Genomic DNA, 97338 nt, shown 5'->3' with positions numbered 1-97338 from the left:
ATTTTGGCAATTTTGTGCCACAAGTAGAGAAGTCGGGAGCATAGCTTCGGGCATCAGATGGCGGCTTGGAATGTGGGGTTCATGGAGCGGATACGTTTGAGCTGTACGAGAACCTCGGTTTTTCAGTCTTCATGGGACAACACCTGCATGCGCTGGTAGCTAAATCGCTCCCAAGGCCCAGTCCAGAATTGGTTGCCGCGCATTTGTCGTTGCGCGAAATCGACGTTCTGAAACTCGCCGCCGATGGCAAGACGGCTTACGAAAGCGCCAGGATTCTCAATCTCAGTGCGCGCACCATCAATTTTCATGTCAGTAGTGCGATTGCGAAACTGGGCGTCACCAACAAGCTTTCAGCAGTCATTGCCGCCGTCAAGGCCGGCTATCTCAACAGCGACGCGCTACGTTGATCACAAAACCTGCGAGTAATCCAGAAGAAAAAACCGTACCATTTGCATCCCTCTTGAGTGATGACGTGTAAAACATCATGCCGCAGTTCACTCAGACGGTCCCATCCGCAACAACGCCCCAGGGCAGCGGAACATCCTCGACCATCTATCAGAGCCTCCTGCCCGATGCCCTTGCTTGAAACCCCGTTCGCCCAGCTCGACCTGATACGCCAGCCCGAACAGCAGAACGAACCCTTGCAAGCCTTTGACGCCGCAGACGAGTACCTGCTCAATCACCTGGCTGAACAGCTGCCGACGGCGAATACGCGGGTGCTGGTGCTGAACGACAGTTTTGGCGCATTGGCCGTCAGCCTGGCAGGCAAGGTCAATGTGACCAGCAGCGGCGATTCGTTCCTGGCCTTGCAGGGGTTGGAAAAGAATCTGGCCCGCAATGGCCAGGCGTTCGATGCCGTGCCCCACGTACCGGCCAGCGAACCCTTCACGGGGCCGTTCGACCGCGTACTGATCCGGGTGCCGAAGACACTGGCATTACTGGAAGAGCAACTGATCCGCCTGCAAGGCCAATTGGCTCCCGGCGCCCAAGTGATCGCCGGGGCAATGATCAAACATCTACCGCGCGCGGCCGGCGATCTGCTTGAGCGCTATATTGGCCCGGTGCAGGCCTCGCTGGCGGTAAAAAAAGCCCGTCTGTTGATCGCCACGGCTCAAGCCAAAGCTGCCATCGTTTCGCCCTACCCGACCCGCTATCGACTCGATGAACCGGCGATCGAACTGCTCAATCACGCCAACGTGTTCTGCCGTGAGGGCCTGGACATCGGCACGCGAGCCTTCTTGCCGCACCTGCCGAAGAATCTCGGCAGCGCAAGGGTCGCCGACCTCGGTTGCGGTAACGGCGTGCTGGCCATCGCCAGTGCCCTGCAAAACCCCGAAGCCCGCTACACGCTGGTCGATGAATCCTTCATGGCTGTGCAATCGGCCGCCGAAAACTGGCGCGCCACGCTGGGTGAGCGGGAAGTGATCGTGCGGGCCGGCGATGGCTTGGCCGGGCAGGAACCCCAGTCGCTGGATGTGGTGCTCTGCAACCCACCGTTTCACCAACAACAGGTCGTCGGCGATTTCCTCGCCTGGCGGATGTTCCAGCAAGCCCGCGAGGCACTGGTGGTGGGCGGTGCGCTGTACATCGTCGGCAATCGTCATCTGGGATACCACAGCAAGTTGGCGCGGTTGTTCCGCGGTGTCGAGCAAGTGGCGGCCACCCCGAAATTCGTGATCCTCAAGGCTCGCAAGTAACGCGCAAAAAAAACCCTCCAGCTCAGGAGGGTTGTAGATCCGCGCCCGAGGTCTGCGCGATGGGATGTCGATTGTTTCAGTGAGTGCTCAGGCCTGCGGCGTTCATGAACATACGCATCAGGCTGGCCACAATGAACAGCGCACCGACGCTGCCAGCCCAGATCATGGCCAACCAGCCGAGCCGCTGCCACAGCGGTTTTTTTTCGGCTTCTTCAATGTCGTGCAGGGAATGTTTACCGGCCATTTCTTAGTACTCCTGGGAAAAATGGCGCCTGTAAGGACGCCATCGCGAGCAAGCTTTGCTCCTACAGGTTTGATGCGTGCTCTAGTGGTAACCGTCTTCATGGGTGACCTTGCCGCGGAACACGTAATAGCTCCAGAAGGTGTAACCCAGGATGAACGGGATGATGAACAGCGTGCCTACCAGCATGAAGCCTTGGCTTTGCGGTGGTGCCGCGGCGTCCCAGATCGAGATCGACGGCGGCACGATGTTCGGCCACAGGCTGATACCCAAGCCGCTGTAACCGAGGAAGATCAGCACCAGTGTCAGCAAAAAGGGCGTGTAGTGCGCGTTGCGCGCCACGGCGCGGATCAAGCCATAGAGCGTCACCAGCACCAGGATCGGCACGGGCAGGAACCAGAACAGGTTCGGCAGGGTGAACCAGCGGGCTGCGATCTCGGCGTGGGCCAGCGGGGTCCAGATGCTGACGATACCGATCACCGCCAACAACACGAACGCCAGGGGTCGCGCGAGGTCGTGCATCTGTTCTTGCAACTTGCCTTCGGTCTTCATGATCAGCCAGGTGCAACCCAGTAGCGCATACGCCACCACCAGCGCCGCGCCGCAGAACAGGGTGAAGGGCGTCAGCCAATCCAGCGAACCGCCGGCAAACTGCCGATCGACCACCGGCAAGCCATCGATGAACGCCCCCAGCGCAACGCCCTGGAAGAACGTCGCAACAATCGAGCCACCGATGAACGCCTTGTCCCACAGGTGACGCTTGTCATCCTTGGCCTTGAAGCGGAACTCGAACGCCACGCCGCGGAAAATCAGCCCGATCAGCATGAAAATCAGCGGAAGATACAACGCCGAGAGCACCACCGAATAGGCCAGCGGGAAAGCCCCGAACAATGCCGCACCGCCCAGTACCAACCAGGTTTCGTTGCCGTCCCAGACCGGGGCGACGGTGTTCATCATGACGTCGCGGTCGGTTTTGCCGGGAATGAACGGGAAGAGGATGCCAATGCCCAGGTCAAACCCATCCATGACCACGTACATCATGATGCCGAAGATGATGATCACGGCCCAGATCAGCGGAAGATCAATACCCATGATTCAAATCTCCTTGGTCACGATGTGGTCGGCATCGGCATGATCGTCGTCGGCTGCGGAGAGCGGACGTGCCGGCGTGCGTTTCTGCCCGGGACCACCCTCGTTGGTTTCCTTGCCTTCGTCGATCTTCGGCCCCTTGCGCACCAGGCGCATCATGTAGCCGAGGCCGGCACCGAACAGGGCGAAATACACCACGACGAACAGGATCAGGGTGATGCTCATCTGCATCACGCTATGGTTGGAAGACGCGTCCGCCGTGCGCATCAGCCCGTAGACCACCCACGGCTGACGGCCGATTTCGGTGGTGAACCAGCCCGCGAGAATCGCAATCAGGCCGGACGGTCCCATCCACAACGCCATGTACAGGAACGGCCGTGAGGTATAGAGCGTGTCGCGTTTACGCAGCCACAGGCTCCACAGACCGGTGAAGATCATCAGCAAACCCAGGCCGACCATGATCCGGAATGACCAGAACACGATGGTTGAATTCGGCCGGTCTTCGGGCGGGAATTCCTTGAGCGCCGGCACCTGCTTGTCCAGCGAGTGAGTCAGGATCAGGCTGCCCAGATACGGAATCTCGACGGCGAATTTGGTCTTCTCTTCTTTCATGTCCGGCCAGCCGAACAGGATCAGCGGCGTCGGCTCGTTGCCGTGGTTCTCCCAGTGACCTTCGATCGCGGCGATTTTTGCCGGCTGATGCTTCAGTGTGTTGAGACCATGGAAGTCTCCGATAACGGCCTGGATCGGTGCGACGATCAGCGCCATCCACATCGCCATGGAAAGCATCTTGCGGATGGCCGGGTTGTCCTTGCCGCGCAGCAAGTGCCAGGCTGCCGAGGAGCCGACGAAGAACGCTGTCGCGACGAACGCCGCCGTGGCCATGTGCATCAGGCGATAAGGGAACGATGGGTTGAAGATCACCGCCAGCCAGTCGGTCGGTATGACCTGGCCATTGACGATTTCGAAGCCCTGCGGGGTCTGCATCCAGCTGTTGGAGGCGAGAATCCAGAAGGTCGAGATCAGCGTGCCGATAGCGACCATGACCGTGGCGAAGAAGTGCAGGCCGCGCCCTACCTTGTTCCAGCCGAATAACATCACACCGAGGAAACCGGCTTCAAGGAAGAATGCAGTCAGCACTTCATACGTGAGCAGCGGCCCGGTCACCGAACCTGCGAAGTCCGAGAAGCGGCTCCAGTTCGTGCCGAACTGATAGGCCATGACCAGTCCCGAGACCACACCCATGCCGAAGTTGACGGCAAAGATCTTCGACCAGAAATGGTAGAGGTCGCGGTAGGTGTCGTTATGGGTTTTCAGCCACAAGCCTTCGAGCACCGCCAGGTAACTCGCCAAGCCGATGGTGATGGCTGGAAACAGGATGTGAAACGAGATAGTGAACGCGAACTGAATTCGGGCGAGATCAAGTGCCTCTAAACCGAACATAAGTCTTCCTCTGTCAGGTAGTACGGCTGCGGGCTGGAAGCCTGCACCCACGGCCCCCACGGATATGGAGTGTGGCGAATCTCTGTTTGTTCTTTTTTTTGCACGCATCACAACGCAGGGAGTCTGGCCAATCGGCCGCCGGATCAATTCCTTTTGTGGGTTTTGATCTGGATCAAGCAACGATGAAAGAGTAGTCCCATTTGCAGGGATGACCCGCGTGGTCGTTTGCCGCGTGACAAGTTGCCTCACGGTTCCAGTCACAGGCTGAAATGAATTTTCCGGAAGGCAGTGGGCAAACAGCCGGTGAAATCGATGCTTGGCTAACGAAATTTTCTTCCACAGCAACTTCCTGTTACAGGTTGGTGATAGTCTCGCTCTTTCTCTCCCCAGACTTGCCTTCAAATGCCCAGCCAAGAGCCCTTGCTGTTACGTCGCCATCGCCCGTTCATCGCCTTCTGGCTGGCTCGGGTGTTTACCGCCAGCGGCTTTCAGATGCTTACCGTGGCCATTGGCTGGAACCTCTACCAACTGACCGGTAACGTGCTTGACCTGGGCCTGGTCGGGCTCGTGGAGTTCGTTCCGCGCGTGCTGTTCATGCTGCACACCGGGCATGTCGCCGATCGCTACGACCGACGCAAGGTCGCGGCCATCTGCCAGTCGCTGCAAGCGCTGATCGCCCTGTCGCTGGCGATCGGCAGCGCAACCGACCATGTCACCCGGGAAATGATCTTCATCCTCGCCTTCCTGCTCGGCGCCGCACGCTCCTTCGAAATGCCGACCACCCAAGCCTTGCTGCCGAGCATCGTGCCCAACGCGCTGTTTCCCCGGGCCGTGGCTGCGGCGCAGTCGGCCCAGCAATCGGCGACCATAGTCGCCCCGGCCCTCGGAGGCTTGCTCTACGCCTTCGGCAGCGTCTGGGTGTATGGCCCGACGGTGATCCTGTACATCATCGCCTGCACACTGATGCTTAACCTGCCCGCCCGGCAAACGCCCCTGAACAAGGGCAAGGCCACACTGGACTCACTGTTGGCAGGCATCCGTTTCATCCGCAGCCGCCCGGATATTCTCGGGGCCATTTCCCTGGATCTGTTCGCTGTCCTGCTAGGGGGGGCGACGGCGTTGCTGCCGGTGTTTGCCAAGGACATTCTGCTGACCGGGCCCTGGGGGCTGGGCCTGTTGCGATCGGCACCGGCGGTGGGTGCGCTGCTGATGTCGCTGTTCCTGGCGCGGTTTGCCGTGGAGCGCAATGTTGGACGGGTGATGTTCACCGCCGTGGGTGTGTTCGGCGTGGCGACGATCGCCTTCGGCCTGTCGACCTCGTTCTGGTTTTCGCTGGCCGTGCTGGTGGTCCTGGGGGCGGCCGACATGATCAGCATGGTGATCCGCGCATCCTTCGTGCAACTGGAAACCCCGGACGAAATGCGCGGCCGGGTGAGCGCCGTGAACGGCCTGTTCATCGGGGCTTCAAACCAATTGGGCGAATTCGAATCCGGCCTGACCGCCCACTGGTTCGGCACCGTACCGGCAGTGGTCATGGGCGGTATCGGCACGCTGGTGGTAACCGGGACCTGGATCAAACTGTTCCCGACCCTGGCCAACCGCGACCGGATGCATGTGCCCGTGGAAGAGGTGAAGGCCTGAGGCTCTCTACACCAACAACTCCCCCGCCACCATCGCCCGCGTGGCTTTGCCGCACAGCTGTTCCACCAGCGTCAGCGCAAATGCCAAGGCGCCACCCGAGCCTTGGGCGGTGATGCAATTGCCGTCGACCACCACCGGCTGGTCAACGAAGTTGCAGCCCGACAGTTGATGGCTGGCAGACGGCAGGCAAGTCATGCGTCGCTGGCGCAGCACGCCGAAGGTTTGCAGGGTTACCGCGGGCGCTTCGGCAATGCCGGCGAACAGGCGGCCCGCCGCAGCCTGGTCCTTGACCAATTGTTGCAGGGGCTGGTGGGCGGTCAGATGTTGCGTCCCTACGGCTCCGCCAGGCAGGACGATCAGATCGAACGGCTGGGCCAGCAAATCCACCAGCATCGCATCGCACGTCAAGCGTGTGCCTCGGGCACAGGTGAGCATGCGCCGCCCCTCGATGCTGGCGACCACCACCTCGACCTTGGCGCGGCGCAATACATCGATCAAGGTCACTGTCTGCAGGTCATCGGCGCCCTCGGCGAGGGTAATCAAGGCTCGAAAGGTCATGGGAACAATCCACGGAATGGTTCCTAAAGCGTAGTCAGCTTTCCTGACGCTTGTTCGAGCCCCTGACGTTACTTGATGTAAAGCTGGGTCGACATCGTGTTACCCGGCGCGTTGATCGACGTGTTGCTGAAGGTGAACGCACCTTCCTGTTTACCCGCCAGATTGAAAATGTACAGGTTGCCGACGACCTTGGTCCTTTGCGAGCAGTCGGTCAGGTTGCCGTTGTCATAGGCGCAGACCGGCGTACGGGTGCCATCCACTTCGAAGCCATCCAGCGCGACATGGGGCTGACTGCGCCCGTAGCCCACTTCCAGCACGTAGATCCTGATGTTCGGACCCGCGTGGTTGCAGCGGGTCTGTGCCTGCCCTTCTTCAATCGTCTCGAAACCACAGCCCGGCGACTCGACCTTGAGCACCTTTACCTGGGTCAACGGCGGTGCCGATGCCGCGCAGGCGGGTTGTACCGCCAGCAACAACGCCATCAAGACACCGGACATGACCGTCAGACGCTTTTTCATCCCGTTACCACCGCAAAAAACCAGCGCGCAGTATGGCTGGTTTGGATTAAACGCAAAACATCGACGACGATCACTGCCATAAGCAGCCATAACCCCACGCTGCTGGTATGATGCGCGGCTTTTTCCGGCCCACTGTAATTTCACAGGCGCGTTCAGCGGTCTGTGCTTTGCTGTTGAGGTCGATACATTCACGGCGCCGGGCGCGCCACGGGGAGCAGACATGCTGGAAAGGCTGTTTCAACTCAAGGCACACAACACCAACGTGCGGACCGAGATTCTGGCGGGCGTCACGACCTTTTTGGCCATGGCCTACATTCTATTCGTCAACCCGAGCATCCTCGGCGAGACTGGCATGGACAAGGGCGCGGTATTCGTCGCCACCTGCCTGGCCGCAGCCATCGGCTCCACAACCATGGGCCTGATCGCCAACTACCCGATCGCACTCGCACCGGGCATGGGCCTGAACGCCTTTTTCACCTACACCGTGGTCCTGCACATGGGTCATACCTGGCAAGTGGCGCTGGGTGCGGTGTTCATCTCGGCCGTGTGCTTCTTCCTGCTGTCGATCTTCCGCATCCGTGAATGGATCATCAACAGTATCCCGCTGCCGTTGCGCTCGGCCATTGCCGCCGGTATCGGCCTGTTCCTGGCACTGATCGCCCTGCACAACGCCGGCATCGTGGTCAGCAACCCGGCGACCATGGTCGGCCTCGGTGACCTGAAACAACCGGCACCGATCCTCGCCACCCTCGGCTTCGCCCTGATTGTCGCCCTTGAAGCCCTCGCCGTGCGTGGTGCGGTGCTGATCGGCATTCTGGTGGTGACCATTGTTTCCATCGCAATGGGCTTCACTCCGTTCGGCGGCGTGATGTCGATGCCGCCGTCACTGGCCCCGACCTTCCTGCAACTGGACATCAAGGGTGCACTGGACATCGGTCTGGTCAGCGTGATCTTCGCCTTCCTGTTCGTCGACCTGTTCGACAACTCCGGCACCCTGATCGGCGTCGCCAAGCGCGCCGGGCTGATGGGCAAGGACGGCCACATGCCGAAAATGGGCCGTGCGCTGATCGCCGACAGTACCGCCGCGATGGCCGGCTCCCTGCTGGGTACCTCGACCACTACCAGCTACATCGAATCCGCCGCTGGCGTGAGTGCCGGCGGCCGCACCGGCCTGACCGCGGTCGTCGTGGCGATCCTGTTCCTGTTCGCGCTGTTCTTCTCGCCACTGGCCGCCAGCGTTCCAGCCTTCGCCACCGCACCGGCCCTGCTGTTCGTCGCCGTGCTGATGACATCCGGCCTGGCCGAAATAGACTGGGACGACATCACCGTCGCTGCCCCGGTCGTAATTACTGCGCTGGCCATGCCGTTTACTTATTCCATTGCCAATGGCATCGCCTTCGGTTTCATTGCCTGGACCGCCATCAAGCTGATGTCCGGTCGTGGCCGTGAGCTGAATCCGGCGCTGGTGATCCTGTCGATCCTGTTCGTGATCAAGCTCGGTTGGTTCAACGCATGACTTTTGATTCCCAAGCCTACGCCGTCCAGCTCGAAGACAAGGTCAAGCGCCTGCGTGACCTGCTGGCCCCGTTCGACGCACCCGAGCCGGTCGTCTTCGACTCGCCGCTGCAGAATTTCCGCCTGCGTGCCGAATTCCGCCTGTGGCGCGAAGCCGGCGAGCGCCACTACGCGATGTTTTCCCAGGAAGACAAACGCACGCCGATCCTGATCGAACAATTCCCGATCGCCAGCCAGCGCATCAATCAATTGATGCCGCAGCTCAAGGCCGCCTGGCAAGCCAGTGCAGCCCTGAGCCACAAGCTGTTCCAGGTGGAGTTCCTGACGACCCTGGCCGGCGATGCGATGATCACCCTGTGCTACCACCGCCCGCTGGACGAGCACTGGCACACAGCGGCCTCGAAACTGGCTGCCGACCTCAACGTCAGCGTGATTGGTCGGTCGAAGGGCAAGCGCGAAGTCATTGGTCACGATTACGTCGTCGAGAAACTTGAAGTCGGCGGCCGCACCTTCAGCTATCGCCAGCCCGAAGGCGCCTTCACTCAGCCAAACGGCACCGTGAACCAGAAGATGCTCAACTGGGCGTACGACGCACTTGGTGATCGCCCGGACGATTTGCTGGAACTGTATTGCGGCAACGGCAACTTCACCCTGCCACTCGCCACCCGCGTACGCAAAGTGCTGGCTACCGAAATCAGCAAGACCTCGGTCAACGCGGCGCTGAGCAACCTCAGCGAAAACGCTGTGGATAACGTCACCCTGGTGCGCCTGTCCGCCGAAGAACTGACCGAAGCGCTGAACGAAGTGCGCCCGTTCCGCCGCCTGCACGGCATCGACCTCAAGAGCTACGAGTTCGGCAGCGTCTTCGTCGATCCGCCGCGCGCCGGCATGGATCCGGATACCTGCGAGCTGACCCGACGCTTCGACAACATCCTCTACATATCCTGCAACCCGGAAACCCTGGCGGCCAACATCGCCCAACTGCACGACACCCACCGCATCACCCGATGCGCGATGTTCGACCAGTTCCCGTGGACGCATCACATGGAGTCCGGGGTGTTGTTGACCCGCCGGTAATTGCAGAAGCCACAAACAAATCAGCCGTCATCACGACGGCTTTTTTGTGCCTGTTCAAACGACATTGTCGACCTTGCGCGGACGGCCACCTTTCCTGCCGTTGGCCCTCGCAGCCTCGGCCTTGGCAGCGCTGCTCTGGCGGCCATTGCGCGAAGCAATCACCGATGCGGCCATGGCCATCAATGGCTTGCTCGCCGAGATCATGCCGGCGAGAGATACATGCAGATCCTTTCCTTCATGGCACAGCGCGGTACCCGCGAAGCCAACGGTCAGGCCTGCGAAATCCTCGACTTCGAAACTATCGAATTCAGGATAATTCACCACGGGCAGCAATACGCCGCTGCCATCTTCGAAGCTTACCGCCAGACAAGGTGCCAGGAAGGTAACTGCCGTCGCGTGCAGGCCGTTGTTCCTGCGTAATTTCCCACGCTCAATCGCTTCGTCCAGGCCATGTTCCGTTATCGGGGTGTCTGCCTGGACCTTGGTTTTTGCCGTTTTCATAACTCGATCTCCACAGCTTCCCGTGTACTTATCAGGAATAACCGCGTCGTGTTCGTTTCAGGTTCGTAGCAAGCCGAGCCAATCATGTTGGTGGTGCTGGCAATCCTGTTCACCACAACGACTTCGTTGCTTTGCCAATCCCACAATTGATTATCAAGGCAGACCGTTTTCAGCTTTCGCCACCAGATGCCACGGGCACGCAGCAAATGGACAGGTTGCTTGAGCGACTGACGTACCCCTTCCAGCACCGCCAACGGTGGCCGACGCGAGAGCGGAACAACGTCCCAGAGCTCTACGCCGTTGTGCCAGAAGCTGAACTTGAACCGAGCGCTCCAGCCTCCTCCATCGACATGCGCATGGGGCGGACAATGCTCGTCACGCAACATGATCACCACCGAGAGCCCTCTGTAGCTGCATATTTTCATGCTAACCCATCCGTTAGGTTATTGAATCGAAAGATTCGACATTCCCTGGAAAACCTGACGACCGGTGCCACGCCCTCAATCGTCAACACGCCTCTGAGACTAGCGCCCCGCAGTGCCCTGTACCGACAGCGACCCCGGTAAAATCGTAAGCATTGCTTTCACCACGCCCACAAAAAAGCCGTCGTTCAGACGGCTTTTTGTTTTTCGCTGTAATCATCCCGGCAGGTTTTTTCGATACTCAGTCGTGGTAATCCCCTTATACCCCCAGTTATCGGTATCGACTTCCTCGATCACGATGTGGGTCAGCTCCGGCGGCTTGCCGAGGACGCGCTGCAAGGTCTCGGTGATTTCGGCGATGACCTGGGCTTTCTGCTCACGGGTTACGCCGTCACGGGTGATGCGTACACTGACGAAAGGCATGCTGCTTCTCCTGCTCGCTCATTAAGTGAGGCTGACTGTATCTGCGTACGGGCATTTGATAAATACTGATTCCCAGACTTCATTTGATCCCCGGTGTAATCAATCATGCAGCGACAATTCGACGATCTTCAACTGGGCAGCATCGAGCTGTTTTGCCTGGCTGCCGAAGCCGGCAGCTTCACGGCCGCAGCGCTGGTGGCGGGGGTCACGCCGGCCGCGGTGAGCCGCTCGGTGTCGCGCATGGAAGAACGCCTTGGCGTGCGGCTGTTTGCGCGCACCACGCGCAGCGTAAAGCTGACCGACAGTGGTCGGCGTTACTACGAAGAATGCCGCCAGGCATTGGCACAACTGGTAGAAGCCCAGCGTGAAGTCATGGGCCAGCAACAGGTACCTTCAGGCACCCTGCGCATCAGTATCCCGACCACCTATGCCCACCACCGAATCCTGCCGTTGCTGCCGGCCTTTCGCGCGCGTTTTCCTGCGGTGAAGGTCGAGTCGCACATCAGTAACCGCAACATCGATTTCGTCGGCGAAGGCTATGACATGGCGATTCGCGTGCGCGCGATTCCCGATTCCGGTCTGATCGCCCGGCAGCTGGAAGACGCCGCGCTGGTGATGATTGCCAGCCCTGAATACCTCAAGCGTGCCGGTACGCCGCAAACCCTCGACGATCTGCAACAGCACGAATGCATTCAATACGAACTGCCCAGTAGTGGCCGGCGTATTGCCTGGTTGTTCAGCGACAACGGCGTGCAACGGGAGATTCTGGCCGAGGGTAACTTCGTTTGTTCCGACGATGTATTGGGTGGCGTCACCCTGGCGAAACATGGCGCGGGGTTGTTTCAGACTTATCGATTTATCGTCGAGAAGGAACTGGCCGATGGCTCGCTGGTAGAGGTGCTCAAACCTTTTGGGGGGCGGTCACGGCCGTTTACCTTGCTGTATCCGCACAGTCGGCACATGCCCCTGCGATTGCGCGCGTTTATCGACTTCCTGGTGGAGCAGTTGCCACGCTGAAGCAATACCGTCCGATCACCGCACACAAAAAGACCGTGGGCGGGCTGTCCAATTGACCATATTAACCATCTGGTACATTTTATCTCCACAGGCTGAAACCTCGGCCAATGCCAAAAATAATACGTGGAGAAAACCAATGCCCCCTATCATTCTGGTGCTCAACGGCCCGAATCTGAACCTGCTTGGCACCCGTGAACCGGCGACCTATGGCCATGAAACCCTGGCAGATATTTCCGCTCTGTGCGGCCGGGCTGCCGAGGAGTTCGGTCTGGCGGTGGAGTTTCGCCAGACCAACCATGAAGGCGAATTGCTCGACTGGATTCATGCCGCCCGCGGCCGTTGTGCCGGGATCGTGATCAACCCGGCGGCCTGGACGCACACCTCGGTGGCGATCCGCGACGCGCTGGTCGCCAGCGAACTGCCGGTGATCGAAGTGCACCTGTCCAACGTTCACGCCCGCGAGCCTTTCCGCCACCACTCCTTCGTCTCGGCTATTGCCACGGCGGTAATGGCTGGCTTCGGCAGCCATGGCTATCGCCTGGCCCTGGAACATTTCAGCCAACGTCTGAAGGGGCAAGCAGCATGAACCAGAACCGAACGGTATTGGCCGGACTGATCGGCGCCGGCATCCAGGCGTCCCGCACCCCGGCGCTGCACGAGCACGAGGGCGATGCCCAAGGCATGCGTTACCTCTATCGGCTGATCGACCTCGATCAGTTGCAACTCGACAGCAACGCCCTGCCCGACCTGTTGACGGCCGCCGAGCGCATGAACTTCACCGGACTGAACATCACCTTTCCGTGCAAGCAGGCGATCATCCCGCTGCTCGACGAGTTGTCGCCGGAAGCCCAGGGTATTGGCGCGGTGAACACCGTGGTGCTGAAGGACGGCAAACGCATCGGGCACAACACCGATTGCCTGGGGTTTGCCGAGGGTTTTCGCCGTGGCTTGCAGGGCGTTGCCGTTGAGCGCGTCGTACAAATGGGCGCCGGTGGCGCTGGCGCGGCCGTGGCCCATGCGTTGTTGAGCGAAGGCGTTCGCCAACTGAGCATTTTCGATGTGGAAATCAGCCGCGCGCAGAGCCTGGCGGACAATCTTAACCAGCATTTCGGCAGTAACCGCGCGGTGGCCGGCCATGATTTGGCACTGACCCTGGCCGAGGCTGATGGCCTGGTCAACACCACGCCCATGGGCATGAAAAAACTGCCAGGCATGCCGGTGCCGGTCGAGTTGCTTCGAGCCCAATTGTGGGTGGCGGAAATTGTTTACTTCCCGCTGGAAACCGAACTGCTGCGCCATGCCCGTGCGCTGGGTTGCCGCACGCTCGATGGCGGGAACATGGCGGTGTTCCAGGCGGTGAAGGCGTTCGAATTGTTCAGCGGCGTGGTGCCGGATGCGCAGCGGATGCTGGAGCACTTTCAGAGCATGAATGGCTGAAAAGCTTCGCGGGCAAGCCCGCTCCTACAAAATCGCGTGATTCTGTAGGAGCGGGCTCGCTCCAGGCGGCGTTGCGACGAAGGCGTCAGGCCTGCAAATAACGCAACACCGACTCGCAAATCATCTCCCGATGACGCTGCTTGATGCTTTCGTCCGGCAAGTCGATCTGAAAGATCTCGCCGAAGGTGTGGCGGTTCGACACGCGATAGAAGCAGAACGAACTGATCAGCAAGTGCACGTCCAACGGGTCCAGGCCGGTGCGGAACAGCCCCTGTTCGACACCGCGACGCAGGATCTCGCCCAATGAATCGAGGATGGTGTTGTTCATCGCCTTGATCGCATCCGAGCGCTTCACGAATTCGGCGTTATGAATGTTCTCGATGCTGACGATGCGCACGAAATCGACGTTGCGATCATGGTGATCGAAGGTGAACTCCACCAGCCGCCGAATCGCCTCCACCGGCGTCAGCTCCGCCAGGTGCAGACGGCTTTCGGTGTTACGGATATCGCCGTAGAGTTTTTCCAGCACCTCGACGTAGAGCTGTTCCTTACTGCCAAAGTAGTAATAGATCATGCGCTTGGACGTGTGGATGCGCTCGGCGATGGCATCGACGCGAGCCCCGGAAAGCCCTTGCTGAACGAACTCGACTATCGCCTCCTGCAGGATGTTCTCCCGGGTTTTTTCCGGGTTGTTCTTGCGACTCTTGCGCGGCTCGGCAATCGCTTGTTCAGGTGCTGCGGAGAGTTCTGAAGTCATTGTCATTGCGGGCTCACGGCCATCACTGCACAGGCTGGCGATTATGAGCCGCGCCGCACAGTGAAGGAAGCTGTGCGGCAGCGGTTTGTCGGCGTAGTTACGATTTTCCTACAACTTTGCCTGACGCAAGGCTCCGCTACGGGATTTGGCCATGGCCGCCAGGCGCACCGCCACGTTGGCCGCACCGTAACCGGCATAACCGTTCTTGCGCTGAATGATCTCGAAGAAAAAACGCCCTTCGAACGGCTCGGTGTACACGTGGAACAGTTCACCGCCCTGGGCATCACGGTCGTACAGCACGTTGTAATAGGCCAGTTCGCTGAGGAATTCGTCATCGAAATCGAAGCGTGCCGCCAAGTCATCGTAGTAGTTGAGCGGAATATCCAGCAGCGGTACGCCCGCCGCTTTGGCGCGACTGACTTCGGCAAAGATATCGTCGCAATCGAACGCGATGTGGTGCACGCCGGAACCGCGATAGCTCGACAACGCATGTGAAATGGCGGTGTTGCGGTTTTCGGAAATATTCAGCGGCAGACGGATCGAACTGTCACGGCTACGCAGCGCGCGGCTCTTCACCAGACCATAGGGATCGGGCAGAACCACTTCGTCATCGGCTTCAAAATCGAGAAGGCTCTTGTAGAACAGCACCCAACTGTCGAGGCTGTCGGCGGGCAGCGCCATGGCCATGTGGTCGATGCGTTTTAGGCCGCCGCTGCTCACCGCGGCCGGCTCCAGGTTGAAGTCGGTTCCATAGACATCGGCGTCCTGATCGACGAGGTAAATCAGGCTGCCATCCGGCGCGCGCACGGCGGCCAGCTCCAGTTCATTGGGACCGACCAATCCGCGATACGGCTGGCCTTTGTAGGCCACCGCCCGGGCCAGCGCACTGGCACTGTCCTTGACGCGCACGGCAGTGGCGCACAGCGATGGACCATGCGCCTCGAAGAAACTGTGGCCGAATGAGTAGGGTTCGGAGTTGAGGATCAGGTTGATATCGCCCTGGCGCAGCAGGCTGACGCTCTTGGAGCGATGCTGCCCGGCCTTGACAAAACCCAGCCGCTCCAGCCAATGGGAGAGCTTGGCGCCGAGGCTTTCGTCCACGGCAAATTCGAGAAACTCGATGCCGTTGTATTCGCTGGCCTTCGGCGTCTCGAACAGAATTTCGGGGTTGGCGGTCGGCTTGGCCTCACAGGCCAGGCGCTCGCGGGTTTTTTCTTCCAGGTACAACAACGAGCGCAAACCGTCAGCAGCGTTGGCCCGTGGCGGCGCGGCACGGAAACCGTCGTTGAAGATCTCCAGCGACAGCGGCCCGGTGTAACCACTCTTGATGATCGGCGCGAGGAAGCCAGGCAAATCGAATTCGCCCTGGCCCGGGAAGCAACGGAAATGCCGGCTCCACTCGAGCACATCCATGGCCAGGATCGGTGCATCGGCCATTTGCACGAAGAAAATCTTGTCGCCGGGAATCTCGGCGATAGCGCTCGGGTCGCCCTTGAGCGACAACGTATGGAAACTGTCGAGCAACACGCCGAGGCTCGGATGATCGGCCTGACGAACGATGTTCCACACCTGTTGCCAAGTGTTCACATGCCGGCCCCAGGCCAGTGCTTCGTAACCGATGCGCAGACCGCGCGCGCCAGCGTGTTCAGCCAGCAGGCGCAAATCATCGACTAAAATCTGTTCATCACCGATGGAGTCGGCCGAGGCGTTGCTGCACACCAGCACCAGGTCGGTGCCCAGTTCCTGCATCAGATCGAACTTGCGCTCGGCCCGTTCCAGATTGCGCGACAAGCGGTCACGACGGCAGCCTTCAAAATCCCGGAACGGTTGGAACAGGGTGATGGCGATCCCGAGATCGGCGCACATCTGTTTAATTTCCCGCGGGCTGCCGTCGTAGTAGAGAAGGTCGTTCTCGAAAATTTCGACGCCGTCAAAACCGGCGGCGGCAATGGCTTCGAGTTTTTCCGGCAGGGTACCGCTCAAGGACACGGTGGCAATGGAACGCTGCATTTTTTCGACTCCCGGTGGTGGAGGCAATCTTGTTAGGGCATTGCACGCTAGGAGCACGGCTTGCCGGCGATGGCGATCTCAAGGCCGCCATCGCCGGCAAACCGTGCTCCTGAAAGGATCGCGTTTATCTGAGATGAATTATTGGCTGCGCGATCCCACACAGCAATTCAAAGTGTACTACCCAGTTAGTTTTTTGTGCGATTATCGAACACAATGGACTTTGGCGAATTGACGATTTTTTGCTCAATGCGCAACATCAACACCACATTGAGTCCGGTCATCAACCGACGGACTCAGTTCACAAAGACCCTGAACACCACATAAAAATTTCAAAAACCGGGTATATGCTCATGCGCTCATTTAACGCCTTGCTCACTCGAACTACCGTCATTACGCCCTGCCTGGCGTCCATCCGAACCTTGCGCACCGCCGGCACTCCCGTGCCGCTCGCTGAATAAACCGTCACACGACGAAACCAGCCGATCAGTCCTGCGCCCATCGCCATCGATTGATCACGCGCCCTTGAAGTCCCGACGAGCCTTGCTTGTCAGTCATTGAACGGATGGCACACATGAATCCTACACCTAGCTCACGCATGGCTCCGGCCATCAGCGCTGCCTCTGGCGGCATCGGCGACAAAATCCGCGGCGCCATGGCTGTCGGCAAAACCCGTTGGGGCATGCTGGCGCTGGTGTTTTTCGCCACCACCCTGAACTACATCGACCGCGCCGCCCTCGGCGTCATGCAGCCCATCCTGGCCAAGGAAATGAGCTGGACGGCGATGGACTACGCCAACATCAACTTCTGGTTCCAGGTCGGCTATGCCATCGGTTTCGTGATACAAGGCCGCTTGATCGACCGGGTTGGCGTCAAACGCGTGTTCTTCTGCGCCGTGCTGCTCTGGAGCCTGGCGACCGGCGCCCACGGCCTGGCCACTTCGGCGGTCGGCTTCATGGTCTGCCGCTTCATTCTCGGCCTGACCGAAGCCGCCAACTACCCGGCCTGCGTGAAAACCACGCGCCTGTGGTTCCCGGCCGGCGAGCGCGCCGTGGCCACCGGCATTTTCAACGCCGGCACCAACGTCGGTGCGATGTTCACCCCGATGCTGTTGCCGCTGATCCTCCACGTCTGGGGCTGGCAGGCTGCGTTCATGTGCATGTCGGCACTGGGCGGAATCTGGCTGCTGTTCTGGGGCCTGAAGTACTTCAACCCGGAAGATCACCCAAGCGTCAAACAGTCGGAACTGGACTACATCCAGAACGAAGTGGAACCGGAACAAACCCGCGTACCGTTCTCGAAAATCCTGCGCATGCGCGGCACCTGGGCCTTCGCCCTCGCCTACTCGATCACGGCGCCGGTGTTCTGGTTCTACCTGTACTGGCTGCCACCGTTCCTCAATCAGCAATACAACCTGGGCATCAACGTGACCCAGATGGGCATTCCGCTGATCATCATCTACCTCACCGCCGACTTCGGCAGTGTCGGTGGCGGGATCCTGTCCTCGTTCCTGATCGGTCGCGGCGTCAACCCGATCAAGGCGCGCCTGATATCCATGTTCCTGTTCGCCTGCTGCATCATCGGCGTGATCATGGCGGCCGGCTCCAGCAACCTGTGGGTGGCGGTAGCCGCGATCTCCCTGGCCATCGGCGCGCACCAGGCCTGGACCGCGAACATCTGGAGCCTGGTGATGGACTACACGCCCAAGCACATGATGAGTACGGTGTTCGGCTTCGGCGGCATGTGCGCTGCGATTGGCGGGATGTTCATGACCCAGTTGGTCGGCCACATCCTCACCGTCACCAACAACAACTACACCGTGCTGTTCACCCTGATCCCGGCGATGTACTTCATCGCGCTGATCTGGATGTACTTCATGGCCCCGCGCAAGATTCCGAAAGTAGAAGGCTGATGTTCCCTCGGCGCAGGCCCGGTTTCGGGCCTGCGCTTTTTTTGTGCCCGCTTTTCATGAATCCATGATTGTTCGTTCACGGCCAAGGAGGTCAAACCATGCCGTCAGGTCACCTGAGCATCGCCAAGCGCGCCGTGATCAGCTTCGGCCTCATCGCCTTGCTGGTCCTGTTGCAAGGCCTGTTCGCTCTCAAGCAAGTTGCCGAAGTCCGCGCCACCGGCCAGCACACCGAAAACGTTTCCCTGCCCAGTACCCGCTACCTGGGAGAAATCCGCGACTACGTCCTGAGCATTCGTGTACTCAGCCTGCGCATGGCGTTGAACCGTGAGCCCAAGGTGCTCGACGCCACCGTCACGCGCCTGCATCAAGTGCAGGGCTGGCTTGCCCAGGCACTGGACAAATTCACCCCGCTCGTAGGCGACTACAACCGGGTGCCGTACGAAAATTTCGTCGCGACGGTCACCCGCTACCGTGAGGCGCTGACGCGATACGAAAGCCTGTCGCAGGCAAACCGCCTCGAAGAAATGACCGCGCTGCTCAATGGCGAAATCCAGGATTACTCGACCCGTAGCGGAGACCAGTTCGCCGAACTCGTGGCGCTCACCGCCAATGAAGTCAGTCAGTCCGCAGCGCAAGCCGACACACTCTATGGCCAGGTGAAGGTCACGGTGATCGGGGCCTTGCTTGGCGTGTCGCTACTGACCGCTCTCCTCGCTTGGTTGTTGATTCGCAGCATCGTGGTGCCTATCCGCCAGGCCGTGGAAGTGGCCGAGCAAGTCGCCGCCGGCGACCTCGGCACACCGATACAGAGCCAGGGCAGCGATGAAACCGCGCGCTTGCTCACCGCCCTGTCGATCATGCAGAACAGCCTGCGCGACACCCTGCAACGGATCAGCGCCGCATCGAACCAACTGAACGCAGCTGCCGAACAAATGAACCAGAGCACTCATCAGGACTCCGGGCGACTGCAGCAGCAACACAACGAAATCGAACAAGCCGCCACCGCGGTCAACGAGATGACCGTCGCCGTGGAAGAAGTCGCACGCAATGCGGTCTCGACGTCTGACAGCACGCGCCAGTCGACACAGCAGGCCAGCCAAGGCCAGGCACGCGTCATCGAGACACTGGATTCGATTCAGGCCATGAGCGCCGATGCCGGCATAGCCCTGCAACAGGTGCAAACCCTGGCCGAGCAATCCCGGGAAATCGGCAAGGTGCTGGACGTGATTCGCGCCATCGCCGAGCAGACCAACCTGCTCGCTCTCAACGCGGCGATCGAAGCGGCCCGGGCCGGGGAAGCCGGGCGTGGTTTTGCGGTGGTCGCCGATGAAGTGCGCGCACTGGCCCATCGCACCCAGCAATCGACCCGGGAAATCGAACTGATGATCGGCCGGGTCCAGGGCGATACCGAGAGTGTGGTGCTGTCGATGCACGGCAACAGTCAGCGCGTCGCTCAGACCCTGTCGATCGCCGAACAGGCCGGCATCGCCTTGGCGCAAATCACCCGGGCCATGGAGCAGATCCACGAGCGCAACCTGGTGATCGCCAGTGCCTCGGAAGAGCAAGCCTCCGTGGCCCGCGAGGTGGACAGGAATCTGCTGAACATTCGCGACCTGTCACTGCAAAGTGCCGACGCCTCGACCCGCACCAGCGCCACCAGCCAGCAATTGTCGCAATTGGCCGCAGGCCTGCAAAACCTGGTGCTGCGCTTCAGGTTCTGAGTGAGCTCAGCGGCGGCTTTGTTGCCATGCCGCCGCCAGGCCACTGCAGCAAATGATGGCGATCCCAACGATGGTGGTCAGGGTCGGCGTGTGGGAAAACAGCAGCCAGCCCAGCAGGCCGGCAAACACGATCTGGCAATAGCTGAAGGGCGCCAGCAAGGCTGGTGCCGCATGGCGGAAGGCCTGGGTCAAGAACAGATGCGCCGTCATGCCGCAGGCGCCCAGCGCCAGCATCATTGCGCCGTGCAGCAAGGTAGGCACCTGCCAGAAGAACGGCACCAGCGCACTCATGACCAGGGTGTTGCACAGCCCGGCAAAGAAGTTGCTGGTGGTCGGGCTGTCGATCTCGCTGAGCTTGCGAGTCAGCAACTGGTAGAAGCAGAAAAACAATGCCGAGCACAGCGGCAGCAACACCGCCGGGGTGAACAAATCACCACCGGGGTGGACGATGATCAGCACCCCGATAAAACCGCAAATCACCGCCAGCCATTGGCCACGGGTGACCTTCTCCCCCAGCAACGGCACCGACAACGCAGTCACCAGCACCGGAGCGAGGAAGTTGACCGACGTTGCCTCGGCCAGCGGGATGTACATCAACCCCGTGGTGAAAAACAGGCTGGTGCCCAGCAGGCACAACGCTCGAACCAGTTGCAGCAGCGGCCGCTTGGTACGCAGCACGCGCAGCCCGGATTGCGGCAGGAATATCCCGGCCATCAGCAAGGTATGCACCACATAACGCGCCCAGACCACCATGACAATCGGATAGAACCCGGAAAGGTACTTCGACAGGGCGTCATGGCTGGAAAACAGAAAGGTTGCGACAACGATCAGCAGGATCCCTTTGAAGGGCTGATTGACGCCGGAAAGCGGGGTGCTGACGGTCATTGGGGTTCCTTGTTCAAAACAAAAACTTCGCGAGACCTAGGTCAGCCGCGCGAGCAATTCACGGGTTTTTCTCAATGCCATCTGCGCCCGGTCCAGCCCACTCACGCCCTGCTCCAGCAGTTGCACGGTGGGTATCTCCAGGCTCAATGGAATGTTAGCCGGCAAACACCGCAACAGCCCCGGCAGATCACAATCGCCATCACCGGGAAAACGCCGTTCATTACGTGCCTGCCGCAAGATCTCTGCCATGTCTTGCGGCCTGGGCCCCGCCACGTCACACAACTGCGCATACCGTAACCGTGAGGGGGCAACCCTGGCCAGATCTTCCAGCCGCGATCCAGAGCGATCGAAGTGAAAGGCGTCGACCAATACCGCCGCGTTTTCACGCTCGACCTTTTCAACGATGCGCACGGCTTGCTGCAGATCGCGCGCGTCGGTCCAGGGCATGAACTCCAGGTGCGGATGCAGTCCGTAAGGCGCCGCCAGATCACACAGCCGGGCAAAATTTTCCGTCAGCCGCTGCTCGTCCGGGTCGTTACCGGCCACCAGCAACTCACTGGCAGCGAATTCGGCACCCACTGCCAGCACCCGCTCGAAATCGGCAACCACGGTGTCGGGTTTGAGCCGCAGGATCTCGACATCCAACACTCGAATGCCGGTATCGCGCAGACGTGCCAGGGTCTGGCGCCGCAGATCATCATCGGCCACCAGTGCAAAATGGTGTTCCTCTGGCGTCGCCGGCACCAGGCGCAAACCGACATGGCTGTAACCGGCCCGCGCCGCGACCTCGACCATGTCCGGCGGTGATAACTCCAGCACGGTCAGACTGGCCAGGGAAAAGATTCGTTCACTCATGGTCAATCCTCGATCAAGGCGGGTGCGCAGGCGCGCCCGGTTTCAGCGGCTTGGCGAATGGCCTCGACCAGCGCCAGGGTGCGGGCTGCATCGGCGGCACTTACGAGCGGTGCGACCTCCCCACGTGCAACACGCACGAAGTGCTGCAACTGCAAGCGCAGCGCTTGATCGACACTGAAAGCCTCGTCAGTCGAGACCAGGGGTTGATGCCAGCCACCGTCCGCTTGCGCGTAGTGCCAGTGCTTGAGCTGCGGGATGCTAAGCGCCCCTGCGGTGCCCGCCAGCAAATAGCACGGCTGGTCGGCCTGGCGTGGATATACCGGGTTCTCCCCGGAGCCCAGCTCCCAACTCCAGGGCGCCGCCACCGCATCGGACCCGGTCAGGCTGCCCAGCGCACCGTTGTCGAATTGCAGCAGCACGGCCGCGCAATCTTCGTTGCCAAACCCGCGCACGGCGTTACTGGTGATGGCCTGCACCTGGCGAACTTCGCCGCACAGGTGCCTGAGCAGGTCGAGGTCATGGATCAGGTTGGTCAACAACATGCCTGCACCGGGCTCGCGGCGCCAGGCCGTTTCGAAATAACTATCGGGTTTGCGCAATTGCCAGAGCGCGGTGACGGTGCTTAACCGGCCCAACGCGCCGCTGTGGACAAGTTCATGGGCGCGGACGATCAAGGGATTGTGGCGCCGATGATGGCCGACCAACACCGCAACGCCGCTCGACTTCGAGGCAGCCACCAGCTCACGAGCCTCATCCAGGTGCACACCCACCGGCTTTTCCAGCAACACCGGTACGCCGGCAGCCAGGCAATCGAGCGCGGTGCTGACGTGCAACGCATTCGGGTTGGCGATAATGACGGCCTCAGGCTTCGCCCGCTCCAGCATCTGACGATGATCGGCGAAATATCCCACCCCCCATTCCATCGCGAGCCCCGGCGCTTGCGGACCGGGGTCGGCCACTGCGCACAAGGTCGCTTCAGTCAGGGTTTTCAGATGCTGGTAATGCTGCTGGCCCATGGTGCCAGTGCCGATAAGGGCTATTCGAAGGGGGGGCGAACTCATGCAGCGGTCCTCTTGTGGTTATTGTTGGAAGATGATTTTCAACAATTTAGAACCACGTTCCAGATTCTTACACAAGCGTGCATTGAAAGTGTTCGAACAGCGCACAACTTTGGCAAGCTCAACACCGCTCCCACAGGGGTTTTGTAGAGGCTTTAGCTAAATAGCTCTGAAGCCAGACTTGCGGCCGACAACTCATCGGTAAACGCCAACAACATCGGCGCCAACTCATGCAGCCGCGCGCCCGGCATCCGCGCACTCGGCCCGGCAATGCTGAGCACGCCGATCACCCGGCCATCACCGGGATGGCGCACCACCGCAGCAATCGCCGAAGTGCCTACCGCCGAACTTTCCTCGACACAGGCGTAGCCCTGCTCCCGCGCCAGACGCAAGCGTTCCAGCAATTCAATGTTGGACCTTGGGGCATTCGGGCCCAGCTCCAGCGGCCGGTCAGCCGCCTGGCGTTCCACCAGCGACAAGGCTTCGGCATCGCTCATGCTCGCCAGCCAGGCATGGCCGGAAGCGGTGTAGAACAGCGGCGCATCCCGCCCCATGTCCGGGTCATAGCGCAGGCCGGAACGAGCCCCCTGGGACTTGGCGATCCAGGTTTGGCGCTCGCTTTCTATGACCCCCAGGCGCACCAGTTCGCCGGTTTCCTGAGCCAGTCGGTCAAGCACCGGTTGCACGATATCGGCACCGCTGCTCGACAGATAACGGAAACCCATCGCCACCAGCCGGGTCGACAAGTGATAACGCAAGTTCTCCGGATTCTGCCGCACATAGCCAAGCCGGATCAGCTCGGCAAGCAGCCGGTGGGTGGCACTTTTGGGGATGCCCAGTTGCTCCGCCAATACCTGCATCGGCAAGCCACGAGGGTCGCTGGTGAGGCTTTCAAGCACACTGAAAACACGTTCGATCTGACTGCCGGCCATAGGGGTATCCACACAAAATTTGCTCGATTCTAGAAGACAACTCGAGGAATGCGAAATCTGGAACTGCCTGTCCGATAACCGCCCGCTTTACGCAGCATCGACTTGCCGGTCCTCTTCCGGCCCCATATATTTTCTGGAATCAGATTCCAAAATAATAAACACCCGGAGTTCAAGCCATGGCTGCCCAACCGTACTGCCTTCCCGACATCGACTGCGATGTGCTGATCGTCGGCTCCGGTGCGGCCGGCCTGGCAACGGCTGTCACGGCTGCATGGCATGGTCTGAAAGTGATAGTGGTGGAAAAAGACCCGGTGTTTGGCGGCGCCACCGCCTGGTCCGGCGGCTGGGCGTGGGTACCGTGCAACCCCCTGGCGCGGCGGGCCGGCATCGTCGAAGACGTTGAACAACCGCGCACTTACTTGAAACACGAACTGGGTGATCACTATGACCCAGAGATGATCGATGCCTTCCTTGAAGCCGCTCCGCGCATGGTGGCGTTCTTCGAACAGCACACCTCGCTGCAATTTGCCGATGGCAACGCGATTGCCGATATCCATGGCGACACACCGGGCGCCGGTACCGGTGGGCGTTCGGTAATCGCCGCACCGTATGACGCGCGCAACGTCGGCAAGCTGCTCAAGCGCCTGCGCAAAACCATGCGCGAAACCTCCTTCATGGGCATGCCGATCATGGCGGGCGCAGACCTTGCCGCGTTTCTCAACCTGACCCGTTCGTTGTCGGCGGCCTGGCACGTGACACAGCGCTTCACCCGCCATTTGCTCGACCTCGTCGTGCATGGCCGGGCGATGCAACTGGTCAATGGCGTGGCGCTGGTCGCGCGCCTGGCGAAATCCGCCGACGATCTTGGCGTGTTGCTGTGGGAGTCGGCACCGGTCACCGAGTTGTTGCGCGAGAACAACAAGGTGCAAGGCGCGGTGGTTCGCACCGCCAAAGGTTCGATCCGCATCAAGGCACGCCGGGCGGTGGTGCTCGCGGCCGGCGGTTTCGCCAATGACATCGAACGGCGCAAGTCCCTCTTCCCCCGTACGCCAACCGGTCACGAACACCTGGCACTGCCGCCCCTCGGCGTGTCTGGCGATGGCCTGCGGCTGGGCGAGAGTGCTGGCGCCAAAGTCGACACCGACCAGGCATCGCCGGTGGCCTGGGCACCGGTTTCGCGGGTGCCATACCGCGATGGCAGCAGCGGCCACTTCCCGCACATCATCGAGCGCGGCAAGCCTGGGATCATCGGGGTGCTGAGCAACGGTCAGCGCTTCGTCAACGAAGCCAACGGCTACTACGATTACGTGACGGCCATGGTCGCCAGCGCCCCGCCCGGCGAAGCAGTGGCCTCCTGGCTGATCTGCAGCCATAGCTTCCAGCGACGTTATGGCCTGGGTATATCCCGGCCGTTTCCGGTACCGCTGTCATCCTTTATCCGCAGTGGTTATCTGAAAAGCGGCAAGACCCTGGAGGAATTGGCACAGGCCTGCGGCATCGACCCGGTCGGCTTGCGCACCACCGTGTCGGACTACAACCGCCACGCGCGCAATGGCCAGGACCCGCAGTTCGGCCGTGGCTCAACGCCCTACAACCGCAAACAGGGAGATGCGCTGCAGCAGCCCAACCCCTGCGTCGCGCCGATCGAGCAAGGACCGTTCTATGCCGTCAAAGTCGAACCAGGCTGTTTCGGCACTTTTGCCGGACTCAAGGTCAATCAGCACGCCCAGGTCCTCGACGAATCGGGCCAGGCCATCACCGGCCTGTATGCGGCGGGAGGCGACATGGCCAGCATCATGGGCGGCCACTACCCCGCTGGCGGCATCAACCTGGGGCCGGCGCTGACGTTCGGCTACATCGCCGCGCGCCATATCGCCGGCATCACTGCTTATGAAAAGGAGATCGACCATGACGTACATCGTTAACGCACAGGGTTTGAACATGCCCAAGCTCGGCCTCGGCACCTGGCCGATGCTCGGTGAAGCGTGCACGCGAGCAGTGGAACAGGCCCTGGCGCTGGGTTATCGCCACATCGATACCGCGGCGGCCTACAACAACGAGGATGCTGTCGGCCAAGCGCTGCTGAACAGTCCGACACCCCGCGAACAGGTCCACGTCACCAGCAAGGTCTGGTGGGATCAGCTGCAACCCGACGCCATGCGCCACTCCATGGATCGCAGCCTCAAGGCCTTGCACAGCGATTACATCGATCTCTTCATGATCCATTGGCCCAGCACCGATTGGGACTTGCCGCGTACGATCGAAACCCTGATGTCATTCAAGGAGCAGGGACTGGCGCGCCATATCGGCGTGGCGAATTTCCCGCTGCCCCTGCTGCGCACCGTGGTCGAGGAACTGGGCGCGCCGCTGTCTGCCATTCAGGTGGAGTACCACGTGCTGCTCGGACAAAGCGCACTGCTGGACTACGCCCGTCAACACGATATGGCCCTGACGGCTTATTCGCCGCTGGCACGCAACATGGTTTCGGATGTTCCGGTTATCCAGCAGATCGCCGCCAAACACGGGGTATTGCCGACCCAGGTCGCACTCAAATGGCTGCTGGATCAACCGAACGTGGCTGCTATCCCCAAGGCCAGCAGCGAGGCCAACCAATTGGCCAACCTGGCAGCACTCACCGTCAACCTGGATGATCAGGACCGTGCGCTGATCGCCGGCCTGTCCAAGCGCGAGCGCCTGGTCAGTCCGGACTTTGCGCCGGTGTGGGACGCGTTCGATCGATAACGGCGAAAGGGCTACTTTCGGTGTGCGACATCCATCGCACTGACTGTGGCCTTACCAAACCTTACACATTTCACCCCCACGCCTTTGCCAGTGCGGTTATTCATAGACCCGGCGCCATGCGCCCCATCAATCTATGAGAGACCGCCAACATGCTATGGAACAAGGCAAGACGCAGCAAAAACGTGAACGACATACGCGAGGGCAAGGATGCCCGTACGCTTACAGGGACAACACTGGCCGCTGGGCTGGCCGCCGTCGCCCTGGCCAGCGCCGGGCTCTATTCGACACTGGACACGCCAGCAGACGTTACTCCGCTCGAACCCTCGTACACCCTGGATCGCCCTCTCCCTCAACCCTCGATCGAGCCTGAAGAAGATCTGCAGTTGATGTTTGTCCAGTCGGTGCTGGGCGATACGGAAGACACCTGGAACCAACTGTTCGCGCAAATGGGCCGGCAATATCCACATCCCACTCTGACACTGTTCAACAATGGTGTGGTTTCGGACTGTGGGTTCGCCAGCTCCGGCAGTGGCCCGTTCTATTGCCCGGGCAATCGGCAGGTGTACCTCGACCTCGAATTTTTCCGCACGCTTGAGCAGCAGTTTTCAGTGGTCGGTGACTTCGCGCGCGCCTACATCATCGCTCACGAAATCGGGCATCACGTGCAGCTTGAGCTGGGCCTTTCCGAACCGTTCGAAAAAGCCTTGCTCGAGCAACAACCCGTCAGTGGCGATGGCGGGCTGGAAGTGCGTTCGGAGTTGCAGGCCGATTGCCTGGCCGGTGTCTGGGCGCACCATGCGCAACAGCGCCTGGACTGGCTGGAGCCGGGGGATATTGAAGCGGCCCTGAATGCCGCCGCAATGTTCGGAGACGACCAGTTGCAAGGATCGCGAAATGCCCAGATCCGGCCGGAGACCTTCAGCCACGGTACGTCCCTGCAGCGCGTGAGCTGGTTCAAGACAGGATTTGTCACAGGCCTGCCGGAGGCCTGTGACACCTTCGCCGCGGACGCGCTGTGATACCCGCCCGTCAATGAATCCCCTGATGTCGCCGCCTGGATAGAACCGCTGCCGCTCCTGGCTGTCTGACGACCGGACTGGCGCCGGTCCTACTCAGCAGCAACACTCATCCCACGGTTCTTTACCCGCAACATCAGAGGATTCCCACATGCTATGGAAAAAAGGCCGACGCAGCGACAACGTGGTCGATGCCCGTGGCGATGAGGTCGGCGGCGGTGGTGGCGGGATGCGCTTTGGTGGCGGCAAGGGTCTGAGCCTGACGGCGATCCTGCTGATCGTGGGCATCGGCTGGATCACCGGCCAGGACCCGATGCAGATCCTCGGACAACTGACCGGGCAGATGGGTGAACAATCGGCGCCGACCACCTCCCAGACGCGCCAGGCGCCACCGGCCAACGATGAAGGGGCCGAGTTCGTCCGCTCGATCCTGGGTGATACCGAGGATACCTGGCGCCAGATTTTCCAGCAGGCGGACCGGCAATATAAGGATCCGACCCTGGTATTGTTCAGCAACCGGGTCAATTCGGCCTGCGGACTGGCGACATCGGCGACCGGCCCCTTCTATTGCCCTGCAGACCAGAAGGTTTATCTGGACATGGCCTTCTTCCAGGAGATGTCCCAGCGCTTTGCTGCCGCAGGCGATTTCGCCCAGGCCTATGTGATCGCTCACGAAGTCGGACACCACGTACAAACCTTGCTCGGTGTTTCGGCAAAGATTCAAGCCGCTCGCCAGCAAGGTCGGCAGATGGAGGGCGATGGCGGTTTGCTGGTGCGTCAGGAACTGCAAGCCGACTGCCTGGCCGGAGTCTGGGCCAACAATGCGCAGAGGCGCCTGAACTGGCTGGAGCCGGGCGATATTGAAGAAGCGCTGAACGCGGCGAACGCCATTGGCGACGATCGCTTGCAGCAACAAGGTCAGGGCCGTGTGGTGCCGGACTCGTTTACCCATGGTACGTCAGCGCAACGGGTGCGCTGGTTCAAAACCGGATTCGCTCAGGGCCAGGTTGGCCAGTGCGATACCTTTGCGGCGAAAAATTTGTAAATGAAGAAGTGGTGGTTAGTCGTACTGTTCACCTGTGCAACGTCCCAAGCGGCCGAGCACGGGGTCAAGGAAATCAGCCCCGGGCGCCTGCTGTTGAAATCCGGTGAAATAGCGGTGGGCATCAGCTCGGCCCCGGCAAAAATCGAGCGGGTATTGATCATCGTCCATGGCCGCTTGCGCAATGCGCAAACCTATCTTCAAAGCGGCAAACGCGCAGTCGAACTGGCCGGGCAAAGCGCTACGACCCTGGTGATCGCCCCGCAATTTCTCAATGAAACCGACGTTGCGCAGCACCCGGTGGCGGACACCGTCTTGCGCTGGCCGGGCAATGAGTGGATGGCTGGCGGTGAATCCAGCGCACCCTTTCGTCTGAGCTCCTTTGATGCGCTGGACGAAATCATCGCCCGCCTGGGTGATCGTCAGCAGTTTCCGGACTTGAAGCAAATCGTCATTGCCGGTCACTCGGGAGGCGCCCAGGTGGTTCAGCGCTACGCCTTGCTGGGCCACGACAAGCCGGCCCTGGAAGCCGCCGGCGTGCAGTTGCGCTATGTGATCGCCAACCCATCTTCCTACACCTACTTCGATGAGCGTCGGCCCGTGGCCTTCAGCCATGCGGGCTGTCCGCAATTCAACCGCTGGAAGTACGGGCTGGCGGATTTGCCAGCCTACGCAGAAGGACAAACCGCCGCGCTGCTGCAGGAAAAGTACCTCAAGCGCGACATCGTTTATCTGCTGGGCCAGCAGGACGTCGACCCGAACCATCCGGCGCTGGATAAAACCTGTGAGGCAAAGGCCCAGGGGCCGTATCGATTGGCCCGGGGGCGCTACTACTTCGCTTACTTGAAGCGGCTGCAACCGCAAGGGTTACAGCAGCAACTGATCGAAGTGCCCGGGGTCGGGCATAACGGGGAAGCGATGTTTACGTCGCCCCAAGGGCAGCAGGCGTTGTTCCAGTAGGAGTTGTCGAAGGCTGCGATCTTTTGCTCTTGAAAATCAAACCGACAGCATCTGCCGCAATTCGACACAATCGGCCGCATGCCAATCGGTCAACTCCGGCCAAGGATTATCCGGCAGGTTGACCAACACCGTCCGCGCTCCCGCCGCACGCCCGCAATCCAGGTCAAACCGGTAATCACCGACCATCACCATCTCGCTGGCCGACACCTTCCAGGCTTCGGCCAGTTTCAGCAATCCGCCAGGATGCGGCTTCGGCGGCGCCTCGTCGCGGCCCAGCACATCGTCTACCGCAAAGCAGTCGGCCAGGCCGATCGCTTCCAGCGTGACATGCGCCAGTTCCCGGGCATTGCGCGTAAGAATGCCCAGGCGATAACCGCGGCCAGTCAATTCACGCACCAGCTCCACAGCCCCCGGTGCCGGTTTCGAGCCCAGCGCCAGATCGCGTTCGTGCTCGAGCAACCAGGCATGTTTGGCGCTGGCTTCATCGACCGGTAGTGCCGCCAGATGCGTGAGGATGTCGGCTTCAGCCGGGATCGCCAACGCCACGCGAATCGCCGCGAAATCATGCACAGCCACCGTCAGGGTGCCGTCCATGTCGAACACCCAGTGCCGAATGTCGGCCAGGCTCATGCCCAATCCTTGCGATGGCGAATCAGGCCTTCCTGGGTGACCGAGGCCACCAGTTGCCCGGCGCGGTTGAACACGCTGCCACGGGAAAACCCGCGGGAATTGCCGGCCCATGGGCTGTCCATCGCATACAGCAACCAGTCATCGGCACGCAGGTCCGCGTGGAACCACAACGCGTGATCAAGGCTGGCGACCTGCATGTCCTTGTGCCAGACCGATTTGCCGTGGGGCAACATCGAGGTGGTCAGCAAGCCGAAGTCCGACGCGTAGGCCAGCAGATACTTGTGCAATGCCGGGGAGTCGGCCAAGGCGCCGTCGGCGCGAAACCAGACGTATTTGACCGGATCGCTGGCTTTCGGGTTGTAGGGATCTTCCTCGGTGACGGGGCGGAATTCGATCGGTTTCGGACACAGCAGTTTTTCACGCATGTGCTCGGGGATCAGGTGAGCGCGTTGCTGGGTCAGTTCCAGTTCAGACGGCAGGTTTTCCGGTCCGACCACTTGCGGCATTTGTGTCTGGTGCTGGAAACCTGCTTCGTCGTACTGGAACGAGGCGCTGCAAGTAAAGATCGGCTGGCCCTTCTGGATCGCCGTGACACGGCGCGTGCTGAAACTGCCGCCGTCGCGCACACGGTCCACGGAGTAAACCACTGGCAACTTGGCGTCGCCCGGGCGCAGGAAATAGCCATGCAGCGAATGCACGTGGCGCGTCTCTTCAACAGTCTGACTGGCCGCCGACAGCGACTGACCTAGCACCTGGCCACCGAACAGCTGACGAAACCCCAAGTCCTGGCTGCGGCCACGGAACAGGTTTTCTTCGATCGATTCCAGGCTCAGCAGGTCGACCAGATCATCCAACACTTGGCTCATTCAGCTCTCCTCACACAACGCAATGCCGCGCAGTCCTGGCTGCGTCGGTCGATTCAGTATCTGGCCCGTGCCAATATAGGGGCCATTGTAAACGTCCGTGCCAGGTTATCCATGCAAGGTTTGCAGCCATTGTTCACGGCTGATGCGATACAGCACGTGGTGGCGCAGGGGATGATCGAGGGCAAGCCTGGGGTGATCGAAGTCATCGGCCGGATCGTGATGCATGCCGATCGCCTGCATGACTTTCTGCGACGGCAGGTTGCTGACCGTGGTAAAGGACACGATTTCATTCAGTACCAGGCGATCAAAGCCGCAACGCAGAGCGGTCCATGCCGCTTCGCTGGCATATCCCAGGCCCCAGTGCTCGCGGGCCAGGCGCCAGCCGATTTCAATGGCCGGGGTGAAAGACGCGTCGAAACCAACCACGCCCAGACCGGTAAAACCGATGAACTGTCCGGTGTCTTTGCGCTCCAGCGCCCAGAGGCCAAAGCCATGTTCAGCAAAGTGCTCGCGAATCCTGCCAATCAACGACGCACTTTCCATGCGACTCAAGGGTGCGGGAAAATAGCGCATGACCTGTGGATCGGCGCACATCGCGGCAAATTCCGGCAAATCCTCATCACGCCACTGTCGCAGCAGCAATCGCGCGCTCGCCAGTTCGAGTATCGGCTCCATCGTCCCCCTCCCCCAATTCCATGCCGCCAGTCTACAACGCTGGTAGGATCCTTCACTCATTGCCCTACGAAATCATCATGCCTCTGCCGTTGATCTACCACGAAGACTACAGTCCCGAGTTCCCGGCGGATCACCGCTTCCCCATGGACAAGTTTCGCCTGCTGCGCGATCACTTGGTGGACAGTGGCCTGACACGCGACGCCGACCTGCTGCGCCCACAGTTATGCCCACCGGACATTCTCGCCCTCGCCCATGACCCTTCGTATATCGAGCGCTACATGTGTGGCGATCTGTCCCGCGAGGATCAGCGACGCCTCGGCCTGCCCTGGAGCGAAGCCCTGGCCCGGCGCACGGTGCGCGCGGTCGGCGGTTCTCTGCTGGCGGCGGAGCAGGCGCTGGAGCATGGCCTGGCCTGCCACCTGGCCGGCGGCACCCACCATGCGCATTACGATTACCCCGCCGGATTCTGCATCTTCAATGACCTGGCGGTGATTAGCCGTTTCCTGCTGGAGAGTGGTCGGGTCAATCGGGTGCTGATCTTCGACTGCGATGTGCATCAGGGCGACGGCACTGCACGCATTCTGCACAACACACCGGAAGCGGTGACCGTTTCCCTGCACTGCGAGAAGAACTTTCCTGCACGCAAAGCCGAAAGTGACTGGGACATCCCGCTGCCCAACGGCATGGGCGATGCCGATTACCTGAAAGTGGTGGACGATGCGCTCAACTACCTCTTGCCTCTCTATCAGCCGGACCTGGTGCTGTACGACGCGGGTGTCGATGTGCATAAAGATGACGCATTGGGTTACCTGAAGTTGACCGACAACGGTGTCGCCGCTCGCGATGAAAACGTGATGCGCCATTGCCTGGGCCGCGATATCCCGGTGGTCGGCGTGATCGGCGGCGGCTACAGCAAGGACCGTCAAGCCCTCGCCCGCCGTCATGGCATCCTCCATCACAGCGCTCAGCGGGTCTGGGAGTCATCAGGCTGTCACTGAGTTGTGGATGCTTTACCCACAATGCCTGTGGAGCCGCCTGTGGATAACCTGCGGGAAAGGGACTGCAGGCCATGTGCCGTATAGGCTACAGCGCAGTGGTTGTTTTTTGATCAGCGTTTGAATACACCGCTCCACGGGGTTGGGGCTGCTAGAATGCCCGCCCTCTTCCGCAGAACCGCAGCGCACGCCATGACCCAGCACTCCGCCTCCTCCCCTACTACTGTCGCCATCATCGGCGGCGGCCCCGCCGGTCTGATGGCGGCTGAGGTATTGAGCCAGGCCGGGATCAAGGTCGACCTGTACGACGGCATGCCTTCGGTGGGGCGAAAATTCCTCCTGGCCGGCGTCGGCGGCATGAACATCACCCACTCCGAGGCCTACCCGGCGTTCCTCTCGCGTTACGCCGAACGGGCCCCACAGATTGCCCCGCTATTACGCGCCTTTGGTGCCGATGCGTTATGCCAATGGATTCATGAGCTCGGCATCGACACCTTTGTCGGCAGTTCCGGGCGGGTCTTTCCCACCGACATGAAGGCTGCCCCCCTGCTGCGCGCCTGGCTCAAGCGCCTGCGCGACAGCGGTGTAGTTATCCACACCCGTCATCGATGGCTCGGTTGGGACGATCACGGCGGTTTGCGCATCGACAGCCCCGACGGCGAAAAAACCGTCCAGGCCGATGCCACCCTGCTGGCCCTCGGCGGCGGCAGTTGGTCGCGCCTGGGTTCGGATGGCGCATGGATGCTGGCACTGGAGAACAAAGGTGTAGGACTTGCGCCGCTGCAACCGAGCAATTGCGGCTTCGAGGTGCAGGCCTGGAGCGATTTGATGATCAGCAAATTCGCCGGCGCGCCGCTGAAAAACATTGCCATAGGCCTCAATGATGACGTGCCAAGGCTGGGTGAATGTGTGATCACCGCGACCGGGATTGAAGGGAGCCTGATCTACGCCTTGTCGGCACCGATCCGTGAAGCGCTCAACCAGCACGGTTCGGCGACCATTCATCTCGATCTTCTGCCCGGCCGACCTGTGGATAAAATCCAGGCTGCCTTGAGCAAGCCGCGCGGCTCACGTTCAATGGCTAAACATTTGCACAGTCAGTTGGGCATCGATGGGGTGAAAGCGGCGTTGTTGCGAGAGCTGACATCTGCCGACACCTTTACCGACATGGCATTGCTGGCCAAAGCGATCAAGGCGCTTCCAATGACACTGGTGAAAACCCGTCCGCTGGACGAAGCCATCAGCAGTGCCGGTGGTGTGTTGTTTGAAGCAATGGATGAACGGTTGATGCTCAAGCAAATGCCTGGGGTTTTCTGTGCAGGGGAAATGCTCGATTGGGAAGCGCCAACGGGTGGTTATCTGCTAACGGCTTGTTTCGCCAGTGGGCGTGCGGCCGGACTTGGAATGGTTGAGTGGTTGCAGCTCAAGGGCTGAAGACCGAGGTGCGTCAATCGCGAGCAGGCTCACTCCTACAGGAAAATGCATTCCACATGTAGGAGCGAGCCTGCTCGCGATGGCAGCCTAACAGGCGCCGCGAATATTATGGCTTACGCTTACGCGGCCCAGTGTTGAACACCGGTACCTTGCGCACAGGCTTGATCGAAGGCTCCGCTGGCGCAACTTCCCCGCTGTCGACCCACTTGCCAAGATTGCGTTTACCGCCACCACCCGACGCTTTGGGCTTCTTCGGTTTCTTCGGCTTCTTGATCACCTGACCACTGGCATCGGTGTCCGGCACGCGATGCTCTGGCTCGAAGTCCGGCTCGTTCTGACGCTTGAGCGTCTGGCGGGTCAACATCTCGATGGCCGACAGCAGATTCACTTCATCGGCGCACACCAGGGAAATCGCCTCGCCGGTCGAACCGGCACGACCGGTGCGACCGATGCGATGGATGTAATCCTCGGCCACGATCGGCAAATCGAAATTGACCACCAATGGCAGGTCTTCAATATCCAGGCCTCGGGCCGCGACGTCGGTGGCGACCAGGATCTGCACTTCGCTGGCCTTAAATCGGTCAAGTGCTCGCTGACGGGTCGCCTGGGGTTTGTCGCCGTGGATGCCATCGGCGTTGATGCCCAGGCCCTGGAGTTTTTCCACCAGCGCGTCCACGCCGTTGCGGGTCTTGGCGAACACCAGCACCTGCTTCCACTTGCCCTTACGCATCAAGTGCACGAACAGCTCCGGCTTGCGCTTCTTGTCGACCGTCACGATCCATTGCTTGACCGTATTGGCGGCGACGTTGCGCGGGCTGACTTCGATGCTCAGCGGGTCATTGAGCATCTGCCCGGCCAGCAGGCGAATGTCGTCGGAGAAAGTGGCAGAGAACAGCAGCGTCTGGCGCTTCTTCGGCAGTGCCCTATAGATATTCGCCAGTTCCTCGGAGAAACCCAGGTCGAGCATGCGATCGGCCTCGTCCAGCACCAGGGTTTGCAGCTGATTGAACTTCAGTGCGTTCTGGCGGAACAGGTCGAGCAAACGGCCCGGGGTCGCCACCAACAGGTCGACGCCGCTGCGCAGCTTCATCATTTGCGGGTTGATACTGACACCGCCGTATACGGCATAGGTGCGCAGCGGCAGGTTTTCGGCGTACTGGCGCACCGCTTCGTGAACCTGCTCGGCCAGCTCTCGGGTCGGCACCAGAATCAGTGCACGCACCGAGTTGGCAGTGACTTTCGGCCCTTCCATGGCAAGCAGTTGCAGGAGCGGCAAGGCGAAACCGGCGGTCTTGCCGGTGCCGGTCTGGGCGGCGGCCATCAGGTCGCGACCGGCCAGCACCGCTGGAATGGCTTGTGCCTGAACCGGCGTCGGAGTCTGGTAGCCGAGCGTCTCAAGGGAGCGCAGCAAGGGTTCGATCAGGCCAAGGGTGGCGAAAGTCATGGGAGTACCGTAGGAAAAATCAGCGCGGGTATGCGAAACAAGAGTGCAATGGCGCGCAGTTTACCCTAATTCACACGGGATTCTGTCGGCACGGCCTTCACCACTGACCGTTGCGGTGTGCGGCGCCACTGCGGCAAGCCAATTAGCACCACGGCGCTGATGATCACCAGCATGGCCAATGCTTCCTCGATGCCAATGGTTTCACCGACAAACACGATCCCCAACAACACGGCCACCGCCGGGTTGACGTAGGCATAACTGGTGGCCGCCGCCGGACGCACATGCTTGAGCAGATACATATAGGCGTTGAAGGCAATGATCGAACCGAACACGGTCAGGTACGCCAGCGCCGCCCAGCCCTCGATGGGCGGGACCTTCTCCAGGTGTTCGCCGCTCACTGCGCTAGCGATCAGCAACACCACGCCGCCGACCAGCATTTCCACGGCACTGGCCATTGCGCCTTGAGGCAACGGCAAGTGTTTGCTCCACACCGAGCCGAATGCCCAGGTGGCCGCGGCGAAGATCAGCAACGCCGCACCCAGCGGGCTCGATTGCAGGTTGGAGCCGAGGTTGAGCATGACAATGCCGATCATCCCGAGCGCAACGCCCGCCCATTCAAGACGGGTATTACGCGCGCCCCAGAAATAGCCACAGAGCAAGGTAAACAGTGGCACCGTCGCCACCGCCAACGCGGCCACGCCGGAAGCCACACCCGTGTGCTCGGCCACGCTGACGGCGCCGTTGCCGCACGCCAGCAGCAACACACCGATGATCCCGGCGGCTTTCCATTGTGCCCAGGTCGGTGCCGGCGCCCCGCGCCAGCGCAGGAAGGCATACATCAAGGACCCGGCGATGACGAAGCGAATCCCCGCCAGCAGCAATGGTGGCCAATACTCCACACCGATGCGAATCACCAGGTAGGTCGAGCCCCAGATCACGTACAGCGCGAAAAAGGCAGCAATTAACGGTAAGGGAAAGCGACGTAGACCAGGCATGGTGGGCAGCTCACGGGCAAGACAGGTGAACGGCTATTCTAGAAAGGCTGAAGCGATAAAATAAGTTACAAAACCTGTTTAAACCGCCGGTACACTTTTCAAAACACGGAGTTTGGCGCTATAAACCGTGTTTTCGAAAGTCCGCCATGTTCAGGAGTTGCCTCGATGGATAAGTACGACCGCATGCTGCTCGGCGCCCTGCTGGAAAATGGTCGCGCCTCCTACGCGGACCTGGCGCGCAAGGTCAACCTCTCCGCCCCGGCGGTGGCAGAACGCGTGGCCAAGCTCGAATCCAGCGGCGTGATTACCGGTTACCAGGCGAAAGTCGACATGGCCAAGCTCGGCTTGCCGATCCAGTGTGTCATCGAACTGCGCTTGAACCAGCACGGCAATCAGAAAGCCTACGACGACCTGATCAAGATCCCACAGTTAACCGAGTGCCACCGCGTGACGGGAGATCCGTGCGTGATCATGCAGGCGGCAGTGGGTTCGATGCCGGAGCTGGAAGACTTGATCAACCGGATTGCCACGTTTGGCTTCAGCAAGACGTCGATCGTGTTGTCGAGTGCCATCGAAAAGCGGGTGCCGTTGGGGCAACTGGAAGGGAATGGCAAATAGATCTTCTGCTCGATTGATGATCGTTCCAACGCTCTGCGTGGGAATGCAGCCCGGGACGCTCCGCGTCCCTTTCCAGAGCTGGAACGCGGAGCGTCCCTTGAGGCGTTCCCACGCAGAGCGTGGGAACGATCATAGATAACGCTTCAAATGCTCATTGACCTTCGCTGCCGGCACTTTCTGCAATTTGCACAACAGATCATGGGACAGCTCGCTCAAGCCATGCTTGTGCCGCAGTTCTTCGGCCAGGTGCACCGTCAGGTTGGCCGCCATTTCGGCGTCCGCCATGGCCCGGTGAGCCTTGCCGGTGTGGGGCAGGTTGGCGAAGGTGGTGAGGGTGCCGAGCTTGTGGTTCGGTGCCGCCGGCATCAGGCGCCGGGCCAGCAGCAACGAGCAGGCAAAGTTCTGCAGGCGCGTGCGTTTGATCCGCCCCAGTTCGAAATCCCAGAACTTCTGGTCGAACGCGGCGTTGTGGGCCAGCAGTGGCGTGGTGCCGACGAACTCGTTGACCTCATTCATCACCTGCTCGGCCGATGGCGCGGTGCGAAGCATGGCGTTGCTGATGCCGGTCAGTTGTTCGATGAAGGCGGGGACGCGCACGCCGGCGTTCATCAGGCTCTGGTAACGCTCGACGATGCGCCCTTGTTCAAGAATCACCACGGCAATTTCCGTGGCCCGGCAACTGCTGCTCGGAGAGATCCCGGTGGTTTCAAAGTCGATGACTGCTATGCGTTCCAAACCTGTTTGAACTCCGTAAAAATCAATTCTTGAGCAGCAACGCGCCTTCGATCGGCACGTAGCGGCTGGCGGCACGGATCAGCGAGTTGGCCGTCAGGCCGGGCACCCCGTAGGCCACCGCTTGCACGCCGTGCTTGCTGATGATGCGTTCCAGCAGCATGTCGAAATCACCGTCGCCAGAGGCCAGCACCACTTCATCGACATGGTCGGCGGCGTCCATGATGTCGAGGGTGATGCCCACATCCCAGTCGCCCTTGGCCGAGCCATCGCTGCGCTGGATATAGGGCTTGAGCTTCACGGTGAAACCGAGGTTGCGCAGGATCTGCTGGAACTGCTGCTGTTTGCTGTCACCACGATCGATTGCGTAGGCGTAGGCCTCGACGATCTCGCCTTGCTTGCTGATGTCAGCCCACAATGCGGCATAGTTGAAATGGCAACCATACGCCTGGCGCACGGTGTAATAGAGGTTCTGGACATCGGCGAACACTGCGATTTTTTTCACCGGACACCTCATTAACGCGCAGGCAGGATCAGGCACCAGGCCCGAAAAGTCGCCCAGTATGCCAGCCATAAGGTGAGTTTCGCGAATAATCGGCCCGGAGCGCCGCAGCGCCCCGGACGAATGGCGTATCAGACGAAGGAGTCGTCGTCGCCGCCGAAGAACGATGAGCTGTCGTCGCTGTAGTCGGCGTCGGCAAAACCGCCCTGGTCGTTGGCATGGGAATCGTTGTCGGCCATGCGCTGATCATCGCCCCAGCCATTGTTGCCCTGGTCGTTGACCTGGGCCGGTTCTTCCTTAATGACTTCGACGATTTCCTGAGCAGGCTGATTGTGCTGGAACAGGCTGCTGATACCTTGTGCCAGCATCACGCCACCCGCCACACCGGCCGCTGTTTTCAGCGCGCCACCGAGAAAGCCGCTGCCCGCCGCCGGGGCCTGTTGCTGGGGTGCATAGCCCTGCTGTGGAGACCCACCGAAATTCTGCTGCGGCGGCTGCGAGTTGAACGATGGACGCGCCGGTTCGCGCCAGCCCCCACCGCTAGACACCGGGGCACTTTGCGCAGGCGCTGGCTGCGGATCACGACTGCCGCCACCAAAGATGCTCGACAAAAAGCCACCACTGCTCGGCGGCGCCGCTGCCGTTTGCACCTTGGCCTGTTGCAGTTCGGCCTGCAATTGCTGGATTTGCGCAGTCAGTTGCTTGTTCTGCCCGTCAAGGCTCTTGATTGCCGCCTCTTGCACCAGGATCGCCTGGGTCATGAAATAACCCGCCGCCGGTTGGCGTGCCAGGTGCTCCTTGATCCGCGCCTCGGCCTGGGCGTCGCGCGGGGCTGAATCCGTCTCGGCCTGTTGCAGCCGGGAAAACAGTCCATCGATCAGGGTTTGTTCTTCGCTGTTCATGGCGACCTCATAGATTGCCTGGAGAATCGTTGCCTTCACCCATAAAGGATAAGGTGCCCGACCTTAATGGAGGCTGAAACAAGTTGTTTCAATGAGCTTTACCGAACGTTTACGTTTGCGCCCTTGCGCGCATCATCGGTTAAAGTGGGTCACTGATTTCAACCTGCGATATCAACTGATGAATCCGTTCGATGTACTGCGCGACTCCCTGTATTTCTTCAAACGCAATCTGGGCCAGATCGTGCAGCTGTGCCTGCCCCTGGTGATCATCGAGGCCTTGTTGCAACAAGTGGTCGACCACTCCACCGAGCCGGACAGTTTCCCCGGTATCAGTGTGATCGTCGGCTTGCTGGTCTATCCGCTGTACACCGCCGCCCTCATCCTGTTCCTCGACGCCCGCAGCCGAGGCGAGTCGCCCAGCAACCGCGAGCTACTGTCGAGGTCCGCCTATCTGTGGCCGCGTTTGGCCTTGCTCACCGCGCTGAACACCTTGCTGATCCTGCTGGGCTTGTCGCTGTACTTCCTGCCGGGCATCTGGCTGATGGTGACCCTGGCTTTCGGCGAATATTTGCTGGTACTGCGGGGTCTTGCGCCGTTGCAGGCCATGAAGGAAAGCCTGCGCCTGACCCGTGGCCACTTCATGCGCATCCTGGTGTGCATCCTGTGTGTGATGGGCCCCTTGTGGCTGCTCAAGGGCGCAACGTTGGCGGCGTACCCCGAGCCGCAAAACCCGGCGATCTCACTGCTGATCGACAGTGCCCACAGCTTCTTGCAACTGTTCACCAGCGTGGTGCTGTTCCGCCTGTTCATGCTGATCAGCGAAGTACCGGAAAAAATCGATGGCCCACGTTGACCGTGGGCGACCGCTCGTCAGTCGGGTATGCTCGGGGGCAATTTCCGTAACGCGATAAGCCGAGCCATGACCCGACTGCTGCGCTACACCTTGCTGGGATTGTTGATCGTCATCAGCTTGATCGCTGTGATGACCTACAGCCTGACCTGGCGCCCCGAGGCCAGGGAAACAGCGCCGGTCGCGTGCAGCAGTCAGGCGCCAAGCCTCGCACCCGGCCAGGCACTGAAGGTCATGACCTGGAACGTCCAGTACCTGGCGGGCAAGCGCTACGTGTTCTGGAATGACCTGGCCGCCGGCGCCGACGATTCCCCCACGCCGGAAGACATGGCCTTCAGCCTCGACGAAGTGGCGCGGGTTATCCGCGACGAGCATCCGGACGTGGTGCTGCTGCAGGAACTCGACGACGGCGCCAAGGCCAGCGACTACCAGAACCAGCTCAAACTGCTGCAGGAACGGCTCACCGACCTGTATTCGTGCAGCGCCCATGCCTTCGACTGGAAGGCTGACTTCGTGCCGAACCCGCACATTTTCGGCAGCGTCGGCCGACAACTGGCGACCCTGAGTCGCTATCAGATCGAGCACGCCGAGCGTCTGCAATTGCCAATCGCATCGGCCAACCCGATCAGTCGCCAGTTCCAACCGAAAAACGCCCTGCTGGTGACCTACCTGCCATTGAGCGACGGTGGCCAGCTCGCGGTCCTCAACACCCATCTGGACCGAGTGACCCAACCTGACGAGACGTTGCAGGCACAGGTCGCGGCCGTGGCCAAGACCCTCGACACGTTCGAAAGCCGCGGTACGCCCTGGCTGATCGGTGGCGATTTCAACCTGCTGCCACTGGGGCAATACCAGCGCCTGCCCAGCGAACAGCGCACCCCTTACTCCGCCGATAGCGCCCTGCATCTGTTGTGGGATAAGTACCCGATGATCCCCACCAACAACGAATCCAGCGGCATCGACCGCGCGCGCTGGCTGACCCATTACCCGAACGATGCCGGCTTGAACGGCCCGGACCGGACCGTCGACTATCTGTTCTACAGCCCGCGGATCAAACGGGTCGAAGCGACGGTCCGGCAAGACGATACCCTGCGCATATCCGATCACCTGCCGGTGATTGCGCGGTTTCTGCTGCCCGCCGCGCCGTAGATTACGGCGTCATTGCTTGCGCGGCTTGATCCGCGCCGTGGCTTCGGCTACCAGCGGGTCATCCGGCCAGTAATGTTTCGGGTAGCGTCCCTTCAGGTCTTTTTTCACCTCGGCGTAGGTGCTGCGCCAGAAGTTCGCCAGGTCTTGGGTTACCTGCACGGGCCGCCGCGCCGGTGACAGCAAATGCAGCTTGACTACTTGCCGGCCACCAGCGATGCGAGGGGTTTCGGCCAGGCCGAACAGCTCCTGCAAGCGCACGGCCAGAATCGGCGGCTGTTCGCTGTAATCCAGACGAATCGATGAACCCGATGGCACGCTCAAGTGGTGGGGCGCCAACTCGTCCAACCTTTGCGGCAGAGGCCATGGCAACAGGTTGTGAACGATGCTTGAGAGGTCGAGATTGGCGAAGTGACTGAGTCGCGAAACCTTGCCCAGATACGGCATCAGCCAGTTCTCAAGGGTGTTCAGCAGCGCCGCATCGCTGACATCTGGCCAATCGCTTTCGCCCTTTCCACCCAGGTCCAGCTGGCGCAACAGCGCTACACGCGCTTGCCACTGGCGCAACTCGGGGGTCCACGGCAACAGTTCCAGGCCTTTGCGCCGTACCAGGTTGACCAACGCCTGGCTGCGGGCGGTTTCATCGAGGCCGGTCAGCGGTTCGCGGCTGAGGATGAGCTCGCCCACCTTGCGTTGGCGCTCGGCCCGCAGCACACCTTCGCGCTCATCCCAATCCAGTTGATCGACGCATCGCACCTGTTCGGCCAATACCGAGTCGAACAACGCCGGATCGAAATCCGCCGCCAGATAAATCCGCTCTTCACGCTGGCCCTGACGGCTGCCGAGATCGGCGATCACCAGCCACGGCTGCTTCATCAGGCTGTCGGCTTCGGCAAACAGCGCGGCGCGACCGTTGGCCAGGCGATATTCGGCGCCACCGGCACGGCGTTGTTGGGCGACACGGTCGGGATAGGCCAAGGCCAGCAGCGCACCGAGCCAGCGTGGATGATCGGGATCGTTGACCGGCTCCGACGCCTTGGCGCGCAGATAGCCGCGATATTGCCTCGCCAGTTGCCGGGCTCGTTGTACGCCACCCTGGGCACCGCGAGCGCCGCGCGCTTCGCCAGACAACAGCGCCAACCGGCTGTGCAAGTCGGCGCCGGCGCCACGCAGGATATCGCGCTCGCCGAGCAGGGCCGCGACATCGCAAGCCATGTCGGCCAGGCCGAGCGACTGTCCACGTAACAACAGGTGCGCGATACGGGGATGCGCCGGCAGTTCGGCCATGGCCTGACCGTGACGGGTCAGCGCTTCGCCATCCAGCGCGCCAAGACGAACCAGCAAGTCCTGAGCCTGTGCATAAGCGGCTGCCGGAGGTACATCCAGCCAAACCAGCTGGCCCGGTGTCACGCCCCATCGACCCAGTTGCAGCGCCAACCCGGCGAGATCCGCCGAAAGAATTTCCGCACTGCCATAAGCCGCTAATTGTTCGTGCTGATCCTGCGACCACAAGCGATAGCACACACCCGGTTCCAGTCGCCCTGCCCGGCCCGCTCGCTGGGTCGCACTGGCCTTGGAAATACGCTGGGTGTCGAGGCGGGTCATGCCGCTGCCGGGATCGAAACGCGGCACCCGCGCCAACCCGGCGTCGATCACCACGCGCACGCCGTCGATGGTCAGGCTGGTCTCGGCGATGTTGGTGGCCAGTACCACTTTACGTTTACCCGGCGGCGCCGGATCGATCGCCGCCCGTTGCGCGGCGAGGTCAAGCTCACCGTGCAACGGGCAGAGCAGAATTTTCGTGTTATCGCCCAGCGCATCGGCCAGTTGTTGATGCACCCGACGGATCTCGGCCTGCCCCGGCAGGAACACCAGCACGCTGCCGGACTCATCGTTCAAGGCTTCGAGGAGGGTCTGCACCAGCCTTGGCTCGATGAATTCGCCAGCCTGGAATGGCCGGCCCCAGCGCATCGCCACTGGGTACATGCGTCCTTCGCTGCGCAGGATCGGCGCATCGTCGAGCAACCCGGCCAGCCGTTCGCCTTCCAGGGTGGCCGACATCAAGAGGATTTTCAGCGGCTGATCGTCACGGAACAGTTCCCGGCCATTGAGGCTCAAGGCTAGCGCCAGATCAGCGTCGAGGCTGCGTTCGTGGAACTCGTCGAAGATCAACAGGCCAACGCCTTCAAGCGCCGGATCGTCCTGCAAACGCCGGGTGAGGATGCCCTCGGTGACCACTTCGATACGGGTGTTGGGGCCGACCTTGCTGTCGAGCCGAATGCGATAACCCACGGTTTCGCCGACCTTCTCGCCCAGCTCACTGGCCAGGCGCTCCGCTGCCGCCCGCGCGGCCAGGCGGCGCGGTTCGAGCATCAGGATGGTCTGCCCGGCCAGCCACGGCTCGTCAAGCAAGGCCAAGGGCACGCGGGTGGTCTTACCGGCACCGGGCGGTGCTTCGAGCACGGCTTCGTGACGTGTCGCCAAGGCTTCACGCAGGGCGGGTAAAACTTCATCAATCGGCAAAGAAATCATGCTGGCTCCCAAACAGAGCGGCGAGTATAACGGCGAACTGCTTGGCGTTAATCACGGTCCTAATTCATATCGACGACGCTTCGTTTTGAAATTACCCAGGAGATTTCATATGCGTGTTCCCTTTCGCCTGATTGGCGGTGTATTGATCGCGACCCTGCTGACCCAGGTCACCGCGTGCGGCTCGATCTTCTACCCTGATCGCCGTGGCCAGATCGACGGCAAGATCGACCCGGCCATTGCCGTGCTAGATGCCGTGGGCCTGCTGTTCTACGTCATCCCCGGCCTGATCGCGTTTGCCGTGGACTTCGCCACCGGCGCGATTTACTACGCACCGGGCGAAACCGCACAGGTGGCGCCGGAAAAACTCAAGGAAGCCATCGGTGCCGACGGCAAGGTCGATAACCTGAAGTTGCAGACCATCCTGGAGCGTGAAACCGGCCGCAGCTTGCCGCTGGACGATCCACGCCTGATCCAGCACAAGGGCAGCGCCCAACAACTGGCCATGTTCGGCCTGCAACCGGCCGCGTAATCGGGGCACGACAAGGAACATCCGCACTCATGACTTCCAGCTCCGAACACGCCCGCCTGCTGCGGTTGGCAACCCGTGCCTCGGTGGCGGTGGCTTGTACGCTGATCATCGCCAAAGCCATCGCCTGGTGGCTGAGCGGCTCGGTGAGCATGCTCGCCGGGTTGACCGACTCGACACTCGACGGCGTGACGTCGCTGCTCAACCTGCTGGCGGTGCATTACGCCCTGCGTCCGGCCGACGCCGATCATCGCTACGGGCATGGAAAGGCCGAGTCCCTGGCCGGCATGGCCCAGGCGCTGTTTATCGGCGGCAGTGCGGTGTTGATTGCGCTGCAGGCGTGGGACCGGCTCAAGCATCCGGAACCGGTGGGCGCACCCTGGATCAGCATCGGGGTGATCGTGTTCTCGCTGGGCCTGACCCTGGCGCTGCTGATGTTGCAGCATCGAGTAGTCAAGGCCACCGGCTCCAACGCCGTGCGCGCCGACTCCCTGCATTACCGCTCGGACATGCTGCTCAACGGCAGTATCCTGGTGGCGCTGGTGCTGGCCGGGTTTGGCTGGCATCAGGTCGATCCCTGGTTCGGCCTGGGCATTGCCGCCTACATCTTCTGGAGCGCGGTCACGATCGCCCGGGAAAGCTTTGCGGTATTGATGGATGAGGAGTTGCCGCCGGATGTCAGCCAGCACATGCTGGAACTGGCTTGCAGTGTGCCCGGGGTGTTGGGCGCACATGATTTGCGTACGCGGATTTCCGGCAACCAGTGGTTTGTGCAGTTGCACCTGGAATTGCCGGGGGAACTGACCCTGTCAGTCGCCCACGGCATCAGCGATCAGGCCGCCGACGCGATTCACGCCGCCTACCCGCGGGCCGAAGTGCTGGTGCACGCTGATCCGCAGGAAGTCGTCAAAGCCGCCAGGACTCAGAACGTCACCCGATAACCGCGACTTGCCAGGCAACCGCTCTGGGCCTGATACCAGTAGCCGTCGGAGTAGTAGCAATCCCGGCCACCATAGGGCACACGGTTGTCGCGGTCCGGGAAGCGCTCGATCACGTGCCCCGGACGATACTGCGGGCCGGGGCCCCAGCCATTGCCGCGGCCACTGGGACGACCCTGCCAATGGTTGTTGTCGTTGGACGGCGCGCCGATAAAACCATTCCACTGCAGGCTGGGATCGTTGCGCCGCGGTTCGTCCTGATAGTATCCACGCCGCGGTTGTTGTGTCTGTTGCACGGTGTCGGGTCGAGGCTGGATGGGCAAGTCATTGGCCGGCTGTTGCGGCGGTGGTGGCGGTGAACGCACACGGCTGTTGTAATCCGGCGCTGGGCGGCCCTGCCATTGGCCGTTGTTCGGGTTTTGATTCTGGCCGTTGTGCTGATTCGGTTGCTGGCCATTGTGCGGGTGCGGCGGGTTGTTGCCGTTATGGCCCTAATTGCCGCCGTCCCCGTTTTGTCCGGCGGTTCTGCGGCTGGTCGGCCAGCGCATGCGCGGTGACACTGAAACACAACACACCAACACCGGCCAAACGCCAGATGCGCGATCTCATGCTTTTCCTCTATGCGGGTCAGGGAAATGCACAGGCCGGTTCTGCAACAGGTTATCAGTCGCGAAACTTATTTATTGAGGGCGGTTGTCAAATGACGGGCAAGAAAAAGGGGAGACCCGTCGGCCTCCCCTTGAGAACTTCGTCCGTGCTCGACGCTTTTGACGTCGGCTCACCTCACGCCGTCTTCTGGACAGTGTGCAGCTCGGGGGCCAGCACATCCCCTGTGGGGGTGGCGACCGCGGCGGGCCTGATTCGGCGAGCCGCATTGGACTGTTTGTCCGAGCAGTGATTCTGGTGATAAGAATAGGCCCAGAGCGCCGGCAGAGGATTGCGAAGATTGCTCAAATAAACATCACTTGCGCAATTTTTAACCCTGGATAGATAATCTGTCGCAATAGTTATGACAAGGGACCGTTTGATGAGCAAACTTGACCGATATGACCTGAGCATTTTGGCTGAATTGCAGCGCGACGCGCGCATCTCCAATCAGGAGCTGGCCGAACGCATCGGCCTGTCACCTTCCCCCTGCTCGAGGCGGGTCAAGCAGCTTGAAGACGATGGCTACATTACCCGCCAGGTGGCCCTGCTCGACCGCAAGCTGCTCGGCTTGAGCCTGACGGCGTACGTACTGATCGGCATGGACCGACACACGCCGGAGCGATTCGAAAACTTTGAAGCAGCCATCCGTACCTTGCCGCAGGTACTTGAATGCAGCCTGGTGACCGGGATGGATGCCGATTATCAACTCAAGGTCGTGGTGCCGGACATGGACCATTACCAGAAATTGCTGCTGGGGCATTTGACGCGGATTGAGGGTGTGACCAGTGTGCGCTCGAGTTTTGTATTGAACCAGGTGCTGAACAGCACGGAACTGCCGTTGACTCACCTGCGCAGCTGAGGATGCCATCGCCGGCAAGCCAGCTCCTACAGAGTTGGCGTGGACTGCAATTTCGCGTCAAACACAAATCCTGTAGGAGCTGGCTTGCCAGCGATGGGGCCGGCACAAGCGACGAATAGCTGCGACACGCTGCCGCAGGTCAACTCATAGCCAACATCCATTGGCGTATACTCGCCGCGCCCTTTTAGCCTCGCCCGCGCGGAGATGTTCAATGGATCCTGCAGTTTTCGAAGAGTGGATGATGACCGCCCTGGTCAGCATCCTGATCATTTTCATGGGTTTCATCGTCTGGGATCTGGCGAAAAAATCCAAGGCCGGACGCTTCGGCTCGTTCATTCTGTTCTTCGTGCTGGGCCTAGGCGTCGCTGCATTTGTGATCAAAAGCGTGGTCATCGGCTTGATCGAATCCGGCACCTTATAAACGCGCCGGCACTTCCTTCCACTGGCCCTGCTCGAGTCCCTCGATCGACCAGTCACCGATCCTGACCCGCACCAACCGCAACGTCGGCAGCCCGACCGCCGCCGTCATGCGCCGCACCTGCCGATTGCGGCCTTCGCGGATCACCAACTCCAGCCAATGGGTTGGCACACTTTTGCGAAAGCGTACCGGCGGATTGCGCGGCCACAACTGCGGTTCATCCAGTTGCCGCGCCTCGGCAGGCAGGGTCATGCCATCGTTCAATTCGACACCGTCACGCAAGCGCTGCAACTGATCGGCGCTCGGCTCGCCTTCGACCTGCACCCAGTAGGTCTTGGCCAGTTTGTGTTTCGGGTCGGCGATGCGCGCCTGGAGCTGCCCATCGTTGGTCAGCAGCAGCAGGCCTTCGCTGTCGCGGTCCAGCCGTCCTGCGGGGTAGATCCCCGGCACATCGATGTAGTCCTTGAGGGTCGCGCGCCCTTCTGCGTCGCTGAATTGCGTCAGCACATCGAAAGGTTTGTTGAACAGGATCAGCTTGGGCGCAGCGGGTGGCGCCTTGGCGACACGGCGCGGGGCTGCGGGGGATGGCTTTGCGCCAGGGCGGCGGGAAACAGGACGTTGTGGACGGGACATGGTGAAGGAACATCTAACGGTCAGGGCTGCTAATGCTAGTAGCCCGACCGCTAAATGACCATCGCCAAATCAGCGGAACGGCGGCTCGTCGAAGCTGCGCAGTTTGCGCGAGTGCAACGAGTTGAGCTCGGTGCGCAACAGATCCACGGCTTCGATACCGATTTTCAAGTGCTGGCTGACCGCGCGCTCATAGAAGGCGTTGGCTGAACCTGGCAACTTGATCTCGCTGTGCAGGGGTTTGTCCGACACGCAGAGCAGCGTGCCGTAAGGCACTCGCAAGCGATAACCCTGGGCCGCAATCGTGCCGCTTTCCATGTCCACAGCCACGGCGCGGGACAGGTTGATCAGCGGCCGCTCCTGGGCCCAGCGCAGCTCCCAGTTACGGTCATCGTAAGTCAGTACGGTGCCGGTGCGCAGGCGCTTTTTCAGCTCGTCGCCCTTCTCGCCGGTGATGTTGGCCGCCGCCTGCTGAAGCGCAAGCTGCACTTCGGCCAGGGCCGGAATCGGAATGTTCGGCGGCACCACCCGGTCGAGAATCCCGTCACGGCGCATGTAGGCGTGGGCCAGCACGTAGTCGCCAATGGTCTGCGACTGGCGCAAACCGCCGCAGTGGCCGATCATCAGCCAGCAATGCGGACGCAGGACCGCCAGGTGGTCGGTGATGTTCTTGGCGTTGGACGGACCGACGCCGATATTGACCAGGGTCACGCCGTGACCATCGGTGGCGATCAGGTGATACGCCGGCATCTGGTAGCGATGCCAGACCACACCCGCAGCAATCGCCGAGGCTTCGCCATGATCCATGCTCTTTTCGATGATCACATTGCCCGGCAGCACCATGCGCACGAAGCGCGGGTCTTTGCGCAGTTGCTCCAGGCCATGGACGATGAACTGGTCGACGTAACGGTGATAGTTGGTCAGCAGGATCCATGGCTGCACATGCCGCCAGTCGCTGCCGGTGTAATGCACCAGACGGCGCAGGGAGAAATCCACCCGGGCGGCATCGAACAGCGCCAAGGGCAGCGGGTCGGTGTTTTCCCAATCGTACAAGCCGTCGGCAATGCCGTCGGTCGCCGCCGATAGGTCGGTGCTCGGGAACACCCGCGCCAGCACGGCGGCGGTGACACCGGAGCCGGCCAACTCATCGCCCTGCTCGACCACGTATGGATAAGGAATGTTCTGCTGGCTGACACCGACCTCTACGGTCACGGTGAAGTCGTGCATCAACGGCACGAGTTGCTCCAGCAGGTATTTACGGAAGGCGGCGGGATGAGTGACGGTGACGCTGTAGGTGCCCGGCAACTGGACCTTGGCGTAGGCGCGCGTGGTCTGCGGGACTTCGCCCTGGCAGTGGTAGGTCAGACGCAGTTCGGGATAACGAAACATCGCCCGTTGTTCGGCGTCCGGCTCGACACGATCCTTGAGATAACGCTTGAGCGCCTGGCTCAGCGCGGTGGTTGCACGATTGTGCAAGAGCGCAAGCCGGTCTACAGCTTGCTCGGCGGTTTGAACGACAATAAAAGCTTCGGTCACGATCAGCATCCTGTGTTCTGACTTGCAGGCCTTCATCTTGCCTGTATCGTCGCTTCACGGGAACAGCGAAAGAAGATCGCAGCCTTCGGCAGCTCCTACATGGGTTCATTGTTTCACCTGTAGGAGCTGCCGAAGGCTGCGATTTTTTACAATCTCAGAATCCTTGTGGGGTGGACCTAGCGACTATCGCCTCCACATCCACCCCCCGCGGCAACGCACCGTACACCCGACCGCCACCACTGAGCCGACTGGCGATAAACCCGTCACTCACCGCCGCATTCCCTGCCTCCAGCAACAGCTTCGCCTGTAACCCCAGGGCGATGTCTTCGGTCAACTGCCGGGCACGGTATTGAATGTCGTCGGTATCCTTGAAGGCCGCCTGCAATTGGTTGATGTGCGCGGTCAGGCGTTTGTCGCCATGACCATCGCCTAACTCGTTGAACAACGCATCGAGCACACCCGGTTCCTTGGACAGGGCGCGCAGCACATCGAGGCATTGCACGTTGCCGGAGCCTTCCCAAGTCGAGTTCACCGGTGCCTCGCGGTACAGGCGCGGCAGGATGCTGTCTTCCACGTACCCCGCTCCGCCCATGCATTCGGCGGCTTCGTTGATCATGGCCGGCGCGCGTTTGCAGATCCAGTACTTGCCCACCGCCGTCACCAGACGGGCGAATTTGGCTTCCTGTGAGTCGTCCAGATGATCGAGCGCCCGGCCCATGCGCAGGCTCAAGGCCAGGGCGGCTTCGCTTTCCAGCGCCAGGTCCGCCAGCACGTTCTGCATCAAGGGCTGTTCGCTGAGCAACTTGCCGCCAACCTGGCGGTGGGCACAGTGATGGCTGGCCTGGGTCAGTGCCTGGCGCATCAACGAACTTGAGCCGACCATGCAATCGAAACGGGTCATGGCGACCATCTCGATGATCGTCGGCACACCGCGCCCTTCCTCTCCGACCATCCACGCCAGGGCACCGCGAAACTCCACTTCGCTGGAGGCGTTGGAACAGTTGCCAAGTTTGTTTTTCAGCCGCTGGATATAGAACTGATTGCGCGTGTCGTCCGGGCGATGGCGCGGCAGCAGGAAACAGGTCAGCCCCTTGTCCGTCTGAGCCAGCGTCAGGAAGGCATCGCACATGGGCGCCGAACAGAACCACTTGTGCCCCACCAGTTCGTACGCCTGGCCAGGGCCGCTGGCCCCCACCGGATAAGCCTTGGTGGTGTTGGCGCGGACATCGGTGCCACCCTGCTTCTCGGTCATGGCCATGCCGATGGTGACGCCGGCCTTGTGGGCCATGCCGACATTGCGCGGGTCATATTCTGTGGACAGGATCTTCGGCAGCCATTGGTCCGCCAGGTCCGGTTGCAGGCGCATTGCCGGGACGCTGGCGAAGGTCATGGTCAACGGGCAACCGCTGCCGGCTTCGGCCTGGCTATGCAGGTAGGTCATGGCGGCGCGGGCGACATGCGCGCCGGACTGCGGGTGCGCCCAGGGCAACGAGGTCAGGCCATGCTCGATCGCCGCGCGCATCAGCTCATGATAAGCCGGGTGAAATTCCACCAGGTCGATGCGATGCCCATAGCGGTCATGACTGCTGAACACCGGCTTGTTCTGATTGGCCAGGAACCCCGCCGCCATCAGCGGTCCGCCGGCGAGAGCGCCGTATGCATCGATCCGCGATTCGGCCCAACCGCCCCCGAAACGCCGCGCCCACTCCTGCAGCGGCAAGTCGATGCGATATAGGTTGGCGCCGTCCAGCGAGGGTGGCTGGTTGGTGACTTCGTGGGTTTCGGCGAACTGATGCAGGTTCATGACAGGGCTCCTTTGCTCAGCCAAGGGACTTCAGTTAAGCACCGCCCTCTGGCCGATCAAAGTGTCATACCTGCCTAACTGTCGGCGCTTTCGCCCTGCTCGGAACACAGCACTCGACGATAAAGCGCGACCTGCAAGTCCTCGAATTTCACCGGTTTGCTCAAATGGTCAATCATCGCGCCGCTCGGGCAACACTCCAGTTCAGTGCCCTGGGCGATCATGAACACCGGCACTTGCGCGCAACCGGGCAACGCCCGGATCTGGCAGCACACGGAAACGCCGTCCAGGGCCTGCAACTGACAATCGACCAGCACCGCATCGAAGGTTTCTCGCTGTAAAAAATCGAGCGCGGCCTGGCCGCTGTCGGCCGAGCGCACGCGGAACCCGAGCTTGAGCAACATGCCGCGCATCAACAACTGATTGACGTTGTTGTCATCCACCAGCAATACGCTGCAATCCTGAGCCAGGCGCAGCCGTGGCAATTCCTGCGTCGCGAGCGGCGTGGCAGCACGCTGCGGTGCCGCAATGTCAAACTCGACATCAAGCTGGAAGCGGCTGCCACGCCCGGGCTCGGAGCGGTGTGTCAGGCGCCCGCCGAGCAGTTCCACCAGTTGCCGGCAGATTGCCAGGCCGACACCCAGGCCGCCGTACTCGCGCGTCATCGAACCGTCGAGCTGGAAGAAGCGCTGATACATCGTCGCCTCCCCAAGGTCGGTGAAACCGATACCGGTGTCGATCACCGCAAAGGATAACGCCAGTCGCTCGGGGTTGACCGTTTTCCCGGTGACCCGCAGCGCCAGTCCGCCGACCCGGGTGAACTTGATGGCGTTATCCAGCAGGCACTCCAGGCATTGCGCCAACTTGGCGCTGTCGCCGTGCAAACGATCCGGTACACCCGGTGCCACGTCGACCTTGAAGTCCAGCGACTTGCTCGCCGCATTGCCGTAGAACTGGGCACGCAATGCCTCCACCACGGTGCGCAAGCTGAAGGTGGCCGGGGAAGCCTTGAGCTTGCCTGCCTGCAGCTCAGTCAGGGTGAGAATGCCATTGACCATGCGCATCATGTCCCGCGCCGATCCCGCGGCCGTTTGCTGATACTGCTCCAGCTCAGGATCCATCTCGACGGTCTGCATCAGTTCCAGCGAACCGATCACACCATTCATGGGCGTGCGCAATTCGTGGGTCAGGGTGGCAAGAAATTCGTCCTTGAGTTTGTTGCTGCGTGCCAGTTGCTGGTTAAGTGCCTCAAGCTTTTGCCCGGCGTCGAGCAGGGTTTGCGCCTGCTGTTCGCGCATGGCGTTGATGCGGTCGGCCAGGGCCATGGACAGCAGCGCCACTTCGATGGCCGAGCCAATCTGGCTGGAGTACATGGTCAGGAACACATTCGGCAGGTAGCCCAGCACCATCAATGTATTGATGATGCCGCCGAGCAGAAACGCCGACCAGGCAATGATGAAATAGCGCGCGACCCGCAACCCGCGCAGCCAGGCAAAAATTCCCGCGGCAAAGATCACCACCGTGAAGGTCAGTGCCAGGGTCGTTGCCAGGCGCAAGGCCAGGGCATAGCTGGTCATCAGCGACAACCCGACCACCAGCGCGCTGAAAGCCACCAACGCCATCAGCAAGCGGTCCATCCAGCGGCTGAGGGTGGCGGTCTGCAGGAAGCTGCGGGCGAACTGGCTACCGAACAATCCTGCACAACCGATGAAAAAGGGCGTCGAGGCGTTGGTCCACCAGGGATTATCCGGCCAGAAGTACTGCACGGCAGCGCCGTTCACCGACAGCTGATACAAACCGAACGAGGCGATGTAGAAGATGTAGTAGAGATAGCTTGTATCGCGCACGCTGAGGTAGATGAACAGGTTGTAGACCAGCATCCCCAGCAATACACCGTAGATCAGCCCCAACACATAGAGGCGCACCGGTTGGTCTTCGAGATACGCAGTACTGGACCACAACGTAACCGGCGCCTGGATCGACCCCTGGCTTTGCAGTCGCAGGTACAGGGTTTGCTCTTGGCCAGGGGTAAAATTGAGCGAGAACAGGTAGTTGTTCTGGCGGATTTCGCGACTGGCGAACGGCAAGGCGTCGCCGGTTTGCCTGGCCAATTGATAGTTGCCGCTCGCATCAGGCAGATACAGATCCAGGTGATCAAGCGGTGGGTAAGCCAACTCCAGCAGCCAGGTCTGTTGCGCAGCCGGGTTTGAGGGGCGGTAATGCAGATCGATTTTCAGCCAGAACACCGAGCGCGAATAACCGGCGTTGAGGGTGGCTTTGTCATGCGCCTTGAAGTTGCCAGCCGCCGCCTGCGCGCGAACATCCGCGACGGTCGCCTGACCGCCCACGTCTTCAAACACTTGCAGGGCTCGCCCGAGGGGAAGGCTTTGGGTGAGTTCATTGAACTCAACGGCGTTCGCCAAGAGGGGCAAACACAACACAAACATCAGCAAATAGCGCATTTATGCCCCAGCGTGGCCTGTCCGGTCCTGTCAGGAAGCCCCCCCATTCCTTTTGAGCAGACGTAAAACCGGTGATACGTGTTATTGGTTTGGATCCACTCTAGCATAGCCGTTGATGGCTAATGAGCACTACCGAAATTTTTCCAGCAAAGGCTCTAGCACGGGCGTTCCAGCGAAAATTATTGAGCTAGAGCTGTTTGCCGGACTGAAAAGTTCAAAAGATCACCGCCTTCGGGCATTCTTTTGCCTGTCGCGCAGCGGGATTCGAAAAAAGATGTTTGGTGGTAAGCTCGCGCACCATGAATATCTACAGCTCTCGCCCCGTTGTCCTCTGTCTCTCCGGCCACGACCCAAGTGGTGGCGCCGGCTTGCAGGCAGATATCGAAGCCTTGCTCGCTCAGGGTTGCCATGCGGCTCCGGCCGTCACCGCCCTGACCGTGCAAGACACCGTCAATGTCACTGCTTTTCGCGTGCTCGACCGTGAGTGGGTGCTGGCCCAGGCCAATGCCGTGCTCAACGATTCCGAAGTCGCGGCGGTCAAGCTCGGCATGCTCGGCTCCCTGGAAATGGTCGACACCGTGGTCGAATTGCTTTCGGCGCACCCGCACTTGCCGGTGGTCTGCGACCCGGTGCTGCGCGCCGGCGGTGGCGGTCGCCTGGGCAAGGACGAAGTCGGCTACGCCATGCGCGAACGCCTGCTGCCGCTCTCGATCATCGCCACCCCCAACCTTCCCGAAGCCCGTATCCTCGCCGAACTGCCTGAAGGCACCGCGGACGAGTGCGCTGAAAAACTCCTGCCGTTCGTCAAACACCTGCTGATCACCGGCGGCCATGGCGACGAAACCGAAATCCACAACCGCCTGTACAGCCGCGACGGCTTGCGCGAAACCTACACCTGTCAACGCCTGCCCGGCAGCTATCACGGCTCTGGCTGCACCCTGGCCAGTGCGCTTGCCGGTCGTCTGGCCCAAGGTGAAAACCTCGCCAGCGCCGTACAGACTGCACTTAACTACACGTGGCGCACCCTGCGCGATGCGGAGCAGTTGGGCAAAGGCCAGTTCGTGCCACGCCGCCTGCCACTGGACTTCTGTTCGTAACTCTCTATTAGCACTGCGGTGAGGCTTGCTTGATGAAACTACGTGGCCTGTACGCCATTACCGACAGTCAGTTGCTGGCCGGTAAATTTCTTTCGTACGTGGAGGCGGCGCTGGAAGGCGGCGTCACCCTGCTGCAGTACCGCGACAAGAGCAGCGATGAGGCCCGCCGCCTGCGTGAAGCCGAAGCCTTGCGCGACCTGTGCGAACGCTACAAGACCCGCTTGATCATCAATGACGATGCCGAACTGGCTGCACGCCTGAATGTTGGCGTGCATCTTGGACAGACCGACGGTCCGCTGACCCCGGCCCGGGCGTTACTGGGATCCAAGGCCGTCATCGGCTCGACGTGCCATGCGCAACTCGCACTCGCCGAACAGGCTGCCAAAGAAGGCGCCAGTTATGTCGCCTTCGGTCGCTTCTTCAACTCCAGCACCAAGCCTGGAGCCCCGACCTGCAGTCTCGAATTGCTCGATCAGGCTCGTAAGCAACTGCACCTGCCGATCTGCGCCATTGGCGGCATCACCCTCGACAACGCCGCCCCTCTAGTGGCCCACGGGGTCGATCTGCTCGCCGTGGTGCATGGCCTGTTTGGCGCCCAGAGCACGGCTGAAGTGACCCGCCGCGCCCGCGCATTCAACGAATTACTGAAAATCTGATTTGAGAGCCCGATCATGTCTCGTTCCGAAACCCTATTTGCCAATGCCCAGAAACACATCCCCGGTGGCGTGAACTCGCCAGTCCGTGCATTCAAGAGCGTTGGCGGCACGCCGTTGTTCTTCAAGCATGCCGAAGGCGCCTACGTCACCGACGAAGACGACAAGCGCTATGTAGATTACGTCGGCTCCTGGGGCCCGATGATCCTCGGCCACAGCCACCCGGACGTCCTGGACGCGGTACGCAAGCAGCTTGAACACGGCTTGTCCTACGGTGCGCCGACCGAGATGGAAACCCAGATGGCAGATCTGGTCTGCTCGCTGGTGCCGTCGATGGAAATGGTGCGCATGGTCAGCTCCGGCACCGAAGCGACCATGAGCGCTATTCGCCTGGCCCGTGGCTTCACCGGTCGCGACAGCATCATCAAGTTCGAAGGCTGCTACCACGGCCACTCCGACAGCCTGTTGGTCAAGGCCGGATCCGGCGCCCTGACCCAAGGCGTGCCGAGCTCGGCAGGTGTACCGGCGGCGTTCGCCAAACACACGCTGACCCTGCCGTTCAACGACATTGATGCGGTTGAGGCCATGCTTGCCGAAGTCGGACAGGACGTGGCGTGCATCATCGTCGAACCGGTCGCCGGCAACATGAACTGCGTGCCGCCGGCCCCAGGCTTCCTCGAAGGCCTGCGGACCCTGTGCGACAAGCACGGCGTGGTGCTGATTTTTGACGAGGTGATGACCGGTTTCCGTGTTGCCCTCGGCGGTGCCCAGGCTCACTACGGCGTGACACCGGACCTGACCACCTTCGGCAAGATCATTGGCGGCGGCATGCCGGTGGGCTGCTTCGGCGGCAAGCGCGAAATCATGTCGTGCATCGCCCCGCTGGGTCCGGTTTACCAGGCCGGTACATTGTCGGGTAACCCGCTGGCGATGGCGGCGGGCCTGACCACTTTGCGCCTGATCAGCCGTCCGGGCTTCCACGACGAGCTGACCGACTACACCACCCGCCTGCTCGACGGCTTGCAGGTGCGTGCCGATGCGGCAGGTATTCCGTTCGTGACCACCCAGGCCGGTGGCATGTTCGGCCTGTACTTCAGCGGCGCCGACGACATCGTGACCTTCGATGACGTAATGGCCAGCGACTCAGCCTTGTTCGGCCGCTTCTTCCACTTGATGCTTGAAGGTGGCGTATACCTGGCACCAAGCGCTTTCGAAGCCGGCTTTACCTCGATCGCCCACGGCGAAGCCGAACTGAAACTGACCCTGGATGCCGCCGAGCGCGCATTTGCTGCACTGAAGTAACGCCGTGCGCTGACGCTGGCCATTGCCGGCGTCAGCTTTCACCTTCTCCTGCCCTTTTTCCTGCTCATCTGCTAATAATCCTGCGCAAAGTGAGCGATATATTTCCCGCGCAGCAGAAAAACGAGTAAAGACTTTGTAAGGTTGGTCCTGCTTATTTCATAATGCGCGCTTATTGGATCCCCTCGATGGGTCCGCGCGCCCCTCAGAGGTAAGTCGATTCCCATGAACCGCACCGGCCGCGCCCTTTCACTGGGCTGCCTGTTGCTCCTTCAGCCCCTGCTCGCGCTCGCACAAGCAGGCGGTAACTCGTTGTTAATCCCAGCGATGGGTCGCTGCACCCTCAATACCCAGCCGCAAGACCTGGCCCAGGCACTGGCCGCCTGCCAGAAAGCGTCGGACGAAGGGGATGCCCAGGCGCAATACGAGTTGGGTGAGTTCTACTACGACGGCAATAACGCGCCACGCGACCTCAATAAAGCCCTGAACTACTTCGAAAAGGCCTCGCTGCAAGGTCACGCCCAGGCCCAATTCAAGCTCGGCACCATGTTCTTCCACGGCGAAGGCGTACCGGCCAATAATATTCAGGCGTATATCGTGCTGAAAATGGCGGCGGTCAACGGTGCGGAAGAAGCGCTGGATACCGCCGACGAAGTCGCCGAGAAAATGTCCCGCCAGGAACTGGAAGTCGCCACCCAGGTGCTGGGGCAAATCTTCCGTAAATACCTGATGGAATTGCAGAGCGCCGATGGGCGTACGCCGTTCGCGCCCTTGCCCTGAATTCTTTAGCGACCTTTCTGGCCCTTCGCTGCGATGCGGCGACCCGACAGGCCAGCTCCTATACCTTACTTCTCAGGCATCGGCACCGGAAACGGCATCACATTGCCGACCGTGCCGCGGGCTTCGCTGATTTTCGGTGTACCCAGGCGCTCGACCTCGTCGATGCGCACGATCGAATGCATTGGCACGAAACTGCGCACCACCCCTTCAAACTGGGCCTTGAGCTTCTCTTCGCTCGGGTCTACGACTACCTGTGTGCGCTCGCCAAAGACGAACTCTTCCACTTCCAGGAAGCCCCACAGATCGCTCTGATAGATCTGCTTGGCGTACATTTCGAACACCTGGCCCTGATTGAGGAAAATCACCTTGTAGATTGGAGCTTCACGTTTGGTCATGGCAGGCGAAACACATCGGGGGATAAAAATGAGGGCGCGAACTATAGCATAGCCGCCGGACGCGCAGCGGTAGGAACCTGAGTACATGTTCCCTATAATGCGCGGTTCTTTGAATCACGTGATGACTCTGTCCATGGCCAAGAAGCTTTACATCGAAACCCACGGTTGCCAGATGAACGAGTACGACAGCTCGCGCATGGTCGATCTGCTGGGCGAACACCAGGCCCTGGAAGTCACGGCGCGTGCTGAAGACGCCGACGTGATCTTGCTCAACACCTGCTCTATCCGCGAGCGCGCCCAGGACCGTGTCTATTCCCAGCTGGGCCGCTGGCGCGAACTGAAGCTGGCCAACCCGGACATGGTGATCGCCGTTGGCGGTTGCGTGGCCAGCCAGGAAGGCGCCGCCATCCGCGATCGCGCGCCCTATGTCGACGTGGTATTCGGCCCCCAGACCTTGCACCGCCTGCCGGAAATGATCGACGCCGCGCGCATCAGCAAGCTGCCGCAAGTCGACGTCTCGTTCCCCGAAATCGAAAAATTCGACCACCTGCCCGAGCCGCGTATCGACGGCCCGAGCGCCTACGTGTCGGTGATGGAAGGTTGCAGCAAATACTGCACGTTCTGCGTGGTGCCCTACACCCGCGGTGAAGAAGTCAGCCGCCCGTTCGACGACGTGATTGCCGAAATCATTCACCTGGCCGAACACGGCGTGCGCGAAGTGACGCTGCTGGGGCAGAACGTCAATGGCTATCGCGGTACGACCCACGACGGCCGCCTGGCGGATCTGGCCGAACTGATCCGTGTGGTCGCGGCGGTCGATGGCATCGACCGCATCCGCTACACCACCTCGCACCCGCTGGAATTTTCCGACAGCCTGATCCAGGCCCACGCCGAAGTGCCGGAGCTGGTGAAACACCTGCACCTGCCGGTGCAATCGGGCTCGGACCGCATCCTCGCGGCGATGAAACGCAACCACACGGCGCTGGAATATAAATCCAAACTGCGCAAGCTGCGCGCTGCCGTGCCGGGCATCTGCATCAGTTCGGACTTCATCGTCGGTTTCCCCGGCGAGACAGAGAAAGACTTCGAACAGACCATGAAGCTGATCCAGGACGTCGGTTTCGACTTCTCCTATTCGTTCGTCTACAGCCAGCGCCCGGGCACACCGGCCGCCGACCTGGCCGATGAGACCCCGGAAGAACTGAAAAAAGAGCGCCTGAACGCCCTGCAACATCGCCTGAACCAGCAGGGCTTCGAAATCAGCCGACAAATGGTCGGTTCGATTCAGCGGATTCTTGTAACCGATTATTCCAAGAAAGACCCCGGCGAGCTGCAAGGGCGAACCGAGAATAACCGTATCGTCAACTTCCGCTGCGACAATCCAACCCTGATCGGCCAGTTCGCGGATGTGCACATCGACGCCGCACAGCCACACTCGCTGCGGGGCTCGTTGATCCAGTAACACATTTCGGAAACACCGAGGACCCTGTGGGAGCTGGCTTGCCAGCGATGAGGCCATCAATCCCGACGGATATGTCGCCTGATGCACCGCTATCGCTGGCAAGCCAGCTCCCACAGTGGATTGCATTGTTCTCGAGAATGGGCTTATCCATTTAAGAGCTTTCGCACCCGCGCCACTGGCGCTATCCTTGAATCATCCCAATTGCCCCAGGGCGGCTAAATACGACCTTGAACGCACCCATCGAACCACATCGTTTCATCCTCGAGCCTTTTGAGGCTCGCCGCTTCGCTAATCTGTGCGGGCAGTTCGACGAACACCTGCGCCTGATCGAGCAGCGCCTGACCATCGAGATCCGCAACCGCGGAAACCAGTTCGAACTGATCGGCGAGCGTAAACACACCACCTCCGCGGAAAACCTCCTGCGCCGCCTGTACCGGGAAACCAAGGGTACCGAGCTGTCGCCGGACCTGGTTCACCTGTTCCTGCAGGAATCGGCCGTCGAAGAGCTGGACAACCACTCGCCCGCCGACGCCTCCGTCGCCCTGCGCACCAAAAAAGGCATGATTCGCCCTCGCGGCTTGAATCAGCAGCGCTACGTCAAGGAAATCCTCGGCAACGACATCAACTTCGGCATCGGCCCGGCCGGTACCGGCAAGACCTATCTGGCCGTGGCCTGCGCAGTGGACGCCTTGGAACGCGAACAGATCCGGCGCATCCTGCTGGTGCGTCCGGCGGTCGAGGCCGGCGAAAAACTCGGTTTCCTGCCCGGTGACCTGTCACAGAAAATCGACCCGTATTTGCGCCCGCTCTATGACGCGCTCTACGAAATGCTCGGTTTCGAACACGTCGCCAAGCTGATCGAGCGCCAGGTGATCGAAGTGGCGCCACTGGCCTACATGCGCGGTCGCACGCTGAACAACAGCTTCATCATCCTCGACGAAAGCCAGAACACCACGGTCGAACAGATGAAAATGTTCCTGACCCGGATCGGCTTCGGCTCCACAGCCGTCATCACCGGTGACATCACCCAGGTCGACCTGCCGAAAGGCACCAAGTCCGGGCTGCACCACGTGATCGAAGTACTGAAGGATGTTCCGGGTATCAGCTTTACCCATTTCATGCCCAAGGACGTCGTGCGCCACCCGCTGGTGCAGCGCATTGTCGAGGCCTACGAGCGCTTCGAAAATCGCTCCGCCGATGAAGCACCAAAGGACAGCCGACGCGATGCTTGAGCTTGATCTGCAAATCGCGACCCAAGCGCCTGCCCCCAGCGAAGCCGAGTTCCGCCAATGGTGCGAACTGGCCCTGCGCCAGCGCACCGCCGACTCCGAGATGACCATTCGCCTGGTCGACGAAGTCGAGGGGCGCGAACTGAACAATACCTGGCGGCAAAAGGACTACGCCACCAACGTCCTCTCGTTTCCTGCCGATGTGCCAGACGAGTTTCTCGACATCCCGTTGCTGGGCGACCTGGTGATCTGCGTGGCGGTGGTCGAGCGTGAAGCCGCCGAGCAGGGCAAGGAGCTCAAGGCCCATTGGGCACACCTGGTGATTCACGGCTGCTTGCATCTGCTGGGTTACGACCATATAGATGATGACGAAGCCGAAGAGATGGAAGCACTGGAACGAACGTTGCTTGCTGAACTGGGCTATCCCGATCCGTACGCGGACGACGAAATCGAAGTCCCCCCTACCGAAACAACAAAGGATTCAGAGTAATCGCTATGAGCGAAGATCGATCGAGCAACGGGCAGAAGTCTTGGCTGGGTAAGCTCACCCAGGCTTTTGCCCACGAGCCGAAGAACCGCCAGGAGCTGCTGGAGCTGCTGCGCGATGCACACCAGAACAAACTGCTGGACAGCGAAGCGCTGGCCATCGTCGAAGGCGCTATCCAGGTTGCCGACCTGCAAGTACGGGACATCATGGTCCCGCGCTCGCAGATGATCAGCATCAAGGCGACCCAGACACCTCGCGAATTCCTGCCTGCCGTGGTCGATTCGGCCCACTCCCGCTATCCGGTGATCGGCGAAAGCCACGATGACGTGATGGGGGTGTTGCTGGCCAAGGACTTGCTGCCGTTGATCCTCAGGGAGAACGGCGACAGTTTCAACATCAAGGACCTGCTGCGCCCGGCCACTTTCGTGCCGGAGTCCAAGCGCCTTAACGTGTTGTTGCGCGAGTTCCGAGCGAACCACAACCACATGGCCATCGTCATTGACGAATACGGCGGCGTGGCGGGCCTGGTGACCATCGAAGACGTGCTGGAACAGATCGTCGGCGACATCGAAGACGAACACGACGTCGAAGAAGACAGCTACATCAAGCCACTGCCCAGCGGCGACTTCCTGATCAAGGCCCTGACGCCGATCGAGAACTTCAACGAGTTCTTCGACAGCGAATTTTCCGACGACGAGTTCGACACCGTGGGCGGCCTGGTGATGAGCGCGTTCGGGCACTTGCCAAAACGCAACGAAATCACTGAAATCGGCACCTATCGCTTTCGCATCCTGAACGCCGACAGTCGGCGGATTCATTTGCTGCGACTGACGCCTATCGCCCGGTAAAAACCTAAGGATTGAAATGCGCTGGACAACCCGCCCCGGCTGGCCCGGTAACCTGCTGGCCGTGGCGGCCGGTGCAATCACCACCCTGGCCCTGGCGCCTTTCGATATCTGGCCACTGGCACTGCTGGCAGTCGGGCTTTTCTATGCCGGTTTGCGTGAACTGAATCCACGCCAGGCCCTGGGCCGTGGCTGGTGTTTCGGCTTCGGCCTGTTTGGCGCCGGCACCAGCTGGATCTACTACAGCATCCATCACTTCGGTGGTGCGTCGGTGCTGCTGGCCGGCTTCCTGATGTTGATCTTCACGGCGGCGATTGCCTGGTTCTTTGCCCTGCCCGCCTGGATCTGGGCGCGTTGGCTGCGACGCAACGAAGCACCGCTGGCGGATACCCTCGCCTTTGCGGCGTTGTGGGTCGGCCAGGAAGCGTTTCGCGGCTGGTTCCTCACCGGCTTCCCATGGCTCTACTCCGGCTACAGCCAGCTCGACGGCCCACTGGCCGGTCTCGCGCCTGTCGGCGGGATGTGGCTGATATCCTTCACCCTGGCCCTGACGGCCGCCTTGATCTACAACGCCATGCGCCTGGTGCGCACGGGGCGCAAGGGCTTCATCGCCGTGGGCGTCGTGCTGCTGGCAGGCCCGTGGGTGGCCGGCATTGCACTCAAGCAACACGCCTGGACCAGCCCGGCAGGCCCGCCACTGAGTGTCGCGGCGATCCAGGGCAACATCGAACAAAACATGAAGTGGGACCCGGCGCAGCTCAATGCGCAATTGGAGCTGTACCGCGACATGAGCTTCAGCTCGAAACGGGTCGACTTGCTGATCTGGCCGGAAACCGCGGTCCCGGTGCTCAAGGAGTCTGCCCAGGGCTACCTGGACATGATGGGGAAATTTGCCGCCGAGCGAGATTCGGCAATGATTACCGGCGTGCCGATCCGCGAAGTCGTCCACCAGCAGAAGCGCTTCTATAACGGCATAACCGTGGTCGGCGAAGGCGATGGCACCTACCTCAAGCAGAAGCTGGTGCCGTTCGGCGAGTACGTGCCGCTGCAGGATGTGCTGCGTGGCCTGATCGCGTTTTTCGACCTGCCCATGTCGGACTTTGCCCGCGGTCATTCCGATCAGGCCATGTTGCAAGCCAAGGGCTACCAGATTGCGCCGTTCATCTGCTATGAAGTGGTGTATCCAGAGTTCGCTGCCGGCCTTGCCGCACAAAGCGACCTGCTGTTGACCATCAGCAACGACACCTGGTTCGGCACATCCATCGGCCCGCTGCAACACCTGCAGATGGCACAGATGCGCGCGCTTGAAGCTGGCCGTTGGATGATCCGCGCCACCAACAATGGCGTGACCGGCCTGATCAATCCGTTCGGCCAGATCACCACGCAGATCCCGCAATTCGAACGCGGCATCCTGTACGGCGAAGTGATGCCGATGCACAACCTCACACCGTACCTGCAATGGCGTTCATGGCCGTTGATCGTTGTGTGTGCGCTGTTGTTTGGCTGGGCATTGATTGCCAGCCGGATGGCCAAGACCGTTTAAACGCGATGCCTGCAAAGGATCGCAGCCTCGTTTCACTCGACAGCTCCTACAGAGAACGCAATCTCCTGTAGGAGCTGTCGAGTGAAAAGAGGCTGCGATCTTTTGATCTTTAACGGTAGAACAGCGAATACCCGATCTGCCCCGCCGCTTCATTCAGCAACTGCCCGCTGCGCCAGATCGCCTTTAACTCCGGCATCCAGCCACCCAGTGGCTCGGCGTTATACACGCTCAAGAACCCCACCGGCGCCGGCACCACTTCAAACCCGGCCTTCTGAAAACTCCAGACCGCTCGCGGCATATGCCAGGCCTGGGTCACCACCACCACGCGCTTGATACCTTCAGGCAACAAGACCTCGGCGCTGAATGTCGCGTTCTCCCAAGTGGTGCGGCTTTGCCCTTCCTGCCAACGCACCGCAACGCCGAAATCATCGTGCAATGAGTCTGCCATCAATTTGGCCTCGGTTGGCGGCGTGCCGTAATGCAAACCGCCACTGGTCAGAATCGGCAAGCCCGAGGCCTTTGCCAGGCGAGCAGCATAGCGCTCCCGCTCCAAAGCCACCCCGGTGGGTTGATCGCTGCCCCAGGCCAGATCACCCCGCTCGCGCCCGGCCCCCAGCACCACGATCGCATCGGCGCGCCGTGCCAACGTTGTCCATTCGTCGCGAGCCAAGGGCACCTCACGCTCAAGAAGCCCGGCGCCCCACTGCACCACCACCGGCAGGCTCATCAACCAGAAGCCACCCACGCCCAGGGCAAAACAGCAACTGGCAAGTCGCGGCCTTGAGCGGCGCCACCACCAGGCGAACACCAGCAACAGGATAAGAACGCCGGGTGGCATCAGAAGGTGTTTCACGAAATAACGAAAAGGCATCGGGCATCTCCTTAGATGCCCGAAGCCTAAGTGGGTTGACGCAAAGCGACAATAAATACGGAAGGACTATGCTTCAAAAAACCGCGGAGCATGGCTCTATGCCTTACTTGCACTGCAGGGACCGGACCTTTACCGCATCTCTGCCAGCTACTTTGTCCTTGAGCCAGATGATCTTGGCCGAACGTGGTGCGTCGAGTTGCTTCACTGCTTCAGATAAGCATCCCTGCGTTTCACGCTCACTGCGATCGAGGTACGCCTTGACCAGTGCAAACTCTGCGGGGCTAAGGCCACGCAACTCCAGTTCCAAAGGGCGTTCGTCGCGCAGCCGACCAGCTGTTTTGGCTGCATCAAGGGCCATGCCCAAACGATCGATCAGTCTTTCGTACAACTCCGGTTTTGTAACTTTTTGCCGTGACTCAACCATCCCTCACCTCATTGGAAGATAAGACCTACTCCCCAGTTAGAGCTTAGCTTCCATCGACAAACCGGCTGGACGCCGCGACCAACGGCCCTCGCAGCGGTTTTCACGAGACGCGCGGCAGTAATCAGGGTTTCCCTCGATAGAGTGCGGTCATGTATGCTACGGCGCTTCCTGTAACTCCACTTCCAGCTCGTCTGGACACCGAAACGCCGAAATGGCGTGTTCACCGTCCAGCGTCGCATTGAAGAGGATTAGGCCACCCCTATTCAGTTCAAAAGTAGCCATGCACGAACAATATCAGCCCCGTGAAATCGAAGCCGCCGCCCAGTCGTTCTGGGACGAGCAAAAGTCCTTTGAAGTCAGTGAACAGCCAGGCAAGGAGACCTACTACTGCCTGTCGATGTTCCCTTACCCCAGCGGCAAGCTACACATGGGGCACGTGCGCAACTACACCATCGGCGACGTGATCTCCCGCTACCAGCGCATGCTGGGCAAGAACGTCCTGCAACCCATGGGTTGGGACGCCTTCGGCATGCCGGCGGAAAACGCCGCGATGAAGAACAACGTAGCGCCTGCCAAGTGGACCTACGAAAACATCGCCTACATGAAGTCCCAGCTGCGCAGCCTGGGCCTGGCGGTGGACTGGTCGCGCGAAGTGACCACCTGCAAACCCGATTACTACCGTTGGGAACAATGGCTGTTCACTCGCCTGTTCGAAAAAGGTGTGATCTACAAGAAAAGCGGTACCGTGAACTGGGACCCGGTCGACCAGACCGTCCTGGCCAACGAGCAAGTGATCGACGGTCGCGGCTGGCGTTCTGGCGCGCTGATCGAAAAGCGCGAAATCCCGATGTACTACTTCAAGATCACCGCCTACGCGGATGAGCTGCTGGAGAGCCTCGACGAACTGACTGGCTGGCCTGAACAGGTCAAGACCATGCAGCGCAACTGGATCGGCAAATCCCGCGGCATGGAAGTGCAGTTCCCGTACAACGTCGATTCCATCGGCGAAACCGGCACCCTGAAAGTCTTCACTACCCGTCCGGACACTCTCATGGGCGCGACTTATGTTGCCGTGGCCGCAGAGCACCACCTGGCCGCCCTCGCCGCCAAGAACAACCCTGAGCTGCAGGCATTCATCGCCGAATGCAAGGGCGGCAGCGTCGCTGAAGCCGACGTTGCGACCCAGGAGAAAAAAGGCCTGCCAACCGGCCTGTTCGTCGAGCACCCGTTGACTGGCGAAAAACTGCCAGTGTGGGTCGCCAACTACGTGCTGATGCACTACGGCGACGGTGCGGTAATGGCGGTTCCGGCCCACGACGAACGTGATTTCGAGTTCGCCCACAAGTACAACCTGCCGGTCAAATCGGTAGTACGCACCAGTGCGGGTGACACCAACCCGGCGCCATGGCAAGACGCCTACGGCGAGTACGGCACGCTGATCAACTCCGGCGAGTTCGACGGCCTCGACTTCGCCGGCGCCTTCGACGCCATCGAAGTCGCGCTGATCAAGAAAGAACTCGGTGCCTCGCGCACCCAGTTCCGCCTGCGTGACTGGGGCATCAGCCGTCAGCGCTACTGGGGCTGTCCGATTCCGATCATCCACTGCGGCACTTGCGGTGACGTACCGGTGCCGGAAGATCAATTGCCCGTCGTACTGCCGGAAGACGTCGTACCCGATGGTGCCGGCTCCCCGCTGGCGCGCATGCCCGAGTTCTACGAGTGCAGCTGCCCGAAATGCGGCCAGCCTGCCAAGCGTGAAACCGACACCATGGACACCTTCGTCGAGTCCTCGTGGTACTACGCCCGCTACGCCTCGCCGCACTTCGAGGGTGGCCTGGTGGAAAAATCCGCGGCCGACCACTGGTTGCCGGTGGATCAGTACATCGGTGGCATCGAACACGCGATCCTGCACCTGCTTTACGCGCGCTTCTTCCACAAGCTGATGCGCGACGAAGGCCTGGTCAGCTCCAACGAACCGTTCAAGAACCTGCTGACCCAAGGCATGGTGATCGCCGAGACCTATTACCGTCGTGAAGCCAACGGTGCCTACACCTGGTTCAACCCGGCGGACGTCGAACTCGAACGCGACAGCAAGGCCAAGGTCATCAGCGCCAAGCTGATCGCAGACGGCCTGCCGGTGGAAATCGGTGGCACCGAGAAGATGGCCAAGTCGAAAAACAACGGCGTTGACCCACAGTCGATGATTGACCAGTTCGGCGCCGACACCTGCCGTCTGTTCATGATGTTCGCCTCGCCACCTGACATGAGCGCGGAATGGTCCGACTCCGGGGTTGAAGGTTCGCACCGCTTCCTCAAACGCGTCTGGCGCCTGGCTCAAGCCCACGTCATCCAGGGCCTTCCGGGCAAACTGGACGTCGCCAGCCTGAACGACGAGCAGAAAGCCATCCGCCGCTCGATCCACCAGGCCATCAAGCAGGCCAGCCATGACGTCGGCCAGAACCACAAGTTCAACACCGCCATCGCCCAGGTGATGACGCTGATGAACGTGCTGGAAAAAGCCGCGCAAGTTACCGATCAGGATCGCGCACTGGTCCAGGAAGGCCTGGAAACCGTGACCCTGCTGTTGGCGCCGATCACGCCGCATATCTGCCACGAGCTGTGGCATCGACTGGGTCACGCCGATCCGGTGATCGATGCCGGCTGGCCAGTGCTGGACGAAAGCGCGCTGGTGCAGGACAGCCTGACGCTGGTCATCCAGGTCAACGGCAAGCTGCGCGGCCAGATCGAAATGCCGGCCAGCGCCACTCGCGAAGAAGTCGAAGCTGCCGCACGGGCCAACGAGAACGTGCTGCGTTTCGTCGATGGTCTGACCATTCGCAAAGTGATCGTGGTGCCCGGAAAACTGGTCAACATCGTCGCCAGCTAATTGGATCAGGCGCCCGGCCCTGCCGGGCGCCGAACAAACCTTTCGGGCCGCTTGATTGGCCCACATGGTTTCAAGGGGAGCAACACAATGATCAAACGCAACTTGCTGGTGATAGGCCTCGCGGTCCTGTTGAGCGCCTGTGGCTTCCAGCTGCGTGGCACCGGCACCACCGACCTGGCGCTCAAGGAACTCGACCTGAGCGCCCGCGACGCTTACGGCGATACCGTGACGCAACTGCGCCAGATGCTGGTAAGCAGCGGCGTCAAGGTCTACAACGGCGCCCCTTACAAACTCATCCTGACCGACCAGCAGGAATCCCAGCGCATCCTCAGCTACGCTGGTGCCGGTCGCACGGGCGAGTATCAACTGAGCACGGTGCTCAGCTATGACATTCGCGGCCAGGGCAACCTGCCCCTGCTCAACGACAAGCTCGAAGTGCAGAAGGTGTTCATCCATGACGGCAACAACCTGGTAGGTTCCGACCAGGAAGCCGCCGACGCCCGCAAGGAAATGCGTCGCGAGCTGGTTCAACGCATGATGTTGCGCCTGCAGCAATTCACCCCGGCCCAGCTGGACCAGCTGCAGCAGACTGCCGAAGCCAAGGCCAAGGCGGAAGCCGCGGCGCTGGAAGCGGCACAGAAGGCTGAGGCGAACACGCCGCGTCAGTCGCCCATCGATTTGCCTCAGCAGTAAGACTTACGGGGCGCTCTGGCGCCCCGTTTGCCCTCTCCCATGAAGCTCGCTCCCGCCCAACTCGCCAAACACCTGCAAGGCGCCCTCGCGCCGGTCTACGTCATCAGTGGCGATGACCCCTTGCTCTGCCAGGAAGCTGCCGACGCCATCCGCGCAGCCGCCCGCCAACAAGGCTTCGACGAACGCCAGGTGTTCGCCGCCGATGCCAGTTTCGACTGGGGTACCTTGCTGCAAGCCGGCGCCAGCATGTCGCTGTTCGCCGAAAAACGCCTGCTGGAACTGCGCCTGCCTTCGGGCAAGCCCGGCGATAAAGGTGCCGCCGCACTCATTGAGTACTGCTCGCGACCGGCCGAAGACACCGTGCTGTTGATCAGCCTGCCGAAGCTCGATGGCAGCGCGCAGAAAACCAAATGGGGCAAGGCGCTGGTCGAAGGCCAACAGACCCAATTCGTGCAGATCTGGCCGGTGGATGCCAACCAGTTGCCTAGCTGGATCCGTCAACGCCTGTCCCAGGCCGGGCTATCCGCCAGCCAGGACGCCGTCGAGCTGATCGCCGCCCGGGTCGAGGGCAACTTGCTGGCCGCCGCCCAGGAAATCGAAAAACTCAAGCTGATGGCCGAAGGCGGCCAGATCACCATCGAGACCGTGCAGGCTGCGGTGGCCGACAGTGCGCGCTTCGACGTTTTCGGCTTGACCGACGCCATTCTCAATGGCGAAGCCGCCCATGCACTGCGCATGCTCGAAGGGCTTCGTGGTGAAGGTGTCGAGCCCCCGGTGATTCTTTGGGCCCTGGCCCGGGAACTGCGCCTGCTGGCCAATATTTCGTTGCAATACAGCCAGGGTACGCCTCTGGACAAGGCCTTCAGCCAGGCCAGGCCGCCGGTTTGGGACAAGCGCAAACCGCTGATGAGCAAAGCCTTGCAACGCTATTCGGCGCAACGCTGGGCGCAATTGCTGCTCGAAGCCCAGCGCATCGACGCGCAGATCAAGGGCCAGGCGGCGGGTTCGCCGTGGATGAGCTTGAGTCGCCTGACGCTGTTGATGGCTGGGCAGAGATTATCGTTGCCTGCAGAGTAAGGCTTTAGACCGTAGCGCGTTCGCTCCTACAGGGAACGCGCACGAAAGGTCCTACAAAATGCAGGGACTAGACAGAAGCCTCGCATGAGCCGATGATTCCCCCCGCAAAAACCACTCACTTGCGAGAGCCCATCATGAGCAAAAAGCCATCTAAACATGGCCCCAACAAGGCCAAATCCATCGTCGCCCAGCCATTGTTCCGCAGCCGCCAGGAACGCGCCGGCAAGGGCAAAGGCAGCTACCGCCGCGAAGCCTTCCAGTCTGACAACTGGGAGGCTTCTTACTTTCTGGCGGCCTGAAAGGCAAGCATCCGCTCAACATGTTAAGGTCTGTACCTGATTCGTTTTCCCTGGACCCGTGCATGCCCTTTTGTCTTTCCCGTCGTTGGCAGTTTCGCCAATTGATTGCTGCCTCCAGCCTCATTTTGCTCGTCGCCTGCGCGGAAAAACCCACCGCCGCCGACGCCCAGCCGATTCAGACCCTCCCTGTCGCCACCGCCCCCGCGGTCATCGCGCCCGTGGTTCCGAGCGGCGAAAACCTCGACATCCAGCCAACCCAGACCTTCGCCGAATGGCAGGCGGGCTTTCGCAGGGACGCTCTGGCCGCCGGTATCCGCGCCGACCTGTTCGACCGCGCCTTTGCCAATGTCAGCTTCGACCCGGCCGTGATCCGCGCCGACCGCAGCCAACCGGAATTCGCAAAACCGGTGTGGGAGTACCTCGATGGCGCCCTGTCGCCGCTGCGCGTTCGCAAGGGCCAGGCTTTGGTCGACCAGTACGCCGGCATCCTGCAAAGCATCGAACAGCGCTACGGCGTCGACCGCCAGGCGCTGGTTGCGGTGTGGGGCATGGAAAGCAACTTCGGCCAGTTCCAGGGCAGCAAGTCGGTGATCAACTCACTGGCAACCCTGGCCTACGAAGGCCGCCGCCCGGGCTTCGCTCATGCGCAATTGATCGCCGCCCTGCAAATCCTCCAGCAAGGCGATATCGAACCCGAAAAAATGCTGGGTTCCTGGGCGGGAGCCATGGGCCAGACCCAGTTCATCCCGACCACCTACAACACCCACGCCGTGGACTTCGATGGCGACGGACGCCGCGATATCTGGGGTAGCGTCACCGACGCCCTGGCATCGACCGCCCACTACCTGCAAAGCTCCGGCTGGCAAAAAGGCCAACCGTGGGGCTTCGAAGTGCAGCTGCCGGGCAGCTTCGACTACGTCCTCGCCGATGGCTCGATTCGCAAGAGCGTCGCCGAATGGCGGCAACTGGGCGTGGTGCTGCCCAACGGCGGCCAGTTCCCAGCTGGCACCGAGCAACTGTCCGCGGCGCTGCTATTGCCGGCAGGCTACCGCGGCCCGGCCTTCCTGGTGCTCGACAACTTCCGCGCGATTCTCAAGTACAACAACTCGTCGTCCTACGCCCTGGCGGTGAGCCTGCTGTCCGAGCGCTTCAATGGCGCAGGGCTGATCAGCGGCACGTGGCCCAAGGATGATCTGCCCCTGAGCCGCACCGAGCGGATTGAACTGCAAAACCTGCTGAGTGCGCAGAACTACGACGCGGGCACTGCCGACGGGATCATCGGCGCCAATACCCGCAAGGCGATCCGCAGTGCCCAGCAGTCGTTTGGCTGGCCGGCGGATGGTTATCCGACGCACAAGTTGCTGGAAGGGTTGCGTAACCGCTAAACAACTCCCTTGCAGGAGCGAGCGGTGCGGCGATCCGACTTGCTGGCGAACCAGGCGCTGCGGTGTATCTGACGCACCGTGTAATCGTTTTTCGCGGGCAAGTCGGATCGCCGCACCGCTCGCTCCTACAAAGGCGAGGTGTTTCTAGCGCCTTACCACATTCTGCTCCAGAAACAGTTGCTGGCTCCCCGCATCCAGCTTCACCAACGCGCCCATCGGCAGCGTCAGGTTTGGATTGCAGTGCCCGCTGCGCCACCCGGACAGTACCGGGATGCACAGGGGTTCCAGGGTCTGCTTGAGCAATCGGTCCAGGGCCTGGACCTCTACCCCCGCTATATCACCCACCAGAACCCCGCGCAGTTTGTGCAACACGCCCGCCAGGCGCAAATGGGTCAGCAGACGATCGATGCGATACAGCGGTTCGTTAATGTCTTCGATAAACAGGATGACACCCGCGGCATCGATCTCGAACGGCGTGCCCATGGTCGCGGCAATCATCGACAGGTTACCGCCTAGAAGGCGCCCATGAGCGATACCCGGCACGATCGTCGTCAAGGGGCGGCCAACCGGGTGAGGAACCACGCTACCAGCCCTGTACTGCCCTCTGAGCATGTTGAAGAACGAGGACTCGGTGGGTGCCAGCCGCTCCCCCAGCAGATCGGCATTGAGCAACGGGCCATGGAATGTCACGAAACCCGCGTAGCGGCTGATCGCCAAATGCAGCGCGGTAATGTCGCTATAGCCGATGAATGGCTTGGCGTTTTGGCGCAGCAGCGGGAAATCGATGCGATCAAGCAACCGTGGCGTACCGTATCCGCCGCGCAGGCAAATGATGGCATCGACCTCAGGGTCGGTGAACGCGGCGTGCAGGTCATTGAGTCGCACATTGTCGCTGCCGGCCAGATAGCCGTCCTTCTCGAACACCCCGGGGAATATCCGCAGCGAATACCCACGAGCACGCATCCAGGCGATGGCTTTTTTTGTGTCCAGCGCGGCCGGACCCGCAGGCGCGATAACCGCGATCAGCCCCTGCATCGGCAAGGCCGGAACAGGCGTGTGAGGAAGGAGCGTCGGGTCAGGTCTTGCGTTCATCCATGGATCTCCCTGCGTGAAAGCATCAAACACACATTAGTCAGGAACGTAGACAAACAGAAGTGGATCAAGCATTGCGCAGTCGCAGGAAAAGACTGATGTGCCTGTGGGAAAGGCAAAAAAAGCCCGCAAGGCCGATTGAACGTTGCGGGCTGTTTTTTCATCGCCGAATCAGGACGACATCAACTCGGCCTTGACCAGCTTGGCCTGCTCGTCGGCGTGGTAGGAAGAGCGTACCAGTGGGCCGGACGCAACGTTCTTGAAGCCCATCTTGTAACCTTCCTCGGCGAACCAGGCGAAGGTGTCCGGGTGCACGAAGCGCTGCACCGGCAAGTGGCTACGCGACGGTTGCAGGTACTGGCCCAGGGTCAGCATGTCGATGTCGTGTTCGCGCATGCGCTTCATCACTTCGATGACTTCTTCGTCCGTTTCACCCAGACCCAGCATCAAACCGGACTTGGTCGGGATGTGCGGCATCATCTGCTTGAAGCGTTGCAGCAGGGTCAGCGACCACTGGTAGTCCGAACCCGGGCGCGCAGCCTTGTACAGGCGCGGCACGGTCTCCAGGTTGTGGTTGAACACATCCGGTGGCTCGGCAGCGGTGATTTCCAGGGCGATGTCCATGCGGCCACGGTAGTCCGGGACCAGGGTTTCGAGCTGCACGTTCGGCGACAGCTTGCGGATTTCACGGATGCAGTCGGCAAAGTGCTGGGCACCGCCGTCACGCAGGTCGTCACGGTCCACCGAGGTGATCACCACGTACTTCAGACGCAGGTCGGCAATGGCGATGGCCAGGCTTTGCGGCTCGTTGACGTCGAGTGGTTTTGGACGGCCGTGGCCAACGTCGCAGAACGGGCAGCGACGGGTGCAGATGTCACCCATGATCATGAAGGTCGCGGTGCCGCCGGAGAAGCACTCGCCCAGGTTCGGGCAGGAGGCTTCTTCGCACACACTGTGCAACTTGTGTTTGCGCAGCAACGCCTTGATACGGTCGACTTCCGGAGAGACCGGAATACGCACACGAATCCAGTCAGGCTTCTTCGGCAGTTCGGTGGTCGGAATGATCTTTACCGGGATGCGTGCAACCTTCTCGGCGCCGCGCAGCTTGACGCCGGCTTCAACCTTGGGACGCGGGGCCGGGCGCTCGGTGACATCGAGCGTCGGGATCATGGTTTGCACTGCATCAGTAGTCATATCAGTCGATTCCGCCCGTCAGGGTCGTCTGCTCAGCATAGTCGAGGTGTTTGACGAGCTGCGCACGCAGCCGGGCACTTACCTCGGCAAATTCAATCGATCCTGCGTGATCGCTCAGCTGGGTCATCGCCAGCCCGGCGTAGCCGCAGGGATTAATCCGTCGAAACGGTTCCAGGTTCATGTCCACGTTCAGGGCCAGGCCATGAAAGGAACAACCGTGGCGGATCCGCAAACCCAGGGAGGCGATTTTCGCGCCGTTGACATACACACCCGGTGCATCGGGCTTGGCCGCCGCTGTCACGCCGTAGCTGGCAAGCAGCTCGATCAGGCATGACTCCATGCGAGTCACCAGGTCACGCACGCCGAAACCCAGCTTGCGCACATCCAGCAACAGATACGCCACCAGTTGCCCGGGCCCGTGATACGTCACCTGCCCACCGCGATCGACCTGCACCACCGGGATATCTCCCGGCACCAGCAGGTGCTCGGCCTTGCCGGCCTGCCCCTGTGTGAAGACCGGCGGGTGCTCGACCAGCCAGATCTCGTCGTCGGCATCGCTGCCGCGCTCATTGGTGAAGCGCTGCATCGCGTGCCAAACGGGCTCGTAAGCCATCTGGCCAAGTTCGCGAAAGCCCAGCGTGCCGGACATCACAGCACCATGTGCACGAAACCGGTGGCCCGCAGTTCGCTGTTGATGTTGTACAGCTGGTCCTGGTCGGTCGCGACGATGTGCAACTGGATCGTGGTGTACTTGCCGTTGGTGCTCTGGCGTTCATCCACGCGGTCATGGTTGATCGTCGCGTGTTTCTGGACGATCGCGATGATCTTGTCTTTGTTGCCCACACCGGTATCGCTGATCACCTTAACCGGGTAATCAACGTTGGGGAATTCGATCTTGGGCGCCTTTACTTCGGTATCGGTCATGGCGTAACGGCCTCGTAAGCGTAAGCCGTGGCGACGACAAGGCCCCGCGCCGGATCAGCACGAGGCCTTGCAGGAGCACACTATCAGTTGAACAAGCCGTAGAAGAATAGACGGATGCTATCCCACATGCGACGGAAGATACCACCCTCTTCGACGCCATCCAGAGCGATCAGGTCGGCGCTGTGCACCACCTTGTCTTCCAGTTTGACTTCGACTTTACCGATCACGTCGCCCTTGGCGATGGGTGCAATCAATTGCGGGTTCATGGTCATGCTGGCGGCGAGCTTTTTCAGCTGGCCTTTGGGCAGGGTCATGGTCAGGTCTTCAGCCAGGCCGGCCTTGACTTGATTGGTGGAGCCTTTCCAGACAGGCGCCTGAGCCAGCTCGGCACCTTTCTGATAGAAGGTCTGGGTCTCGAAGAAACGGAAACCGTAGGTCAGCAGTTTCTGGGTCTCGGCGGCGCGAGCCACTTCGCTGTTGGTACCGAACACCACGGCGATCAGGCGCATGCCGTCACGCACGGCCGAAGACACCATGCAGTAGCCAGCCTCGTCGGTGTGGCCGGTTTTCAGGCCATCGACCGTCTTGTCGCGCCACAGCAGCAGGTTGCGGTTCGGTTGCTTGATGCCGTTCCAGAAGAACTCTTTCTGCGAGTAGATCGCGTAGTGAGCCGGGTCTTCGTGGATGATCGCGCGGGCCAGCACTGCCATGTCGTGAGCCGACGAGTAGTGCTCCGGGTTCGGCAGGCCGGTCGGGTTCATGAAGTGGCTGTTGGTCATGCCCAGGTCAGCCACGGTCTTGTTCATCATGTCGGCGAACGCATCTTCGCTGCCGGCGATGTGTTCGGCCAGTGCCACGCTGGCGTCGTTACCCGACTGGATGATGATGCCGTGCAGCAGGTCGCTGACGGTCACTTGCGAGCCGACCTTGATGAACATCCGCGAACCGCCGGTACGCCAGGCGTTTTCGCTGACGGTCACCGGATCGTTTTCACCGATCTGGCCACGACGGATTTCGAGGGTCGCGATGTACGCGGTCATCAGCTTGGTCAGGCTGGCTGGCGGCAGACGCTGGTCACCATTGTTCTCGACCAGCACGTTGCCGCTGCTGGCGTCCATGAGCACGTAGGCCTTGGCGGCCAGTTGCGGTGGCGACGGCATCATCTCGACCGCGAATGCGGCAGGCGAGAGGAGCAGCGGGACTAAAAGGCACAGGCGTTTGGCAAAGGTGGTGATGTTCATCCGTCTCTCGAAATCGCTAATGGAACTGCCCAAGGGCAAAACTAATCAGATGACTTTCTAACGAGTCATCGCGTGTTCAGCTGCTCACTCTGTAACCCTTGCCGGGCTTTTGTTCTTCAAAAGAGCCAACAACCTGGTTCACCCCCCAAAACCGCAGATGAACCATCAATCAAGTCCTACGTTTTTTACTCTGTTACCACGCTCGGCGAACCCAGATTGGCCAGGCGCACACTGTTCTGCACTTGCTGGATTTCACCCGGCGAGCCAATCGGCCCCAGGCGCACCCGATGCAGTGTCTGTTGATTGCGCACGATCGAGCTGATGAACACCGGAGCGCTCACCATCCCGCTGAGCTTGGACCTCAACAGTTCGGCAGCGTCCGGGTTGGCGAACGCGCCCACCTGCAGATACTGGCCAGACGCTGGTGCAGAAGCGTTTTTTTTCGTATCCAGTTGCACAGGGACAACCGGGGCGGCGTGTTGCTGCGGCGGTGGCGTCCATTGCTCGATGGTGCCGGCCGAGGCCGTGATCACCGGGGCGCTATTGTGCGTGACTTTCGGCTCATTGAGCATCAATGGCGCCGGACGGCCTTTGGCGGCCCACCATTGCTGCGGGTCGATGCCTTCGACCTTGACCCGCGCGGTGCCGGTTTCGGCATAGCCGAGCTTCTTGGCAGCCGCGTACGACAGGTCGATGATCCGGTCCGAATAGAACGGACCGCGGTCATTGACCCGCAGGATCACAGTCTTGTTGTTGTCCAGGTTGGTCACCCGAACGTAACTCGGCAGCGGCAACGTCTTGTGCGCAGCACTCATACCATACAAGTCATAAACTTCACCGTTGGCGGTGTTCTGGCCATGGAACTTGGTGCCGTACCAGGACGCGGTACCCGACTGCACGTAGGTCTTGGACTCTTGCAACGGAAAATAGGTTTTGCCCAGTACCGAGTAAGGGGCGGCCTTGTACGGGCCGGTGTGCAAGGTCGGCGTGGCGTCCGGGATGCGCGATACATCAACGTCCCACCACGGCGCGCCATCCTTGTGGGCGCGGTTGATGTCCAGCCCCGGCGCCGAGCGCACGGCGGTGGAAGACTTCTGCGTTGGCGCGCGACTGGTCGAACAACTGGCAAGCAGCACTGCCAAGGCGGCAAATGCCATCAGCTTCAGGGGTTTATTCATAGGCAATGCCCGCATTACTTGACGCCCCGTGCTTGGACCAGCTGTTCAGACAGTTGATGTACGGCCATGGCGTACATCACGCTGCGGTTATAACGCGTGATTGCGTAGAAATTCTTCAGGCCCATCCAGTATTCAGGGCCATTGTCGCCTTCCAGGCGGAATGCGGTAACCGGCATATCATCGCGCAGCGCATCATGACTTGACCAGCCCAGGGCTCGCAACTCTCCAACGGTTTTAGTCGGCTCGATACCGGTGGTCAAACCTTCGTCCACCTGCTCGCCCCGCACATCGGCGCGGCTGACCACCGGCTCGCCGGCGACCCAGCCGTGTCGCTTGAAATAACTGGCGACGCTGCCGATGGCATCGTCCGGGTTGTTCCAGATATTGATGTGGCCGTCAGCGTCGAAGTCCACCGCATAGGCGCGAAAGCTGCTGGGCATGAACTGCGGCAAACCCATGGCACCGGCGTAGGAACCCTTGAGGGTCAGCGGGTCGACCTGCTCTTCCCGGGCCAGCAGCAGGAACTCCCGCAATTCCTTGCGGAAAAATTCGGCACGGGGAGGATAGTCGAAACCGAGGGTCGACAAGGCGTCGATGACCCGGAAATTACCGGTATTACGGCCAAAAAAGGTTTCAACGCCGATAATCGAGACAATCACCTGCGCCGGCACGCCGTATTCCTGCTCGGCACGGGCCAGCACGGCCTCATGCTGACGCCAGAAGTCGACGCCACGGGCAATTCGCGCATCGGTGATGAACATCGGCCGGTATTCGTTCCACTGCTTGACCCGTTCGGCGGGTTTCGAAATGGCATCCAGGATCGATTGCTTGCGCTGCGCCTCGCGGAACACGCCCATCAGCTGCTCACCGGCGAAACCATAGTCGCGGGTCATCTCACCGACAAACTCGGCCACCTGGGGCGAGCCTTCGTAATCGCCGGCCACCGCTTGCTGCGCAGTACCAAGGATGCTTACCAGGCCGACCCATGGCGCATATCGAGTCGCCCAGCCACGCATTACTTGCATTGAACTCTTCACCTTATTCAAACCTGCGCGATCCACTTGCGATGGGTATGGATCGACATCAAAACCCCAAACGCTGACAGCAGCGTCACCAGCGAAGTTCCTCCGTAGCTAATGAACGGCAACGGCACCCCCACCACCGGCAACAGGCCGCTGACCATACCGATGTTGACGAAAACATACACAAAAAATGTCATGGTCAAGGCGCCCGCCAGCAACTTGCCGAACAATGTCTGCGCCTGGGCGGTAATCACCAGTCCACGCCCGATCAGCAGCAGGTAGATCAGCAACAGCGCGCAAATGCCCACCAGGCCGAACTCTTCACCCATCACCGCAATAATGAAATCGGTGTGGCTTTCCGGGAGAAAGTCCAGGTGCGACTGGGTGCCCAATAGCCAACCCTTGCCGAATACGCCGCCGGAACCGATGGCGGCTTTCGACTGAATGATGTTCCAGCCGGTGCCCAGCGGATCGCTCTCCGGATCGAGGAATGTCAGGACGCGCTGCTTTTGGTAGTCGTGCATGACGAAGTACCACATGGCGACAGACACCGGCACGGCGGCGGCAAGCACGCTGAGGATCCAGCGCCAGCGCAGCCCCCCCATGAACAGCACGAATGCGCCACCGGCCAGAATCAACAGCGACGTGCCGAGGTCCGGTTGGCGCACGATCAATATGAACGGAACACCAATCAACAGCAGGCTGATGCCCACGTGCTTGAGCTGCGGCGGCAGCGTGCGTTTGGACAGGTACCAGGCGATGGTCGCCGGCATCAGGATCTTCATGAACTCCGATGGCTGGAAGCGGATGACACCGGGGATGTTGATCCAGCGCGTGGCACCCATGGCGTTATGCCCCATGATGTCCACCACCAGCAGCAGCAGCACCCCCACCACATAACCCAGCGGCACCCAGCGCGCCATGAAACGCGGCTCGAACTGGGCGATGACGATCATCGACACCAGGCCGATACCGAATGAAGTGGCTTGCTTGGCCAGCAGGTCCCAGCTTTTGCCACTGGCCGAATACAGCACAAACAGGCTGCCGGCGGCGAGTGTCAGCAACAGGATCAGCAATGGTCCATCGATGTGCAGGCGCTGCAACAGCGTGGCACGGCGGCGCATCACATCCTCGCTGGAGAGCATGCGATCGAAATTATTCATCACGGGCGGAAGCCTCTGCGGTAGTAGGGCTGGCGTATTCGGCCTTGAGATGACCGTTCTGGTCCAGCAGCCAGGCGTCCATGATTTGACGCACCACCGGCGCGGCCACGCCAGAGCCGGATTCACCGTTCTCGACCATCACCGAGACCACGATCTTCGGATCGTCGGCCGGTGCGAAGCCAACGAACAGGGCGTGGTCGCGGTGACGCTCCTGGACCTTGGAACGGTCGTACTTCTCGCCTTGCTTGATCGCCACCACCTGGGCCGTACCACTCTTGCCGGCAATCCGGTATTGCGCGCCGATCGAGGCCTTGCGCGCGGTGCCTCGGGCGCCGTGCATGACCTGCTGCATGCCATGGTTGACCCGCGTCCAGTCCGACGGATCGCGCAGGACGATGTCCGGCATCGGGTTCTCATCCACCGGTTTCTGGCCTTCGATGGTCTTGGCCAGGTGCGGACGGTTCCACACGCCTTTGTTGGCCACCAGGGCCGTGGCCTGGGCCAGCTGCAATGGCGTCGACTGCATGTAGCCCTGCCCGATCCCCAGAATCAGCGTTTCACCCGGGAACCACGCTTGTCGGCGGGTCGCACGCTTCCATTCCCGGGTTGGCATCAACCCCGGCGATTCTTCGAACATGTCCAGGGAAACCTTCTGGCCAATGCCGAACTTGGTCATGTACGCCGACAACCGATCGATCCCCAGCTTGTGGGCCAAGTCATAGAAGTAGGTATCGTTGGAGCGCATGATCGCCGTATCCAGGTCGACGAAGCCGTCGCCGGTACGGTTCCAGTTACGGTATTTGTGATCGTAGTTGGGCAGCATGTAGTAACCGGGGTCGAACACCCGGGATGAAGCAGTCACCACGCCCGCATCCAGCCCGGCGATCGCTACCGCCGGCTTGATGGTCGAACCCGGTGGGTACAGGCCACGCAGGACACGGTTGAACAGCGGCCGGTCGATGGAATCGCGCAGCTCGGAATAGGCCTTGAAGCTGATGCCGGTGACGAACAGGTTCGGGTCGAAACTCGGCTGGCTGACCATCGCCAGCACTTCGCCGGTTTTCGGGTCCAGCGCCACCACCGCGCCACGACGACCACCGAGTGCTGCTTCGGCGGCTTCCTGCAACTTGATGTCCAGGCTCAGGACGATGTCCTTGCCGGAAATCGGTTCGGTGCGCTTGAGCACCCGCAATACACGGCCGCGAGCGTTGGTCTCGACTTCCTCGTAACCCACCTGGCCGTGCAATTGCGGCTCGTAGAAGCGCTCGATGCCGGTTTTGCCGATGTGGTGGGTGCCGCTGTAATTGACCGGATCGAGCGACTTCAGCTCTTTCTCGTTGATCCGCCCCATATAGCCCACCGAGTGCGCGAAGTGCGCCCCCTGTGGATAGTGACGGACTAGCTGCGCGACCACTTCCACCCCGGGCAGCCGGAACTGGTTCACGGCAATCCGGGCGATCTGTTCTTCGGTCAGCTCGAACAGGATCGGTACCGGCTCGAACGGCCGTCGCCCCTGGCGCATGCGCTTCTCGAAGATCACCCGGTCCTCGGGCGTCAGCTCCAGCACTTCGACGATCACATCGAGCACTTGCTGCCAGTCGCCAGAGCGCTCGCGGGTCATGCTCAGGCTGAAGCTGGGCCGGTTGTCGGCAATCACCACGCCGTTGCGGTCGAAAATCAACCCGCGAGTCGGCGGAATCGGCTGTACATGGACGCGGTTATTTTCCGACAGGGTCGAGTGGTATTCGTACTGGATGACCTGCAGGAAATACAGGCGCGCGATCAGCACACCAATCAGCAGCACCACTGCAATGGCCCCGAACACGACGCGGCCACGCACCAGACGGGCGTCTTTTTCGTGGTCCTTGATGCGGATCGGTTGGGACATGAGAGCAGAACTACTTGTGGTAAGGGTGGCCGGACAATACTGTCCAGGCACGATACAGCTGCTCGCCGATGAGGATTCGCACCAGCGGGTGCGGCAACGTCAGCGGTGAAAGCGACCAGCGCTGATCGGCACGTGCGCAAACTTCCGGCGCCAGCCCCTCAGGGCCGCCGACCATGAAATTCACCGTGCGCGAGTCCAGCCGCCAGCGATCGAGTTCGACCGCCAGCTGCTCGGTGCTCCAGGGCTTGCCGTGGACTTCGAGGGTGACAACGCGCTCGTTGGGCCCGACCTTGGCCAGCATGGCTTCGCCTTCCTGACGGATGAAGCGCGCCACGTCGGCGTTCTTGCCACGGGTATTGAGCGGTATTTCCACCAGTTCCAGCGCCAGCTCGGACGGAAGACGCTTGGCATATTCATGCCAGCCTTCTTCCACCCACTTGGGCATGCGTGAACCGACGGCGATCAGTCGCAGTCGCACAGCCGTTCCTTATTCCTGGTCTTTGTTGAGCTTGGTGAAATGCTCGTGACCAACTTCAGGGCTGTGGTGCTTGCCATCGGCGGCACGGCTCTGCTCGGCACCTTTCCACAGGCGCTCCAGGTCGTAGAACTGGCGGGCATTGGAGGTCATCATGTGGACGATCACGTCGTCCATGTCCAACAGTACCCAGTCGCTGTCGCCCTTGCCTTCTTCACCCAACGGCTTGATGCCCAGGGCCTTGACCGCTTCGCGGACCTTGTCCAGCATCGCGCCGATCTGGCGGTTGGAGGTACCGGTGGCAATGATCATGTAGTCGGTGATGCTCTGCTTGTCGCGAACGTCGATGACCAGCACGTCCTGGGCCTTCACGTCTTCCAGGGCCGCAACGGCGATCTTGACCAGTTCGTCGCCTTTAGGCGGCTCGGCAGCCAGGACCTTCTCAGGCAGCGGGGCACTCTTGAACGTGCCTTTGCGCTTAACTTTGTTTACGTCGTTGTTCGTCATATAAAACTCGTTTTGCTCGTATGTTCGGGCGCTTCAATACACGTTGTTGCCACGTGCCTTGAGGCACTCCTATTCAGTTCGACGCACGGTAGAGTCCGTGCGCATCGATGTAGGCCAGGACCGCGTCGGGCACCAGGAAACGTACCGACTTACCGCTGGCCAGCAGTTGACGGATCTGGGTGGCGGATACCGCGAGCGGCGTCTGCCAGACGAATGCAATCTGTCCGCTCGACCCTTTGAGGGCCAGCGGGTCGCTCACCGAGCGCGCTGCCAGCAGGTTGCGCAAGGCATCCGGCGGTTCGCTGTCGGCATCCGGGCGTTGCAACACCAGGATATGGCAATGCTGGAGCAACTCTTCCCAGCGGTGCCAAGTGGGCAGGCCGCAAAATGCGTCCCAGCCCAAAAGCAGAAAAACCTGGGTCTCGGCGGCCATTTCGGCACGCATCGACTCCAGGGTATCAATGGTGTAGGACGGTTTGTCCCGCTGCAATTCGCGGGCGTCCACCACCAACGGCGCCACTCCGGCGACCGCGCGTTCGACCATCGCCAGCCGGTCCTTGGCCGACACCTGCGGCGTACCCCGATGGGGCGGCCTGGCATTTGGCGTCAGGCGCAGCTCATCAAGCGCCAGGGTTTCGGCGACTTCCAGTGCACCACGCAAATGGCCGATGTGCACCGGGTCGAAGGTCCCGCCCAGTACGCCGATGCGTCTGGGTCGAGGCGCGCTGGCGGTTACCGGGGCTGACGGGTCGAAGTCGCCCAAGTCAGACCGGCTCCTGTCCGCGCAACTGGCCATCACCGACCACCACGTACTTCTCGCAGGTCAGACCTTCGAGGCCGACCGGGCCGCGGGCGTGCAGCTTATCAGTAGAAATGCCGATCTCGGCACCCAATCCGTATTCGAAGCCATCGGCGAAGCAGGTCGGGGTGTTGATCATCACCGACGAAGAATCGACTTCAGCCACGAAACGCCGGGTGTCGCCCTGGTGTTCGCTGACAATCGAATCGGTGTGATGGGAGCCGTAATGGTTGATGTGCTCGATGGCCTGGTCAAGCCCGTCGACCACGCGGATCGACAGGATGGGCGCCAGGTACTCGGTGCTCCAGTCTTCTGGCGTGGCCGGCACGGCATCGATGATTGCCCGGGTGCGTTCGCAGCCGCGCAACTCGACGCCTTTTTCGCGGAACTGGGCAGCCATCGGCACCAGGAAATTTTTCGCAACGGTTTGATCGACCAGCAGCGTTTCCATCGCACCGCAGATGCCATATCGGTAGGTCTTGGCGTTGAACGCGATGCGCTGGGCTTTCGCCAGGTCAGCGTGCTCGCCCACGTAAACGTGGCAGATACCATCCAGATGCTTGATCACCGGCACCCGGGCGTCACGACTGACGCGCTCGATCAGGCCACGGCCACCACGGGGCACGATGACGTCGACGTATTCAGGCATGCTGATCAGTGCGCCGACGGCAGCGCGATCGGTGGTTTCGACCACTTGCACCACGGCGGCCGGCAGATCGGCCTCGGCCAGACCGCGCTGGATGCAGGCGGCGATTGCACGATTGGAATGAATGGCTTCGGAGCCGCCGCGCAGGATGGTCGCGTTGCCGGACTTCAGGCACAGGCTGGCGGCGTCAATGGTCACATTCGGTCGCGATTCGTAGATGATCCCGATCACGCCCAGCGGCACGCGCATCTTGCCGACCTGGATACCCGACGGACGATAGCTCATGTCGCGGATCGCGCCGACCGGGTCGGGCAGCGCCGCGACCTGCCTCAGACCCACGATCATGCCGTCGATACGCGCCGGAGTCAGCGCCAGACGCTCGAGCAGGGCCGGTTCCAGACCATTGGCGCGGCCAGCCGCCAGGTCCAGCTCATTGGCAGCGGTCAATTCGCCGCGGGCTGCATCCAGCGCATTGGCAGCCGCCTGCAACGCGCGGTTTTTCTGCGCGGTACTGGCACGGCCGATGACGCGGGAAGCCTCGCGGGCAGCGCGACCCAAGCGGGTCATGTAGTCAAGAACGGACTCAGTCATGGTCTGGAGTGGTCTTTGATAAGGTCTTGGTAAAGAGTAAAGCGGCAGATTATAGCTGTCGCGTCCGCCGACTAACAGCGGTGACGGGCGGATGGTCGAAATCGAGGGCAATTTGCCGATGTTCAGCCGGGATTAAGCTGCAAATTGTTATCATCACCACTCACTCAGCCTTGATAAACGCTGCCCATCATGTCCAACCTGCCTGTTCACGCGCCCTTCGCGAGCCTGCCCAAGGGCCTTCCAGACACGTTTTTCGACCGCGATGCGCAAATTCTCGCCCGGGACTTGCTGGGCAAAGTCATCCGTCATCGGGTCGGCGATCTGTGGCTCAGCGCCCGAATCATCGAGACAGAAGCCTACTATTGCGCAGAAAAAGGCAGCCACGCCTCACTCGGCTATACAGAAAAGCGTAAGGCTTTGTTTCTGGATGGCGGGCACATCTATATGTATTACGCCCGCGGGGGCGACTCGCTGAACTTCAGCGCCCAGGGCCCAGGTAACGCGGTGCTGATCAAGTCCGCCTACCCTTGGGTGGATGAGCTGAGCGGACCTTCGAGCCTGGCGCAAATGCTGTTGAACAACCCCGACGCCAAGGGTCGCCCCCGCCCGTCGCAAAAGCTCTGCGCGGGGCAAACACTGCTGTGCAAGTCCCTGGGCCTGAAGGTGCCGGTCTGGGATGCCAAGCGCTTCGACCATGACGTACTGCTGGTGGAAGACGTCGGCCACACGCCCGCCCATGTCATCCAGGCCGCGCGCCTGGGCATTCCCCATGGGCGCGACGAACACCTGATGTACCGCTTCGTCGACGCGGCCTACGCGGCGTATTGCACACGGAACCCGCTACGACGGGGTCAGGTCGAAGGTCGTGATTATTTTTTGCTGTCCTGAACAATGAAAATCCCTGTGGGAGCGAGCTTGCTCGCGATGGTGGAGTGCCAGGCAACATGAATGCCGACTGTAACGCCGCCATCGCGAGCAAGCTCGCTCCCACAAGGGTTGTGTGGATTTTGTAGATCGTGTTCGCCCGCCAAGGGCCATTTGAATTCAATGGAGTTGTTTTATGGGCCCATGGCTCGATAGCGTGACCGGTTGGTTAACGATCAACCCGCAATGGCTGGCGGCAGCGGTATTCATCGTAGCCTTTGTGGAATGCCTGGCGATTGCCGGCCTGATCGTGCCTGGCACGGTATTGCTGTTCGCCGTGGCGGTACTGGCCGGCAGCGGCGCACTGTCATTGAGTGAAACGCTGCTACTGGGGTTTGTCGCCGGCGTGCTTGGCGACGTGGTCTCGTATTTCCTCGGCCGGCATTTCCATCAGAACATCCGGCGCCTGCCAGGCTTGCGCCATCACCCGGAATGGATCGCCGGGGCTGAGGCGTATTTCCAGCGCTACGGCATCGCCAGTCTGCTGGTCGGGCGCTTCATCGGCCCCTTGCGCCCCATGCTGCCGATGGTCGCCGGGATGTTCGACATGCCATTCCCGCGGTTCTTTGCGGTCAGCCTGCTGGCTGGCGCGGGTTGGTCGGTGGCATACCTGCTACCGGGCTGGGCCACGGGCGCGGCGATTCGCCTGCCATTGCCCGAAGGCTTCTGGCCTGAGGCCGGCATCGTTGCCGGCAGCATTGCGCTCATGGTCGGGCTGAGCGCAACCAGCAGCCTGCGCCGCCATCGCAAGGCCACGGTATTCATTACCGGCATGAGCTTGCTGATTCTGGCGGGCCTGTTTATCGGCTATCCGCACTTGAATGCCCTCGACCAGGGGCTGATGACCCTGGTACAGGAACACCGCAGCCCGATGCTCGATGAAGTGGCGGTGGTATTCACCCTCATCGGCGAATTCCGCAACATGCTGATCTTCAGCGCCTTGCTGGTGGTGCTGCTGCTGGTTACGCGGCAATGGCGACAGCTGATCTTCGCCACCACCACCCTGCTCTGTACCGCTTTGGGCAACACCCTGACCAAACATTTCTTTGCCCGGGTGCGCCCGGAGGTATTAAGTGACCCGCTGACCAGCTACAGCATGCCCAGCGGCCACGCCTCCGGATCGTTTGCGCTGTTCCTGACGCTCGCCGTACTGGCCGGCCGCGGCCAACCTCCGCGCATGCGCCTGACCTGGCTATTGGTGGCGTGCCTGCCGGCGCTGGCGATTTCCCTGTCGCGGGTTTACCTCGGCGCCCACTGGCCGACGGACGTGCTGGCGGGCGCAATGCTGGCATCGTGCGTCTGCGCCGCGAGCCTGTGGCTCAGCCAGCGCCAGACCTCGCTCAACGCCCTGCCGCCAAAAGTCTGGTGGCTGGTGCTGCCGTCGTTGGTGGCATTGTTCGGCTTCTTCGTATTGAGGCATTTGCCGCATACGATGTTGCGGTATTCGTATTAGTCAAAAGCAAAAGATCGCGGCCTGCGGCAGCTCCTACAGGATGCATACCAAATTCATGTAGGAGCTGCCGCAGGCTGCGATCTTTTGGCGGTGTCAGGCAAACAACTCACCCTGCAACTCATCGAGCAACGCCTGAATCGCATCCAGGCGCTGCTGCGGATCATCGAGTTGCAACAGGTCGATCTTGTCCTCTTCGGCGAAGGGCAACAGGTACGCCAACTGATTGGCCAGTGATTGCTGCCCCGCAGCTTCAGTGCCCATGTTCAACGCTTCGACCATCGGGTGTTCGGCCAGGGCCTTGAGCAAGGCCACCAGGTCGGCGTCTTCGTCCTGCAGGGGTTGCTCGGGTTCGTCTTCCAGCCATTCGACCTCGGCAAGGATCAGTTGGTCGCGCTGGACTTCGGTGGACAGCACTTTGAACCGTCGCCCGCCCTCTACCCGAATCCCCAGCAGGCCATTGTCCTGCTGCTGAAAATCGGTGATACGCGCTTCACAACCGACCATGGCAAACCCCTGCGGCGCGATACCGACTTCGCTCCCCTCAAGGATGCACACCACGCCGAAACCGCCGCCCTGTTTCATGCAGCGACCGATCATGTCCAGGTAGCGCGCCTCGAAGATCTGCAGGTCGAGGATGCAATCAGGAAACAGCACCGTGTTCAGCGGAAAAAGCGGCAGACTCATAGACATATTCCTTACACCACCATCGACACCGCCAACGGCAGGAAGACCGCCGTGGCCACGCCCATCAAACTCATCGCCAGCGCCGCGAAGGCGCCACATTCATCACTTTCCTGCATCGCCACCGCAGTGCCTACCGCGTGGGCGGTCATGCCCAGTGCCATGCCGCGGGCCTCGGGGCTGTGGACACCGAGCCGGGTCAACAGGCTCGGGCCGAAGATCGCCCCGATCACCCCGGTGATCAGCACGAACACCGCCGCCAGCGCCGCGACGCCACCAATTTGCTCGGCCACCAGCATGGCAATGGGCGATGTCACCGATTTCGGCGCCATGGTCATCAGGATCATGTGTTCGGCCCCGAACCACCAGCCCAACAGCACACCCAGGCACGTGGCGACCACACCACCTATCACCAGCGTAGTAAATATCGGCCAGAACAACTGTCGAATCCGCCGCAGGTTGAGGTAAAGCGGCACGGCCAGCGCGACCGTCGCGGGGCCGAGCAGAATGCTCAGGATCTCGGTGCTCTTGCGGTACTCGGCGTAGGTCAGGCCACAGCCCACCAGCACACCGATCACCAGCAACATGGAGACCAGCACGGGCTGCAAAAAGATCCAGCGGGTTTTCTCGAACGCCGCCAGCACCAGCTGATAGGCGCCGAGCGTGATGCCGATACCGAACAATGGATGATGAATCACCGACGTCCAGGCGCCGTGCCAGTCAAGGATCATTGGCCGTCCTCAGGGTGGACATGGCGCTTGACCATGCGCTGCATGAGGACTCCGGCGAACGCCATCGACAGCAACAATGACAAGACCAGCGCGCCGACAATGGCCCAGAAATCGGCGGCGATATCCGCGGCGTACACCATCACCCCCACGGCCGGTGGCACCAGCAACAATGGCAGGTAGCGCAGCAGGCTGCTGGCTGCAAGGTTCAGCGGCTCGCCGACCTGGCCGCGACCGATCAGGAATATCAGTAACAGCAGCAGGCCGATGATCGGCCCCGGCAGGAAGGGTAAAAACAAATGGTTGATCGCGGTGCCGAGCAATTGGAACAGCACCAGCCAGGTCAGGCCACGTAACAACATCGATGATCCCCCACAAAATCCGTCACCCGCATTGGCCCACGCATTATAAGCACGCTTGCGCTATGGATCGGCATTCGCCATAAGCATGGTCAGTTGACCGCAGCGTTTTGCCATGTTGATCTAAAGTGGTAATCCGGGAGGTCAAATCCCCCCACCCTAAAAACTATAAAACCGATGAACCCAAGGAGAGTCTCAATGCCCTTTGTACCTGTTGCAGAGCTCAAAGATTATGTCGGCAAGGAACTCGGATGTTCCGACTGGCTCACCATCGACCAGGAGCGCATCAACCTGTTCGCTGAAGCCACAGGGGACTACCAGTTCATCCACGTCGACCCGGTCAAAGCCGCGCAAACGCCATTTGGCAGCACCATTGCCCACGGCTTCCTGTCGCTGTCGCTGATTCCAAAACTGATGGAAGACATCCTCGTCATGCCCGAAGGCTTGAAGATGGTGGTCAACTATGGCCTGGACAGCGTGCGTTTCGTTCAGCCGGTCAAGGTCGATTCGAAGGTGCGCCTAAAGGTCGAACTGTCCGAGGTCACCGAGAAAAAACCCGGCCAATTGCTGCTCAAGGCCATTGCCACACTGGAAATCGAAGGCATGGACAAGCCGGCGTACGTCGCCGAATCCCTGTCGCTCTGCTTCGTGTAAACCGTCCCGGATGCGAACCAGCGCAGGCTGTTTCGCATCCCCTGCGTCTCTATCGGCTGTATTAGGGCACATAGCTGCGGCATACTCGGTCGCCTAATTGCCCGGAACCCGCTATGCGCCCACTTGCACTAATCGCCTTGACCCTGATGCTCACCGCTTGCGGCGACGGCGAATCGCTTTTGCCCGCGGACGCCCGCCTGCCGGACGGTGGACGTTATCGCGGCGACCTGGTCAACGGATTGCTGCAGGGACAGGGCCGCATCGACTACCCGAACGGCAGCTGGTACGCCGGCGAGTTCGACCAGGGCCAATGGCATGGCCAGGGTGAGTGGCATGGCAGCAATGGCGAGGTCTATCGCGGCCAGTTCAAGCAAGGCCTGTTCGATGGCCAGGGCACCCTGACCACCAGCGGGGGCAGCTACACCGGCGGCTTCAAGCTTGGCCGACGCGACGGCGAAGGCACCCTCAAAGAAAACGGCATGATCTACCGCGGCGAATTCAAGGCCGATCAATACGCCGGGCTCGGTCGCCTGGAGCTCGAAGACGGCAGCGCCTATCAGGGCCAGTTCGCCCACGGCAAGCCCCACGGCGAAGGCCAACGTAGCGACGGCAGCGGCAATCAATTCACCGGACACTTCGTCGACGGTCAGCTGGAAGGTAACGGGACCTTCAACAGTGCCGAAGGTGACATCTATGTCGGCGGGTTCAAAGACAACCAATTGCACGGCAAGGGTCGTTATGAGAACGCCGACGGCGACGTATGGCTGGGTCAATTCAAGGAGGGCTCGCTCAACGGCAAGGGTGAATTGATCGGCGCCGACGGCAGCCATTACATCGGCCACTTCAGCGACTGGCGCTTCACCGGTGAAGGCCGCTTGAATCTGGCCGACGGCAGCTTTTATACAGGCCAGTTCGACAACGACAGTTATTCCGGGCGCGGCACCCTGGTCCTCACCGACGGCGCTGTGCTCAGTGGCACCTGGATCAATGGCCAGCGCGTGCGCGACGCTGAGGGCAAATTGCTGCCCGACTCCCTCGAACTTGGCTTGCTGGCCCAGGGACGCTTGCTCGAAGAGGCGCTCACCAACGTTCCAGCCTCGACCCCGACGATCGAGCTGTACACCCTGACCCTCGGCGGCGACGGCAAGCAGAGCGTGTTCCTGCGCGAATCCGACTATGTCGCGAACATGCTCACCAGCCGCTTCGGCGCCTATGGCCAGATCCGCCTGGTGAACCATCGCGACCACCTCGGCGACCGACCGATGGCCACCCGGGAAACCCTGCGGCGCTCCGCCCAGACGCTGGCCGAACGCAGTGGTCCGGAAGACCTGATTTTCATCTACCTGACCAGCCACGGCACCAGCGAGCACGAACTGGTGCTCGACCAGCCGCGCATGGAACTGGCCGACCTGCCGGCCGACGAGCTGGCCGCCGTGCTTGCCCCGCTGAAAAACCGCGACAAGATCATCGTGATTTCGTCCTGCTACTCCGGCGGTTTCATCCCCGCCCTGAAGGATGAACGCACCCTGATCATGACCGCCACGCGGGCCGATCGCGTGTCCTTCGGCTGTTCCGAAGAAGCCAACTTCACCTACTTTGGCGACGCCCTCTTCGCCCAGGCGCTGAACCAGACCGATGATCTGGAGCAAGCCTTCAAACTGGCCAAGGCCACGGTCGCCGAGCGCGAGCTGGCGGACAATTTCGAAGCCTCCGAACCACAGATCTGGGCGCCGAAAACCGTGCTCTCCCACTGGCAACTGTTACGTAAGCAGCAGGCAAGAAAAGCCCTGCAAAGTGTCTCCATTGACAGCAAGGATACAAAGAACAACTAAGCTGAACAGTATCAAGGGAGAAACACTATGTACTTGACGCCTCAGCACGTGCTGCTTGCCGGAGCCACCGGTTTGACCGGTGAACACTTACTTGATCGCTTGCTCAACGAGCCAACGATATCGCGAGTATTGGCCCCCTCGCGCCGCCCGCTGGCCGAGCATCCCCACCTGGAAAACCCGGTGGGCGATCCCTCTGAATTTTTGCCGCAATTGAACGGCCGCGTCGACATCGCCTACTGCTGCCTGGGCACCACCATCAAGCAGGCCGGTTCGGAGCAGGCGTTTCGCGCGGTGGACCTGGACATGGTGGTGGCTTTCGCCAAGCGTGCCCGGGAGATGGGCGCCCGGCACCTGATCGTGATCAGCGCCCTGGGGGCCGATCGCAGATCCTCGATTTTCTACAACCGGGTCAAAGGCGAGATGGAACATGCATTGCGCGCGCAGAATTGGCCACAGTTGACCATCTGCCGTCCGTCATTGCTGCTGGGCGAACGCACTGAGCCACGCCTGGGCGAGCAATTCGCCGGCCCCTTGTCGAAACTGATTCCCGGCAAATACCGAGGCATAGAAGCCTGCCAATTGGCCCGCGCGATGTGGCGCCTGGCTCTGGAGGAACAGGATGGGGTGCGGATTGTCGAGTCGGATGAGTTGAGGAAGTTGGGCAAGTAAATCAAAAGATCGCAGCCTGCGGCAGCTCCTACATTGGGAAGGTGTTCACCCTGTAGGAGCTGCCGCAGGCTGCGATCTTTTGTCTTTACAGTCCACCCGTTGCCTGAAAGCTGACCCCGATCACCGTCAGCAACGACAACGGCAACAACAGCGTATCAAGCAACGCACTGGCCGGCAGGTCGAGGCCAGGATAGCTCGGTGCCTCGGCGCCAAAACGATCCATCGCGCAACAACCGCCATTGAGCGCGTACAGATCCAGCCGTGTCCCGGAGTACACCACGGGCGCTCCCGGCTTGGCCGCATCCAGCGTACGCGCCGTGGCACATCCCGCCAGCTGTAGCGCCAGCACGATCACCCACCACTTATTCATCGCAGGCCAAGTGGTGTTCGCCCCAACGCGGCAGCATGTCCTGGGGAATGTTCAGCAGATTGAGGATCCGCGCCACGACGAAATCGATCAGGTCGTCGATGGTTTGTGGCTGATGATAGAAACCCGGCGATGCCGGCAAAATCGTCACGCCCATGTTCGACAGCTTGAGCATGTGCTCCAGGTGAATGCTTGAATATGGCGCCTCACGGGGCACCAGGATCAGCTGGCGGCGCTCCTTGAGCGTCACATCGGCGGCACGTTCGATCAGGTTGTTGCAGGCGCCCGTCGCGATGGCCGACAGGGTCCCGGTGGAGCATGGCACCACCACCATCGCCGCTGGCGCGCCGGAACCCGAGGCCACCGGCGACATCCAGTCTTCCTTGCCGTAGACCCGAATCTGCCCGGCGGCGGCACCGGTATATTCAGTGAGGAAGGCTTGCATCGCCTGTGGCTTGGCCGGCAGCGTGACGTCGGTTTCCGTGGCCATCACCAATTGCGCAGCCTTGGAAATCAGGAAGTGCACTTCGCGGTCTTCGCGCACCAGGCAATCGAGCAGGCGCAAGCCGTACTGGGCGCCGGAAGCGCCAGTCATCGCCAGCGTGATGCGGTCCGGGCCGTTACTCATTTAAGCGCCTCGGCCAGCTTGCCGTGCAGGCCGCCGAAGCCGCCGTTGCTCATGATCACCACGTGGGTACCCGGCTGGGCCTGGCTCTTGACCCGCTCGATGATGCCTTCCAGCGAGTCGCTGACTATCGACGGTACCGTACAGAGTGCGGCGGTGCCTGCCAGATCCCAGCCGAGATTGGCCGGTGCATACCAGATCACCTGGTCGGCATCGACGACGCTCTCCGGCAAGCCGTCACGGTGCGCGCCAAGCTTCATGGAGTTGGAGCGCGGTTCGATGATCGCAATCAACGGCGCATCGCCAATGCGCTTGCGCAGGCCGTCGAGCGTGGTGGCGATGGCCGTCGGATGGTGGGCGAAGTCGTCATAGATGGTAATGCCGCGCACCTCGGCGACTTTTTCCATCCGTCGTTTCACGCTCTTGAAGGCGCTCAATGCAGCGATACCCATGGCCGGCACCACGCCAACATGGCGCGCCGCGGCCAAGGTGGCCAATGCGTTGGCCACGTTGTGCTGGCCCGTCATGTCCCACTCGACCACGCCTTGAGCGACGCCTTCGAACATCACTTCGAACCTCGAGCCATCGTCGCTGAGCAGCTTGACCTGCCACTGCCCGCCCGCACCGGTGGTTTGCACCGGGGTCCAGCAACCCATCTCGATGACGCGCAGCAAGGCCGGTTCGGTGGTTGGATGAATCACCAGGCCTTCGCTAGGGATGGTCCGCACCAGATGGTGGAACTGCCGCTCGATCGCCGGCAGGTCCGGGAAGATATCGGCGTGGTCGAACTCCAGGTTATTCAGGATCGCCGTGCGCGGACGGTAGTGGACGAACTTGGAGCGCTTGTCGAAGAACGCACTGTCGTATTCATCGGCTTCGATCACGAAAAACGGCGTGTCGCCCAGGCGAGCCGACACCGAGAAGTTCTGCGGTACACCGCCGATCAGGAAGCCCGGACTCATGCCCGCGTGCTCCAGCACCCAGGCGAGCATGCTGCTGGTGGTGGTCTTGCCATGCGTACCGGCGACCGCCAGTACCCAGCGGCCTTGCAGCACGTGATCGGCCAGCCATTGCGGGCCGGAGACATACGGCAAGCCTTTGTTCAGCACGTACTCGACCGCCGGGTTGCCCCGCGACATGGCGTTGCCGATGACCACCAGATCAGGGGCCGGGTCCAGTTGCGCCGGGTCGTAGCCCTGGGTCAACTCGATGCCCTGCGCCTCGAGCTGAGTGCTCATCGGCGGGTAGACGTTGGCATCGGAGCCGGTCACGTGATGGCCGAGCTCTTTGGCCAGAACCGCCATCGAACCCATGAAAGTGCCGCAGATACCCAGAATATGAATGTGCATAGTCGACCTCGTAAAACATGGCCGCAGGTTAGCTTAGGGAGGGGAAAATCGCACCTTGTGTTTGAGCTGCCCCATACTGCTTCCCTCTATACTATTGCATCATCCGAAAACACCTGGCATCAGAATGCGCTGTTCCAAGCTGGATTTACCTTGATAATGCCGCTCATCCCTTGAACGTTCACTTGGAGCAGTCCGTGAAGAACAACACTTCCCAGATCAACATCGCACCTGCCTCAGGCACGAAAAAACTTTCCGCTGGACAGCGGAAATTCAACGGGCTCATCAAGAAGATCGAAAAACAACGCCTAGTGCTTCAGGAATGGCAATCCGCTACTCCCCTGTATATCGAACGTTGGCATCTCGAGTTCGCCCCCCGGCTCGAGCAATTTCATCAATGCAATGTTGAGCTTGTGCATGCCCTGGATCATCTCGGCGAACGGATCAAGCTCTCGAAAGTCGATCGCCGGACCTTGGTTCAGGAAATCCTTGACCAAGCTTACTCATTGATCGATCGCGGCTGTAATGAGGAGCAGGAAGCCGCTTTGAAAGCGCTGTACAACAAGCATAGCGGCGGTGACTTTGATGCGGATGAGCGTGTAGGAGACGAATTATTCAAACTCGGCCTGAAAGACATATTCGGTGTTGAGTTGGACGATGATGTCGACATGCAGTCCCCTGAAGACATTGCGCAAAAAATTCTTGAACAGCAGCAAGCTGAACACACCGCACAACAGCAAAAACCGGGTAAAAAAAACGCACGCCAGCAGCGCCTGAAAGAAGAGGCTGCCCAAGTCAGCCAATCTATGCGCGAGGTTTACCGCAAACTGGCCAGTGCCCTGCACCCCGACCGGGAAACCGATCCGGACGAGCGCAAACGGAAGACATCGCTGATGCAGCGCGTCAACCAGGCATATAGCGAACGGAACTTGCTTGAACTGCTGCAACTGCAGTTGGAAGTGGAGCACATCAATGCGAGCACTCTTGAAACACTGTCTGCTGATCGACTCAAGCACTACAACCAGGTCCTGACCGAGCAACTGGATGAGTTGAAACTGGAAGCGCTCAACCTTGAACTGTCTTTCAGGCAACAATTCAATCTCGAGCCATTCGATGAGTTATCCGTTCAGAACCTGCCTGACATCTATCAACACCAACTCGACATGTTGAACACTGACATCGAAGAGCTAAGCGTTCTGCATGAAGAGCTCAAGGATCCTAAAGTCCTGAAATCATGGCTAAAGCAACTACGGCAATATCAGAAGACCATGGAGTTTGATGAAACTCTATTCGATGACTTCCCGGATACATTTTTTCGTTGAGCCACAGTTGTTCAGGTTCACTCAAACACCCACTCCCTAACGGGAGATCCCGTGCTTGCGTAGCTTCCTGTAGAGGGTATTGCGGCTGACCCCAAGCTGTTCAGCCGTATTCGTCATATGCCACCGTGTGTGCTCCAGCGCATTCAACAGCGCCAGCCGCTCGGCATCTTCCAGTGGATGTTCGCAAGGCGCTTCAATGGTCGGCATGACCACCGGACGCGCCTGGCGAATCATCGCCGGCAGATCCTCCAGGCCGATCCGGCCGCCATCACACAGCGCCGCTAACGTACGCAACACATTGCGCATCTGCCGCACGTTGCCCGGCCAGGCAAATCCCAATAACGCCTCGCGCGCCGGTCCGTCGATCAGCACGGTTTCCCCGCGCGCCTCTTCGGCCAGCAAGAAGTCGAGCAACTGCGATTTGTCAGCGCGCTCGCGCAATGCCGGCAACGCGACTTCCAGGCCATTGAGGCGGTAGTACAGGTCCTCGCGAAAACTGCCGTCCTGCACCCGATCCAGCAGATTGCGGTGCGTGGCACTGATGATCCGCACGTTCACCGATTCCGGTTCGCCACCGATCGGCACCACTTGCCGATCTTCCAGCACGCGTAACAAACGGGTCTGCAAGGCCAGGGGCATGTCGCCGATTTCGTCGAGGAACAAGGTCCCGCCATCGGCCTGCTGCAGCTTGCCGCGCATGCCCTCCTTGCGCGCACCGGTGAAGCTGCCGCCGCGATAACCGAACAGCTCACTCTCGATCAGGCTTTCGGGGATGGCCGCACAATTGAGGGCGACGAAGGCTTTTTCCGCGCGCTGGCTGGCGGCGTGCACGGCCTTGGCGAAGGCTTCCTTGCCCGAACCGGTTTCGCCATTGATCAGCAATGGCACGTCCCGTTCGTACACGCGCAGGGCCTTGCGGAAATCCGCCTGCAACGTCGGATCGCCCAGGCAGATGCCCGACAGGCGCGGGCGCTCTTCAGCCACCGGCCCTGGCACCAGTGGCATCGGCACCTTTGGCGATTGTCCGCGCAATACGGCAAACAGGTTGCGTCCGTCCCGGGTGCGCAGTGGCCAGCTGGCGCTGGCGTTGACGCTGGCGCGGCCGAGCAGTTCGTCCAGCGAGCAGTCGAAGTACGCCTCCACCGGTTTGCCCAGCAAGCCACCGCGGATATGCCCCAGCAGGTTCAGTGCACTCTGATTGACCGCGCAGATCCGCCCTTCGCCGTCGAACGCCAGCAGCCCTTCGCTGAACAAACCGACAGACTCGGCCTGCAAATGAAAACGCAGCAGCCATTGATTATCGAAACAACGCAGGAAATAGCAGCTCTCGATCATCTTCGCCGACAGATTGACCAAGGCCATGGTGTGGAACTGACTCTGGCGCGATACCTCGTGCCGGGCAGAGGACACGTCGAGTACCGCCAACAGCTCACCGTGCGGATCGAATACCGGGCTGGCCGAGCAGGTCAGGCCCGTATGCCGTCCTCGGAAATGTTCGTCCTGATGGATGGTCAGCGACTGGCGCTCCACCAGGCAGGTGCCGATGCCGTTGGTGCCTTCACAGGCTTCACTCCAGTCGGCACCCAGCCAGAGGCCAGCACGCTCGAAAATCTTGCGCTCGGCCGGTGCCGTCACGCAATTGAGGATCACGCCGCGCGCATCGGTCAACAGCACGGCGTGACCGGCACCGGAGAGCTGCTGATGGAGACTGGTCATTTCATTGCCAGCGATGTGCAGCACCTGCTGCAAACGTTCGCGGCTTTCCAGGACGCGGCCATGCTCCAGCACCGTCGGCGCCATGTTCAGGGCCGGGTCGAGGTGATAGTCCTCGAGGCAGCGCAGCCAGGAACGGGCGATGGACGGGTCGCTGCCGGGGCCGTGCAGGTGGGCTTTGCCCTGGGTCACGGTCAACACTTGCTGGGCATGGCGACTCAAATGGTTGTCGTGCATTTCTTATTATTCTCCCGGGGGCTCGGCGACCCGTGCATACGGTGATGCCGAGCATCCTCCAGCCTAGACCGCATTGCAATGCTGGCAAGACCGTTCAGTCACAGGCTGTGCCAGGACCGGTACAAAGTGTCACAGGGACTGTACCGAAAGCGTCACAGGCGCCACCCGCCCGTCCGACAAAAATCGCGCAAGGCTTTGATTTACCTGACCTGCAAGGCAGTGGCCCGACCTTTGCTCTACGCTTAAAGCAAGCGCACATGCGCGTCTTCCTTATAAGCACAAGAACCCAAGGAGAAACCATCATGCGTTACGCTCACCCCGGTACTGAAGGCGCTATCGTTTCGTTCAAAGCCAAATACGGTAACTACATCGGCGGCGAGTTCGTCGCGCCTGTCAAAGGTCAGTACTTCACCAATACCTCGCCCGTGAATGGCCAACCCATTGCCGAATTCCCGCGCTCCACGGCTGAAGACATCGACAAAGCCCTGGACGCCGCCCACGCCGCCGCCGATGCCTGGGGCGCCACGTCCGCCCAGGCACGCTCGCTGGTGCTGCTGAAAATCGCCGACCGTATCGAACAGAACCTGGAAACCCTGGCGATCACCGAATCCTGGGACAACGGCAAGGCCGTGCGTGAAACCCTCAACGCCGACATCCCGCTGGCCGCCGACCATTTC

95 protein-coding genes and 2 pseudogenes are annotated in these 97338 nt (G+C 60.9%); 46 read left to right on the top strand and 51 right to left on the bottom strand.

The window, feature by feature from the left end; genetic code table 11:
• Window positions 1-95: 95 nt before the first annotated feature.
• Window positions 96-407, top strand: a pseudogene (locus ACIO0C_RS23480) (response regulator transcription factor); the annotation flags it as partial.
• Between the two features lie 165 nt (window positions 408-572).
• Entirely contained in the window at window positions 573-1697 is a 1125-nt protein-coding gene (locus tag ACIO0C_RS23475) for a methyltransferase (RefSeq protein ID WP_401315572.1), read from the top strand.
• A 76-nt stretch (window positions 1698-1773) separates the two neighbouring features.
• Here ACIO0C_RS23475 and ACIO0C_RS23470 read toward each other — a convergent pair whose 3' ends face one another.
• From ACIO0C_RS23470 to ACIO0C_RS23460, 3 genes are all read right to left on the bottom strand, one after another.
• A complete protein-coding gene (locus ACIO0C_RS23470; protein WP_272603627.1) occupies window positions 1774-1941 on the bottom strand; it encodes a DUF2474 domain-containing protein in 168 nt (55 codons plus the stop codon).
• 81 nt (window positions 1942-2022) lie between these two features.
• On the bottom strand, window positions 2023-3030 hold the full coding sequence (gene cydB, locus ACIO0C_RS23465) for a cytochrome d ubiquinol oxidase subunit II (RefSeq protein ID WP_272603628.1): 1008 nt from the start codon (window positions 3028-3030) through the stop codon (window positions 2023-2025).
• 3 nt (window positions 3031-3033) lie between these two features.
• On the bottom strand, window positions 3034-4470 hold the full coding sequence (locus ACIO0C_RS23460) for a cytochrome ubiquinol oxidase subunit I (RefSeq protein WP_401315570.1): 1437 nt from the start codon (window positions 4468-4470) through the stop codon (window positions 3034-3036).
• Window positions 4471-4872: 402 nt separating this feature from the next.
• Here ACIO0C_RS23460 and ACIO0C_RS23455 point away from each other — a divergent pair, with 402 nt between their 5' ends.
• Window positions 4873-6111, top strand: coding sequence for an MFS transporter (locus ACIO0C_RS23455; RefSeq protein WP_401315568.1), 1239 nt, complete (start codon window positions 4873-4875; stop codon window positions 6109-6111).
• 6 nt (window positions 6112-6117) lie between these two features.
• Here the strand turns inward: ACIO0C_RS23455 and ACIO0C_RS23450 are convergent, their stop codons facing one another.
• On the bottom strand, window positions 6118-6669 hold the full coding sequence (locus tag ACIO0C_RS23450; RefSeq protein ID WP_401315566.1) for a DJ-1 family glyoxalase III: 552 nt from the start codon (window positions 6667-6669) through the stop codon (window positions 6118-6120).
• A 68-nt stretch (window positions 6670-6737) separates the two neighbouring features.
• Window positions 6738-7187 carry a DUF4879 domain-containing protein gene (locus tag ACIO0C_RS23445; RefSeq protein ID WP_401315564.1) on the bottom strand — a complete coding sequence of 150 codons (450 nt, stop codon included), beginning with the start codon at window positions 7185-7187 and terminating at the stop codon, window positions 6738-6740.
• A gap of 220 nt (window positions 7188-7407) precedes the next feature.
• Here ACIO0C_RS23445 and ACIO0C_RS23440 point away from each other — a divergent pair, with 220 nt between their 5' ends.
• A complete protein-coding gene (locus ACIO0C_RS23440) occupies window positions 7408-8703 on the top strand; it encodes an NCS2 family permease (protein WP_401315562.1) in 1296 nt (431 codons plus the stop codon).
• On the top strand, window positions 8700-9779 hold the full coding sequence (trmA, locus tag ACIO0C_RS23435; protein ID WP_401315561.1) for a tRNA (uridine(54)-C5)-methyltransferase TrmA: 1080 nt from the start codon (window positions 8700-8702) through the stop codon (window positions 9777-9779). Before ACIO0C_RS23440 ends, trmA begins: the two co-directional genes overlap by 4 nt.
• A gap of 54 nt (window positions 9780-9833) precedes the next feature.
• Here trmA and ACIO0C_RS23430 read toward each other — a convergent pair whose 3' ends face one another.
• The 3 genes from ACIO0C_RS23430 to ACIO0C_RS23420 form a co-directional block, all read right to left on the bottom strand.
• Entirely contained in the window at window positions 9834-10280 is a 447-nt protein-coding gene (locus tag ACIO0C_RS23430) for a DUF2442 domain-containing protein (RefSeq protein WP_401315559.1), read from the bottom strand.
• The gene (locus ACIO0C_RS23425) at window positions 10277-10705 is read right to left on the bottom strand and encodes a DUF4160 domain-containing protein (protein WP_401315557.1); all 429 of its coding nucleotides are present in this window, start codon (window positions 10703-10705) and stop codon (window positions 10277-10279) included. The genes ACIO0C_RS23430 and ACIO0C_RS23425 overlap by 4 nt, the downstream gene beginning before the upstream one ends.
• A gap of 213 nt (window positions 10706-10918) precedes the next feature.
• Window positions 10919-11125: a 4-oxalocrotonate tautomerase family protein gene (locus tag ACIO0C_RS23420; protein ID WP_008066080.1), complete on the bottom strand. Its 207-nt coding sequence runs from the start codon at window positions 11123-11125 to the stop codon at window positions 10919-10921.
• Between the two features lie 105 nt (window positions 11126-11230).
• Between ACIO0C_RS23420 and ACIO0C_RS23415 the strand changes: the two genes are divergently transcribed.
• From ACIO0C_RS23415 to ACIO0C_RS23405, 3 genes are all read left to right on the top strand, one after another.
• Complete coding sequence (locus tag ACIO0C_RS23415; RefSeq protein ID WP_401315555.1) at window positions 11231-12142, top strand: LysR substrate-binding domain-containing protein; 912 nt, start codon at window positions 11231-11233, stop codon at window positions 12140-12142.
• A gap of 136 nt (window positions 12143-12278) precedes the next feature.
• Window positions 12279-12728 (top strand): type II 3-dehydroquinate dehydratase, encoded by a 450-nt coding sequence (aroQ, locus tag ACIO0C_RS23410; protein ID WP_401315554.1) that lies wholly within the window; start codon window positions 12279-12281, stop codon window positions 12726-12728.
• Window positions 12725-13579, top strand: a complete 855-nt coding sequence (locus ACIO0C_RS23405; protein ID WP_401315552.1) for a shikimate dehydrogenase — start codon at window positions 12725-12727, stop codon at window positions 13577-13579. Before aroQ ends, ACIO0C_RS23405 begins: the two co-directional genes overlap by 4 nt.
• Before the next feature lie 85 nt (window positions 13580-13664).
• Here ACIO0C_RS23405 and ACIO0C_RS23400 read toward each other — a convergent pair whose 3' ends face one another.
• Both ACIO0C_RS23400 and quiC read right to left on the bottom strand, forming a co-directional pair.
• The gene (locus ACIO0C_RS23400; protein ID WP_401315551.1) at window positions 13665-14342 is read right to left on the bottom strand and encodes a TetR family transcriptional regulator; all 678 of its coding nucleotides are present in this window, start codon (window positions 14340-14342) and stop codon (window positions 13665-13667) included.
• A 102-nt stretch (window positions 14343-14444) separates the two neighbouring features.
• Window positions 14445-16346, bottom strand: coding sequence for a 3-dehydroshikimate dehydratase QuiC (quiC, locus tag ACIO0C_RS23395; protein WP_401315550.1), 1902 nt, complete (start codon window positions 16344-16346; stop codon window positions 14445-14447).
• Between the two features lie 571 nt (window positions 16347-16917).
• On the opposite strand from quiC, the gene ACIO0C_RS23390 reads away from it, so the two are divergent.
• The 3 genes and pseudogenes from ACIO0C_RS23390 to ACIO0C_RS23380 all read left to right on the top strand — a co-directional run bounded on the left by ACIO0C_RS23390 (window position 16918) and on the right by ACIO0C_RS23380 (window position 19976).
• Complete coding sequence (locus ACIO0C_RS23390; protein ID WP_401315548.1) at window positions 16918-18255, top strand: MFS transporter; 1338 nt, start codon at window positions 16918-16920, stop codon at window positions 18253-18255.
• Window positions 18256-18353: 98 nt separating this feature from the next.
• Window positions 18354-19121, top strand: a pseudogene (locus tag ACIO0C_RS23385) (MCP four helix bundle domain-containing protein); the annotation flags it as partial.
• On the top strand, window positions 19113-19976 hold the full coding sequence (locus ACIO0C_RS23380; RefSeq protein ID WP_401315576.1) for a methyl-accepting chemotaxis protein: 864 nt from the start codon (window positions 19113-19115) through the stop codon (window positions 19974-19976). The pseudogene ACIO0C_RS23385 and the gene ACIO0C_RS23380, both read left to right, overlap by 9 nt.
• Before the next feature lie 6 nt (window positions 19977-19982).
• Here the strand turns inward: ACIO0C_RS23380 and ACIO0C_RS23375 are convergent, their stop codons facing one another.
• The 4 genes from ACIO0C_RS23375 to ACIO0C_RS23360 all read right to left on the bottom strand — a co-directional run bounded on the left by ACIO0C_RS23375 (window position 19983) and on the right by ACIO0C_RS23360 (window position 23706).
• Entirely contained in the window at window positions 19983-20861 is an 879-nt protein-coding gene (locus tag ACIO0C_RS23375) for a DMT family transporter (RefSeq protein ID WP_008066064.1), read from the bottom strand.
• A gap of 36 nt (window positions 20862-20897) precedes the next feature.
• Window positions 20898-21716 carry a sugar phosphate isomerase/epimerase family protein gene (locus ACIO0C_RS23370; protein WP_401315546.1) on the bottom strand — a complete coding sequence of 273 codons (819 nt, stop codon included), beginning with the start codon at window positions 21714-21716 and terminating at the stop codon, window positions 20898-20900.
• Between the two features lie 2 nt (window positions 21717-21718).
• Window positions 21719-22777 carry a Gfo/Idh/MocA family protein gene (locus ACIO0C_RS23365; RefSeq protein WP_401315545.1) on the bottom strand — a complete coding sequence of 353 codons (1059 nt, stop codon included), beginning with the start codon at window positions 22775-22777 and terminating at the stop codon, window positions 21719-21721.
• A 152-nt stretch (window positions 22778-22929) separates the two neighbouring features.
• Window positions 22930-23706 (bottom strand): IclR family transcriptional regulator, encoded by a 777-nt coding sequence (locus ACIO0C_RS23360; RefSeq protein WP_401315544.1) that lies wholly within the window; start codon window positions 23704-23706, stop codon window positions 22930-22932.
• Between the two features lie 176 nt (window positions 23707-23882).
• Between ACIO0C_RS23360 and ACIO0C_RS23355 the strand changes: the two genes are divergently transcribed.
• The 5 genes from ACIO0C_RS23355 (at window position 23883) to ACIO0C_RS23335 (ending at window position 29466) form a co-directional block, all read left to right on the top strand.
• Window positions 23883-25631 (top strand): FAD-dependent oxidoreductase, encoded by a 1749-nt coding sequence (locus ACIO0C_RS23355; protein WP_401315543.1) that lies wholly within the window; start codon window positions 23883-23885, stop codon window positions 25629-25631.
• Window positions 25615-26448 carry an aldo/keto reductase gene (locus tag ACIO0C_RS23350; protein WP_401315542.1) on the top strand — a complete coding sequence of 278 codons (834 nt, stop codon included), beginning with the start codon at window positions 25615-25617 and terminating at the stop codon, window positions 26446-26448. The genes ACIO0C_RS23355 and ACIO0C_RS23350 overlap by 17 nt, the downstream gene beginning before the upstream one ends.
• A 149-nt stretch (window positions 26449-26597) precedes the next feature.
• Window positions 26598-27467 (top strand): neutral zinc metallopeptidase, encoded by an 870-nt coding sequence (locus ACIO0C_RS23345; RefSeq protein WP_401315540.1) that lies wholly within the window; start codon window positions 26598-26600, stop codon window positions 27465-27467.
• A gap of 148 nt (window positions 27468-27615) precedes the next feature.
• Window positions 27616-28509 (top strand): neutral zinc metallopeptidase, encoded by an 894-nt coding sequence (locus ACIO0C_RS23340; RefSeq protein WP_401315538.1) that lies wholly within the window; start codon window positions 27616-27618, stop codon window positions 28507-28509.
• A complete protein-coding gene (locus tag ACIO0C_RS23335; protein WP_401315536.1) occupies window positions 28510-29466 on the top strand; it encodes an alpha/beta fold hydrolase in 957 nt (318 codons plus the stop codon).
• Between the two features lie 36 nt (window positions 29467-29502).
• Here the strand turns inward: ACIO0C_RS23335 and ACIO0C_RS23330 are convergent, their stop codons facing one another.
• The 3 genes from ACIO0C_RS23330 to ACIO0C_RS23320 all read right to left on the bottom strand — a co-directional run bounded on the left by ACIO0C_RS23330 (window position 29503) and on the right by ACIO0C_RS23320 (window position 31637).
• On the bottom strand, window positions 29503-30096 hold the full coding sequence (locus ACIO0C_RS23330) for an HAD family hydrolase (RefSeq protein WP_401315535.1): 594 nt from the start codon (window positions 30094-30096) through the stop codon (window positions 29503-29505).
• Window positions 30093-30962, bottom strand: a complete 870-nt coding sequence (gene tesB, locus ACIO0C_RS23325; RefSeq protein WP_272603648.1) for an acyl-CoA thioesterase II — start codon at window positions 30960-30962, stop codon at window positions 30093-30095. Before tesB ends, ACIO0C_RS23330 begins: the two co-directional genes overlap by 4 nt.
• Before the next feature lie 105 nt (window positions 30963-31067).
• Window positions 31068-31637, bottom strand: a complete 570-nt coding sequence (locus ACIO0C_RS23320; RefSeq protein WP_401315532.1) for a GNAT family N-acetyltransferase — start codon at window positions 31635-31637, stop codon at window positions 31068-31070.
• A gap of 77 nt (window positions 31638-31714) precedes the next feature.
• Here ACIO0C_RS23320 and ACIO0C_RS23315 point away from each other — a divergent pair, with 77 nt between their 5' ends.
• Window positions 31715-32635 carry a histone deacetylase gene (locus ACIO0C_RS23315; protein WP_401315530.1) on the top strand — a complete coding sequence of 307 codons (921 nt, stop codon included), beginning with the start codon at window positions 31715-31717 and terminating at the stop codon, window positions 32633-32635.
• 189 nt (window positions 32636-32824) lie between these two features.
• Entirely contained in the window at window positions 32825-34066 is a 1242-nt protein-coding gene (locus tag ACIO0C_RS23310) for a TIGR03862 family flavoprotein (protein WP_401315528.1), read from the top strand.
• A gap of 106 nt (window positions 34067-34172) precedes the next feature.
• On the opposite strand, the gene ACIO0C_RS23305 is transcribed toward ACIO0C_RS23310, so the two are convergent.
• Together ACIO0C_RS23305 and yedA are read right to left on the bottom strand one after the other, a co-directional pair.
• Window positions 34173-35510 (bottom strand): DEAD/DEAH box helicase, encoded by a 1338-nt coding sequence (locus ACIO0C_RS23305; RefSeq protein WP_056855722.1) that lies wholly within the window; start codon window positions 35508-35510, stop codon window positions 34173-34175.
• 65 nt (window positions 35511-35575) lie between these two features.
• The gene (gene yedA / locus ACIO0C_RS23300; protein ID WP_401315527.1) at window positions 35576-36505 is read right to left on the bottom strand and encodes a drug/metabolite exporter YedA; all 930 of its coding nucleotides are present in this window, start codon (window positions 36503-36505) and stop codon (window positions 35576-35578) included.
• A gap of 165 nt (window positions 36506-36670) precedes the next feature.
• Between yedA and ACIO0C_RS23295 the strand changes: the two genes are divergently transcribed.
• Window positions 36671-37123 (top strand): Lrp/AsnC family transcriptional regulator, encoded by a 453-nt coding sequence (locus tag ACIO0C_RS23295; RefSeq protein ID WP_401315526.1) that lies wholly within the window; start codon window positions 36671-36673, stop codon window positions 37121-37123.
• A 129-nt stretch (window positions 37124-37252) separates the two neighbouring features.
• Here the strand turns inward: ACIO0C_RS23295 and ACIO0C_RS23290 are convergent, their stop codons facing one another.
• The 3 genes from ACIO0C_RS23290 to ACIO0C_RS23280 all read right to left on the bottom strand — a co-directional run bounded on the left by ACIO0C_RS23290 (window position 37253) and on the right by ACIO0C_RS23280 (window position 39259).
• Window positions 37253-37858 carry a PolC-type DNA polymerase III gene (locus tag ACIO0C_RS23290; RefSeq protein ID WP_401315524.1) on the bottom strand — a complete coding sequence of 202 codons (606 nt, stop codon included), beginning with the start codon at window positions 37856-37858 and terminating at the stop codon, window positions 37253-37255.
• A 22-nt stretch (window positions 37859-37880) separates the two neighbouring features.
• Window positions 37881-38372 carry an NYN domain-containing protein gene (locus ACIO0C_RS23285; RefSeq protein WP_178134372.1) on the bottom strand — a complete coding sequence of 164 codons (492 nt, stop codon included), beginning with the start codon at window positions 38370-38372 and terminating at the stop codon, window positions 37881-37883.
• A gap of 116 nt (window positions 38373-38488) precedes the next feature.
• Window positions 38489-39259, bottom strand: coding sequence for a DUF2076 domain-containing protein (locus ACIO0C_RS23280; RefSeq protein WP_401315523.1), 771 nt, complete (start codon window positions 39257-39259; stop codon window positions 38489-38491).
• Between the two features lie 178 nt (window positions 39260-39437).
• Here ACIO0C_RS23280 and ACIO0C_RS23275 point away from each other — a divergent pair, with 178 nt between their 5' ends.
• Window positions 39438-40112, top strand: a complete 675-nt coding sequence (locus ACIO0C_RS23275; protein ID WP_401315522.1) for a YciC family protein — start codon at window positions 39438-39440, stop codon at window positions 40110-40112.
• Window positions 40113-40178: 66 nt separating this feature from the next.
• Window positions 40179-41258 carry an endonuclease/exonuclease/phosphatase family protein gene (locus ACIO0C_RS23270; RefSeq protein WP_401315521.1) on the top strand — a complete coding sequence of 360 codons (1080 nt, stop codon included), beginning with the start codon at window positions 40179-40181 and terminating at the stop codon, window positions 41256-41258.
• A gap of 9 nt (window positions 41259-41267) precedes the next feature.
• Here the strand turns inward: ACIO0C_RS23270 and hrpB are convergent, their stop codons facing one another.
• Window positions 41268-43787: an ATP-dependent helicase HrpB gene (gene hrpB / locus ACIO0C_RS23265; RefSeq protein WP_401315520.1), complete on the bottom strand. Its 2520-nt coding sequence runs from the start codon at window positions 43785-43787 to the stop codon at window positions 41268-41270.
• A 109-nt stretch (window positions 43788-43896) separates the two neighbouring features.
• Here hrpB and ACIO0C_RS23260 point away from each other — a divergent pair, with 109 nt between their 5' ends.
• Both ACIO0C_RS23260 and ACIO0C_RS23255 read left to right on the top strand, forming a co-directional pair.
• Window positions 43897-44316: a polyribonucleotide nucleotidyltransferase gene (locus ACIO0C_RS23260; RefSeq protein WP_401315519.1), complete on the top strand. Its 420-nt coding sequence runs from the start codon at window positions 43897-43899 to the stop codon at window positions 44314-44316.
• Window positions 44317-44345: 29 nt separating this feature from the next.
• Window positions 44346-45254 (top strand): cation diffusion facilitator family transporter, encoded by a 909-nt coding sequence (locus tag ACIO0C_RS23255; RefSeq protein ID WP_401315518.1) that lies wholly within the window; start codon window positions 44346-44348, stop codon window positions 45252-45254.
• On the opposite strand, the gene ACIO0C_RS23250 is transcribed toward ACIO0C_RS23255, so the two are convergent.
• Entirely contained in the window at window positions 45236-45616 is a 381-nt protein-coding gene (locus ACIO0C_RS23250) for a hypothetical protein (RefSeq protein WP_401315517.1), read from the bottom strand. The two genes, ACIO0C_RS23255 and ACIO0C_RS23250, sit on opposite strands and share 19 nt — an antisense overlap.
• 662 nt (window positions 45617-46278) lie before the next feature.
• Between ACIO0C_RS23250 and ACIO0C_RS23245 the strand changes: the two genes are divergently transcribed.
• Window positions 46279-46758 (top strand): Lrp/AsnC family transcriptional regulator, encoded by a 480-nt coding sequence (locus tag ACIO0C_RS23245; RefSeq protein WP_253432408.1) that lies wholly within the window; start codon window positions 46279-46281, stop codon window positions 46756-46758.
• A gap of 211 nt (window positions 46759-46969) precedes the next feature.
• Window positions 46970-47179: a DUF2788 domain-containing protein gene (locus ACIO0C_RS23240; protein ID WP_401315516.1), complete on the top strand. Its 210-nt coding sequence runs from the start codon at window positions 46970-46972 to the stop codon at window positions 47177-47179.
• On the opposite strand, the gene ACIO0C_RS23235 is transcribed toward ACIO0C_RS23240, so the two are convergent.
• The 4 genes from ACIO0C_RS23235 to ACIO0C_RS23220 form a co-directional block, all read right to left on the bottom strand.
• Window positions 47174-47809, bottom strand: a complete 636-nt coding sequence (locus ACIO0C_RS23235; RefSeq protein WP_401315515.1) for a pseudouridine synthase — start codon at window positions 47807-47809, stop codon at window positions 47174-47176. The genes ACIO0C_RS23240 and ACIO0C_RS23235 overlap by 6 nt on opposite strands.
• Before the next feature lie 69 nt (window positions 47810-47878).
• Window positions 47879-49378, bottom strand: coding sequence for an AMP nucleosidase (gene amn, locus ACIO0C_RS23230; protein WP_020798730.1), 1500 nt, complete (start codon window positions 49376-49378; stop codon window positions 47879-47881).
• 118 nt (window positions 49379-49496) lie between these two features.
• Window positions 49497-51146: an acyl-CoA dehydrogenase family protein gene (locus tag ACIO0C_RS23225; RefSeq protein WP_401315513.1), complete on the bottom strand. Its 1650-nt coding sequence runs from the start codon at window positions 51144-51146 to the stop codon at window positions 49497-49499.
• A gap of 74 nt (window positions 51147-51220) precedes the next feature.
• A complete protein-coding gene (locus ACIO0C_RS23220) occupies window positions 51221-53605 on the bottom strand; it encodes a 7TM diverse intracellular signaling domain-containing protein (RefSeq protein WP_401315512.1) in 2385 nt (794 codons plus the stop codon).
• 299 nt (window positions 53606-53904) lie between these two features.
• Between ACIO0C_RS23220 and ACIO0C_RS23215 the strand changes: the two genes are divergently transcribed.
• The 4 genes from ACIO0C_RS23215 to ACIO0C_RS23200 all read left to right on the top strand — a co-directional run bounded on the left by ACIO0C_RS23215 (window position 53905) and on the right by ACIO0C_RS23200 (window position 57434).
• On the top strand, window positions 53905-54702 hold the full coding sequence (locus ACIO0C_RS23215; RefSeq protein WP_401315510.1) for a hydroxymethylpyrimidine/phosphomethylpyrimidine kinase: 798 nt from the start codon (window positions 53905-53907) through the stop codon (window positions 54700-54702).
• A 32-nt stretch (window positions 54703-54734) separates the two neighbouring features.
• The gene (thiE, locus tag ACIO0C_RS23210) at window positions 54735-55358 is read left to right on the top strand and encodes a thiamine phosphate synthase (RefSeq protein WP_401315508.1); all 624 of its coding nucleotides are present in this window, start codon (window positions 54735-54737) and stop codon (window positions 55356-55358) included.
• Between the two features lie 15 nt (window positions 55359-55373).
• Window positions 55374-56657, top strand: coding sequence for a glutamate-1-semialdehyde 2,1-aminomutase (gene hemL, locus ACIO0C_RS23205; RefSeq protein ID WP_401315507.1), 1284 nt, complete (start codon window positions 55374-55376; stop codon window positions 56655-56657).
• Between the two features lie 222 nt (window positions 56658-56879).
• Window positions 56880-57434 carry a tetratricopeptide repeat protein gene (locus tag ACIO0C_RS23200; RefSeq protein ID WP_401315505.1) on the top strand — a complete coding sequence of 185 codons (555 nt, stop codon included), beginning with the start codon at window positions 56880-56882 and terminating at the stop codon, window positions 57432-57434.
• Between the two features lie 65 nt (window positions 57435-57499).
• Here the strand turns inward: ACIO0C_RS23200 and ACIO0C_RS23195 are convergent, their stop codons facing one another.
• Window positions 57500-57829 (bottom strand): DUF1820 family protein, encoded by a 330-nt coding sequence (locus tag ACIO0C_RS23195; RefSeq protein ID WP_008066015.1) that lies wholly within the window; start codon window positions 57827-57829, stop codon window positions 57500-57502.
• A 133-nt stretch (window positions 57830-57962) separates the two neighbouring features.
• On the opposite strand from ACIO0C_RS23195, the gene miaB reads away from it, so the two are divergent.
• The 5 genes from miaB to lnt all read left to right on the top strand — a co-directional run bounded on the left by miaB (window position 57963) and on the right by lnt (window position 63395).
• Entirely contained in the window at window positions 57963-59291 is a 1329-nt protein-coding gene (gene miaB, locus ACIO0C_RS23190) for a tRNA (N6-isopentenyl adenosine(37)-C2)-methylthiotransferase MiaB (protein ID WP_032832166.1), read from the top strand.
• Between the two features lie 227 nt (window positions 59292-59518).
• Window positions 59519-60523, top strand: a complete 1005-nt coding sequence (locus ACIO0C_RS23185) for a PhoH family protein (RefSeq protein ID WP_401315503.1) — start codon at window positions 59519-59521, stop codon at window positions 60521-60523.
• Entirely contained in the window at window positions 60516-61010 is a 495-nt protein-coding gene (gene ybeY / locus ACIO0C_RS23180) for an rRNA maturation RNase YbeY (protein WP_401315501.1), read from the top strand. The genes ACIO0C_RS23185 and ybeY overlap by 8 nt, the downstream gene beginning before the upstream one ends.
• Window positions 61011-61015: 5 nt before the next feature.
• Window positions 61016-61855 carry an HlyC/CorC family transporter gene (locus ACIO0C_RS23175; RefSeq protein WP_008066006.1) on the top strand — a complete coding sequence of 280 codons (840 nt, stop codon included), beginning with the start codon at window positions 61016-61018 and terminating at the stop codon, window positions 61853-61855.
• A 16-nt stretch (window positions 61856-61871) separates the two neighbouring features.
• Complete coding sequence (lnt, locus tag ACIO0C_RS23170) at window positions 61872-63395, top strand: apolipoprotein N-acyltransferase (RefSeq protein WP_401315499.1); 1524 nt, start codon at window positions 61872-61874, stop codon at window positions 63393-63395.
• Between the two features lie 109 nt (window positions 63396-63504).
• On the opposite strand, the gene ACIO0C_RS23165 is transcribed toward lnt, so the two are convergent.
• A complete protein-coding gene (locus ACIO0C_RS23165) occupies window positions 63505-64266 on the bottom strand; it encodes a YdcF family protein (RefSeq protein WP_401315497.1) in 762 nt (253 codons plus the stop codon).
• Window positions 64267-64369: 103 nt separating this feature from the next.
• Window positions 64370-64690, bottom strand: a complete 321-nt coding sequence (locus ACIO0C_RS23160) for a hypothetical protein (RefSeq protein ID WP_401315495.1) — start codon at window positions 64688-64690, stop codon at window positions 64370-64372.
• A gap of 280 nt (window positions 64691-64970) precedes the next feature.
• On the opposite strand from ACIO0C_RS23160, the gene leuS reads away from it, so the two are divergent.
• From leuS to ACIO0C_RS23135, 5 genes are all read left to right on the top strand, one after another.
• Window positions 64971-67577 (top strand): leucine--tRNA ligase, encoded by a 2607-nt coding sequence (gene leuS, locus ACIO0C_RS23155; protein ID WP_401315494.1) that lies wholly within the window; start codon window positions 64971-64973, stop codon window positions 67575-67577.
• Window positions 67578-67664: 87 nt separating this feature from the next.
• Window positions 67665-68270 (top strand): LPS assembly lipoprotein LptE, encoded by a 606-nt coding sequence (gene lptE, locus ACIO0C_RS23150; RefSeq protein WP_401315493.1) that lies wholly within the window; start codon window positions 67665-67667, stop codon window positions 68268-68270.
• Window positions 68271-68309: 39 nt separating this feature from the next.
• Complete coding sequence (gene holA / locus ACIO0C_RS23145; protein ID WP_401315492.1) at window positions 68310-69347, top strand: DNA polymerase III subunit delta; 1038 nt, start codon at window positions 68310-68312, stop codon at window positions 69345-69347.
• Window positions 69348-69481: 134 nt separating this feature from the next.
• The gene (gene arfA, locus ACIO0C_RS23140; protein WP_008065994.1) at window positions 69482-69646 is read left to right on the top strand and encodes an alternative ribosome rescue factor ArfA; all 165 of its coding nucleotides are present in this window, start codon (window positions 69482-69484) and stop codon (window positions 69644-69646) included.
• A gap of 62 nt (window positions 69647-69708) precedes the next feature.
• Window positions 69709-71031: a lytic murein transglycosylase gene (locus ACIO0C_RS23135; RefSeq protein ID WP_401315490.1), complete on the top strand. Its 1323-nt coding sequence runs from the start codon at window positions 69709-69711 to the stop codon at window positions 71029-71031.
• Between the two features lie 144 nt (window positions 71032-71175).
• On the opposite strand, the gene ACIO0C_RS23130 is transcribed toward ACIO0C_RS23135, so the two are convergent.
• The 13 genes from ACIO0C_RS23130 to ACIO0C_RS23070 all read right to left on the bottom strand — a co-directional run bounded on the left by ACIO0C_RS23130 (window position 71176) and on the right by ACIO0C_RS23070 (window position 83751).
• On the bottom strand, window positions 71176-72123 hold the full coding sequence (locus ACIO0C_RS23130) for an LD-carboxypeptidase (RefSeq protein WP_401315488.1): 948 nt from the start codon (window positions 72121-72123) through the stop codon (window positions 71176-71178).
• 171 nt (window positions 72124-72294) lie between these two features.
• A complete protein-coding gene (gene lipA, locus ACIO0C_RS23125; RefSeq protein ID WP_401315575.1) occupies window positions 72295-73293 on the bottom strand; it encodes a lipoyl synthase in 999 nt (332 codons plus the stop codon).
• Window positions 73294-73318: 25 nt separating this feature from the next.
• Complete coding sequence (gene lipB, locus ACIO0C_RS23120) at window positions 73319-73966, bottom strand: lipoyl(octanoyl) transferase LipB (RefSeq protein WP_401315486.1); 648 nt, start codon at window positions 73964-73966, stop codon at window positions 73319-73321.
• Window positions 73966-74241 (bottom strand): DUF493 domain-containing protein, encoded by a 276-nt coding sequence (locus ACIO0C_RS23115; protein ID WP_008065984.1) that lies wholly within the window; start codon window positions 74239-74241, stop codon window positions 73966-73968. Before ACIO0C_RS23115 ends, lipB begins: the two co-directional genes overlap by 1 nt.
• An 83-nt stretch (window positions 74242-74324) precedes the next feature.
• Window positions 74325-75482 carry a D-alanyl-D-alanine carboxypeptidase family protein gene (locus ACIO0C_RS23110; protein ID WP_401315484.1) on the bottom strand — a complete coding sequence of 386 codons (1158 nt, stop codon included), beginning with the start codon at window positions 75480-75482 and terminating at the stop codon, window positions 74325-74327.
• A 185-nt stretch (window positions 75483-75667) separates the two neighbouring features.
• On the bottom strand, window positions 75668-76675 hold the full coding sequence (locus tag ACIO0C_RS23105) for a septal ring lytic transglycosylase RlpA family protein (RefSeq protein ID WP_401315483.1): 1008 nt from the start codon (window positions 76673-76675) through the stop codon (window positions 75668-75670).
• The gene (mltB, locus tag ACIO0C_RS23100) at window positions 76675-77685 is read right to left on the bottom strand and encodes a lytic murein transglycosylase B (RefSeq protein ID WP_401315481.1); all 1011 of its coding nucleotides are present in this window, start codon (window positions 77683-77685) and stop codon (window positions 76675-76677) included. Before mltB ends, ACIO0C_RS23105 begins: the two co-directional genes overlap by 1 nt.
• A gap of 17 nt (window positions 77686-77702) precedes the next feature.
• Complete coding sequence (gene rodA / locus ACIO0C_RS23095) at window positions 77703-78806, bottom strand: rod shape-determining protein RodA (RefSeq protein ID WP_401315573.1); 1104 nt, start codon at window positions 78804-78806, stop codon at window positions 77703-77705.
• 31 nt (window positions 78807-78837) lie between these two features.
• The gene (gene mrdA, locus ACIO0C_RS23090) at window positions 78838-80733 is read right to left on the bottom strand and encodes a penicillin-binding protein 2 (RefSeq protein ID WP_401315480.1); all 1896 of its coding nucleotides are present in this window, start codon (window positions 80731-80733) and stop codon (window positions 78838-78840) included.
• Window positions 80734-80743: 10 nt separating this feature from the next.
• Window positions 80744-81211, bottom strand: a complete 468-nt coding sequence (gene rlmH, locus ACIO0C_RS23085) for a 23S rRNA (pseudouridine(1915)-N(3))-methyltransferase RlmH (RefSeq protein ID WP_007937439.1) — start codon at window positions 81209-81211, stop codon at window positions 80744-80746.
• A 9-nt stretch (window positions 81212-81220) separates the two neighbouring features.
• Window positions 81221-81715: a ribosome silencing factor gene (rsfS, locus tag ACIO0C_RS23080; RefSeq protein ID WP_020798760.1), complete on the bottom strand. Its 495-nt coding sequence runs from the start codon at window positions 81713-81715 to the stop codon at window positions 81221-81223.
• A 73-nt stretch (window positions 81716-81788) separates the two neighbouring features.
• The gene (gene nadD, locus ACIO0C_RS23075; protein ID WP_401315478.1) at window positions 81789-82511 is read right to left on the bottom strand and encodes a nicotinate-nucleotide adenylyltransferase; all 723 of its coding nucleotides are present in this window, start codon (window positions 82509-82511) and stop codon (window positions 81789-81791) included.
• Window positions 82480-83751, bottom strand: a complete 1272-nt coding sequence (locus ACIO0C_RS23070) for a glutamate-5-semialdehyde dehydrogenase (protein WP_401315477.1) — start codon at window positions 83749-83751, stop codon at window positions 82480-82482. Before ACIO0C_RS23070 ends, nadD begins: the two co-directional genes overlap by 32 nt.
• Window positions 83752-83940: 189 nt before the next feature.
• On the opposite strand from ACIO0C_RS23070, the gene ACIO0C_RS23065 reads away from it, so the two are divergent.
• Both ACIO0C_RS23065 and ACIO0C_RS23060 read left to right on the top strand, forming a co-directional pair.
• Window positions 83941-84639 carry a DNA-3-methyladenine glycosylase gene (locus ACIO0C_RS23065; RefSeq protein ID WP_401315475.1) on the top strand — a complete coding sequence of 233 codons (699 nt, stop codon included), beginning with the start codon at window positions 83941-83943 and terminating at the stop codon, window positions 84637-84639.
• 172 nt (window positions 84640-84811) lie between these two features.
• On the top strand, window positions 84812-86128 hold the full coding sequence (locus tag ACIO0C_RS23060) for a bifunctional DedA family/phosphatase PAP2 family protein (protein ID WP_401315473.1): 1317 nt from the start codon (window positions 84812-84814) through the stop codon (window positions 86126-86128).
• A gap of 93 nt (window positions 86129-86221) precedes the next feature.
• On the opposite strand, the gene ACIO0C_RS23055 is transcribed toward ACIO0C_RS23060, so the two are convergent.
• Genes ACIO0C_RS23055 through ACIO0C_RS23045 form a run of 3 tightly spaced genes read right to left on the bottom strand, consistent with a single transcriptional unit; the run spans window position 86222 to window position 87899 of the window.
• On the bottom strand, window positions 86222-86812 hold the full coding sequence (locus ACIO0C_RS23055; RefSeq protein ID WP_401315472.1) for an LON peptidase substrate-binding domain-containing protein: 591 nt from the start codon (window positions 86810-86812) through the stop codon (window positions 86222-86224).
• Between the two features lie 11 nt (window positions 86813-86823).
• Window positions 86824-87540 (bottom strand): LrgB family protein, encoded by a 717-nt coding sequence (locus ACIO0C_RS23050; protein ID WP_179056053.1) that lies wholly within the window; start codon window positions 87538-87540, stop codon window positions 86824-86826.
• Window positions 87537-87899 (bottom strand): CidA/LrgA family protein, encoded by a 363-nt coding sequence (locus tag ACIO0C_RS23045; RefSeq protein ID WP_008065950.1) that lies wholly within the window; start codon window positions 87897-87899, stop codon window positions 87537-87539. Before ACIO0C_RS23045 ends, ACIO0C_RS23050 begins: the two co-directional genes overlap by 4 nt.
• A gap of 195 nt (window positions 87900-88094) precedes the next feature.
• Here ACIO0C_RS23045 and ACIO0C_RS23040 point away from each other — a divergent pair, with 195 nt between their 5' ends.
• The 3 genes from ACIO0C_RS23040 (at window position 88095) to ACIO0C_RS23030 (ending at window position 91051) form a co-directional block, all read left to right on the top strand.
• Complete coding sequence (locus ACIO0C_RS23040; RefSeq protein WP_401315471.1) at window positions 88095-88550, top strand: MaoC family dehydratase; 456 nt, start codon at window positions 88095-88097, stop codon at window positions 88548-88550.
• A gap of 113 nt (window positions 88551-88663) precedes the next feature.
• On the top strand, window positions 88664-90382 hold the full coding sequence (locus tag ACIO0C_RS23035) for a C13 family peptidase (protein ID WP_401315470.1): 1719 nt from the start codon (window positions 88664-88666) through the stop codon (window positions 90380-90382).
• Between the two features lie 27 nt (window positions 90383-90409).
• Complete coding sequence (locus ACIO0C_RS23030; RefSeq protein ID WP_008065944.1) at window positions 90410-91051, top strand: oxidoreductase; 642 nt, start codon at window positions 90410-90412, stop codon at window positions 91049-91051.
• A gap of 85 nt (window positions 91052-91136) precedes the next feature.
• Here ACIO0C_RS23030 and ACIO0C_RS23025 read toward each other — a convergent pair whose 3' ends face one another.
• Genes ACIO0C_RS23025 through mpl form a run of 3 tightly spaced genes read right to left on the bottom strand, consistent with a single transcriptional unit; the run spans window position 91137 to window position 93392 of the window.
• Window positions 91137-91421, bottom strand: a complete 285-nt coding sequence (locus tag ACIO0C_RS23025) for a YceK/YidQ family lipoprotein (protein WP_401315469.1) — start codon at window positions 91419-91421, stop codon at window positions 91137-91139.
• Entirely contained in the window at window positions 91414-92046 is a 633-nt protein-coding gene (gene ubiX, locus ACIO0C_RS23020; RefSeq protein ID WP_272603685.1) for a flavin prenyltransferase UbiX, read from the bottom strand. Before ubiX ends, ACIO0C_RS23025 begins: the two co-directional genes overlap by 8 nt.
• Window positions 92043-93392 carry a UDP-N-acetylmuramate:L-alanyl-gamma-D-glutamyl-meso-diaminopimelate ligase gene (gene mpl / locus ACIO0C_RS23015; RefSeq protein ID WP_401315467.1) on the bottom strand — a complete coding sequence of 450 codons (1350 nt, stop codon included), beginning with the start codon at window positions 93390-93392 and terminating at the stop codon, window positions 92043-92045. Before mpl ends, ubiX begins: the two co-directional genes overlap by 4 nt.
• Window positions 93393-93586: 194 nt before the next feature.
• On the opposite strand from mpl, the gene ACIO0C_RS23010 reads away from it, so the two are divergent.
• Window positions 93587-94711: a molecular chaperone DnaJ gene (locus ACIO0C_RS23010; RefSeq protein WP_401315465.1), complete on the top strand. Its 1125-nt coding sequence runs from the start codon at window positions 93587-93589 to the stop codon at window positions 94709-94711.
• Window positions 94712-94747: 36 nt separating this feature from the next.
• Here ACIO0C_RS23010 and ACIO0C_RS23005 read toward each other — a convergent pair whose 3' ends face one another.
• Window positions 94748-96661 carry a sigma-54-dependent Fis family transcriptional regulator gene (locus ACIO0C_RS23005; protein WP_401315464.1) on the bottom strand — a complete coding sequence of 638 codons (1914 nt, stop codon included), beginning with the start codon at window positions 96659-96661 and terminating at the stop codon, window positions 94748-94750.
• A 302-nt stretch (window positions 96662-96963) separates the two neighbouring features.
• On the opposite strand from ACIO0C_RS23005, the gene ACIO0C_RS23000 reads away from it, so the two are divergent.
• Window positions 96964-97338: aldehyde dehydrogenase family protein (locus tag ACIO0C_RS23000; protein WP_401315463.1), on the top strand; the 375-nt coding region annotated here is incomplete at its 3' end.

Source organism: Pseudomonas sp. NPDC087336 (genome assembly GCF_044744285.1).
Taxonomy (GTDB): domain Bacteria; phylum Pseudomonadota; class Gammaproteobacteria; order Pseudomonadales; family Pseudomonadaceae; genus Aquipseudomonas.
The sequence above is the reverse complement of the archived record's forward strand: the minus strand, read 5'-3'. Positions and strand labels throughout refer to the sequence as shown.

Excerpts from the sequence above, each read along its gene's own strand:
- ACIO0C_RS23275 (WP_401315522.1), top strand. The coding sequence starts at position 39,438 with ATGAATCCGTTCGATGTACTGCGCGACTCCCTGTATTTCTTCAAACGC.
- ACIO0C_RS23110 (WP_401315484.1), bottom strand. The coding sequence starts at position 75,482 with ATGAACATCACCACCTTTGCCAAACGCCTGTGCCTTTTAGTCCCGCTG.
- ACIO0C_RS23285 (WP_178134372.1), bottom strand. The coding sequence starts at position 38,372 with ATGAGGTGTCCGGTGAAAAAAATCGCAGTGTTCGCCGATGTCCAGAAC.
- mltB (WP_401315481.1), bottom strand. The coding sequence starts at position 77,685 with ATGCAAGTAATGCGTGGCTGGGCGACTCGATATGCGCCATGGGTCGGC.
- ubiX (WP_272603685.1), bottom strand. The coding sequence starts at position 92,046 with ATGAGTAACGGCCCGGACCGCATCACGCTGGCGATGACTGGCGCTTCC.
- ACIO0C_RS23280 (WP_401315523.1), bottom strand. The coding sequence starts at position 39,259 with ATGAACAGCGAAGAACAAACCCTGATCGATGGACTGTTTTCCCGGCTG.
- ACIO0C_RS23425 (WP_401315557.1), bottom strand. The coding sequence starts at position 10,705 with ATGAAAATATGCAGCTACAGAGGGCTCTCGGTGGTGATCATGTTGCGT.
- rodA (WP_401315573.1), bottom strand. The coding sequence starts at position 78,806 with ATGCGCCGCCGTGCCACGCTGTTGCAGCGCCTGCACATCGATGGACCA.
- ACIO0C_RS23115 (WP_008065984.1), bottom strand. The coding sequence starts at position 74,241 with ATGACCGATACCGAAGTAAAGGCGCCCAAGATCGAATTCCCCAACGTT.
- ACIO0C_RS23440 (WP_401315562.1), top strand. The coding sequence starts at position 7,408 with ATGCTGGAAAGGCTGTTTCAACTCAAGGCACACAACACCAACGTGCGG.
- ACIO0C_RS23260 (WP_401315519.1), top strand. The coding sequence starts at position 43,897 with ATGCGTGTTCCCTTTCGCCTGATTGGCGGTGTATTGATCGCGACCCTG.
- ACIO0C_RS23340 (WP_401315538.1), top strand. The coding sequence starts at position 27,616 with ATGCTATGGAAAAAAGGCCGACGCAGCGACAACGTGGTCGATGCCCGT.
- trmA (WP_401315561.1), top strand. The coding sequence starts at position 8,700 with ATGACTTTTGATTCCCAAGCCTACGCCGTCCAGCTCGAAGACAAGGTC.
- ACIO0C_RS23370 (WP_401315546.1), bottom strand. The coding sequence starts at position 21,716 with ATGAGTGAACGAATCTTTTCCCTGGCCAGTCTGACCGTGCTGGAGTTA.
- ACIO0C_RS23245 (WP_253432408.1), top strand. The coding sequence starts at position 46,279 with ATGAGCAAACTTGACCGATATGACCTGAGCATTTTGGCTGAATTGCAG.
- ACIO0C_RS23050 (WP_179056053.1), bottom strand. The coding sequence starts at position 87,540 with ATGATCCTTGACTGGCACGGCGCCTGGACGTCGGTGATTCATCATCCA.
- ACIO0C_RS23005 (WP_401315464.1), bottom strand. The coding sequence starts at position 96,661 with ATGCACGACAACCATTTGAGTCGCCATGCCCAGCAAGTGTTGACCGTG.
- hrpB (WP_401315520.1), bottom strand. The coding sequence starts at position 43,787 with ATGATTTCTTTGCCGATTGATGAAGTTTTACCCGCCCTGCGTGAAGCC.
- amn (WP_020798730.1), bottom strand. The coding sequence starts at position 49,378 with ATGAAGGCCTGCAAGTCAGAACACAGGATGCTGATCGTGACCGAAGCT.
- hemL (WP_401315507.1), top strand. The coding sequence starts at position 55,374 with ATGTCTCGTTCCGAAACCCTATTTGCCAATGCCCAGAAACACATCCCC.
- nadD (WP_401315478.1), bottom strand. The coding sequence starts at position 82,511 with ATGGCCAGTTGCGCGGACAGGAGCCGGTCTGACTTGGGCGACTTCGAC.
- thiE (WP_401315508.1), top strand. The coding sequence starts at position 54,735 with ATGAAACTACGTGGCCTGTACGCCATTACCGACAGTCAGTTGCTGGCC.
- ACIO0C_RS23390 (WP_401315548.1), top strand. The coding sequence starts at position 16,918 with ATGAATCCTACACCTAGCTCACGCATGGCTCCGGCCATCAGCGCTGCC.
- ACIO0C_RS23345 (WP_401315540.1), top strand. The coding sequence starts at position 26,598 with ATGCTATGGAACAAGGCAAGACGCAGCAAAAACGTGAACGACATACGC.
- ACIO0C_RS23270 (WP_401315521.1), top strand. The coding sequence starts at position 40,179 with ATGACCCGACTGCTGCGCTACACCTTGCTGGGATTGTTGATCGTCATC.
- ACIO0C_RS23475 (WP_401315572.1), top strand. The coding sequence starts at position 573 with ATGCCCTTGCTTGAAACCCCGTTCGCCCAGCTCGACCTGATACGCCAG.
- lnt (WP_401315499.1), top strand. The coding sequence starts at position 61,872 with ATGCGCTGGACAACCCGCCCCGGCTGGCCCGGTAACCTGCTGGCCGTG.
- arfA (WP_008065994.1), top strand. The coding sequence starts at position 69,482 with ATGAGCAAAAAGCCATCTAAACATGGCCCCAACAAGGCCAAATCCATC.
- ACIO0C_RS23105 (WP_401315483.1), bottom strand. The coding sequence starts at position 76,675 with ATGCGGGCATTGCCTATGAATAAACCCCTGAAGCTGATGGCATTTGCC.
- ACIO0C_RS23175 (WP_008066006.1), top strand. The coding sequence starts at position 61,016 with ATGAGCGAAGATCGATCGAGCAACGGGCAGAAGTCTTGGCTGGGTAAG.
- ACIO0C_RS23415 (WP_401315555.1), top strand. The coding sequence starts at position 11,231 with ATGCAGCGACAATTCGACGATCTTCAACTGGGCAGCATCGAGCTGTTT.
- ACIO0C_RS23055 (WP_401315472.1), bottom strand. The coding sequence starts at position 86,812 with ATGAGTCTGCCGCTTTTTCCGCTGAACACGGTGCTGTTTCCTGATTGC.
- lptE (WP_401315493.1), top strand. The coding sequence starts at position 67,665 with ATGATCAAACGCAACTTGCTGGTGATAGGCCTCGCGGTCCTGTTGAGC.
- lipA (WP_401315575.1), bottom strand. The coding sequence starts at position 73,293 with ATGATCCCGACGCTCGATGTCACCGAGCGCCCGGCCCCGCGTCCCAAG.
- ACIO0C_RS23400 (WP_401315551.1), bottom strand. The coding sequence starts at position 14,342 with ATGACAATGACTTCAGAACTCTCCGCAGCACCTGAACAAGCGATTGCC.
- ACIO0C_RS23310 (WP_401315528.1), top strand. The coding sequence starts at position 32,825 with ATGACCCAGCACTCCGCCTCCTCCCCTACTACTGTCGCCATCATCGGC.
- miaB (WP_032832166.1), top strand. The coding sequence starts at position 57,963 with ATGGCCAAGAAGCTTTACATCGAAACCCACGGTTGCCAGATGAACGAG.
- cydB (WP_272603628.1), bottom strand. The coding sequence starts at position 3,030 with ATGGGTATTGATCTTCCGCTGATCTGGGCCGTGATCATCATCTTCGGC.
- ACIO0C_RS23445 (WP_401315564.1), bottom strand. The coding sequence starts at position 7,187 with ATGAAAAAGCGTCTGACGGTCATGTCCGGTGTCTTGATGGCGTTGTTG.
- ACIO0C_RS23380 (WP_401315576.1), top strand. The coding sequence starts at position 19,113 with ATGCAGAACAGCCTGCGCGACACCCTGCAACGGATCAGCGCCGCATCG.
- ACIO0C_RS23130 (WP_401315488.1), bottom strand. The coding sequence starts at position 72,123 with ATGAACGCAAGACCTGACCCGACGCTCCTTCCTCACACGCCTGTTCCG.
- mrdA (WP_401315480.1), bottom strand. The coding sequence starts at position 80,733 with ATGTCCCAACCGATCCGCATCAAGGACCACGAAAAAGACGCCCGTCTG.
- ACIO0C_RS23330 (WP_401315535.1), bottom strand. The coding sequence starts at position 30,096 with ATGAGCCTGGCCGACATTCGGCACTGGGTGTTCGACATGGACGGCACC.
- lipB (WP_401315486.1), bottom strand. The coding sequence starts at position 73,966 with ATGTCCGGCACGCTGGGCTTTCGCGAACTTGGCCAGATGGCTTACGAG.
- ybeY (WP_401315501.1), top strand. The coding sequence starts at position 60,516 with ATGCTTGAGCTTGATCTGCAAATCGCGACCCAAGCGCCTGCCCCCAGC.
- ACIO0C_RS23320 (WP_401315532.1), bottom strand. The coding sequence starts at position 31,637 with ATGGAGCCGATACTCGAACTGGCGAGCGCGCGATTGCTGCTGCGACAG.
- ACIO0C_RS23375 (WP_008066064.1), bottom strand. The coding sequence starts at position 20,861 with ATGACCGTCAGCACCCCGCTTTCCGGCGTCAATCAGCCCTTCAAAGGG.
- ACIO0C_RS23255 (WP_401315518.1), top strand. The coding sequence starts at position 44,346 with ATGACTTCCAGCTCCGAACACGCCCGCCTGCTGCGGTTGGCAACCCGT.
- ACIO0C_RS23225 (WP_401315513.1), bottom strand. The coding sequence starts at position 51,146 with ATGAACCTGCATCAGTTCGCCGAAACCCACGAAGTCACCAACCAGCCA.
- mpl (WP_401315467.1), bottom strand. The coding sequence starts at position 93,392 with ATGCACATTCATATTCTGGGTATCTGCGGCACTTTCATGGGTTCGATG.
- ACIO0C_RS23455 (WP_401315568.1), top strand. The coding sequence starts at position 4,873 with ATGCCCAGCCAAGAGCCCTTGCTGTTACGTCGCCATCGCCCGTTCATC.
- quiC (WP_401315550.1), bottom strand. The coding sequence starts at position 16,346 with ATGCAGCGTTCCATTGCCACCGTGTCCTTGAGCGGTACCCTGCCGGAA.
- tesB (WP_272603648.1), bottom strand. The coding sequence starts at position 30,962 with ATGAGCCAAGTGTTGGATGATCTGGTCGACCTGCTGAGCCTGGAATCG.
- ACIO0C_RS23235 (WP_401315515.1), bottom strand. The coding sequence starts at position 47,809 with ATGTCCCGTCCACAACGTCCTGTTTCCCGCCGCCCTGGCGCAAAGCCA.
- ACIO0C_RS23045 (WP_008065950.1), bottom strand. The coding sequence starts at position 87,899 with ATGTTGTTACGTGGCCTGACCTGGCTGGTGCTGTTCCAATTGCTCGGC.
- ACIO0C_RS23070 (WP_401315477.1), bottom strand. The coding sequence starts at position 83,751 with ATGACTGAGTCCGTTCTTGACTACATGACCCGCTTGGGTCGCGCTGCC.
- ACIO0C_RS23025 (WP_401315469.1), bottom strand. The coding sequence starts at position 91,421 with ATGAATAAGTGGTGGGTGATCGTGCTGGCGCTACAGCTGGCGGGATGT.
- ACIO0C_RS23460 (WP_401315570.1), bottom strand. The coding sequence starts at position 4,470 with ATGTTCGGTTTAGAGGCACTTGATCTCGCCCGAATTCAGTTCGCGTTC.
- ACIO0C_RS23470 (WP_272603627.1), bottom strand. The coding sequence starts at position 1,941 with ATGGCCGGTAAACATTCCCTGCACGACATTGAAGAAGCCGAAAAAAAA.
- aroQ (WP_401315554.1), top strand. The coding sequence starts at position 12,279 with ATGCCCCCTATCATTCTGGTGCTCAACGGCCCGAATCTGAACCTGCTT.
- ACIO0C_RS23060 (WP_401315473.1), top strand. The coding sequence starts at position 84,812 with ATGGGCCCATGGCTCGATAGCGTGACCGGTTGGTTAACGATCAACCCG.
- ACIO0C_RS23035 (WP_401315470.1), top strand. The coding sequence starts at position 88,664 with ATGCGCCCACTTGCACTAATCGCCTTGACCCTGATGCTCACCGCTTGC.
- ACIO0C_RS23430 (WP_401315559.1), bottom strand. The coding sequence starts at position 10,280 with ATGAAAACGGCAAAAACCAAGGTCCAGGCAGACACCCCGATAACGGAA.
- ACIO0C_RS23040 (WP_401315471.1), top strand. The coding sequence starts at position 88,095 with ATGCCCTTTGTACCTGTTGCAGAGCTCAAAGATTATGTCGGCAAGGAA.
- ACIO0C_RS23355 (WP_401315543.1), top strand. The coding sequence starts at position 23,883 with ATGGCTGCCCAACCGTACTGCCTTCCCGACATCGACTGCGATGTGCTG.
- ACIO0C_RS23065 (WP_401315475.1), top strand. The coding sequence starts at position 83,941 with ATGTCCAACCTGCCTGTTCACGCGCCCTTCGCGAGCCTGCCCAAGGGC.
- rsfS (WP_020798760.1), bottom strand. The coding sequence starts at position 81,715 with ATGACGAACAACGACGTAAACAAAGTTAAGCGCAAAGGCACGTTCAAG.
- ACIO0C_RS23450 (WP_401315566.1), bottom strand. The coding sequence starts at position 6,669 with ATGACCTTTCGAGCCTTGATTACCCTCGCCGAGGGCGCCGATGACCTG.
- ACIO0C_RS23420 (WP_008066080.1), bottom strand. The coding sequence starts at position 11,125 with ATGCCTTTCGTCAGTGTACGCATCACCCGTGACGGCGTAACCCGTGAG.
- ACIO0C_RS23405 (WP_401315552.1), top strand. The coding sequence starts at position 12,725 with ATGAACCAGAACCGAACGGTATTGGCCGGACTGATCGGCGCCGGCATC.
- ACIO0C_RS23160 (WP_401315495.1), bottom strand. The coding sequence starts at position 64,690 with ATGGTTGAGTCACGGCAAAAAGTTACAAAACCGGAGTTGTACGAAAGA.
- ACIO0C_RS23335 (WP_401315536.1), top strand. The coding sequence starts at position 28,510 with ATGAAGAAGTGGTGGTTAGTCGTACTGTTCACCTGTGCAACGTCCCAA.
- ACIO0C_RS23350 (WP_401315542.1), top strand. The coding sequence starts at position 25,615 with ATGACGTACATCGTTAACGCACAGGGTTTGAACATGCCCAAGCTCGGC.
- ACIO0C_RS23215 (WP_401315510.1), top strand. The coding sequence starts at position 53,905 with ATGAATATCTACAGCTCTCGCCCCGTTGTCCTCTGTCTCTCCGGCCAC.
- yedA (WP_401315527.1), bottom strand. The coding sequence starts at position 36,505 with ATGCCTGGTCTACGTCGCTTTCCCTTACCGTTAATTGCTGCCTTTTTC.
- ACIO0C_RS23240 (WP_401315516.1), top strand. The coding sequence starts at position 46,970 with ATGGATCCTGCAGTTTTCGAAGAGTGGATGATGACCGCCCTGGTCAGC.
- ACIO0C_RS23165 (WP_401315497.1), bottom strand. The coding sequence starts at position 64,266 with ATGCCTTTTCGTTATTTCGTGAAACACCTTCTGATGCCACCCGGCGTT.
- ACIO0C_RS23220 (WP_401315512.1), bottom strand. The coding sequence starts at position 53,605 with ATGCGCTATTTGCTGATGTTTGTGTTGTGTTTGCCCCTCTTGGCGAAC.
- ACIO0C_RS23030 (WP_008065944.1), top strand. The coding sequence starts at position 90,410 with ATGTACTTGACGCCTCAGCACGTGCTGCTTGCCGGAGCCACCGGTTTG.
- ACIO0C_RS23295 (WP_401315526.1), top strand. The coding sequence starts at position 36,671 with ATGGATAAGTACGACCGCATGCTGCTCGGCGCCCTGCTGGAAAATGGT.
- holA (WP_401315492.1), top strand. The coding sequence starts at position 68,310 with ATGAAGCTCGCTCCCGCCCAACTCGCCAAACACCTGCAAGGCGCCCTC.
- leuS (WP_401315494.1), top strand. The coding sequence starts at position 64,971 with ATGCACGAACAATATCAGCCCCGTGAAATCGAAGCCGCCGCCCAGTCG.
- ACIO0C_RS23135 (WP_401315490.1), top strand. The coding sequence starts at position 69,709 with ATGCCCTTTTGTCTTTCCCGTCGTTGGCAGTTTCGCCAATTGATTGCT.
- ACIO0C_RS23305 (WP_056855722.1), bottom strand. The coding sequence starts at position 35,510 with ATGACTTTCGCCACCCTTGGCCTGATCGAACCCTTGCTGCGCTCCCTT.
- ACIO0C_RS23365 (WP_401315545.1), bottom strand. The coding sequence starts at position 22,777 with ATGAGTTCGCCCCCCCTTCGAATAGCCCTTATCGGCACTGGCACCATG.
- ACIO0C_RS23360 (WP_401315544.1), bottom strand. The coding sequence starts at position 23,706 with ATGGCCGGCAGTCAGATCGAACGTGTTTTCAGTGTGCTTGAAAGCCTC.
- ACIO0C_RS23315 (WP_401315530.1), top strand. The coding sequence starts at position 31,715 with ATGCCTCTGCCGTTGATCTACCACGAAGACTACAGTCCCGAGTTCCCG.
- ACIO0C_RS23195 (WP_008066015.1), bottom strand. The coding sequence starts at position 57,829 with ATGACCAAACGTGAAGCTCCAATCTACAAGGTGATTTTCCTCAATCAG.
- ACIO0C_RS23200 (WP_401315505.1), top strand. The coding sequence starts at position 56,880 with ATGAACCGCACCGGCCGCGCCCTTTCACTGGGCTGCCTGTTGCTCCTT.